103 protein-coding genes and 1 tRNA gene (1 of these 104 running past the window's edge) are annotated in these 115,343 nt (G+C 35.2%); 50 read left to right on the forward strand and 54 right to left on the reverse strand.

The features are described from left to right. From ACJJVN_RS03210 to ACJJVN_RS03240, 7 genes are all read left to right on the forward strand, one after another. The coding region (locus tag ACJJVN_RS03210) for a gliding motility-associated C-terminal domain-containing protein (protein ID WP_405377111.1) at positions 1 to 3,575 on the forward strand (3,575 nt) is incomplete at its 5' end. 60 nt (positions 3,576 to 3,635) lie between these two features. Next, positions 3,636 to 4,571: a type IX secretion system membrane protein PorP/SprF gene (locus tag ACJJVN_RS03215; protein WP_105023066.1), complete on the forward strand. Its 936-nt coding sequence runs from the start codon at positions 3,636 to 3,638 to the stop codon at positions 4,569 to 4,571. Positions 4,572 to 4,594: 23 nt separating this feature from the next. Further along, positions 4,595 to 6,583: an OmpA family protein gene (locus ACJJVN_RS03220; RefSeq protein WP_405369747.1), complete on the forward strand. Its 1,989-nt coding sequence runs from the start codon at positions 4,595 to 4,597 to the stop codon at positions 6,581 to 6,583. A gap of 253 nt (positions 6,584 to 6,836) precedes the next feature. Then, entirely contained in the window at positions 6,837 to 7,856 is a 1,020-nt protein-coding gene (locus ACJJVN_RS03225) for a LacI family DNA-binding transcriptional regulator (protein ID WP_405377112.1), read from the forward strand. Positions 7,857 to 7,952: 96 nt separating this feature from the next. After that, a complete protein-coding gene (gene idi / locus ACJJVN_RS03230; RefSeq protein WP_104516008.1) occupies positions 7,953 to 8,522 on the forward strand; it encodes an isopentenyl-diphosphate Delta-isomerase in 570 nt (189 codons plus the stop codon). Continuing rightward, positions 8,519 to 8,929 (forward strand): 6-carboxytetrahydropterin synthase, encoded by a 411-nt coding sequence (locus ACJJVN_RS03235; protein ID WP_104516009.1) that lies wholly within the window; start codon positions 8,519 to 8,521, stop codon positions 8,927 to 8,929. Before idi ends, ACJJVN_RS03235 begins: the two co-directional genes overlap by 4 nt. A 146-nt stretch (positions 8,930 to 9,075) precedes the next feature. Further along, positions 9,076 to 9,339 (forward strand): hypothetical protein, encoded by a 264-nt coding sequence (locus ACJJVN_RS03240; protein WP_104516010.1) that lies wholly within the window; start codon positions 9,076 to 9,078, stop codon positions 9,337 to 9,339. Here ACJJVN_RS03240 and ACJJVN_RS03245 read toward each other — a convergent pair. The 5 genes from ACJJVN_RS03245 to ACJJVN_RS03265 form a co-directional block, all read right to left on the reverse strand. Further along, complete coding sequence (locus ACJJVN_RS03245) at positions 9,334 to 10,044, reverse strand: DUF4369 domain-containing protein (protein ID WP_405377113.1); 711 nt, start codon at positions 10,042 to 10,044, stop codon at positions 9,334 to 9,336. The genes ACJJVN_RS03240 and ACJJVN_RS03245 overlap by 6 nt on opposite strands. Positions 10,045 to 10,100: 56 nt before the next feature. Then, positions 10,101 to 11,444 carry a DUF819 domain-containing protein gene (locus ACJJVN_RS03250; RefSeq protein WP_405369744.1) on the reverse strand — a complete coding sequence of 448 codons (1,344 nt, stop codon included), beginning with the start codon at positions 11,442 to 11,444 and terminating at the stop codon, positions 10,101 to 10,103. Between the two features lie 103 nt (positions 11,445 to 11,547). Continuing rightward, the gene (locus tag ACJJVN_RS03255) at positions 11,548 to 12,498 is read right to left on the reverse strand and encodes an alpha/beta hydrolase (RefSeq protein ID WP_405377114.1); all 951 of its coding nucleotides are present in this window, start codon (positions 12,496 to 12,498) and stop codon (positions 11,548 to 11,550) included. A gap of 80 nt (positions 12,499 to 12,578) precedes the next feature. Then, positions 12,579 to 12,878 (reverse strand): TIGR03643 family protein, encoded by a 300-nt coding sequence (locus ACJJVN_RS03260; protein ID WP_405377115.1) that lies wholly within the window; start codon positions 12,876 to 12,878, stop codon positions 12,579 to 12,581. A 128-nt stretch (positions 12,879 to 13,006) separates the two neighbouring features. Continuing rightward, the gene (locus ACJJVN_RS03265; protein WP_405377116.1) at positions 13,007 to 13,609 is read right to left on the reverse strand and encodes an alpha-ketoglutarate-dependent dioxygenase AlkB family protein; all 603 of its coding nucleotides are present in this window, start codon (positions 13,607 to 13,609) and stop codon (positions 13,007 to 13,009) included. Between the two features lie 75 nt (positions 13,610 to 13,684). On the opposite strand from ACJJVN_RS03265, the gene ACJJVN_RS03270 reads away from it, so the two are divergent. From ACJJVN_RS03270 to ACJJVN_RS03280, 3 genes are all read left to right on the forward strand, one after another. After that, on the forward strand, positions 13,685 to 14,692 hold the full coding sequence (locus ACJJVN_RS03270; RefSeq protein WP_104516016.1) for a 3-oxoacyl-ACP synthase III family protein: 1,008 nt from the start codon (positions 13,685 to 13,687) through the stop codon (positions 14,690 to 14,692). Between the two features lie 63 nt (positions 14,693 to 14,755). Next, positions 14,756 to 15,160, forward strand: a complete 405-nt coding sequence (gene tnpA / locus ACJJVN_RS03275; protein WP_405377117.1) for an IS200/IS605 family transposase — start codon at positions 14,756 to 14,758, stop codon at positions 15,158 to 15,160. 297 nt (positions 15,161 to 15,457) lie between these two features. After that, the gene (locus tag ACJJVN_RS03280; RefSeq protein ID WP_104516018.1) at positions 15,458 to 15,820 is read left to right on the forward strand and encodes a CoA-binding protein; all 363 of its coding nucleotides are present in this window, start codon (positions 15,458 to 15,460) and stop codon (positions 15,818 to 15,820) included. Here the strand turns inward: ACJJVN_RS03280 and ACJJVN_RS03285 are convergent. The 5 genes from ACJJVN_RS03285 to folE form a co-directional block, all read right to left on the reverse strand. Next, positions 15,795 to 17,273 (reverse strand): sodium:solute symporter, encoded by a 1,479-nt coding sequence (locus tag ACJJVN_RS03285; protein ID WP_104516019.1) that lies wholly within the window; start codon positions 17,271 to 17,273, stop codon positions 15,795 to 15,797. The two genes, ACJJVN_RS03280 and ACJJVN_RS03285, sit on opposite strands and share 26 nt — an antisense overlap. A 170-nt stretch (positions 17,274 to 17,443) precedes the next feature. Beyond that, positions 17,444 to 17,665: a membrane protein insertion efficiency factor YidD gene (gene yidD / locus ACJJVN_RS03290; protein WP_405377118.1), complete on the reverse strand. Its 222-nt coding sequence runs from the start codon at positions 17,663 to 17,665 to the stop codon at positions 17,444 to 17,446. 15 nt (positions 17,666 to 17,680) lie between these two features. After that, positions 17,681 to 18,031, reverse strand: a complete 351-nt coding sequence (locus ACJJVN_RS03295; RefSeq protein ID WP_405377119.1) for a hypothetical protein — start codon at positions 18,029 to 18,031, stop codon at positions 17,681 to 17,683. Between the two features lie 124 nt (positions 18,032 to 18,155). Next, positions 18,156 to 19,643 carry a cysteine--tRNA ligase gene (gene cysS, locus ACJJVN_RS03300; RefSeq protein WP_405377120.1) on the reverse strand — a complete coding sequence of 496 codons (1,488 nt, stop codon included), beginning with the start codon at positions 19,641 to 19,643 and terminating at the stop codon, positions 18,156 to 18,158. Positions 19,644 to 19,792: 149 nt separating this feature from the next. Beyond that, positions 19,793 to 20,464 (reverse strand): GTP cyclohydrolase I FolE, encoded by a 672-nt coding sequence (gene folE / locus ACJJVN_RS03305; RefSeq protein WP_405369738.1) that lies wholly within the window; start codon positions 20,462 to 20,464, stop codon positions 19,793 to 19,795. Between the two features lie 182 nt (positions 20,465 to 20,646). Between folE and ACJJVN_RS03310 the strand changes: the two genes are divergently transcribed. Further along, a complete protein-coding gene (locus ACJJVN_RS03310) occupies positions 20,647 to 25,245 on the forward strand; it encodes a T9SS type B sorting domain-containing protein (protein ID WP_405377121.1) in 4,599 nt (1,532 codons plus the stop codon). 393 nt (positions 25,246 to 25,638) lie between these two features. Here ACJJVN_RS03310 and ACJJVN_RS03315 read toward each other — a convergent pair whose 3' ends face one another. Both ACJJVN_RS03315 and ACJJVN_RS03320 read right to left on the reverse strand, forming a co-directional pair. Further along, positions 25,639 to 27,168 (reverse strand): OmpP1/FadL family transporter, encoded by a 1,530-nt coding sequence (locus ACJJVN_RS03315; protein ID WP_405377122.1) that lies wholly within the window; start codon positions 27,166 to 27,168, stop codon positions 25,639 to 25,641. A gap of 18 nt (positions 27,169 to 27,186) precedes the next feature. Then, on the reverse strand, positions 27,187 to 28,317 hold the full coding sequence (locus tag ACJJVN_RS03320; protein WP_405377123.1) for a hypothetical protein: 1,131 nt from the start codon (positions 28,315 to 28,317) through the stop codon (positions 27,187 to 27,189). A gap of 108 nt (positions 28,318 to 28,425) precedes the next feature. Here ACJJVN_RS03320 and proS point away from each other — a divergent pair, with 108 nt between their 5' ends. The 3 genes from proS (at position 28,426) to rpsT (ending at position 30,367) form a co-directional block, all read left to right on the forward strand. Then, positions 28,426 to 29,904, forward strand: a complete 1,479-nt coding sequence (proS, locus tag ACJJVN_RS03325; RefSeq protein WP_405377124.1) for a proline--tRNA ligase — start codon at positions 28,426 to 28,428, stop codon at positions 29,902 to 29,904. A gap of 95 nt (positions 29,905 to 29,999) precedes the next feature. Continuing rightward, positions 30,000 to 30,071 (forward strand) — tRNA-Glu (locus ACJJVN_RS03330). A gap of 41 nt (positions 30,072 to 30,112) precedes the next feature. Next, positions 30,113 to 30,367 carry a 30S ribosomal protein S20 gene (rpsT, locus tag ACJJVN_RS03335; RefSeq protein WP_104516026.1) on the forward strand — a complete coding sequence of 85 codons (255 nt, stop codon included), beginning with the start codon at positions 30,113 to 30,115 and terminating at the stop codon, positions 30,365 to 30,367. Positions 30,368 to 30,872: 505 nt separating this feature from the next. Here rpsT and ACJJVN_RS03340 read toward each other — a convergent pair. The 5 genes from ACJJVN_RS03340 to ACJJVN_RS03360 all read right to left on the reverse strand — a co-directional run bounded on the left by ACJJVN_RS03340 (position 30,873) and on the right by ACJJVN_RS03360 (position 35,115). Further along, the gene (locus ACJJVN_RS03340; RefSeq protein ID WP_405377125.1) at positions 30,873 to 31,967 is read right to left on the reverse strand and encodes a hypothetical protein; all 1,095 of its coding nucleotides are present in this window, start codon (positions 31,965 to 31,967) and stop codon (positions 30,873 to 30,875) included. A gap of 74 nt (positions 31,968 to 32,041) precedes the next feature. Continuing rightward, positions 32,042 to 32,803: a hypothetical protein gene (locus ACJJVN_RS03345; RefSeq protein ID WP_405377126.1), complete on the reverse strand. Its 762-nt coding sequence runs from the start codon at positions 32,801 to 32,803 to the stop codon at positions 32,042 to 32,044. After that, positions 32,793 to 33,353, reverse strand: coding sequence for an RNA polymerase sigma factor (locus ACJJVN_RS03350; protein WP_405377127.1), 561 nt, complete (start codon positions 33,351 to 33,353; stop codon positions 32,793 to 32,795). The genes ACJJVN_RS03345 and ACJJVN_RS03350 overlap by 11 nt, the downstream gene beginning before the upstream one ends. Before the next feature lie 183 nt (positions 33,354 to 33,536). Further along, positions 33,537 to 34,427 carry a GTPase Era gene (era, locus tag ACJJVN_RS03355; RefSeq protein WP_104516030.1) on the reverse strand — a complete coding sequence of 297 codons (891 nt, stop codon included), beginning with the start codon at positions 34,425 to 34,427 and terminating at the stop codon, positions 33,537 to 33,539. Between the two features lie 52 nt (positions 34,428 to 34,479). After that, entirely contained in the window at positions 34,480 to 35,115 is a 636-nt protein-coding gene (locus tag ACJJVN_RS03360; protein WP_405377128.1) for a hypothetical protein, read from the reverse strand. A gap of 156 nt (positions 35,116 to 35,271) precedes the next feature. Between ACJJVN_RS03360 and ACJJVN_RS03365 the strand changes: the two genes are divergently transcribed. Next, the gene (locus ACJJVN_RS03365) at positions 35,272 to 36,234 is read left to right on the forward strand and encodes a mechanosensitive ion channel family protein (RefSeq protein ID WP_405377129.1); all 963 of its coding nucleotides are present in this window, start codon (positions 35,272 to 35,274) and stop codon (positions 36,232 to 36,234) included. A gap of 81 nt (positions 36,235 to 36,315) precedes the next feature. Here the strand turns inward: ACJJVN_RS03365 and ACJJVN_RS03370 are convergent, their stop codons facing one another. Next, positions 36,316 to 36,789 (reverse strand): DUF4440 domain-containing protein, encoded by a 474-nt coding sequence (locus ACJJVN_RS03370; protein WP_405377130.1) that lies wholly within the window; start codon positions 36,787 to 36,789, stop codon positions 36,316 to 36,318. Positions 36,790 to 36,839: 50 nt separating this feature from the next. Continuing rightward, positions 36,840 to 38,750: an acetate--CoA ligase gene (gene acs, locus ACJJVN_RS03375; protein ID WP_405377131.1), complete on the reverse strand. Its 1,911-nt coding sequence runs from the start codon at positions 38,748 to 38,750 to the stop codon at positions 36,840 to 36,842. A 137-nt stretch (positions 38,751 to 38,887) separates the two neighbouring features. Between acs and ACJJVN_RS03380 the strand changes: the two genes are divergently transcribed. Both ACJJVN_RS03380 and ACJJVN_RS03385 read left to right on the forward strand, forming a co-directional pair. Next, positions 38,888 to 39,712, forward strand: a complete 825-nt coding sequence (locus ACJJVN_RS03380) for a hypothetical protein (protein ID WP_104516033.1) — start codon at positions 38,888 to 38,890, stop codon at positions 39,710 to 39,712. Positions 39,713 to 39,992: 280 nt separating this feature from the next. After that, positions 39,993 to 40,853 carry an OmpA family protein gene (locus ACJJVN_RS03385; RefSeq protein ID WP_104516034.1) on the forward strand — a complete coding sequence of 287 codons (861 nt, stop codon included), beginning with the start codon at positions 39,993 to 39,995 and terminating at the stop codon, positions 40,851 to 40,853. Positions 40,854 to 41,135: 282 nt separating this feature from the next. Here the strand turns inward: ACJJVN_RS03385 and ACJJVN_RS03390 are convergent, their stop codons facing one another. The 4 genes from ACJJVN_RS03390 to rho all read right to left on the reverse strand — a co-directional run bounded on the left by ACJJVN_RS03390 (position 41,136) and on the right by rho (position 47,304). Beyond that, positions 41,136 to 43,967: a M16 family metallopeptidase gene (locus tag ACJJVN_RS03390; RefSeq protein ID WP_405377132.1), complete on the reverse strand. Its 2,832-nt coding sequence runs from the start codon at positions 43,965 to 43,967 to the stop codon at positions 41,136 to 41,138. Positions 43,968 to 44,098: 131 nt separating this feature from the next. Continuing rightward, positions 44,099 to 44,560 (reverse strand): PA2169 family four-helix-bundle protein, encoded by a 462-nt coding sequence (locus ACJJVN_RS03395; RefSeq protein WP_405369725.1) that lies wholly within the window; start codon positions 44,558 to 44,560, stop codon positions 44,099 to 44,101. Between the two features lie 181 nt (positions 44,561 to 44,741). Then, a complete protein-coding gene (locus ACJJVN_RS03400) occupies positions 44,742 to 45,332 on the reverse strand; it encodes a hypothetical protein (protein WP_104516037.1) in 591 nt (196 codons plus the stop codon). A 226-nt stretch (positions 45,333 to 45,558) separates the two neighbouring features. Next, complete coding sequence (gene rho, locus ACJJVN_RS03405) at positions 45,559 to 47,304, reverse strand: transcription termination factor Rho (RefSeq protein WP_104516038.1); 1,746 nt, start codon at positions 47,302 to 47,304, stop codon at positions 45,559 to 45,561. Positions 47,305 to 47,504: 200 nt separating this feature from the next. Here rho and ACJJVN_RS03410 point away from each other — a divergent pair, with 200 nt between their 5' ends. The 3 genes from ACJJVN_RS03410 to ACJJVN_RS03420 all read left to right on the forward strand — a co-directional run bounded on the left by ACJJVN_RS03410 (position 47,505) and on the right by ACJJVN_RS03420 (position 51,804). After that, positions 47,505 to 47,915 (forward strand): DUF4293 domain-containing protein, encoded by a 411-nt coding sequence (locus tag ACJJVN_RS03410; RefSeq protein WP_104516039.1) that lies wholly within the window; start codon positions 47,505 to 47,507, stop codon positions 47,913 to 47,915. A 198-nt stretch (positions 47,916 to 48,113) separates the two neighbouring features. After that, a complete protein-coding gene (locus tag ACJJVN_RS03415) occupies positions 48,114 to 48,866 on the forward strand; it encodes a LytR/AlgR family response regulator transcription factor (protein WP_405377133.1) in 753 nt (250 codons plus the stop codon). Then, positions 48,853 to 51,804 carry a histidine kinase gene (locus ACJJVN_RS03420; protein WP_405377134.1) on the forward strand — a complete coding sequence of 984 codons (2,952 nt, stop codon included), beginning with the start codon at positions 48,853 to 48,855 and terminating at the stop codon, positions 51,802 to 51,804. The genes ACJJVN_RS03415 and ACJJVN_RS03420 overlap by 14 nt, the downstream gene beginning before the upstream one ends. Positions 51,805 to 52,049: 245 nt before the next feature. On the opposite strand, the gene ACJJVN_RS03425 is transcribed toward ACJJVN_RS03420, so the two are convergent. Continuing rightward, complete coding sequence (locus ACJJVN_RS03425) at positions 52,050 to 52,538, reverse strand: metallophosphoesterase family protein (RefSeq protein ID WP_405377135.1); 489 nt, start codon at positions 52,536 to 52,538, stop codon at positions 52,050 to 52,052. A gap of 94 nt (positions 52,539 to 52,632) precedes the next feature. On the opposite strand from ACJJVN_RS03425, the gene truA reads away from it, so the two are divergent. From truA to ACJJVN_RS03440, 3 genes are read left to right on the forward strand one after another with little or no spacing between them, the layout of a single operon-like run. Then, on the forward strand, positions 52,633 to 53,388 hold the full coding sequence (gene truA, locus ACJJVN_RS03430; RefSeq protein ID WP_405377136.1) for a tRNA pseudouridine(38-40) synthase TruA: 756 nt from the start codon (positions 52,633 to 52,635) through the stop codon (positions 53,386 to 53,388). Then, the gene (locus ACJJVN_RS03435; RefSeq protein WP_405377137.1) at positions 53,388 to 53,849 is read left to right on the forward strand and encodes a hypothetical protein; all 462 of its coding nucleotides are present in this window, start codon (positions 53,388 to 53,390) and stop codon (positions 53,847 to 53,849) included. Before truA ends, ACJJVN_RS03435 begins: the two co-directional genes overlap by 1 nt. A gap of 2 nt (positions 53,850 to 53,851) precedes the next feature. Continuing rightward, entirely contained in the window at positions 53,852 to 55,630 is a 1,779-nt protein-coding gene (locus tag ACJJVN_RS03440; RefSeq protein ID WP_405369719.1) for an ABC transporter ATP-binding protein, read from the forward strand. On the opposite strand, the gene ACJJVN_RS03445 is transcribed toward ACJJVN_RS03440, so the two are convergent. From ACJJVN_RS03445 to folP, 5 genes are all read right to left on the reverse strand, one after another. Continuing rightward, the gene (locus ACJJVN_RS03445) at positions 55,627 to 56,415 is read right to left on the reverse strand and encodes a DUF3667 domain-containing protein (RefSeq protein ID WP_405377138.1); all 789 of its coding nucleotides are present in this window, start codon (positions 56,413 to 56,415) and stop codon (positions 55,627 to 55,629) included. The two genes, ACJJVN_RS03440 and ACJJVN_RS03445, sit on opposite strands and share 4 nt — an antisense overlap. Positions 56,416 to 56,477: 62 nt before the next feature. After that, positions 56,478 to 57,320, reverse strand: a complete 843-nt coding sequence (locus ACJJVN_RS03450) for a DUF3667 domain-containing protein (RefSeq protein WP_405377139.1) — start codon at positions 57,318 to 57,320, stop codon at positions 56,478 to 56,480. A gap of 5 nt (positions 57,321 to 57,325) precedes the next feature. Beyond that, a complete protein-coding gene (locus ACJJVN_RS03455) occupies positions 57,326 to 58,132 on the reverse strand; it encodes a DUF3667 domain-containing protein (RefSeq protein ID WP_405377140.1) in 807 nt (268 codons plus the stop codon). After that, positions 58,132 to 58,908, reverse strand: coding sequence for a diadenylate cyclase CdaA (gene cdaA / locus ACJJVN_RS03460; RefSeq protein ID WP_104516049.1), 777 nt, complete (start codon positions 58,906 to 58,908; stop codon positions 58,132 to 58,134). The genes ACJJVN_RS03455 and cdaA overlap by 1 nt, the downstream gene beginning before the upstream one ends. Before the next feature lie 15 nt (positions 58,909 to 58,923). Beyond that, positions 58,924 to 59,754 carry a dihydropteroate synthase gene (folP, locus tag ACJJVN_RS03465; protein ID WP_405377141.1) on the reverse strand — a complete coding sequence of 277 codons (831 nt, stop codon included), beginning with the start codon at positions 59,752 to 59,754 and terminating at the stop codon, positions 58,924 to 58,926. 55 nt (positions 59,755 to 59,809) lie between these two features. Between folP and ACJJVN_RS03470 the strand changes: the two genes are divergently transcribed. The 5 genes from ACJJVN_RS03470 to ACJJVN_RS03490 all read left to right on the forward strand — a co-directional run bounded on the left by ACJJVN_RS03470 (position 59,810) and on the right by ACJJVN_RS03490 (position 64,177). Then, the gene (locus ACJJVN_RS03470; protein ID WP_348116191.1) at positions 59,810 to 60,343 is read left to right on the forward strand and encodes a DUF1599 domain-containing protein; all 534 of its coding nucleotides are present in this window, start codon (positions 59,810 to 59,812) and stop codon (positions 60,341 to 60,343) included. Beyond that, on the forward strand, positions 60,340 to 60,957 hold the full coding sequence (recR, locus tag ACJJVN_RS03475; RefSeq protein WP_104516052.1) for a recombination mediator RecR: 618 nt from the start codon (positions 60,340 to 60,342) through the stop codon (positions 60,955 to 60,957). The genes ACJJVN_RS03470 and recR overlap by 4 nt, the downstream gene beginning before the upstream one ends. A 3-nt stretch (positions 60,958 to 60,960) precedes the next feature. Continuing rightward, positions 60,961 to 62,052, forward strand: a complete 1,092-nt coding sequence (locus ACJJVN_RS03480; protein WP_405377142.1) for a glycosyltransferase family 2 protein — start codon at positions 60,961 to 60,963, stop codon at positions 62,050 to 62,052. Positions 62,053 to 62,186: 134 nt separating this feature from the next. Next, positions 62,187 to 63,503 (forward strand): dihydrolipoamide acetyltransferase family protein, encoded by a 1,317-nt coding sequence (locus ACJJVN_RS03485; protein WP_405377143.1) that lies wholly within the window; start codon positions 62,187 to 62,189, stop codon positions 63,501 to 63,503. Between the two features lie 389 nt (positions 63,504 to 63,892). Beyond that, complete coding sequence (locus tag ACJJVN_RS03490; protein WP_104516057.1) at positions 63,893 to 64,177, forward strand: hypothetical protein; 285 nt, start codon at positions 63,893 to 63,895, stop codon at positions 64,175 to 64,177. Positions 64,178 to 64,370: 193 nt separating this feature from the next. Here the strand turns inward: ACJJVN_RS03490 and ACJJVN_RS03495 are convergent, their stop codons facing one another. Then, the gene (locus ACJJVN_RS03495) at positions 64,371 to 65,516 is read right to left on the reverse strand and encodes a glycosyltransferase family 1 protein (RefSeq protein ID WP_405377144.1); all 1,146 of its coding nucleotides are present in this window, start codon (positions 65,514 to 65,516) and stop codon (positions 64,371 to 64,373) included. Positions 65,517 to 65,592: 76 nt separating this feature from the next. Here ACJJVN_RS03495 and ACJJVN_RS03500 point away from each other — a divergent pair, with 76 nt between their 5' ends. Together ACJJVN_RS03500 and ACJJVN_RS03505 are read left to right on the forward strand one after the other, a co-directional pair. After that, positions 65,593 to 66,393 (forward strand): glycosyltransferase, encoded by an 801-nt coding sequence (locus ACJJVN_RS03500; protein ID WP_405377145.1) that lies wholly within the window; start codon positions 65,593 to 65,595, stop codon positions 66,391 to 66,393. Positions 66,394 to 66,405: 12 nt separating this feature from the next. Continuing rightward, a complete protein-coding gene (locus tag ACJJVN_RS03505; RefSeq protein WP_405377146.1) occupies positions 66,406 to 66,807 on the forward strand; it encodes a sugar 3,4-ketoisomerase in 402 nt (133 codons plus the stop codon). Here the strand turns inward: ACJJVN_RS03505 and ACJJVN_RS03510 are convergent. From ACJJVN_RS03510 to ACJJVN_RS03520, 3 genes are read right to left on the reverse strand one after another with little or no spacing between them, the layout of a single operon-like run. Next, positions 66,784 to 67,722 carry a glycosyltransferase family 2 protein gene (locus ACJJVN_RS03510; protein ID WP_405377147.1) on the reverse strand — a complete coding sequence of 313 codons (939 nt, stop codon included), beginning with the start codon at positions 67,720 to 67,722 and terminating at the stop codon, positions 66,784 to 66,786. The genes ACJJVN_RS03505 and ACJJVN_RS03510 overlap by 24 nt on opposite strands. Further along, positions 67,719 to 68,465, reverse strand: coding sequence for a glycosyltransferase family 2 protein (locus ACJJVN_RS03515; RefSeq protein ID WP_405377148.1), 747 nt, complete (start codon positions 68,463 to 68,465; stop codon positions 67,719 to 67,721). Before ACJJVN_RS03515 ends, ACJJVN_RS03510 begins: the two co-directional genes overlap by 4 nt. A gap of 14 nt (positions 68,466 to 68,479) precedes the next feature. Further along, complete coding sequence (locus ACJJVN_RS03520; protein ID WP_405377149.1) at positions 68,480 to 69,163, reverse strand: cell division ATP-binding protein FtsE; 684 nt, start codon at positions 69,161 to 69,163, stop codon at positions 68,480 to 68,482. Between the two features lie 125 nt (positions 69,164 to 69,288). Between ACJJVN_RS03520 and ACJJVN_RS03525 the strand changes: the two genes are divergently transcribed. The 5 genes from ACJJVN_RS03525 to ACJJVN_RS03545 all read left to right on the forward strand — a co-directional run bounded on the left by ACJJVN_RS03525 (position 69,289) and on the right by ACJJVN_RS03545 (position 77,131). Beyond that, entirely contained in the window at positions 69,289 to 72,312 is a 3,024-nt protein-coding gene (locus ACJJVN_RS03525) for a tetratricopeptide repeat protein (RefSeq protein ID WP_405377150.1), read from the forward strand. Between the two features lie 6 nt (positions 72,313 to 72,318). After that, positions 72,319 to 74,046, forward strand: a complete 1,728-nt coding sequence (locus ACJJVN_RS03530; RefSeq protein ID WP_405377151.1) for a hypothetical protein — start codon at positions 72,319 to 72,321, stop codon at positions 74,044 to 74,046. A gap of 186 nt (positions 74,047 to 74,232) precedes the next feature. Next, positions 74,233 to 74,562, forward strand: a complete 330-nt coding sequence (locus ACJJVN_RS03535; RefSeq protein WP_405377152.1) for a hypothetical protein — start codon at positions 74,233 to 74,235, stop codon at positions 74,560 to 74,562. A gap of 57 nt (positions 74,563 to 74,619) precedes the next feature. Next, positions 74,620 to 75,420, forward strand: coding sequence for a TlpA family protein disulfide reductase (locus tag ACJJVN_RS03540; RefSeq protein WP_405377153.1), 801 nt, complete (start codon positions 74,620 to 74,622; stop codon positions 75,418 to 75,420). Positions 75,421 to 75,490: 70 nt separating this feature from the next. Beyond that, positions 75,491 to 77,131, forward strand: a complete 1,641-nt coding sequence (locus ACJJVN_RS03545; RefSeq protein WP_405377154.1) for an amidohydrolase — start codon at positions 75,491 to 75,493, stop codon at positions 77,129 to 77,131. Here the strand turns inward: ACJJVN_RS03545 and ACJJVN_RS03550 are convergent. The 9 genes from ACJJVN_RS03550 to ACJJVN_RS03590 all read right to left on the reverse strand — a co-directional run bounded on the left by ACJJVN_RS03550 (position 77,116) and on the right by ACJJVN_RS03590 (position 83,817). After that, the gene (locus ACJJVN_RS03550; protein WP_405377155.1) at positions 77,116 to 77,532 is read right to left on the reverse strand and encodes a YkvA family protein; all 417 of its coding nucleotides are present in this window, start codon (positions 77,530 to 77,532) and stop codon (positions 77,116 to 77,118) included. The genes ACJJVN_RS03545 and ACJJVN_RS03550 overlap by 16 nt on opposite strands. After that, positions 77,529 to 77,945, reverse strand: a complete 417-nt coding sequence (locus tag ACJJVN_RS03555) for a VOC family protein (protein WP_348116160.1) — start codon at positions 77,943 to 77,945, stop codon at positions 77,529 to 77,531. The genes ACJJVN_RS03550 and ACJJVN_RS03555 overlap by 4 nt, the downstream gene beginning before the upstream one ends. Further along, positions 77,942 to 78,151 carry a hypothetical protein gene (locus tag ACJJVN_RS03560; protein ID WP_405369700.1) on the reverse strand — a complete coding sequence of 70 codons (210 nt, stop codon included), beginning with the start codon at positions 78,149 to 78,151 and terminating at the stop codon, positions 77,942 to 77,944. The genes ACJJVN_RS03555 and ACJJVN_RS03560 overlap by 4 nt, the downstream gene beginning before the upstream one ends. A 64-nt stretch (positions 78,152 to 78,215) precedes the next feature. After that, positions 78,216 to 78,758, reverse strand: coding sequence for a ClpP family protease (locus tag ACJJVN_RS03565; RefSeq protein ID WP_104516071.1), 543 nt, complete (start codon positions 78,756 to 78,758; stop codon positions 78,216 to 78,218). 62 nt (positions 78,759 to 78,820) lie between these two features. Further along, positions 78,821 to 79,843, reverse strand: coding sequence for an AI-2E family transporter (locus ACJJVN_RS03570; protein ID WP_405377156.1), 1,023 nt, complete (start codon positions 79,841 to 79,843; stop codon positions 78,821 to 78,823). A gap of 149 nt (positions 79,844 to 79,992) precedes the next feature. Then, positions 79,993 to 80,835, reverse strand: coding sequence for an alpha/beta fold hydrolase (locus ACJJVN_RS03575; protein WP_405369697.1), 843 nt, complete (start codon positions 80,833 to 80,835; stop codon positions 79,993 to 79,995). 11 nt (positions 80,836 to 80,846) lie between these two features. Next, positions 80,847 to 81,395: a hypothetical protein gene (locus ACJJVN_RS03580; RefSeq protein WP_104516073.1), complete on the reverse strand. Its 549-nt coding sequence runs from the start codon at positions 81,393 to 81,395 to the stop codon at positions 80,847 to 80,849. 97 nt (positions 81,396 to 81,492) lie between these two features. Next, complete coding sequence (locus ACJJVN_RS03585; RefSeq protein WP_405369696.1) at positions 81,493 to 83,010, reverse strand: helicase HerA-like domain-containing protein; 1,518 nt, start codon at positions 83,008 to 83,010, stop codon at positions 81,493 to 81,495. 102 nt (positions 83,011 to 83,112) lie between these two features. Next, entirely contained in the window at positions 83,113 to 83,817 is a 705-nt protein-coding gene (locus ACJJVN_RS03590) for a hypothetical protein (RefSeq protein ID WP_405377157.1), read from the reverse strand. 134 nt (positions 83,818 to 83,951) lie between these two features. Here ACJJVN_RS03590 and ACJJVN_RS03595 point away from each other — a divergent pair, with 134 nt between their 5' ends. Beyond that, positions 83,952 to 84,584, forward strand: a complete 633-nt coding sequence (locus ACJJVN_RS03595; RefSeq protein WP_405377158.1) for a 7-carboxy-7-deazaguanine synthase QueE — start codon at positions 83,952 to 83,954, stop codon at positions 84,582 to 84,584. Here the strand turns inward: ACJJVN_RS03595 and ACJJVN_RS03600 are convergent. After that, positions 84,581 to 85,129, reverse strand: a complete 549-nt coding sequence (locus ACJJVN_RS03600) for a DUF2911 domain-containing protein (RefSeq protein ID WP_405377159.1) — start codon at positions 85,127 to 85,129, stop codon at positions 84,581 to 84,583. The two genes, ACJJVN_RS03595 and ACJJVN_RS03600, sit on opposite strands and share 4 nt — an antisense overlap. 170 nt (positions 85,130 to 85,299) lie before the next feature. On the opposite strand from ACJJVN_RS03600, the gene gyrB reads away from it, so the two are divergent. The 8 genes from gyrB (at position 85,300) to ACJJVN_RS03640 (ending at position 98,338) form a co-directional block, all read left to right on the forward strand. Further along, positions 85,300 to 87,237: a DNA topoisomerase (ATP-hydrolyzing) subunit B gene (gene gyrB, locus ACJJVN_RS03605; protein WP_405369692.1), complete on the forward strand. Its 1,938-nt coding sequence runs from the start codon at positions 85,300 to 85,302 to the stop codon at positions 87,235 to 87,237. 141 nt (positions 87,238 to 87,378) lie between these two features. After that, complete coding sequence (locus ACJJVN_RS03610) at positions 87,379 to 88,476, forward strand: DUF6588 family protein (protein ID WP_405377160.1); 1,098 nt, start codon at positions 87,379 to 87,381, stop codon at positions 88,474 to 88,476. A gap of 143 nt (positions 88,477 to 88,619) precedes the next feature. Further along, positions 88,620 to 89,540 (forward strand): malate dehydrogenase, encoded by a 921-nt coding sequence (gene mdh / locus ACJJVN_RS03615; protein ID WP_104516177.1) that lies wholly within the window; start codon positions 88,620 to 88,622, stop codon positions 89,538 to 89,540. Positions 89,541 to 89,790: 250 nt separating this feature from the next. Then, positions 89,791 to 90,396 carry a hypothetical protein gene (locus ACJJVN_RS03620; protein ID WP_405377161.1) on the forward strand — a complete coding sequence of 202 codons (606 nt, stop codon included), beginning with the start codon at positions 89,791 to 89,793 and terminating at the stop codon, positions 90,394 to 90,396. 180 nt (positions 90,397 to 90,576) lie between these two features. Next, the gene (gene secDF / locus ACJJVN_RS03625) at positions 90,577 to 93,642 is read left to right on the forward strand and encodes a protein translocase subunit SecDF (protein ID WP_405377162.1); all 3,066 of its coding nucleotides are present in this window, start codon (positions 90,577 to 90,579) and stop codon (positions 93,640 to 93,642) included. A 206-nt stretch (positions 93,643 to 93,848) separates the two neighbouring features. Then, a complete protein-coding gene (locus ACJJVN_RS03630; RefSeq protein WP_405377163.1) occupies positions 93,849 to 96,509 on the forward strand; it encodes a gliding motility-associated C-terminal domain-containing protein in 2,661 nt (886 codons plus the stop codon). A 387-nt stretch (positions 96,510 to 96,896) separates the two neighbouring features. Then, positions 96,897 to 98,000, forward strand: coding sequence for an RHS repeat domain-containing protein (locus ACJJVN_RS03635; RefSeq protein WP_405377164.1), 1,104 nt, complete (start codon positions 96,897 to 96,899; stop codon positions 97,998 to 98,000). Between the two features lie 2 nt (positions 98,001 to 98,002). After that, on the forward strand, positions 98,003 to 98,338 hold the full coding sequence (locus ACJJVN_RS03640; RefSeq protein WP_405377165.1) for a hypothetical protein: 336 nt from the start codon (positions 98,003 to 98,005) through the stop codon (positions 98,336 to 98,338). 543 nt (positions 98,339 to 98,881) lie between these two features. On the opposite strand, the gene ACJJVN_RS03645 is transcribed toward ACJJVN_RS03640, so the two are convergent. The 3 genes from ACJJVN_RS03645 to ACJJVN_RS03655 all read right to left on the reverse strand — a co-directional run bounded on the left by ACJJVN_RS03645 (position 98,882) and on the right by ACJJVN_RS03655 (position 100,929). Further along, positions 98,882 to 99,364 (reverse strand): DUF192 domain-containing protein, encoded by a 483-nt coding sequence (locus ACJJVN_RS03645; RefSeq protein WP_405377166.1) that lies wholly within the window; start codon positions 99,362 to 99,364, stop codon positions 98,882 to 98,884. Next, positions 99,357 to 100,307 carry a prolipoprotein diacylglyceryl transferase gene (gene lgt / locus ACJJVN_RS03650; RefSeq protein ID WP_405377167.1) on the reverse strand — a complete coding sequence of 317 codons (951 nt, stop codon included), beginning with the start codon at positions 100,305 to 100,307 and terminating at the stop codon, positions 99,357 to 99,359. Before lgt ends, ACJJVN_RS03645 begins: the two co-directional genes overlap by 8 nt. Before the next feature lie 67 nt (positions 100,308 to 100,374). After that, a complete protein-coding gene (locus ACJJVN_RS03655; RefSeq protein WP_405369684.1) occupies positions 100,375 to 100,929 on the reverse strand; it encodes a thioredoxin family protein in 555 nt (184 codons plus the stop codon). 146 nt (positions 100,930 to 101,075) lie between these two features. Here ACJJVN_RS03655 and ACJJVN_RS03660 point away from each other — a divergent pair, with 146 nt between their 5' ends. Both ACJJVN_RS03660 and ACJJVN_RS03665 read left to right on the forward strand, forming a co-directional pair. Further along, positions 101,076 to 101,375, forward strand: coding sequence for a phosphoribosylpyrophosphate synthetase (locus ACJJVN_RS03660; RefSeq protein WP_405377168.1), 300 nt, complete (start codon positions 101,076 to 101,078; stop codon positions 101,373 to 101,375). Further along, a complete protein-coding gene (locus tag ACJJVN_RS03665) occupies positions 101,375 to 101,707 on the forward strand; it encodes a tRNA-binding protein (RefSeq protein ID WP_405377169.1) in 333 nt (110 codons plus the stop codon). Before ACJJVN_RS03660 ends, ACJJVN_RS03665 begins: the two co-directional genes overlap by 1 nt. Before the next feature lie 102 nt (positions 101,708 to 101,809). On the opposite strand, the gene ACJJVN_RS03670 is transcribed toward ACJJVN_RS03665, so the two are convergent. The 3 genes from ACJJVN_RS03670 to ACJJVN_RS03680 form a co-directional block, all read right to left on the reverse strand. After that, a complete protein-coding gene (locus ACJJVN_RS03670; RefSeq protein ID WP_405377170.1) occupies positions 101,810 to 104,317 on the reverse strand; it encodes a M14 family metallopeptidase in 2,508 nt (835 codons plus the stop codon). Between the two features lie 114 nt (positions 104,318 to 104,431). After that, complete coding sequence (locus ACJJVN_RS03675) at positions 104,432 to 104,815, reverse strand: PUR family DNA/RNA-binding protein (protein ID WP_104516096.1); 384 nt, start codon at positions 104,813 to 104,815, stop codon at positions 104,432 to 104,434. A gap of 123 nt (positions 104,816 to 104,938) precedes the next feature. Next, the gene (locus ACJJVN_RS03680) at positions 104,939 to 106,690 is read right to left on the reverse strand and encodes an ABC transporter ATP-binding protein (RefSeq protein WP_104516097.1); all 1,752 of its coding nucleotides are present in this window, start codon (positions 106,688 to 106,690) and stop codon (positions 104,939 to 104,941) included. 139 nt (positions 106,691 to 106,829) lie between these two features. Between ACJJVN_RS03680 and ACJJVN_RS03685 the strand changes: the two genes are divergently transcribed. From ACJJVN_RS03685 to yajC, 4 genes are all read left to right on the forward strand, one after another. Then, entirely contained in the window at positions 106,830 to 107,936 is a 1,107-nt protein-coding gene (locus ACJJVN_RS03685; RefSeq protein ID WP_104516098.1) for a Glu/Leu/Phe/Val dehydrogenase, read from the forward strand. Positions 107,937 to 108,063: 127 nt separating this feature from the next. Beyond that, on the forward strand, positions 108,064 to 109,002 hold the full coding sequence (nusB, locus tag ACJJVN_RS03690; RefSeq protein ID WP_104516099.1) for a transcription antitermination factor NusB: 939 nt from the start codon (positions 108,064 to 108,066) through the stop codon (positions 109,000 to 109,002). Between the two features lie 83 nt (positions 109,003 to 109,085). Then, complete coding sequence (locus ACJJVN_RS03695) at positions 109,086 to 109,559, forward strand: DUF1573 domain-containing protein (RefSeq protein WP_104516178.1); 474 nt, start codon at positions 109,086 to 109,088, stop codon at positions 109,557 to 109,559. Between the two features lie 18 nt (positions 109,560 to 109,577). Next, a complete protein-coding gene (gene yajC, locus ACJJVN_RS03700) occupies positions 109,578 to 109,874 on the forward strand; it encodes a preprotein translocase subunit YajC (protein ID WP_317044703.1) in 297 nt (98 codons plus the stop codon). A 70-nt stretch (positions 109,875 to 109,944) separates the two neighbouring features. Here the strand turns inward: yajC and ACJJVN_RS03705 are convergent, their stop codons facing one another. The 5 genes from ACJJVN_RS03705 to ACJJVN_RS03725 all read right to left on the reverse strand — a co-directional run. After that, complete coding sequence (locus tag ACJJVN_RS03705; RefSeq protein ID WP_405377171.1) at positions 109,945 to 110,436, reverse strand: cell division protein; 492 nt, start codon at positions 110,434 to 110,436, stop codon at positions 109,945 to 109,947. Positions 110,437 to 110,498: 62 nt separating this feature from the next. Then, a complete protein-coding gene (locus tag ACJJVN_RS03710) occupies positions 110,499 to 111,470 on the reverse strand; it encodes a hypothetical protein (RefSeq protein ID WP_405377172.1) in 972 nt (323 codons plus the stop codon). 2 nt (positions 111,471 to 111,472) lie between these two features. Beyond that, on the reverse strand, positions 111,473 to 112,705 hold the full coding sequence (gene pepT, locus ACJJVN_RS03715) for a peptidase T (protein ID WP_405377173.1): 1,233 nt from the start codon (positions 112,703 to 112,705) through the stop codon (positions 111,473 to 111,475). A 127-nt stretch (positions 112,706 to 112,832) separates the two neighbouring features. Beyond that, positions 112,833 to 113,276: a hypothetical protein gene (locus ACJJVN_RS03720; protein ID WP_405369677.1), complete on the reverse strand. Its 444-nt coding sequence runs from the start codon at positions 113,274 to 113,276 to the stop codon at positions 112,833 to 112,835. 151 nt (positions 113,277 to 113,427) lie between these two features. Then, positions 113,428 to 115,343, reverse strand: the 3' portion of a protein-coding gene (locus ACJJVN_RS03725) for a LamG-like jellyroll fold domain-containing protein (protein ID WP_405377174.1). It continues 238 nt past the right edge of the window; 1,916 of the gene's 2,154 nt are visible here — the last part of the coding sequence; its start codon lies off the right edge, out of view — the gene reads right to left on this strand; its stop codon occupies positions 113,428 to 113,430.

Genomic DNA, 115,343 nt, shown 5'->3' on the forward strand with positions numbered 1-115,343 from the left:
CATTAGATGTAGCACCAGCAACGGATAGCACAGAGCCAATCAGTTTTGAGTATACACTAACAGATGAAGATGGCTTAACAGATGTAGGTCAAGTAGATGTTACCTTCACGCAGTTAGCACCAATAGCTGATGATGAAGTAGCAATAACAGAAACATCTACACCTGTAAATATTAATGTGTTAGATGGCGATGTTGATCCAGATGGAGATAATGCTAACTTAATGATAACAGCGATTACAGATCCATTAACAGGAACAGTAACGCCAATAGCACCAGGTTCAACAGTAACGTTGAGTGATGGTACAACGGTGACTTTGAATACAAATGGAACTTTAGATGTAACGCCTAGTGTTGGAGTTACGGAAGTTAATTTTGATTATACCCTAGAGGATGAAGATGGACTTACAGATATCGGTAGTGTATTGATTAATGTTACTATTGATTGTGATGATGTAATGTCAGGTTCTGTTGATGTGTGTATGGTTCTTAATGCTGACCCATCTAATGCAATTGGATTATTAGACTGTGATGGTGATGGTGTTGATAATGCGACTGAATGCCTAAATATGACGGATCCAACAGATCCATGTGATTATACTTCAGGAGCTGCAACATTGCCAGCAACCGATATGGGTGATTGTGATGGTGATGGTGTCAGTAATGCAGATGAGATAAATGGACCGGATGGTGATCCAACGACACTAGACGGAACAGATAGTACAGATCCATGTGACTATGATGTTGCAAGTGTGACATTACCAGTAACTAGCACAGTAGATTGTGATGGAGATGGAGTAACTGATGCAGACGAGATCAACGGACCTGATGGAGATCCAAGCACACCAGATGGAACAGATCCAACAGATCCATGTGATTATGATGTTGCAAGTGTAACAGTACTAGTTACAAGTACAGTAGATTGTGATGGAGATGGAGTAATTGATGCAGATGAAATAGCAGCAGGAACTGATCCAAACGATGCATGTGATTATAATGTATCAGATATTAGTGTGCCAGTAACAAGTACAGTAGATTGTGATGGAGATGGAGTAATTGATGCAGATGAAATAGCAGCAGGAACTGATCCAAACGATGCATGTGATTATAATGTGTCAAATGTAAGTGTGCCTGTAACAAGTACAGTAGATTGTGATGGAGATGGAGTAACAGATGCAGATGAGATCAACGGACCAGATGGTGATCCAACAACGCCAGATGGAACTGATCCAAACGATGCATGTGATTATAATGTATCAGATGTAAGTGTACCAGTAACAAGTACAGTAGATTGTGATGGTGATGGAGTAACTGATGCAGATGAAATAGCAGCAGGAACTGATCCAAATGATGCATGTGATTATAATGTAGGAAACATAAGTGTACCAGTAACAAGTACGGTAGACTGTGATGGTGACGGAGTAACAGATGCAGATGAGATCAACGGACCGGATGGTGATCCAACAACACCAGATGGAACTAGTCCAAACGATGCATGTGATTACAACGTATCAGATATAACAGTACCGGTAACCAGCACAGTAGATTGTGATGGAGATGGAGTAACTGATGCTGATGAAATAGCAAATGGTACTAATCCTAACGATCCATGTGATGGTGGTGATGTTAATAATGTAGATTTATCTAATACTACCTCCGACTGGTATGTAGCAGATTGTGATGGAGATGGCGTTCCTAACGGTGTTGAAGTTGATCTAGATGGGAATGGAATAGTAGATGCTAATAATACCGACCCTAATGATCCTTGTGATTATAATGTAGTTGTTCAAGATCTTAACAATGTTTCTAACCAATGGTTAGTTGCTGATTGCGATGGTGACGGTGTACCTAACGGCACAGAATTGTCTGATGGTACAGATCCTAGAGATACTTGTGATTATTTATTGAGTAGTCAGGATATCGTGTTGGTGACCAGTCAATGGTTAGTTGCTGATTGTGATGGTGATGGTGTCATTAACGGTGATGAAGTTGTTGATGGAACTAATCCTATTGATCCTTGTGATTATATACTTTCTAATCAAACAGTACCAGTTTCTGCTGCTTGGAATGCATTAGATTGTGATGGTGATGGGGTTTCGAACGGTACAGAGTTAACTGATGGTACTGATTTACAAGATCCATGTGATCTAGTATACACAAGTCAAGATACTACAGCATCTGTATCTTGGATTAATTCAGACTGTGATGGTGATGGAGTTACTAATGGTGATGAAGTGATAGATGGAACTGACCCAGTTAATCCATGTGAGTTCATGCTAGATAATGTAACGGTTCCACAAACAATGGAATGGGAAGCATTAGACTGTGATGGTGATGGCGTTAGTAATGGTGTTGAAGTATCGGACGGTACTGATCCATTAGATGAATGTGATCTAATAATATCTAGTCAAGACCTTGTTCCTAACTCAGCATGGGGATCATTAGATTGTGATGGTGACGGTGTAACAAATGCAGATGAAATTGCAGATGGAACTAATCCAACTGATCCTTGTGACTTTATAGTGGGTAGTCAGACTATTCCAGTTTCAGGTGACTTTAATGACGCAGATTGTGATGGTGATGGTGTTACTAATGGTGATGAAATCATCGATGGTACAGATCCTAGTGATCCATGTGATTTCTTAACAGCTAGCCAGACAGTTAATACATCTGAAGCATATGGTCAGTTAGACTGTGATGGTGATGGAGTTACTAATGGACAAGAAGAGATTGATAATACAGATCCTCAAGATCCTTGTAGTTATGAAGCGATTTCACAAAATCTAGTTGCAGCAACTGGTGAATGGGATAACCTAGATTGTGATGGTGATGGAGTAAGAAACATTGATGAATTATTACCTCCTAATGGCGGTACTCCTACAGATCCTCAAGACCCTTGTAGTATCGATGTTGATAATCAGACTATGACACCAGATCAGGCTTGGTTAGATGCAGATTGTGATATGGATAATGTACCTAATGGTGTAGAGTTAGCTCTAGGTGATACAGATGGTGATGGAATCCCTAACTTCTTAGATGTCGATGACGACAATGATGGAGTAGCAACGGTTAATGAAGATTATGACGGTGATAGTGATCCAACTAATCAAGATTCTGATAATGATGGTACTCCTGATTATCTAGATACTGATGACGATGGTGATGGTCTAGATACAATCGATGAAGGTGCAAACCCTGATGGTGACCTTGATCCTAATACAGGTGATACTAGTGATATCGATAATGATGGTATTCCTGATTATCTTGATGAAGATATTAGAAGAATAACAGTCTTTAATGCTGTTACTCCTAATGGTGATAATGAGAACGATTTCTTCTTCCTTCAAGGAATAGAGAACTTTGATAATACCGTTAGAATTTATAACCGTTGGGGTGTAGAGGTTTATAATGCAAATAATTATGACAACGCTTCAACACGATTTGTTGGAATTTCTGATGGTAGAACAACAATATCTTCAGGAGAGAAGTTACCTACAGGAACCTACTACTATGTTATTGAATATATCGATGACTTTGGTGCAACTCAACAACTAGCAGGATATCTATATATCAGATAAATAAATCTTACCTACCCTAATTCAATCAGTTAGGGTAGGTTAATTGAAAAATAATATAGCATGAAGAAATTATTAACTTGTTTATTGTTATTCGCTTTCGCGAAAGCGGTTACCGCACAACAAGATCCTCAATACAGTCAGTATTCTTATAACCCAATAGTTGTTAATCCAGCTTATGCGGGAAATCGAGGAGTAGCTAGTATCGTAGGTTTACACCGTAGTCAGTGGGTAGGACTGGATGGAGCTCCTAGAACTCAAACACTATCATTTCACACACCTATTTCTAACAGTCGTGTTGGTCTAGGGTTGAGTATAGTTAATGATGAAATAGGGCCGTCAGATGAGACTTATGTAGCTGCAGATTTCAGTTATACGATACCAGTAGGAGACGAAGCTCGATTAAGTTTTGGTCTTAAGGGTGGTATTCATGTTCTTAATGTAGATTTCACAAAGTTGAATATCTTTAATACAGGAGATCCTAGATTAACAGATAACGTAGATAATAAGCTATCTCCTACAGTAGGTTTAGGGTTGTATTATCATACTGAAAAATTCTATATGGGATTAAGTGCACCTAATTTATTGCAAACAGATCATTTTGATGAGAGCAATGATTCAGGAAGTTCAACTTATATTGCTCGTGAAAGAATACATTATTTTGCAACGGCTGGTTATGTATTGGACTTAAATGACGACATTAAATTTAAACCATCTACTTTAGTAAAGGTGGTTCAAGGTGCGCCATTACAGGTAGATCTATCAGCAAACTTTTTGTTTAATGAGAAGTTGACATTAGGAGCAGCTTATAGATGGAGTGCTGCGGTAACAGGTCTAGTAGGTTTTCAATTAAGTGATCAAATGATGATAGGATTTGCCTATGATAGAGAGACTACAGAGTTAGGAAATGCCGTTTTTAATGACGGTAGTTATGAACTTTTCATGAGATTTGAATTATTTAACAGCTACGATCGTATCATTACACCTCGTTTCTTCTAAGAAAAATAAACACAGCATACATTATGTTTAAAAAACTATCCATATTACTAATTGTTTTCAGTTCGACTTTATCTTTTTCTCAAGAAAATAAGATTAGTTCTTCTAACGAAAACTTTGATAACTACGCATTTATTGAAGCTCAAAAAATGTATCTTGAGATTGTAAACAATGGTTATGAAAGTGTAGAGCTCTTCCAGAAATTAGGAGATACTTACTATTTTAATAACGACTATAAGAATGCTCATAAATGGTATTCTAGACTTTTTGAATACAATCAAGATACCATATCAAAAGAATACTATTTCAGGTATATACAATCATTAAAAGCAGTAGGTGATTACACTAAAGCAAATGATTTACTTGCAAAATATAGAAGGATAAATGGAGATGATAATTATATAAAAGAATATGCTAGTGATGTTAATTATCTAGAATTAATAGAGTTACAGTCTTACAGATTTTCTATTGTAAACGAGCCTATTAATACAAAAAGTCAAGATTTTGGAACAGCTTATTATCGAGGAACAAATAAAATAGTGTTTGCAAGTGCAAAGGATAGCGCTTCCTTAGTAAGTAGAAAACACAAATGGAATGAAAGACAATTTTTAGATCTTTATGAGGCAGATATGGATAGCCTCACTGGAGAGTTAAGTAATGTAACTAAATTTGGTAATGGAGGAGATGAGAAGTTGAACACTAAATTCCATGAAAGTAATGCTGTTTTTACGAAAGATGGAAAAACGGTTTATTACTCTAGTAATAATTATTTCAATAAAAACTTTAAAAAGAGTTCTGACGATGTAAATAAGCTTAAGATATTTAGAGCTCAAAAGACATCTGATGGATGGGGAAATATCACAGAATTAAATATTAATAGTGATGAATTTTCAACAGCACACCCTGCTTTAAATTTAGATGAGTCTCGACTTTATTTTGCTAGTGATAGACCTGGAAGTAAAGTGGGTTTGCAGGGTAGAGTACTTTCTGATATATGGTATGTAGATTTAAATGAAGAAGGTGAACTTTCAGAGCCTGTAAATGTTGCTTCTATTAATACTGCTGGAAATGAATTGTTCCCATTTATTTCTGATAATGGGGATTTATATTTTTCTTCAACTGGACACATGGGGTTAGGAGGTCTAGATATTTTTGTAACGCCATTAAATAAAACTTACAATAAAGAGAAAGTAACAGTTACAAATATAGGTAAGCCGGTTAATGGTCAACATGATGATTTTTCATTTATCATTAATGACAGTACTCAGATGGGATATTTTAGCTCTAACAGACCAGAAGGTAAAGGACTGGATGATATTTATAGATTTGTACAAAATAATCCTCTGGTATGTAAAGACATCATTCAAGGTGTTGTTACCAATGAAAAAACAGGATTGTTAATGCCAGACACACAAGTTAATTTACTAGATGCAGATAATAAAGTAATAGAGTCTGTTGTAGTAGGTAAAGACGCAGCCTATAAATTTAGTGTAAACTGTTCTAGTGATTATTCTATTAGAGCTTTAAAAGAAGGTTATTCTCCTGCTGAGGCTAACACAACTACGCCGAATACAGTGGCAACTATAGATTTACCATTACAAATAAGCAAATCTATAGATGACAGGTTAAAAGATGTGAAAGAAGGAGACGACCTTAATGATATACTAGATATCAACATGATCTACTTTGATTTTGATAAACATAATATACGTCCAGATGCTGAATTAGAATTGCAAAAAGTATTGCGATACATGAAAGCATATCCTACAGTTAGTATAGATATACGTTCTCATACAGATAGTAGAGCGCCAGATGGATATAATATCAAATTAAGTGATAGAAGAGCAAAATCTACTAGAGCTTATTTGATAATGAAAGGAATATCTGCAGACAGACTCACAGCTAGAGGTTATGGAGAGTTTCAGTTAGTAAATGAATGTGCAAACGGTGTAGAGTGTACTGAAGAACAGCATCAATTAAATAGACGTTCTGAATTCATAGTAACTAAAAGATAAAACAAACCTCATCTTAGAGTTAGACTTTAAACTTTAAACTTTAAACTTAAAAAGAAGTCTATATTAAGTTTAGAAAATCATCTATAATAACTTGTGTTTAATAAGCTTGTTGGTTTATGTTTAAGAGATCAACAAGCTTGTAACAAGTTTCTTGAAAAAGAAATAGTAATTATTATCTTTATTGCTATAGTTAGAATTTCAAACGTATGTTTGTGAATTCTATATATTTGATTCATTTCTAAATAAATAAAATATGATAACCCTTAAAGATCTGGCTGCCACCTTAGGAGTTTCAGTTTCGACTGTTTCTAAAGCTTTAAAGGATAGTCCAGAAATAAGTAAAGACACGATTGCTCGTGTAAAAGAAATAGCAAAAGAGCTTAATTACAGGCCTAATACACTAGCACTTAGCCTTAAGAATAGAAAAACCAAGACTATAGGTGTTATTATTCCTGACATCTTGAATGTGTTTTTTGCACGAATACTTTACGGTATAGAGCAGGAATCTAATGCTTTAGGTTATAATATAATTACTTGCCTTTCAAATGAATCTTTTGAGAAAGAGAACAACAGCCTTAATCTTTTAGCAAACGGTAGTGTAGATGGATTTATCATGTCTGTAGCACAAGAAACACAAACTAATGGAGAGGTAAAACACCTCAAAGACACCATTAATCAAGATGTTCCCATCGTGATGTTTGATCGTGTGGCAAATGATGTAGACTGTGATAAGGTAATCATAGATGACTTTAATGCAGCTTTTAGAGGCACCGAGATATTAATCAAAGAAGGTCGTAAAAAAATCATTTTAGTAAATACATTAGGAGATTTAAGTGTTGGAAAACTTAGAATCTTAGGATATAAAAAAGCTTTAGAAAAACACGAGTCTTATAAAGGAGAACCTGTAGTCATAGATATAGAAGATGACAAAGCAATTCTTAATGACCAGTTAGAGAACATCATAAGGGAACACAAAGATATGGATGGTCTATTTTGTATAGATAATGTATCTGGTGTGATGTCTGTTAATATAGCACAACGTATAGGGAAAAAAGTTCCAGAAGAACTATCTGTAATAGGGTTTGCGTCAGATGATATTTCACACTTGTCCTATCCACATCTTTCTACTATTACACAACATGCTGAGGCTATAGGGCAGCAATCTGTACGTATGTTAATAGCTCGTTTAGAAAGTAAGGAAGAGGCGATACCTACATCTACAGCTACAGTAGATTTCACCATAGAATTAAGAGGTTCAACCTTAGAAAAGTAATGATATCTAGATTCTGGTGTGTCCAGTAATAGATATCATAATAAATAGAACATTAATTCATTTTGTAATGAATAACCAGCCTTAACTACTTAGTAAATGTTTAAGGAATCAAAAGGGTTTCCTTTTGTATTTTTGTTATATAAATTATTAGAAATCATAGAACAAGTAATCTTAGTAAACGAGAACGACGAGCAAATCGGTCTAATGGAAAAAATCGAAGCTCATGAAAAAGCACTATTGCATAGAGCTTTTTCTGTCTTTGTAGTAAATGATAAGAATGAAATCATGCTGCAACAGCGAGCACTAGATAAATATCACTCACCTGGTTTATGGACTAACACCTGTTGTAGCCATCAACGTGAGGGAGAATCTAATATAGAAGCTGGTAAAAGAAGGCTCATGGAAGAAATGGGTTTTGTGACCGATCTAGAAGAGCTGTTTCATTTCATCTATATAGCACCTTTTGATAATGGACTAACAGAGCATGAATTAGATCATGTGATGATAGGCCATTATAACGACGCCCCTCAAATTAATCCAGAAGAAGCAGCCGCATATAAGTGGATGACAGCACAGGCCATAAAAGAAGATATGGCACAGCAACCAGAGATTTATACCGAGTGGTTTAAAATCATTTTTGAAAAATATTATTCCCACATTTCATGATATTAACTGCCTACCGAAAAGCTCATTTTAACGCAGCACATCGTTTATATCGCAAGGACTGGAGTGATGAAAAAAACGCTCAGGTTTTTGGACTATGTAGCAATAAACATTACCACGGCCACAATTATAATATTGAGGTAGGAGTGACAGGAGAGGTAGACCCAGAGACAGGTTATTTAATAGATCTCAAAGTTCTTAAAGACATTATTAAAGAAGAGGTAGAAGACGCCTTAGATCATAAAAATCTTAACGAGCAAGTGCCAGAGTTTGCTTCCTTAAACCCAACTGCAGAAAACATAGCATTTGTAGTTTATAATAAAATTAAAGCAAAATTAGATCCTAAATTTGATCTAGAAATTAAGCTTTATGAGACAGAGCGCAACTTTGTAGTCTATAAAGGACTGTAAAATATATAGATGTATTTCTGTTCCGCTTTCGCGAAAGCGGACTAATTATCAAGAATTTAAAAGTGAAAAAGCAGATAGTTACTATTACGATTCTATGCTATCGTGTAACTCTTTTATTCACTATTTTTGCAACAAATTAAATTATTATGGCAAGTATAAAAAATCTTAAGCAAGACATCAATTACGTATTAGGAGATATCATAGAAGCAGCACTTATCACTCAGGCATTAAGCCCAGAGAAAACTGCAGAGTCTGAAAAGATCGTTGATGATTCTATCGAAGTATTTGACGGTTTAATCGCTAGAGTAAACGACCGCAAAGTAGAAAACCGTAAGGCTCATCTTACTGCAGTACGTTCTGACTTAGAAACTCAAGGAAAAGGACTTATCGATAGAGTTAACGCTCTATAAATTATCCTTAGCGTTATTTATTAATTCAGACAGTTGTTTTCCATAAACAGTTGTCTGAATTTTTTTTGGCATACTTCTATACACGCTATCTAGTAAAATAGGATTTGCCTCACTAGCCTCACTTACTAGTAAATATGGGGCCACCACTTTATCATTATGTAATTGTGCATAATTAATAGCGTGTAACACCTTTTTTCTTAAGTACCTGTCATAGGCAGTATTGATAGAATCTGTCACTGCTAGAGTTCTAGTCTCATCAGTAAGAGACATACTTCTTTTTACTAGATCGGTATAAACCACATTTAGTTTTTTACTATTTTTTAAATAAGTAGCATAAATATCTTGATTTTTAGAACCGCTAAAAGCAGCGTCGTTTACAAAATTATCCCAGGTAGAATTCATGGTCATTGTTGTGTCCTCTGCAAAGAACAAAAGACGGTCATTAAACTCAGTTCCATCCTTTACATCTAGATGTAGGTACATGATTTCTGGTTGACTTAATGATGCTTTAAGATTAAAATCAGATTCTCCATCAAAAACTACAGAGTCTACATTTACCAAAGTAGAATCTTGTAAACGCTGTAAGAATATTTTTCCGACCTTAATTCCATCTACAGTTCCAGAAATAGAAAAGTTGCTAGAGTTAGAATCACTACAAGATGCTATAAGAGTAATAGCGATAAGAAGGAAGAATACTTTTTTCATGGTAAATTTTTAATGGCTGCAAATATGCACTATATGTTTCAATTATTATAATGTAATTACATGCTAGATTCAGCAATCATACGCATTAAAGTTGTACAAGCTAGAGCTCCTACTGTTCCTACTACATAACCGAAAACAGCTAATAAAACACCAACTGTAGACAGAGATGGATGAAATTCTGCCGCTACTACTGGAGCACTTGCCGCTCCTCCTACATTTGCCTGGCTGCCTACGGCAAGAAAAAAGTATGGTGCTTTGATTAGTTTTGCCATTAATATAAGAAGTCCTGCATGAATAGCCATCCAGATAAGTCCAACAACGATGAGTCCTGGATTATGAACAATTCCTGCAAGATTCATTTTCATACCTATTGTAGCAACTAAGACATAAATGAAAATTGTACCTATCCTACTTGCTCCAGCACCTTCGTATTTTTTCAACGGAGTATAAGAAAGAATAACACCTATTATAGTTACAATAGCGATAAGCCAAAAGAATTGCCCACCTAAAAAACTAAAATAAGATTTTGGGTCTGCAATCCAACTAAAATTTTCAGGAAGAAAATCTGATAAGAAATCTGCGATAAAGTGTGCTATTCCCATTGATCCAAAACCTATTCCTAGCATAACCATCATGTCAGTTAAGGTTGCTTCTCTTTTAATGCTATTTTGATAAGTCGTTACCTTTTCTTTTAATTTTTCAATAGAACTAGAATCTGCACCAAACCATTTGTCAAATTTTGCGGCTTTTCCTATACCTAATAATAAAAGTCCCATCCAGATATTGGCTACTATAATATCTACGAGTACCATATTACCATATAAGGTTTGATCATAGTTATACACTTCTAACATAGCTGTTTGATTTGCACCGCCACCTATCCAGCTACCTGCAAGAGTAGAAAGTCCTCGCCATACCGCTTGAATACCTTCGCCTCCTACTGTTTCTGGTGATATGCTTCCTACTATTAAAACAGCAATAGGTCCACCTATGATAATTCCTACTGTTCCTGTAAGAAACATAATCAGTGCTTTGGAACCTAGATTAAATACAGCTTTTAAGTCTATGGAAAGAGTCATGAGAACAAGGGCTGCGGGAAGTAGGTATCTTGATGCAACAAAGTAAACACTAGTTCCATGTTCGATTATTTTGCCGTCGTCAGCTTCAGTTTGCCACTCTGCGGCAATAAGTCCGGTAGAACTTAAAATACTAGGTATGAAATAACACATTAAAAGAGCCGGTACGTATTTGTAGAATTTTGCCCATCGGCCTTCTTTTTTAGAAGAGGTAGCAAATACAAATGCAAGAGAAATCATGAGTAAACCAAATACAATAGCGTCGTTGGTTATAAATGGTTCTGCGGTTTCTACTTCTGTGAAAATCCTATCTCCTAAAATCATAAATTCGTATTTTGAATAGCTGCAAAATACGACTTTATAAGAAGTTGTTTAGGGTAGTTTCGCTTTCGCGAAAGCGATATAGGGAATTATTTTATATTAAAAACTATTTTACAAATGCTGTAATTAGTTCTAACAGTCTTTGATTTAATGGGAAGTTGGGGTTTATGTAGCTTTTAGAAGCTTCTATCTCATCATTTCCCACGGTCTTAAGAACATGGTTCATGTTTTCTATAATCTCAAATGTAGCAGTAGGTGCGGCGTCTTTTAAAAGTTGCGCTTCAGTAGCATCTACCTGCCTATTCTTACTGCCGTTAACAATAAGAACAGGAGCAGAGATGTTTTTTAACTCTGTTGCAGGATCATATTGCATCCATGATTTCATGAAGGGCTGCACCTGTGGACCTATAATAACATAAAGATCGCGTTCTATGTCTACTACCGGTTTTTCAGATTTCTTTACTCTTTCAAAGGTCTCTGCAGCTACCTTATCTAGACCAGGTTGTTGTTGTGCTATTTGTTGTACAATAACGTTATCAATAGATTGTCCTGCACCATTAATAGATATAAAACCATCTACATCTTTATTAACCGCAAGCATAGCTACTAGAGAGCCTTGTCCATGACCGGCTAGGTATATTTTAGAAAATCTACGGTCGTTTTTGAAAAAATAAACAGACTCTTTTGCGTCTATTATAAAATCACTGAATAATGTCTTATCACTAGGTTTGCGATTTTTTATTTGGGTTAAGATACGCTTGTCATATCTATAAGTAGCAATACCTCGAGTAAGTAAAGAATCTGCAAGTTGTAAATAAGCGTTGCTCTTTGTTCTACGTTCATTACCATTGCGATCTACAGCACCTTGATCGCCTATGATGATGACCAGTGGTACTTTTTCATAAGTATCTGGTGTGAGTAATGTTCCTTGAATATTTTTATTAATATTTACCTCAGTAAGATCTTCGGTAGGTTTTTGTGCATTTTTTTTAGAAAAAGCATCTTGCGCTATAGTCACAAGAGGTAAAAGAAGTAAAAGGAATAATGACTTTTTCATGATTTGGCTGTTCTCTATTAATAACGTCCAAATCTAGGCAATAGGTATGCCATTACATATATTCTATTAAAAAAATCTAATTATCGTTTTGCAATCTTATTACCAGTACTACGTTGCATACTGCACTTAAAACGACTCATTTCCGGATCTCGCTGTGCACGATGTTTAGTCGCACGACCTTGCACACGCTGGCGCCACATTCTAAAACTGCTTTCCTTCATCTCATTGCGCATGATCATGATCACTTCTTTTTCTGTCACGCCGAATTGTGCCTCGATCGCATCAAATGGTGTGCGATCTTCCCAGCCCATTTCTATAATGCGGTCTATCTGACGATCGTTTAAATTTGCTAAAATGTCTTTTGCTCTAGTTCTTGCCATAAAATTAAAGTCGTTAAAATTTCTAATAATTACAGATTGTATTTAACTAAAAGCTGTTTTATTATCGATTTAACAGATTACAGAAATTGCCATAATTCTCGCGATGTTTTATGATGAGACTCTAATAATTATTTTACCACGTTTCTAAATGTAAGATTGATGCGTAGACCTACCTTTCTTTTAGTTTTAGCAATCTGATGTTTATAAGTATGCTGCGTTTGTTTTCCCATAATAAGCAGGCTGCCATTTGCTAGAGGGAATTTAAAACGCCAGTCTTTGTTCACATTATGTTTTAGGTGAAAAAATCGTTCTTGACCTAGACTTACAGAGGCGATAGTAGGGTTAGTGCCTAGTTCTTTTTCATTATCTGCATGCCAGCCGTTAGAATCCTGACCATTACGGTATTGATTTATGAGACATACATTAAAGGTGGTGCCGGCTGCTTGCTCCACATCTTCTTTAATCTGTTTCAATGTGTCTGTCCATGGTAATGCATTGAATTCTATACCGCTGTATCCATATGCGATATCTGCATCTCCATATAATTGGGTTAATCTTGGCTCGTCATGTGTTTTACCGAATAGCTGTATTTTATTTTGTCGCCACGGTGTTTCAGTTAATAAAGTGTTTTTTAAAAGTTCCGCTTTCGCGAAAGCGTAAAAAGAACCATCATAACGCACCGATGCATCTGGAATCTCGGGAAAAGTATCTGAAAACAACTTGTTATGCATGCATATAAAAAACAGGTTCAAACTAGCAAGATAATGAGACTGTCACGTATCTTGCGAAAGATTTAAAACAAATTTATGTATACTTCTCGCATAGCCGGAATGGGGAAATTTGTCCCTGAAAATGTGGTTACTAACGATGATCTTTCTAAAGTAATGGATACTAACGATGCCTGGATACAGGAACGTACAGGAATCCAAGAACGTCGTCACATTAAAAAAGGCGATGGAAATTCTACAGCTACCATGGGTGTTAAAGCTGCAGAAATAGCTCTAGAAAGAGCAAAAATATCTAAGGACGACATCGACATGATCGTGTTTGCAACCCTATCTCCAGATTATTATTTTCCTGGTTGTGGTGTGCAAGTACAAGAAATGATGGGTATTCATACCTGTCCAGCTCTGGATGTAAGAAACCAGTGTAGTGGTTTTATTTATGGACTGTCTGTTGCAGACCAGTTTATTAAAACAGGAATGTATAAAAATGTACTCGTAATAGGATCTGAGAATCACAGTGGTGGTTTAGATTTTTCTACACGTGGTCGTGGTGTGACGGTAATATTTGGAGATGGAGCAGGAGCAGCAGTTCTTACTAGATCAGAAAATGAAGGTCAGGGTATCCTTTCTACGCACTTACATAGTGAGGGAAAACATGCACTAGAATTATCTCTTAAAGGACCATCTACTATGCACTGGGTACCTCAATTAATAGAGGAGAATCCGCAAGAAGATATTCCTTATTATCCTTATATGAATGGTCAGTTTGTATTTAAAAATGCAGTGAGACGTTTTAGTGAGGTGATTATGGAAGGCCTTCAAAAAAATAACCTAGAGGTAGGTGATATAGATATGCTTGTGCCACACCAGGCTAACTTGCGTATATCTCAATTCATACAGAAGAAATTCCAATTAACAGACGATAAAGTCTATAACAATATCCAGAAATATGGTAACACTACAGCTGCATCTATTCCTATCGCTCTTTGTGAGGCATGGGAAGAAGGTAAAGTAAAAGAAGGAGATACGGTGGTTCTTGCTGCTTTCGGTAGTGGGTTTACTTGGGGTAGTGCTATTATTAAATGGTAACAACATCCATAGGTGCGGACTTAAGTCCGCACCTATAGTTGAGCAAATTGATTATTTTTAAAGATGTCCATAAATAATCTTCAAGTTTATATTCACATTGTATTTTGTACAAAGAATCGAGGTGTGTTAATTTCTGATACAATAGAGAAAAAGGTATACCCATTTATCTGGTCTGTTATAGAAGATAATGATTGTACTCCTTTAATGATTAATGGTATGCCAGACCATGTCCATATATTATTAAAAATGGACTCAAAAGTTTCATTATCTGATTTGATGAGATTCATTAAAGGTAAAAGCTCTAGATTCCTTAATGAGAATTACTCATTTTTAAACGGCTTTGAATGGCAGCGCGGCTATGGTGCGTTTTCCGTTAGCTCAAGTCAGGTATCTCAGGTCGCAGATTATGTCAAAAATCAAAAGCATCATCATGGGGAAGGTTCTATTATTGAAAATCTCGAGCTTTAAACCATGTTTCATCCATAGGTGCGGACTTAAGCACCTATGAATAGAAATGATATAAATACAAAATCCCGAGCCTGCAAGCTCGGGATTTCTAAATCGTATAATAACACTAACCATTAATTATGAATTATACGATTATGTGTGTCTTTTAAATTTAAGTCTTAAACGTAAAAGACATTAACCTTTGAATTCTTCTTTTTCAATAAAATTCAATTAACCAAATAAATCAGAAGGGTTTATCACGTCCTTCATAATAAAAGACGATCTATTTTGTATATTGTTACATATTAAATCATAAAAATGTCTAAAAAAACTCTAGTACTAGGTGCGTCACTTAAAGAAGAACGCTATTCTAACATAGCTATTTACCGATTGCGCAAGTTTAATATAGAAACTGTCGCTATAGGATTGCGTGAAGGGCTAGTAGATGACGTAAAAATACATAAGGAACTTATACCTTTTCAAGGAATAAATACGGTAACCCTATATTTAAATGCGCAAAGGCAACCACAATACTATGATTATATCATAAGCCTTAAACCAGAGCGTGTTATTTTTAATCCAGGAACAGAAAATCCTGAATTCTATCAAAAGCTGACAGATCACAATATTGAACATGAAGTGGCGTGTACACTAGTTATGCTGGGGACACATCAATACTAACTTTTTGATTACTAAATGCCGATGCGATTAATAAACCTAAAAAGGTGATGAAACCATTGAGCAATAGTATAAAGAAACCAAATTCAAACCCAAAGTAATAATCAGCGGCGGTGCTTAATGCATAGGCTATGAATGGCGATGCAATAGCAATAAACGGAATAAGTCTATGGTTGACTTGAAGCTTTGTCAGTATCCCAAATCCAAATAATCCCAATAAAGGACCATAGGTATATCCAGCAAAAACAAAAAGTTTTGTAATCACACTTGCATCTTTAATGATATATTCAAAACTCACGATGACAAGTATAAGGAGAATAGAAAAAGCAACGTGAACGAGTTTGCGCATCCAGCTTTGTTTTTTCTTATCATAGTTTTTTTCTAATCGTAATATATCTACAGAGAAGGATGTGGTGAGTGAAGTAAGTGCGCTGTCTGCACTAGAGTATGCTGCGGCAACCAGCCCTAGAATAAAAACGAGTCCTATACCTATTCCCATGCCGCTTTGTACGGATATACAAGCAAATAAACTGTCTTTGTAGCCACCTGTTAATTCCGCTTTTGCAAAAGCGGTAAGCAAAACACCTAATCCTAAGAATAACAAGTTCACAAAAGTCAACACAATAGTAAACCAAAACATGTTTTTTTGAGCATCTTTAAGGCTGCGACAGGTCAAGTTTTTTTGCATCATATCTTGATCCAGTCCTGTCATTACAATAGCAATAAAAGCACCTGATAAAAACTGTTTAACAAAATGCTGACCACTTTTCCAGTCGTCAAAAAAGAAGATTTGCGATAAATCACTATCTGCTATAAAGCCAGTAATCTCACCGATACCATTGAGGTTAAGACTGTCTGAAATGTAATAAATACCGACACCTACGGCTATTAACATAAACAAAGTCTGTAGTGTGTCTGTCCAGACTATGGTTTTGATTCCAGATTTAAAAGTGTACAACCAGATAAGAATGACGGTAAGGGTAACCGTTTGCCAAAACTCCACACCCATACTTTCAAACACAAATTCTTGCAACACACCAGCAACCAGATATAGTCTAAAACTAGCACCTACCACACGAGAAAGTATGAAGAAGCTAGAACCGGTAAATTGAGCAGCACTTCCATATCTATCGTTGAGGTAACTGTAAATAGAAGTGAGGTTCATTTTATAATAAAGTGGTAATAGCACAGTACCTATGACTAAATAACCGACTACATAACCCAGTACTACTTGAAAGTAATTCATGGCACCTTCTTCTACCGCACCAGGAACTGAGATAAAGGTCACACCACTAAGCGATGCACCTATCATCCCAAAAGCGACAATAAACCAAGGCGATGATCGATTACCTCTAAAGAAAGTGGCATTATCACTTTTACGACCAACAATAAATGAGATAGCAACAAGTACTGCAAAGTAACAAGCTATGGTAATAAGTATTTGAGTAGAAGTCAAGACTTTTAATTTTTAATGCTAAGGTAAGAAGGTTCAAGTTCAAACTTAAATCTAAATCTAAATTGAAAATAAAAACTGATGTCAGTTCGAGCGCAGTCGAGAACGCTTATTTACGAAAATAGACTGTACGATCTAAAAAAAAGGTTTCGACTGCTGCTCAATCAAATTTTCTAAGGCACAGGATCATAACCTTTTCCGCCCCAAGGATGGCAGCTAGATATTCTTTTAATTGCCAGCCAGCCACCTTTAAAAGCACCGTGTTTGATCAATGCTTCTTTAGAATATTGAGAACAAGTAGGAGAGTAGCGACAACTAGCAGGTGTAAAAGGCGATATCACCGACTGATAAAATCTGATAATCAACAAAAACGGATATGCTAGTATTTTTTTCAACTCTTAAGCGTGAATTTATTTAGGTCTGTAATAGGTAATAGGTTCAGAATTTCCCCAGAGTATTTTAAGCTCTTTCGTGTCCATGGATACCAGTCTTCCAGAAATTATTTTTTTATTTATGAAAAAGAAAATACTGTCTTTTTTTAACTCGTAAGGAATCAAAATACTTAAATCCGAATCTTGCATCTTAAAATCTTCACGAAATATTCTGAAATCACTTTTATTCTTTTTTCCGTTAGTAAGCCATTTCCCTTTGAGAAGTTCCATTTTAAATTGTTGCCCTGTGAAAATCACCTCAGTTTGTTCAACAGATTTTGATTTACATCCCATTAAGGCAAAAGCAACTATAAGTAAGTATTTAGTCATGGCTCTTTAGGTTAACTTATTGTAATGTTTAAATAGTTCAATTCAAGTTTCATTAATGAATAGAAAAAATCCCATTCTTCAGGACTAGAGAAAAGGTCTTTCCATTCTTAAAAATCAAAAATCCTTACTCCACACTATAACTGGTCCCGTCAGCGCCATCTTTTAAAGAAATTCCAGCCGCAGCTAGTTCGTCTCTTATTTTATCACTGGTGCTCCAGTCTTTATTAGCTCTTGCCGTTGCTCTCAGGTCGATTATTAATTTCATCGCACCATCCATTCCTTTATTAAGTGATGCGCTTCCTTCTTCCTTGGTATCTTGTAAACCTAAGACATCAAAGAAAAATGCGTTCATTGTTTCTTGAAGGTCAGCTAGATCACTTGCTGTGATGGTTGCATTTCCATCATTGATAGAATGAATCATCTTTACTGCATCAAAAAGCTCTGCAATAAGAATAGGTGTGTTAAAATCATCATTCATGGCAGCATAGCATTTTGCTTTCCATGAAGATAGATCTATAGAAGAGGTTTTAGATACAAGTAATTTATCCATAACCTTCATTGCTTCTGTAAGTCTGTTAAAACCTTTTTCTGCAGCAAGAATTGCGTCATTACTAAAATCTAAAATAGATCTATAATGAGCCTGCATCATGAAAAAGCGCACGACACTAGGTGCAAATGCTTTTTGCATAAAGTCGTTTTCTCCAGTAAAAAGCTCTACTGGTAAAATGCTATTTCCAGTAGATTTAGACATTTTCTGACCGTTTAAAGTCAGCATGTTTGCATGCATCCAGTAATTTACAGGGCTGTGGCCATGTGCGGCCTCACCTTGCGCTATTTCACACTCGTGATGTGGGAATTTAAGATCCATTCCACCACCGTGTATATCAAATGTTTCTCCTAGGTATTTAGAACTCATTACTGTACATTCTAGGTGCCAGCCAGGAAAACCATCACCCCATGGGCTAGGCCATCTCATAATATGCTCTGGACTCGCTTTTTTCCATAAAGCAAAATCTGCTGGGTTTTCTTTATCGCTTTGAGCAGCCAGTTCACGAGAGTTGGCCATCATATCTTCTAGATTGCGACCACTTAATTTACCATACTCATGGTCTTCATTAAATTTAACCACGTTAAAATAGATAGAGCCATTTTTTTCATAGGCATATCCATTTTTCATGATCGTTTTAATAATCTCTATTTGCTCTACTATGTGGCCTGTAGCAGTAGGTTCTATACTAGGTGGGTAGGCATTAAATTGCTTCATTACCGTATGAAAGTCCAGCGTGTATTGCTGTACTACTTCCATAGGTTCTATTTTTTCTAACCTTGCTTTTTTAGAAATTTTATCTTCACCTTCATCTGCGTCATCTGTTAAGTGGCCGGCGTCTGTAATGTTACGTACATAACGTGTTTTATAGCCTAAGTGTTTAAGGTATCTAAATACCATGTCAAAACTGATAAACGTACGGCAATTCCCTAAATGCACATTGCTGTAAACGGTAGGTCCACAAACGTACATTCCTATGCGACCTTCAGTAATCGATTTGAATACCTCTTTTTCGCCTTTTATGGAATTGTAAATCCTTAATTCATTGTCTTGATAAAGCGCCATGACTTGTTTTTATGTGATGTTGATGGTGTTGATCTCGCTTTCGCGAAAGCGGAATCTCAATGCTAATTATTCTCAAAAATAAACGTAAATATCTAATAGAGCTTAATTGCTAGTTTAGATTTTAAATTTATTCTAAGTAAATGGGTGATTTAAAACTTGGTCTCCATTTTAATGTAATCTAGGAATTCCCTTTTTACTTCTGGATCTTTAAATTTACCACCGAATTCTCCTGTAACGGTACTGCTCTCTATATCTCTAATACCACGACTGTTAACACAAAGGTGTTTTGCGTCTATAATACACGCTACATCTTCTGTATTCATTACTTTTTGTAACTCACGTACAATCTGTATATTAAGACGTTCTTGAACCTGTGGACGTTTTGCATAATAATCTACGATGCGATTCATCTTAGAAAGTCCTACTACGCTACCGTTAGAAATATAGGCAACGTGTGCACGACCTACTATAGGTAATAAATGATGCTCACATGTAGAATAAACCACTATGTCTTTTTCTACCAGCATCTCATTATACTTATACTTGTTGTCAAAAGTACTAGCGTTAGGTTTTTTATCTGGGCGTAAACCTCCAAAAATTTCATTCACAAACATTTTTGCAACACGATTAGGTGTTCCTTTAATGCTGTCGTCTGTCATGTCCATACCTAGAGTTTCTAGTATGCTATAGACATCTTTTTTTATAGATTCTATTTTATCAGCATCGCTTAATTCAAATGCATCTGGACGTAAAGGGGTTTGCTCGTTTGAAGAAAGGTGATCGTGATCTTCAATATTATCTAATAGGTCGTCAATTTTCATATAGGTACTGCAATTAATAGCGGCAATTTATTTTAAATGCAAATTTACACATTGAAAGGCATAAGTGCATTGTTTTGTTAGATTTAGACTAAGATTAACTATGTTACGTTAAGTAATAGTTAACAATATTTCTCATATTTGTTGTTTAGAAAAAAGCCCACTCATATTCAAAACTGTAAATGATGAAAAGAATCTTATTTTTTTTAATCCTAATTAGCTCTTATTTTTCTGTAGCACAGACTAATATAAATATGCCTCAAGGTACTAATGGCGGTAATGGATTTCGTTTTGTAGGTTGTGGTTTAACGGTGTTTAATGATAGTCAGGGTAATCAAAATTACCTGAATAATGAAGATAATATTTCTGTTTTCTGTCCTGCTATTGATACAGATAGAATGCAGTTGGATTTTTTACAGGTCGGTTTATTAGCTGGTGATGTGGTAACTATCTATGATGGAGATTCTACAGCAGCTGCAGTATTAGGTACTATTACTGACACTACTGCAGCGGCAGGTTTGTTTGAAGCTAGTGCAGCTAACGCTACGGGATGTCTTACAGTAAGATTTGTCTCTAATGGTTCTGGAGTGAGTTCTGGATGGAGAGCAAGAAGAACTTGTTTTGACCCATGTCAGACGATTACGACCTCTATAACTACTACTCCAGCAATTGATGCAGATGGTATACTAAGAATATGTCAAGGAGATACAGTGACCTTTGATGGGTCTGCAACTTTTAGTATCGATGGAACTGGTGCAACATATGAATGGGACCTAGCAAATGGTAATGGGTTGAATATGGGGCAAGTTCAAACAGAAACATATACAGCGTCTGGAATATATCAAACAAGATTTGTTGTTACAGATAGTAATGATTGTACAGATAGAGATGAAATAGATTTAGTAGTTCAAGTCTCTACAGATCCTGATTTTACAGGTACCATGGCAGACGATACCGTCCTGTGTTTTGGAGAATCCACCACTCTTAGAGGTGTAGTTACTGCGCAGGAGTTTGCTATACCAGTTTCTCCACCAGTAACAGGTTTAACATTTTTACCTGATGGTAGTGGTGTGAGTTATGTAACATGTATTGATGTAGATTTATTTGCTCCTGGAGCATTAATTTCTAGTGCCAGCGATCTTGCGGATATTTTTGTGAATTTAGAGCATAGTTGGGTTAACGATTTAGAAATTATTTTAACGGCACCTAATGGTGCATCTGTTACATTATTACCTAATCCTAATGGAGGAGGTGGAATTTATTTTGGTCAAGCAGTTGATGATACTTCCGGAACTCCTGGGGTGGGATTTGATTATATCTTTACGGAAAGAGTTACCGCTACGCAAACCTTACAGCAAGTAATTCCTTCAGTTGGAAATGCGCAACCTATACCTGCTGGAGAATATCTGCCAGAAACAGCTTTTTCTGGATTAATTGGTTCTCCACTAAATGGGCAATGGTGTCTAACTATAACTGATAATTTAGGTGCTGATGATGGGTATATATTCTTTTGGGGTCTTAATTTCGACCCAGCGATTATTCCTTCAGATCTTTCTTTTACACCTCTTGAGAGTACCGCAGCATGGCAAGCAAATCCAGATATAGCTATGAATACAGGTGATATCGTTTCTGTGACACCATCAATGGAGGGTTTAAACTGTTATGATTATGTGTTTACAGATAATCACGGTTGCTCTTATACAGAGCAAGTATGTATAGATGTTGTTGCTCCTATACCGTCAGGTGCGCCTAACGATATTGTTATTTGTGATCCTACTGGTTCTACCGCGGTAGTTGATTTAACGGTTAATGATGCTCCTATTTTAAATGGTCTTAGTGGTACGAACTATGTAGTTAGTTATTTTGAAACTCCTACTGATGCAGAAAATAATACCAATTCTATCACTAACCCTACTGCTTATACCAATATATCAAACCCTCAAACTATATATACAAGAATTACAGAAGGAGCGAGTGGTTGTAATAATTTAGATTCTTTTGAGATAAGAATCGGGAATGTTGTTTTTACACCTGTGGATGATCTGGTTCTTTGTGATGATTCTACAAACGATGGTTTTGAAGTTTTTGATCTTACTTCTCAGTCTGCTGGGATTTTAAACGGACAAGATCCTGCAGATAATATTGTTACTTTTCACACAACACAAGCAGATGCTGATAATAACGTAAATGCTATCGTTAATCCTGATGCTTACACAAATGTAATTTCTCCTGTAGAAACTATATATGTGAGAATAGAAAACAGTACAGATGCTACTTGTAATGCTACAGGAACATTTGATATAATTGTTGCTCCAGCACCACAAACAGTTGTTTTACAAGATCTAGAATTATGTGATTTTGCTAATGATGGTGTAGAGCTTTTTGATTTAACGGTTAATGAACCTGTTATTATAGCAGGTCAGGCTCAAGGAACTCCGGCTGCCCCTTTAAACTATCTAATAACTTATCACACCTCTCCAGCAGATGCTTTAACTGGAGTAAATCCTATTATGAATCCTGATGCTTATGGTAATACATCTTCTCCTCAGACTATTTTTGTGAGGGTAGAAAGTGATCTTACATCAAATTGTTTTAATGCAGACATGAGTTTTGAAATAGCTCTTGTTGCTCAGCCAGTTTACAATGTAGTGGATGACATGGTAGTTTGTGATGATGTTACCAACGATGGTGTAGATATATTTGACCTTAATAGTCAAGAGGTAGGTATCCTAAATGGACAAGATCCTGCTTTGTTTAATGTTGAATTTTATGAAACTCTAGCAGACGCTCAATCGGGAACTAATGCCATAATTGATGAAGCAAATTATCAAAATACGTCTAGTCCTCAAACGATATACGTTAGAATAGTTAATAGTGTTAATTCACTTTGTGATGATAGTACAGGGTCATTTCAGTTAGTAGTAAATGCATTAGCTATCGCAAATCCTTTACCAGATGTTGAGGTGTGTGATGACCCAAGTAACGATGGTTTAGGTGGTTTTCAATTTGATGCTTATACAGCACAAGTATTGCAAGCGCAGGACCCTTTAATGTTCATCGTTTCTTATCATGAATCACAAGCAGATGCTGATAGTGGAGCAAATCCATTATCTACTACATCTTATACTAATATCTCAAATCCACAAACAATATATGTACGTGTTGAGAGTTTGGAAAATGTACTATGTACTGCTTCTACAACATTTAATTTAATTATCAATGAATCACCTACTATAACCAGTGCTCCAGACCTTACTCTATGTGATGATCCTAGCGGTGATGGAGTAGAGTCTTTTGATTTAACACAAAATGACGCGACTATTTTAAATGGATTAAATCCTGCAGATTATACAATTACTTACAGTAATGCATCTGGCGCAATTACTTCGCCTTATGTAAATGTTTCTAGTCCAGAAACGATAACGGTATCGGTAGAGAATAATGTAACAGGCTGTTCAGACACGACTACATTTGATTTAATAGTAGGCGATGTGCCAGTCACTATTCCTGCTTTTTTAATAGAAGAGTGTGATGAAGATGGCGATGGCGCTGCAACATTTATCCTGAGTGAGACAACTACTCAAATAACAAATGGACAAATAGGTACACTTGTTACCTTTCACGATGCTCAAGCAGATGCTTTGTCTGGTATGAATGCTTTGAACGATGCTGGTTATGACAATACAAGTAGCCCACAAACTATTTATTATAGAATAGAATTTACCGCAACTGGCTGTTTTGCTATGGGAGATTTTACCATAGAGGCGGTAGATGCGCCTATAGCTATTGTACCTAACGCATTAGAATCTTGTGATAATGGTAATGGAACGGCTACGGTAGATGTTAGTCTGGCAAGTGCTGAGGTAACAACAGGACAAGTAGGTTCTACGGTGGTTTATTACTTAAATCAAGCAGATGCAGATAGTCAAGTAAACGGAATCACTGGAAACTTTGATTACTCTTCAGACACTACTTTAATAGTAAGAGTAGATGACGATAATACAGACTGTTTTAGTTTCACAACTCTAGATCTTATATTTAATGAACTTCCTGCTCCTTCTTTATTAGATCAGTATGTGCTTTGTCTGGATGAAGTTGGTAACCTAGTAAATGGTCCTGTAACCTTGGATACAGGTTTAAATAATACAGATTATTCCTTTGAGTGGTCACTAGATGGTACGGCAATAGCTGCAAGTACAGCGTCTATAGATGTGTCTGAAGGTGGTGATTATGAAGTTATAGCAACTGATGTTGTTACAGGTTGTTCTAATAATGAGATGACTAATGTGCGCATCTCTAGCGTTCCAGATGTATATGATATCGATATTACTACAGATCCTTTTGATAAAGACCATCAAGTAATAGTAACTGCTGAAGGTCCAGATCAATACTGGTTTAGGCTAGATGATGGTCCTTATGTGAATAATGGTACATTTAATAATGTAGAGCCTGGACCGCATACGGTAACCATAGCAGAGAGAAGTGGTTGTGGCGAGATAGTGGTGGATATATTCGTATTCGGTTATCCAGATTATTTCACGCCTAACGCAGACGGTATTCATGACACTTGGAACATAGTAGGTGGAGATCGCTTACCAGGTACGGTTCTTTATATTTTTGATAGATATGGAAAGCTAATTAAACAACTGGATGTAGCAGGTCCAGGATGGGATGGGAATTATAATGGCCAGCCTTTACCTAGTACAGATTATTGGTTTAAAATTGAATATGCATTTGATGGAGAGCAAAGAGAGGCTTCTGGTCACTTTGCAATGAAAAAGTAAAAGATCACTACTCATAAATATAAAAAGCACATCGATTAAGATGTGCTTTTTGCATTTATAAAGGTCGTGTTCCAGATAAGTTATTTTTAGTTAGATATCAGTTCCGCTTTCGCGAAAGCGGAATTACTACTATCTTCACAATAATTAATTTACCCTATTGATGGGTTTTAATAGTTCTTTTTATCGTGTCTTTTATATCTTCTTTGTAGTCTAATAGGTTATTACCTATACGGTGTGTTGTAAAAAGATGCTTTGATACATTGTTTTATTTCAGGTCGATTTTACGCGTTAGTATCTTTGTTTAGAGATTTTAGGTCCATAAAAAAAGCATCTACTTTATAGTAGATGCTCTGTGTATTTTTGTGTGTCGCTATAGGAGAAGCGAGAAGCTATTTATAAATTAAAACCTAAAGTTACCACAATATTATCAAGCTCATTAAGAACGCCAGCTGGTGTGTCTAGACCACTGTCAAATAATTGCTGACTGTAATCTCTTTCAGAATGGTCATAAGAAATATCTAGAATAGTTTTACCCCATGAGTAACCTAAGCCTAGACTGTAACCTGTAAGATCGTCCATGATAGCTTTATTATCATAAGGAGATTCTTCTATACGGTATCCACCTCTTAATGTCCAGTTATTTATACGGTATTCACCACCTATTCTTACACTCGATGCTCTAGAAAGGTTGCTGTCAATAAAAGCGTTGTTGTTTACGAATAGATCGCTATCGTCTGGGCTAAATTTAAGTTGGCTATAATCTCTAGAAGTGTAATCCAGGCTTAATAGTCCTTTTTTACCAAATATATAAGCGATGCTACCAGTAACGCTTCCTGGTGATCTTAATTCATATGGAGCAAATACGTTTAAGACATTAGGTGATACAGTCGCTATTGCGCCATCATTGCTTATGGTTGTGATTTCTTGAATTTGTGTTTCTTCTATGGTGTACCATGTAGGTGATTCATAAGTAGCACCTATTCTTATGTTGTCAGTAACTTTACCTATCAACCCTAGTTGAAAAGAAAATCCATTACCTTCGGTAGATAAGCGGTTGTCAAATCTCACGTCGGTTATCGTAGCGTCAGTATTAGAATTTCTTTCTTCTATACTTGTAAATCTCTCTGAACTTATAATGTGAGAGTTGAGGTTGATACCTAGATTCCATTTTTTATTCAATTCTAGAGCGCCGTTAAAACTAAATTTGCTGTTGTAACCAGTTGTTTCAACCAGGTAATCTTGATTAAAACTGCCTGTTCCAGTAGCGCTGGTGTAAACAGTGTTAGTTAAATCAGTATTTCCATTAGGGCTGTCTGTGGTAGAATTGATTAAAAAAGATTCATAACCTAAAAAGCCTTGCTGTGCACCGAATCCTAAATCCTGTCCTAAAAAGCGATATAGATCGCTTGTTGTTTCACCTTCGGCAGTTCTAACGGTAAAATTGTCTACGGCTATGCCAGATGCATTATTTAAAAAATATTGTGATATAGAGGTAGGGCTTGTTCCTATTACTCTTAGAGAGTTGTCAAAGTTTCTAGTCGTGTCGTAATTGAGACTCATCGCAAATTTAGTCACCGTTCTGTTCTCAGGCGTTTGAAAAACTAACACGCCACCTGCTTGATTTATATCTATGTCAGATTCATCAGAAAATGTTGTTGTGCCAAAATAATTTGATGTGTTATCACTACCGGTAAAATTTAAAGAAAAACTGGCATAATTATTTGCAAAAACTACAGAACTTGCAGGGTTAGATCCTATGGCACTAAGGTCGCCACCTAATGCTCCAAAAGCACCACTTAAACCTCTATAGCGAGCTGTTCCTTTTAAATCCCGACCTGTATAAAGTAATCCATCACTTACGCTCTGGGCGCTACTAAAAAACGCGCTAGCAAATAGCGCGCTTAAAATTAAAATATTTTTCATGTTTTAAATGTTTGAATATTAACCTCTTCTACCAGAAGATCTACCACTTGATCTAGAACCGCTTGAAGATCTTGAGCTAGAGCTAGATGATCTTGCTCTACTAGAGGAACGGCTAGAAGATCCAGAAGATCTCATCGTTCCCGTATTACTTCTCGTAGAGCTTGAGGATCTCATTGTTCCCGTATTACTTCTCGTAGAGCTTGAGGACCTCATCGTTCCTGTATTACTTCTCGTAGATCTCGTGGTCCTCATTGTTCCTGAATTACTTCTTGTAGAGTTAGAGCTTCTTCTTGTAGTAGTTGATCTAGAATTACTAGCTCTGGTTGAACGATTTCTGCTGTTAGTAGCGCTTCTAGTGGTAGCGGTAGAGCGACCGCTTGTAGTATTGTTTCTGCTATAAGTGGCGCTTCTTCCATTGTAAGTAGAACGACCTCTAGAGTTTAGTAATTGTCCTCTAGATCCTCGATTAGAGTTTTGATAAGCATATCCGCTTACGTTATTACGTCTGTTGTTTCTGTAATATCTATTATATCCATTACCAAAGTATCCTCCATAGTAACCGCCATAATAATTGCCGTAAAAACCATTGTATCCGTAGTTGTTCCATCCATAGCCGAATCCGTTTCCGTAAAAACCTGCGAAACCATAATTATTCCAACCAAATCTATTGAAACCGTAGAAACCACCATTCCAGCCCCAGTTATTGTATCCAAAACCGTTTCCGTAGAAACCATTTCCCCAACCGAATCTGTTATTCCAGCCACTGCTGTAATAATTAACAGTTACCTCTGAAGGGTTAGTACCCCATCCAGGCTCACCACCACCATAACTAGCTGTGTAGTCAGGGTCAGATTCGTTATAACTGCTTGATGAGTAGTTTTCTACATCTGTAAAAACAGCTTCTTCAGAAAAATTATTTCCATGGCTATCTGCACCTTCTTGAAATAAAGATTGATAATAAGAAGAGGAATTATCTTCATATCCTACTGGTTCAGGATTTTCTGTAGTAGTATTGTAATCGTTATCACCATAAATTCCATCATTGTATGAAACACTTTGGTAAGAACCGCAAGAAGTGATTACAGCAGCTAGTAAAATCATTGCTGCTGTGTTGTAAAAAGCAGTATTTCTTAAGTTAAGTTTTTTCATGATATATTTATTTGATAGCGTTTGATAAAAATAAGTAGTTTTGTCAAGCATAAAAAGCAATTAACAAAGTTCTAATAATAGCACAAGTTTTGTGCCAAAATAAATATTATGGGTAAAAACCTTACGACTCGTAGCGAAGACTACTCTAAATGGTATAACGAATTAGTAGTTCAAGCAGATCTAGCAGAAAATAGCGCCGTAAGAGGTTGTATGGTTATTAAGCCGTATGGTTATGCTATTTGGGAGAAAATGCAAGCAGAATTAGATCGCATGTTTAAAGAAACTGGCCATCAAAATGCTTATTTCCCATTACTAGTTCCGAAAAGTCTTTTTGAAGCAGAAGAAAAAAATGCTGAAGGATTTGCAAAAGAATGTGCTGTTGTAACACATTATAGACTGCAAAATGATCCAGATAATCCAGGTAAGTTAAGAGTAGATCCTAATGCAAAGCTAGAAGAAGAGCTGGTAGTAAGACCTACTAGTGAGGCTATTATTTGGAATACCTACAAAGGTTGGATCCAGTCGTATAGAGATTTACCATTGCTTATTAATCAATGGGCAAATGTTATGAGATGGGAGATGAGGACCAGATTGTTTCTCCGTACTGCAGAATTTTTATGGCAAGAAGGACATACAGCTCATGCCACTAAAAAAGAGGCTATTGCCGAGGCAGAACAAATGAATGATATCTATGCTGATTTTGCAGAGAACTTTATGGCTATTCCTGTTATTAAAGGGTTAAAAACAGAAAGTGAACGTTTTGCTGGAGCAGATGAGACGTATTGTATTGAGGCTTTAATGCAGGATGGAAAAGCGTTACAAGCTGGGACGAGTCATTTCTTAGGTCAAAATTTTGCAAAAGCCTTTGACGTAAAGTTCACTTCTAAAGAAGGGAAGCAAGAACATGTGTGGGCAACATCATGGGGTGTGTCTACTAGATTAATGGGCGCGCTTATCATGACGCATAGTGATGATCAAGGATTAGTACTGCCTCCTAACTTGGCACCTAATCAGGTAGTGATTGTTCCTATTTTTAAAAATGAAGAACAATTAGAGGCTATTTCAGAAGTAGTGAACGGTATTGTTAAAGAGTTAAGATCTTTAGGTGTAACCGTTAAATTTGATTCTAGAGATACTTTAAGGCCTGGAGCAAAATTTGCGCAGCATGAATTACAAGGTGTTCCTTTAAGAATAGCTATAGGTTCTAGAGATTTAGAAAACGGTACGGTTGAGCTAGCACGTAGAGATACACTTTCTAAAGAAACTACTTCTATAGACGGAATTGCAACTAAGGTTAAAGATTTATTAGCCGAAATACAGCAATCGCTTCATGATAAGGCATTGAATTATAGAGATACTCATATTACTGAAGTAAATAGTTTTGATGAGTTTAAAGAGGTTCTAGAAACTAAAGGTGGCTTTATTTCTGCACACTGGGATGGAACTATGGAGACCGAGGATAAAATAAAAGATCTTACTAAGGCAACAATTAGATGTATACCTCTAGATGCTGTAGAAGAGCCTGGAGAGTGCGTGTTTACTGGGAAGAAGTCTAATAAAAGAGTGCTTTTTGCAAAGGCGTATTAATTAAAATCAAAAAAAAATTGATTTTTTTTCATTTTTCTATTGCGCAATTAAAAAAAGGGACTATCTTTGCAACCGCTTAAACGAGCAAACGCAATGGCCCGTTCGTCTATCGGCTAGGACGCATGGTTTTCATCCATGTAAGAGGGGTTCGATTCCCCTACGGGCTACAAATTAAATCGATCTATAAAAGGATCAAGTTTTACAAGATATGGCAAATCACAAAAGTGCTTTAAAAAGAATTCGTAGAAATGAAGTAGCGAGACTTAGAAATAAGTATCAGCACAAAACTACGCGTAATGCAATCAAAGCGTTAAAAGAAACAGAAGATAAGACAGCTGCTCAAAAGCTTCTTACAGAAGTAACTTCTATGCTTGATAAGCTAGCTAAGAATAATGTTATACATGCTAACAAAGCAGGTAACCTTAAATCTAAGCTTACAAAGCAAGTGAATGCTATGGCTTAATTGTAAAGCAACCTCATTATTAAAAGCCTTTCAGTTTTCTGAAAGGCTTTTTTTTGTGCTTAATATTCTAGCTTAGCTATATGAAAGTTTCGCTTTCGCGAAAGCAGAACTGATAACCATCTGTATATGTATTTCTATACAGTGATAGATAGTATCAAAACAACGCTCTTTTAGAGTTTAAATAATATGATTTAGCTTTACTTTATATCACAACGTAGGGTGAAAGTTTAAAACTAAAGTTCTGTCGTAGTCTTTCTTCTTCTTCTTCTTCTTCTTCTTCTTTACAACAAGGTTGATACTAGTGCTAAAATATGAATAGGTTATTATTTTCATAGATCTCCTTCTATAAACTCTAAAAAGAATGAGCCAGCAATTAAAAGTAAGCCTTACGCATAGTATCGCTGAATAATAGATGGAGACATAATTAATATCTAATATGTTTTAAACTAAAAAAAAAGCCCTTACGATTTAACGCAAGGACTTTACTGGCTAGATTTAAATAAATCTATTGGAGTCTTATTCCAAAACTTACATACTGCGCGTCTACTGATCCAGATTTAAACACATTATTTAAATTCATACGACCGAAAAGGGTGTAGTTTCCATATCCTACGAAAGCATCAACCCCATAAACCCAAGGATTAGTGTCAAAAGCATTTACGGTAGTTTGTTTAATTTTGCGTCCATTTTGTTCATATTTAAGCTTTATTCTGGAACTCATGTTAAAACCTACAAATCCTCCCATTCCAGCTTTCCATTTCCCTCTTTGATTGTAGCGTATTCTGCCGTCTTCAAATTCTTTTTTTGAAGTACCGCCAAATTCAATGTTTAAAGGAAATACTAATTGATCTTGCCTAAAAATCGCTTTGTTTGTATCAAAGCCTATACCAACCAGTTGAGTTTGATCTGTATTAGGAGAAAATATTCTACCTCCATTTAACTCTGTTTTATGCGATTGATATGTAATACCATAATTAAACCTCCATTTTTGATTTTTACTGATGGCAGTTTGCCATTGATAGCCAAATGAAATGTACGTGTTGTCGTCTGCCCAGCCAAAATCATCAATACTAAGATTATCTCCTGTCATAAAATTGTATCCACTACCTGCAGTAAGACGAGATGTTGTTTTTATCTCTTTTTGATATTTTCTGCGATAATCAATATTTACACTTACGTCTACATTTTCTGGAGATACAAGTGATGTTGTTATTTTTGCGAATTCAATTTCTGCTTCTGTTTTGGTTTTATGAGCCATTATTCTATCGGCAACGTTTTGCGCATGATTTCTTTTAAACTCCGTTGCTTTTTCCTCGGTCATTTTCCCGTTTTTAACTCTTTCGTTTATTCTTTCAATTTGTTCTTTTAGAAATGTTTTTTCATTTGAAGCGTAAATTTCATGTTCTTTCTGCAACCTGTTAATAGTTAAAAGCTTGGATTTTTTCATTTCTTCATACGTTCCATCTCCAAAGTCTGCGTAGCGCACAGCTTTTCCGTTTACAGTATCGATTTTTATTTCATAATCTTTCTTTTTTTGCGCCAGACTTGTAAAGCAAATGGTGAGTAAAACTAATGTTGATAATAGTCGGTTTGTTTTCATAATAGTGTTTTTTAGATATAAGTATGGCTGTCCGTTGTTTATAACAGCAGTTTTTAATTTAAAAAAGGGGTTAATTATTTCTTACTAATAAGTGTAAGAGCTTCGGCCTTTAGATTACCTAGTTGATTAAAGATGGCGTTATTAATCTTGTTCCTGCGGTCTGCTTCAATATCCCATTCGCTTTCTCGTACCAGTTGGTCTATATTATATTCTTTAGTTGCAATTACTGTCTTGGGAGTATTTTGCATCGCTTCATTTAAAAGCAATTCCATTTCTTCTTCGGCAGTAAGTTTCTTAGGTGTTATTTGTGCAATAGGATTAGATAATAAAGGATTGATGCTGTTGTCTTCTATAGAGGAGTTTGTTTTTATCTTCTTTACAGTTGACTCTTCATTTACTATTTGCTTATTTACTATTGTTTTGGAAACGCTAGCAATGTGAGAAGATCTTTTTTGTTTTCTTTTTTCTGATACGACGGTAGGAGTTGTGTTTTTGATTAATTGTTTCTCTACAGAGCTTTCTGTTTTTTCTTCAAAATCTAATTTATTTTCTAAGGCTATATCGCTCTTTTTACCGGTTGATTCTTTAGTAGGAGTTGTGTCTTCTAAAACGATGGTGTTTTCATTATTTTCTAGTGGTATAGAATCACCATTTAAAAACGGATATAAAACCACACCTAAAATAAAAATAGCCGCAATAGCACCCAACCAATATATAAATGGTTTTTTCTTGTTCTTTTCTTCTTGATCTAATCGTGCTGCTAGTTGATCCCATGCGCCAGCGCTAGGTTCTATCTCACGATTATTAAAAGAGTTTTTTATGTTTTTAAGCTTCATAACGTTGCTTTCTTATTTGTTGTACTTCGGCCTGTAACATTATTCTAGCCTTGCGATACTGCGTTTTACTCGTGTTCTCACTTATGTTTAAAGCTTGTGCAATTTCTTTGTGTTTAAAACCATCTACGGCGTACATCATAAAGACGCTCTTGTATCCATGGGGTAAATTATCTACACATTCTTGTATAAGATCTAGTGGCAAGTCAGATTCTTCTTCGTCTTTATCTTCGCAACCTATTTTTTGCTCATCGATCTCATCCTTAAATTTAAAAGGATCTTTTTTTCTCAGGTGATCGATACATTCTCTTACCATAATCCTGCGCACCCAGCCTTCAAAGCTGCCTTCGTGAGAAAAGCTGTCTAATTTTGTAAAGGTTTTAAAGAATCCATTTAACATGATTTCTTCAGCAGTCTCTACTGGCGAGATATACTGACGGCACACACTCAACATCTTAGGTGCGTGCTTATCAAAAAGATGCTTCTGCGATTTTCTATCGCCTTGGGCAGCTTTTTGAATCAGCTTTTTCTCGTTAGTATATAGTTGTATCACTTTCACAATTTACATGCTTTCTACTTATAAAGACGAGAGTGTTTTAAAAAGGTTGTCTGGTAGTTGGAACTTTTTTATATGTTTATTGGAATTCCGCTTTCGCGAAAGCGTAACAAAGCAAAAAAAATCCCTTACAACTATGATTGCAAGGGATTTATTAATGAGATTGTAAAGTGTGATTTTTTATTTATTATCTCCTTTATAACCGAAACGTCTCAACTGTTTCTCGTTGCTACGCCAGTTTTTATTCACTTTTACATACAACTCGATATGAACTTGTTTACCGAAGAATTTTTGTAAATCTTTTCTAGCCTCTGTACCTACACGTTTAATAGCAGTTCCTTTATGGCCGATGATGATTCCCTTTTGAGTCTCGCGTTCTACCATGATGACAGAGCGTATTCTGATGATTTTTTCATCTTCAAAAAACTCTTCTGTATCTATTTCTACAGAATAAGGAATTTCCTTTTTGTAATGAATCAAGATTTTCTCTCTGATGCTCTCGTTAACAAAGAAGCGTTCTGGCTTATCAGTTAAAGCATCTTTAGGGTAAAATGCAGGAGAAGCAGGTAAGGTTTCTACAATGCGAGCAAGTAATTCTGGAACACCAAAGTTTTTTAAAGCACTAATGGCAAAAATCTCTGCGTTAGGTAGTCTTTCTTTCCAGTGTTCTAGAGCTTCAGCAAGTGATTCTGGATCTCCCTGATCTATTTTATTAATAATTACAAAAACAGGAACTTCTGCAAAGGTCAATCGTTTTTCAAATGCCTCATTTTTTAGTTCTTTCTCGCCTAGTTCTACCATATAAAGAATACAGTCTGCATCTTCAAAAGCATTTTTTACAAACTCCATCATACTTTCTTGAAGCTTGTATGCTGGTTTTATAATACCTGGTGTGTCACTAATTACGGCCTGAAAATCTTCTCCGTTTACAATACCTAGAATACGGTGACGTGTAGTCTGTGCTTTTGATGTGATAATAGATAGACGTTCACCTACCAGTGAGTTCATTAACGTACTTTTACCTACGTTAGGGTTACCTACTATGTTTACAAATCCTGCTTTATGTTCCATTTTGCAAAGATAGTCTTTAGGGAATTATTCAAGATTTTAATGCTGGAATTTTTTAGTGTTCTGGGTTTTCTATTAATTCTCTTAAGAATTGATTTTCTGTCTGTAAGGCATCGTTTTGTAGGGTTGTTATTTTTGCAATAGATGCGATAGCAGGATATCCTTTAAAGTGATAGTCTAGGTAAGTGATTTCTTTACCCTCACGATTTTGAACAGTTTCTACAGTGAAATGTTCTTTCATGATTTTTTCTGCTTTTGGATAAAAGAAGAGTTGGTCTTGTGTGGTCGTATTGAAATCTGTTATAGCCTCGATTATTTTTTCACCAGTGGCAGCAGGTGTGCCGTCTTGATTAAATAATAAATTATCTAAGTTATCTCCCATTTTAGAATAATCAGTTGTTTCTCCTATATGATCATGAATGCTCGTAATAATCTCTTTTAATTGATTATCTAGGGTAGAAATTTTGTCGTGAAACTCTAAGGACTGGCTGTAAATTTGAGCATATTTATCTGGTTGTGTCATCGCTTTGTTTTCAATTTGCGACATTAAGGACAGATTAGAGGCTATTAAAGTGTCGTTATCAAGTAGTTGATTTTCTGTTACTGTAGAGAATGATTCTAGAACCTCTTTATTGTTTTTACAAGAGATGAGAGAAATCGATATGATAAGAGTAATTATAATGTTTTTCATATGATAAAGATACAAGTTATTAATAGGTCAGTGAGTGGTATGAAAAATTTATATAAAAACTGTTGAAATAGAGGTTTTTTAGTTTAAAAGTTAAATATCATAGGGATTGTTATAAAAACTATCTTAAAAATGAGATAAAGTAGTTAAACCATGTTAATGAATATGGGTTGGGGTTTTTATAGTATTAGATTTGACCCTATGATATTATTACAACAAACCGAAGAAGCAGTAAAGAATTTACCTGAATTGAAGGACAGTGGAACCTTGATATGGGGTCAACTCACTGGCTGGTATAATTCTTTTGTGCGTTTGCTACCTAATTTAGGAATAGCAATTATAGTTCTCATCATTTCTTATTTTATATCTAAATATGTAGATAAAGGGGTGCGCAAACTTTTAGGCAATAAAGCACAAGAAAGTGTCAAAAGGCTGGCAGGTAAAGCAGTGGCCATTATCGTTGTTTTGGGTGGGATATTTATAGCTATGAGCGTATTGCAATTAAATGATGCGGTACAAGGTATAATAGCTGGTGCTGGTATCTCTGGACTGGTAATAGGTCTAGCGTTACAAGGATCGCTTTCTAATATAATAAGTGGTATCGTGCTTTCTTTCCGTAAACAGGTTAAAGTAGGTGACTGGATAGAAACTACAGATTTTTCTGGTGAGGTGATGGAAATACAGTTAGATAAGTTTATTATTAAACAGGCAGATAATAATCTAGTTCTCATACCTAATAAAACGATTATTGATAACCCCATGAAAAACTGGACGCTTACACCACGTATGAGAATTACTCTCGAGTGTGGAGTAGGTTATGAAAGTGATCTAGAGGCAGTAAAAAAACTGGCAACAGATACTATAGAGGGCATGTTTAAGCAACAAGGTAGTGAAGAGGTAGAGTTTTTCTACAATGAATTCGGTGATAGTAGTATCAACTTTATGCTGCGTTTTTGGGTAGATGCAAAAAAAGCTAAACAAAAACATATAGCTTTAAGTGATGCTGTAATAGGAATTAAGAAAGCATTTGATAAAGATGGTATTAACATACCGTTCCCAATAAGAACGTTAGAGTTTAATAATAATTTACAAATGAAAAATATTACAGATATACAGCAGTAATAATTTTACTAAATTTAAAAGCCCCAAGAGTTGATTCTTTTGGGGCTTTTTGGTTTTAAAGATTTTGTTTAAAGATCTTTTTTAATTTTTAGTATTGCGAGTAGAGTGCATAAGTTCTAATTTCCAGATACTATCTTTCTTTACAGCAACAACACTTTCTAACCAGCTAAGATTTCTCTCTGTAGAATCTTTAGTTATGGTAGCATAGTTGTGATAAGCGAGCCATATTTTGTTGCCATCCTGCTTTGCGCTTATACGCTCAAAATTATTGACACGTTTTGACCCATTATCTCTCATTGCAGCCATTTTACACCAATTTGCAATGGTGTCGTTAGTCCATACTTCTCCATGTTCTAAAAGTAGAAAATCATCTGTATGGTATTTTGAAATAGCATCTGCTTGATGGTCTGACCATATATCGTCAAATATATTCTGTATTAAAACTTCTACCTCATCTACATCTTTTGAACTGGTAGTAGATGTATCGCTAGTTTTAATTTGAACGCAGCTAGTGAAGAAGATGGTAATGATTATAGCTTTAAAGATGTTTTTCATAATTTTTTATTTTGCACTTTAACAAGATCGATGGTTAAATGGCGTTTGAGTTATTTAATTAAAGATCCTTTAATTAAACTTTCTACTACTTCAGGGTTTATTAAAGTAGATATATCACCTAATTGATCAGATTCTTGATGTGCAATTTTCCTTAAAATACGTCGCATAATTTTACCACTACGTGTTTTAGGAAGTCCCTCGGTAAACTGTATGAGATCTAATTTTGCAATTGGTCCTATTCTAGAAGTAATCATATCATTGATCTCTTTATAAAGATTATCTTGATTTCTCTTTTCACCAGTTTCTTTTAAAGTAATGTAACCGTAAAGCGCGTTTCCTTTAACGTCATGTGGGTAACCTACTATAGCACTTTCTGCAACTGCTGGGTGCTCGTTAATGGCATCTTCTATAGGTGCGGTACCTAGATTGTGACCACTAACTATAATAACGTCATCTACACGACCAGTGATTCTATAATAACCTACCGCATCTCTTAAAGCACCATCACCAGTAAAATACATATTATCATAGGCGCTGAAGTACGTTTCTCTATAACGATTGTGATCGCCATAAATAGTACGTGCCATAGATGGCCATGGGAATTTGATACACAATTTACCTTCTACTTGATTTCCTTTAATTTCTTCACGATTGTCATCCATTAATGCTAATTGTACTCCAGGTAGTGGTAGTGTAGCAAATGTCGGGATGGTAGGCGTAGAGTAGGGAATAGGGCTTATCATAATACCGCCAGTCTCCGTCTGGAACCACGTGTCGGCTATAGGGCTTTTCTTCTTTCCTATATTCTCATTATACCAGTGCCATGCCTCTTCATTAATAGGTTCTCCTACGGTACCTAAAACCTTAAGAGAGCTGAGGTCATATTGAGACGTGAATTCTATTTTTTCCTTAGCCAGAGCTCTTATTGCTGTAGGAGCGGTATAGAACTGAGTTACCTTATGCTTTTCTACTATGTTCCAGAATCTCCCGTAATCTGGGTAAGAAGGCACACCTTCAAACATTACAGAAGTAGCACCATTACATAATGGTCCATATACTATATAACTGTGCCCAGTTATCCAGCCTATATCTGCCGTACACCAGTACACATCATTTTCTCTATATTGAAATACATTCTTAAAAGTATAAGCAGTATACACCATATAACCAGCTGTTGTATGTAACATACCTTTAGGTCTACCAGTAGATCCAGAAGTATAGAGAATAAAAAGAGGATCTTCGGCCTCCATAATCTCTACTGGGCAGTCTGCACTAGCACTTTCTAATAAAGGAGCGATCCATTGATCACGTCCTTCTTTCATTTGTACATCATTACCAGTTCTATTAACTACCAATACAGTGTCAACATCGCAATTTTCTAGTGCTTTATCCACTAGCGATTTAAGATCTATCGTTTTTTTACCTCGATAACTACCGTCACTACATATAACTAGTTTACAATCACAATCGTTAATACGCGATGCTATTGCAGTGGCACTAAACCCAGCAAATATTACTGAGTGAACAGCGCCTATTCTTGCGCAAGCGAGTAGAGCGACCGTTAATTCTGGTATCATAGGTAAATAAATACATACTCTATCTCCTTTTTGAACACCTTGAGATTTTAAAACGTTTGCAAATTTACACACACGTTCATGTAGCTTCGTATAGGTAATGTGTTGTGCAGGCTCATTAGGATCATTTGGTTCAAAGAGAATAGCCGTTTTATTACCGCGAGTGGTAAGATGTCTGTCTAGGCAATTCTCTGTAATATTGAGTTGTGCCCCATCATACCATTTTACTATAGGTGTATTAAAATCCCACTCTAGAACTTTATTCCATCGCTTGCGCCATAAAAAATGTTCTTCGGCTACTTCTTCCCAGAAATGTTCTGGATGTCTAACTGATTTTCTATATACCTGCCAGTATTCTTCTAAATGTTTTATGTGATAATTACTCATAGCTTTGAATTTTGGGTCATTAAAAATATGTAAAATAATTCTCGATCTAGTTCATTATAACAGTATATTATTAATCTATGTGAAATTGAATCTATACATAGAATTAGAATTACTTTTGTAAACTCAAAATATACGTAGTGAATAACCTGGTCCGCATCTTATTTTTATTGTCTGTAGTTGGTAGCGTTAATGCTCAAGATTCTTTAAACACTAATAATTCACGAGTTAAAAAAGGTGATTTTTATGTGTATTGGGGCTGGAATCTTTCTGGTTACAGTGATAGTGATATTACTTTTAAAGGAGATGGATATGATTTTACTCTAGATAATGTACAAGCATACGACAGGCAAAGTGATTTTGACCCTGGTAAATATTTAAATCCAGGATCTATTACGATACCTCAATATAACTTTAGGATAGGATATTATGTGAGAGAGAACTATAGTATATCTTTAGGTATAGATCATATGAAATATGTGGTTGCAGAGAATCAGACAGTTAATATTAACGGTTTTATAAACGATACCAATTCCTTATATAATGGCGTCTATAATAATGAGGCTATAGTTTTAGAACCGACTTTCTTAACCTTTGAGCACACAGACGGTTTAAATTATGTGAATGTAGGGTTGAGACGTCACGACGATCTTTTTCAATACAGAAATTTTGAATTGAATACTTTATTCGGTCTAGAAACAGGGGTTTTAGTTCCTAAAACTAATACCAGATTATTAGATAAACAGCGATACGATCAGTTTCATGTTTCTGGATATGGTGTTAATGCAGTAGGTGGTATACAGTTGACCTTTTTGAAATATTTCTTTGTACAGAGTGAATTAAAAGGTGGTTATATTAATTTACCAGATGTTAGAACCACTATGGACGAGGCAGATTCTGCTAGTCAGAGTTTCTGGTTTTATCAGGTGAATATGGTTTTCGGAGCTAGATTTAAGGTTTTTTAAATTTGTTCTTGTTCCGCTTTCGCGAAAGCGGATATCTCAAAAATATATTCTTCTTAAAAAGATCTTATCTATACAAAAAACTGAATAGATCTATATTTTTTCTTAATAAATCATAATTTTTTAACATAACTAAAAAGACTGTTTTTAGTTATAAGTGTTTGTTTATCAAGTCTATTAACAAAACACTTACATTCTTTAACAAAAGCATAGGATATTAAAAAGACTGTGGTGAAAAGTAGTTCCGTTACTTAGCCACAACAAAATAATCAAATACCCTATTATGAAAAAGTCAAACTTAATTCTCGCAGTAACTGCTGCAACTATTCTTGCGAGTTGTGTATCTAAAAAGAAATACACAGAATTAGAAGCAAACTACAACAACACAAGATCTGAATTGCAAAAAACGCAAGTAGAGAAAGAAGATCTAGAAGGTAAAATGGCGCAAATAGAAATGCGTGTAGAACGTTACAACACAAAAATAGCATCTCTTAAAACAGAAAAAGATGGTATGATGGTGAGTACTCCTAATGGAGAACTGGTACTGTCTGAGAATAATAAAAATGCAATGCGCAAGACTCTTAAAGATGTACCTGCTTCAAAACTAGCTGGCGCAACAACTTTAAAAGATTCTTTAAATATTGCTATTGCTCATAACATCTCAAAAAACATAGGTGCACAAGACAGTGAAGATTTAAAAGTATCTATAGAAGAAACTGTAGTGATGATTAATATAGATGACAATCTTCTTTTTAAAGACAGTAGTTATAGAGTAGGTAACGATGCAGATGATATTCTTGCACGTATCGCAAATGTGGTAAAGTCAGAACCGTCTCTAGAAATTCTAGTAGAAGGACATACAGATAGCCGTACCGTAAAAGGCGGTAGTTATATTAAAGATAACTGGGACCTAAGTACTGAAAGAAGTGCTGCTATTGTTAGAAGATTAGAGAAGAAATTTGGTGTAGCACCAGATCAATTAATTGTTGCTGGTAGAGCAAGTTATGACCCTATAGTAGCAAATGATAATAAAGAGAATATGGCAAAAAACCGTAGAACTCAAATCGTTATCATGCCTAATCTTGATAAGTTCTTTGCTATGTTAGGTAATGATGTTGCCGTATTAAGTGAAAACGAAAAATAAGAAGTAATTATTTCTCGATAAGTTAAGTCCCAATCTACATAGTTGATTGGGACTTTTTTTTTATGCAATATATTTTAATAGGACCTTTAAAATAGGAACTAGCCGGAGTTGTTTATTTAAGCTGGAGTTATGCATATTTTATTAATGTAGTGCTTACAGAGTCTTTAAATAGTTATTATAGCGATAATGCTGTTTCTATTTGAGTCTGTTTTCAAAATCTAGAGCATTAAAAAAGGCTCTCTAATTAATTTAGAGAGCCTTTTGTTAGTTAAATAATGTACACTAGTTGATTAAAATAGGCTTACCGTAACCTAGCTTTTCTAGTTTGTCAAATTGAGTTGCTTTGTCACCTACTATTAAATAGATCATGTGATCTGGTGTGATGTATTTATTGGCAAGTTCTTTAATATCGTCCATGGTTAAATTATCCACTACTTCTTGACGCTTAAGAGCGTAATTTACAGGCAGTCCATCTTCTTGAATATTTGAAAGCATGCTTAATTTTGCTCCTTGAGATTCAAATGATCTAGCGCTAGATTTAATCATATAACTTTTAGTCACTTGTAGGTCTTCCTCATTGAAATTCTCACCGTAATTATTTAAAATATCTTTTACGAGTGCTGTAGATTCATAAGTTACATTAGACCTAACACCACTATTTACACTAAATATACCTGATAATGGAGAGCCGCTATAACTTGATCTTATTCCATAAGTATACCCTTTACCTTCACGTAATTGCTGTGTGAGTTGTGATGCAAATCCACCACCGCCCAAACGATAATTTAAAACTTGTACTTTATAAAAATCTTTATCAGTAGATGGGATTGCTGGATGCCCAAAACTAAGAATAGATTGTTTTGCATTAGGTACATCATAAAAATAAACACTCGATTTTTCTGGTGTTTTTACTGTCGCTAATTCTGGAAAGGTTACTTCTTTTTTAGTCCATTTATTATTTAAAGTACTCAAAGAAGTCTTTACTTGATCCTTGTTAACATCACCTACTATTTTAAAGCTGGCTAGTTGTGGTGTTAGGTAGCTGTTGTAATACTTTTTTAAATCATCAAGACTTATACTTTCTACACTCTCTTTAGATCCTAGATTGTTTTGTGCTAGAATATGGTCTTTTCCATATATTAATTTGTCAAATTCATTTGCAGCGATAGCTCTAGGACTTGCTTTTTGTTGCTGTATCTGACTGAGAGTTTGTTGCTTTATTAAATCAAATTCTTTTTGATCCCATCGCGGCTCTAATAACATTTCATTTACAAGACTCATCACCTCACTATAATTGCGAGATAGTGAGCTAGCGTTTACGGCTATACTTTGATTGCTAGAATATATGTTGATATTTGCACCTAATTGATCTATAGCTTCTTCTAGTTGAGCAGGTGTTTTTGTAGCTGTACCTTTGTTCATTAAGTCTGCTAGCATATTTGAAACACCTATCTTTTTAATGTCTTCTAATAGCATACCTCCTTCTACCTCTAACTGTAATTGTACTAGAGGTACTTCATTATCTTCTATAGCTAATACTTCAATACCAGAAGATAAAGTTTCTGTATAAACGTTAGGTATAGCTAGTTGAGGTGCAGGACCATACATAGGCTCTATTCTTTCAAAGCTAGATGGAGTGCGTTCATAAGTAGCAGTGATACTAGCGTCAAAGCTTTCTTCGGCACCATCTACTATTTTTTCTTCAGCTACCTGAGCAAGGGTGGATTCATTTACAGCAAGGTCTATACTTCCCTTAGGTACAAAACTGGTCATCACATAGTTTTTATCTTTTATATAAGTTTCATAAACGCGTTTTATATCTTCTACAGTAACTGCTTGCATGTTTTTAACATCTTGAGTTAAGAAACCGGCATCTCCTGCTAGAATTTCATATTGTGTAAGTTGAAATCCTTTACCTAAAACACTGGATAGACCTTTGTAAAAATCTGTTTCTTGACTTGTTTTAATACGATCTAAGTCACTTTGAGAAATACCATCTTTTTCAAATAATGCCATTGCCTTGTTTACACTAGTAAGAACGCTATCTAGATCTTTGCCATCATATGCTCTTGCTACTAGACCGAATTGTCCAGCGAGTTCTGTGGTGTAGCTGTAAGCATATGCCTGGTCTGCTACTTGATCTTTTTCTATTACAATCTTATTTAAAGGAGCTTTTTTACCATTAGAAAGGTAAGTGCCTAGAATATCTAGAGCATAAGAATCTTTGTCATAATTAGGTACTGTAGGCCATGTCATAGCCAGTCTAGGTGTTTGGGCAAAATTATCTTCAAAATACAATTTCTTAGATTCATTTAATACAACTGGTTCTACAACAGTCTTTTCTACAGTTTTACCTCTTTTAATTTCTCCAAAGTATTTTTCAACCCATTCTAGAGCTTGCTTTTTATCAAAATCTCCAGCAATAGTTAATACCGCGTTATTAGGAGTGTACCATTCATTATAGAAATCTTTTACATCTTGAAGCGATGCATTTTGAAGATCTTCTAGAGAACCTATCACTTGCCAGTTGTATGGATGTCCTTCTGGATATAGATTTTTACCTATCACATAAGATTCATGACCATAAGCATTGTTATCTACACTCTGGCGTTTTTCATTTTTTACTACTTGCTTTTCTTTGGCTAGTACAGGTTCTGTAACTGTGTTTATGAAATAACCTAGTTTATCTGCCTCGGCCCAGATCATTTTTTCTAGGGCGTCTTTAGGAACAGTCTGGAAATAATTAGTCACATCACGACTGGTAGAGCCATTTGCTCCAGAGCCACCTATTCTAGCACTCATCTCATCGAGCCCACCTTTGCCTAGGTTTTCTGATTCTAAGAATAAGAGATGTTCAAATAAATGGGCAAACCCTGTTTTACCAGCTTTTTCTCTTGCGCTACCTACATGTGCAGTAAGCGCAACAGCTACTACAGGATCAGATTTATCTTCATGAAAAATAACGGTTAGTCCATTTTCTAGAGTGTGTTTTTCAAAAGGTATTGAAATATCGTTAGTGACGCTTTGTTCTTCTTGAGTCTCTTGTGTATTTTCTTTACAAGATATGAAAGCGGCTAGAAATAGTGCTGGTACTAGAAATTTAGTTAATTTCATGAGTAATAGATTTGGTTCAAGTGACCAAGGTACTTATAGTAATAAATCAGCAACTGTTAAAATTAGTTAAATTCAATTATAAGGGCATAAAAAAACCGCTCATAGAGCGGTTTTATCAAAGTATGTGTCATCTATAAGTTATGATCGTGAGCAAAATCTTCTAAAGTTTTTACTTCATTAACCGTTGCTTGGATTTCGTCTTTTTGAGCTTCTAGAACTGAAACAATAGTAGGAGGTAACTCACTTCTATGTTCTAGCACTTGATCATATTCTTCAATGGCAGATTTTTCACCAGTCAGACATTCTTCTAGAACAGACTCGTCTTTATTAAGACTCAAGGCTGCTTTAATATTCATCCAGCCTCTGTGCATGTCTCCAGCAAATGTACCGTCATTTTTAGGATTTTCATTCATTCCTTTCATCTCTCCAGCTAGTGCCGCTGCAAATTCTGTACGTCTTGCACCTTGTTGTGCTAGCCATCTCTTTAATTGTACATGCTCTGTAACCTCGGCAGCATTTGCATACCCACGTTGTGCATCATATGTTTTTTCTAATAAAGAGTTGAGATATTGTTCTGTTTTTACATTTTCCATGGTAGTTAGTTTTTTATTAAAGATACAGATAGAAATAAGTCATTTTTCTTAAAAAACTGTGAGTTGAGAAAGGTTTAACTTCTTCAAAAAGAACGAGTAAAAGAAATCTTAACTTCATAAAAAAAATAAATCCGCATTAAATATATATTTAATGCGGATTTAAAAATTAGGATAACAAAGATTATTTATCTCCTTTTAATTTAGCGTACTTATTACGTTCATCTTGTAACTGTCTACCTAGTTTTTGTTCTTTTTCTATAGACTTGCGTCTTAGATCTTCTAGTTCTTCCTCGGTAGTGGCAAGTTGTTTATTTGCAGCCTTTGTAGTAGCGTTACTGTTTTTAAACCTTAAACTCATAAATACAAAAAGAAATGCGAGTAGTCCTACTATAGACCATACTACAGTATTGTAAAAACTTTTATTAGTCTGTATGCCTAAGAAATTCATGGAATCTTTTTCAGCGTTCACATCACTTAGTTGTGTGTTGATGCCAGCTAGTTCATTTTCTAAAGATGCAATTCTACTATCTTTAGTAACTATAGAACTCTCTAATGAGGTGATGTTTTCATTAAGTTTTTGAATGCTTTCATTAGCATTTTTACGCAATTTATTGATGTCAGTCTCTTTAACGACTTTGTATTCTTTAAAATTATTAGACTCATCTAGCAATTGTTTAAACTGGCCGTCTATAGAAACTGCTGTCTGATTAGAGTCTTGTGCTTGTATAGTAAAGCTTAGTGCTAGTACTAGGGTAAATAATATGTATTTCATTTGATAGGGTATAAAAGAGAAAACGAGATGAATCGTCGCTCATTGTGTAGTCAGGTATTTTATAATGTTAAATCTTTGTGAGAGTAATTATAACCCCTTTTCTAAAGAATTATAAGCGTCGCAATGTTAGATTTTTCTATAAGGTTTGTAGTGATTCTGCTTTCGCGAAAGCGAGAATAAAAAATGCCCCACCGTAAAGTAGGGCATCATGAATTATGTTCTAGAATTACTCATTCATAGTAGCAAGAAACTCTTCATTATTGCGAGTTTGCTTCATTTTTTGAGAGATAAATTCCATAGCTTCTACAGGATTCATGTCTGCAAGATACTTGCGTAAGATCCACATGTGTTTCATAGTCTGCTCGTCTAACAATAAGTCATCACGACGTGTAGAAGAAGAGGTAAGATCTATAGCAGGGAATACACGACGGTTAGAAATGTTTCTATCCAGTTGCAGTTCCATGTTACCAGTTCCTTTAAATTCTTCAAAGATAACTTCGTCCATTTTAGAACCAGTCTCTGTAAGAGCAGTAGCTATAATAGAAAGAGAACCACCGCCTTCTATATTACGTGCCGCACCGAAGAAACGTTTAGGCTTGTGTAAGGCATTTGCATCAACACCACCAGAAAGTACTTTACCACTAGCTGGTTGTACCGTGTTGTAGGCACGTGCTAGACGTGTTATAGAATCTAGTAAGATCACTACGTCGTGACCACATTCTACCATACGCTTTGCTTTTTCTAGCACTATGTTTGCCACCTTTACGTGGTCGTGTGCTTCTTTGTCAAATGTAGAGGCGATTACCTCTCCATCTACATTACGTTGCATGTCTGTTACTTCTTCTGGACGCTCATCTATTAATAAGATTAATTGATAAACCTCAGGATTATTTGCTGCTATTGCGTTTGCAATATCCTTAAGTAACATGGTTTTACCTGTTTTAGGTTGTGCCACTATCATACCACGCTGTCCTTTACCTATAGGGGCAAAAAGGTCCATGACACGAGTAGATATACTAGCGCGTCTGTCTGCTAGGTTAAATTTTTCTTCAGGGAATAATGGTGTTAAATGCTCAAAAGAAACACGATCACGTACTACTTTAGGGTCTAGACCATTAATTTGAGATATTTTAATAAGTGGGAAATACTTTTCTCCTTCTTTAGGTGGGCGCACCATACCTAATACAGTATCACCTGTTTTAAGACCGAAAAGTCTAATTTGAGATTGCGACACATAAATATCATCTGGACTCGCTAGATAATTATAGTCACTACTACGTAGGAAACCATAACCGTCAGGCATCATGTCTAGAACACCTTCACTCTCTATAATACCATCAAATTCAAAGTCAGGATCGCGGTAACGGTTGCGAGTGTCTTTGTTTCCTTTAGGAACATTGTTTTGAGTATTATTATTACGTGTGCTTTTTTGACGACTGTTGTTACGGTTGTCATTTTTTGCATCGGCAGTATCTTTCTTAGAGTCTGCAGTATCTGCAGTTTTTTTAGAAGAGGTATCTGTAGTGTCTTTTGCGGTATCGCTAGTTTCCTTAACGGTTTTCTTAGCCGTTTTTCTAGGCCTAGGTCTAGGATTAGGTTTGCTAGGGTCTTTGCGTCCTTTAAGAGTTTCTTCAGTTATTTCAAAATCTTCTTTTTCTTCAGATTTTGTTTCTTTTGTTGTTTCTTTCTTAGATACTCTAGGTTTGCGTTCCTTCTTTACAGCAGGCTTTTTGGCAGCTGGTTTTTCCTTTACAACTTTTTCAACCTTTTCTTTAGCTTCTTCTTTTACAGGAGCTGGTGTTGTTTCAATATCTAGGCTTTTTACAACGTCTGGATTTGCTGCTTGTAGATCTAGAATTTTATAAACCAGATCTAGTTTACGTAGTTGTTTGAATTTAGGAACGTTTAATCCTTTTGCGATTTCCTGTAACTCAGGAAGTTTTTTAGATTTTAAATCAGCTATTTGAAACATGTATCGTTATGATATATATAATTTGTTATCAGGGGGAAAATGAAAGTCTAAAACTTATCAGAAAAATTTTAAACTGCTAGATAACCTATAAAGAGTAAGTTACCTTAATAGCATTGCAATGATACATTAAAAAATTAATATCTGTTGTTCTTTTTGCTTGTTATGTTCTATTTTTGCTTTGCTTTTGAAAAATAGCAGTAATGATACAACGCATACAGACCATTTATTTACTTCTAGCCGCAATAGTCTCTGGTGGACTTATTTGGGTAGTAGAGCATTTTAACGATGGAGAAGGAAATGAGTTTGTAGGTATGGATGAAAGTTTGTACTTTGGTATCTTTACAGTGAGCGCGTTAATGTCGGTAGTTGCGATGTTTTTATTTAAAAACAGACAGTTGCAAACAGTGGTTAACCGTTTAAACTTGTTATTAAACCTTTTTATACTAGGTGTTTACGTATATCGAGCGCTAATGATGTCTGGAGAAACGGCGGTTTCTGAGAAAGGCATTGGGATGTTCATTCCTATCCTATCTATCGTTTTACTTGTCTTGGCTAACAAGGCAATAAGAAAGGATGAACAGCTTGTAAAATCTGCTGATCGATTACGATAAACGCAATAAACTTAGTAATATTAGTGAAAAAACCTGCAGGGCGCCACCTTGCAGGTTTTTGTTTTTTAGGGTTTTATCTGTTCCGCTTTCGCGAAAGCGAATCTTAAATAAACATTTTTTAAAGAATTGTGATTCTAGATTAAAATAAACAACCAGCAATAAGTAATGTTTAATCCCTCTTTTTGCTACATTTAAAGCATGATAAACGTTATAATCATTGATGACGAATCTCACGGAAGGTCATTGCTCCATAATTTATTAGAAAATGAACTGGGCGATCAATACCAACTTAAAGAAAGTTGCTCTTCTGTAAAAGAAGGTGTTAAGGCTATACAACAGCATAAGGTAGATCTAGTGTTTCTAGATATTCAAATGCCAGAAGAAGACGGTTTTGAATTGTTTAATTATTTTGAGAATATAGATTTTGAAATCATCTTTGTTACTGCTTTTGATCAATATGCGATCAAAGCTTTTCAATGCAGTGCATTGCATTATTTGTTGAAACCGATAGATCCTGTGCAGCTGCATGAGGCAATTGAGAGGTACAAAAAGTCTAAGGAGAATAAAAAAGCCATACTCAAAAAATTTGACGTCTTTGCAGAGTATATAGAAGGACAACAAGAGAAAAAACGTATTGTTTTTAATACTACTACAGGCTTTGAAGTAGTAGTTATTAAAGAACTAGTACATATAGCTGCCGAGGGTAATTACAGTCAATTATATTTTAAGGATGGTAGTAATAAGTTGGTTACTAGTTCGCTCAAGGGAATAGAAGATTGTCTGCCAGATTCTTATTTTCTTAGAATCCACCACGGACACATTATTAATTTAAACGCGGTGGAAAAATTTACTAAAACAGATCGTGAGGTTACCCTAATTAATGGGAATACTCTAAAAGTAGCAGAGCGAAAGTTGAAATTATTCTTAAGCCGCATCAGTGAAGCAATCTAATTTTCTGATTTTTTTATTCTTTACTATAAGTGTCTTAGGGCAAAGGCATCCATCTGTTTCTTATACAGAACAAAATGTGTTGCCTAATAATGCGGTGCGCTGCCTTTTTAAATCGGATGACGGTGCATTGTGGATAGGTACTGATAATGGGCTAGTGCGCAAGTATAATAATCAGTTTACTACCTATTATAAAGAAGATGGACTTGCACAAAATAACATTTGGGCGGTTGCACAAAGTAAGGATCGTACCTTGTGGATAGGTAGTTATGGAAAAGGGTTATCTACTTATAGAAAAGGTGTCATTAAGGAGTATGAGTATAATGATCAATTAGTACATCTAGAGGTGACTCAATTAATGATTCATGAATCCTATTTGTATGTAGGAACTAGTAACGGTGTCGCCATCATCAATATTAAAAATGGTAAACTGGTTAAAAACTTAAAACCTAAAATGCCTTTTGAGGATAGTTTTAGGATTCAAGATTTTTTCTTGATAGAAAATGAGGTGTATGCGGTGAGCTATTTACAAGGGGTGTTTAAGGTTCAAGAAAATGGCGCGACCTTTAATCTGTTTCAAATTACAGATGCAAAAGAACTTTATGCGGCACAAGTATATCGTGGACAGTTGTTTTTAAGTGGTAAAGAATTCTATAAAAAAATAAATCTAGATAGCGTTGTACAGCCAGGTGTTTATAAAAAGGCCTTAAAAATAGAAAGTTCTATCCTTTGGGATTATGCAGTGGCTGATAATTTATTTTATGCAGCGGCTTGGGGTATTTATCAAAACTATGGAGGGATTTATAAATGGGAGAACGGAAGTTTTAAGAATAAGAACAAGGATTATGGAGTGGAAAGCACGCAAGTCACTAGTTTACAATATGACCAAGAGGTAGACCGCTTATTTATAGGGACACTAGATCATGGGTTGTATGAAGTTTACTTGAATGAAACGATACGTTTTGAAAGTGTACCACACGAGAGTGTGATAGATCTAGCACATCTAGAAGAAATTAATGCTTATTTATTTAATGATGGTTTAGTAATAGGGGAGACTTCTATAAATGCATCTAGGTTTAAAGAATGGCAATCAGAATTTGTAAAAAATCATCCCGAGCAATTGCCAAAGCATAAAGACTTTTTCTATGAATTAGATTACGATACACCTGCTACAAACATCGTTTTTTATAGTCTCAAAACGAATAACAATGAGTTTTGGATTAATACTTCTATAGGTTTATATGTATTTAGTAAAAAGGCAGAGTTAGTTAGGTATATGCCGTTACATACTCTAGAGTTTAATTTTACAGATTCAGGTGATTTAATAGAGACTAATTTTTATCATGGCTCACGAGTTTATGATGAGTTAGAGCCGTTATCGTATACATACTTTGATAATGTGGCCGATGTGAATAACCCTGGGCATGTGGTAGGTAGCGCACAACAAAAGGATAAAACTTATTTCACATCTATATTTAGTGGGTTGTATGCTTATAAAAATGGTGTATTCACTTCGTATGTGAAAAATGAGTTGTGGCAAGAAAAGCGCTTGCGACACATTACTAGATTGGATAAAGATCGATTAGCGATTTCTAATGAAGATGGTGATGTTTTTATAGTGGAAGACACGATACCTATTCGTGTTAAAAAGATCAGCCGTAATTATAAACACGGTAATACTATTAATTTTCTTAGTTCATATAAAGGTAGGCTTATAATAGGCACCTCAAAAGGTGTTGTGTTGTACAAAGATGGCGTAGAGATTTTTATAGATAAAGAACAAGGCTTAGATGATAAGGTAACCAGTTGTATGGTAAAAAATGATACTTTATTTTTAGGAAGTGGTCACGGGCTATTTAAAGTAGCGTTATTAGATGTTTTAAATAAGCCAAATAGAGTAAAAAGCTTAAAAATTATAGATTTTAAAGTGAATGGTGTAGTCCAGCAGCCATTGAGAATGAAACAGTCCAGCCTGGATTATAATCAAAACTCCATACAGTTAACACTTGCTACCAATCAACATCCATTTCCAGAAAAATTACAGTACAGTTATCGAATTAATGAGGACGAAGACTGGATTTCCATAAAAGGATCTGTAATTAATTTGCCTTATTTACAGCCTGCTTTTTATGATATTCAAGTAAAGATAGAAGACGCATCTACTGGTGCTATATTTCAAAAATCTGTAATTAATTTTATTGTTAACGATCCGTTTTATCAAAGTACTTGGTTTATAATTTTATGTTTTAGCATTGTTATAGGAATTTTATACACGTACTTCAGCTTAAAGCGAAAAGGTGCAAAACAACTATCAGAAGAGAGAGAAGCTATTACTAAGCGTGTAGAAGAAGTGAAATTAGAGGCGCTATTATCGCAAATGAATCCGCATTTTGTTTTTAATTCACTTAATTCTGTACAGTATTTTATCAGTAATAATGAGAACGATCGTGCAATGAAGTACTTAGGGACTTTTGCAGGATTGATGAGGGCTAATTTAAATAATAGTACCAGGCAGTTTATAGCTCTAGAAGAAGAAATAGCATACTTGAAGAGCTATACTCAATTAGAAAATGCACGTTTTGACGATCGTATTTCTATCCTTTTTAATATCGATAAAGAGCTGTCATTATCTCAAGTTAGTATTCCCAATATGGTGTTGCAGCCATTTGTCGAAAATGTATTTGTACATGCATTTCCATCTAGAATAGAATCTCCTAATTTAGAAATAGAATTCTCAAAAATAGATGAAGATCATTACCGTTGTGTAGTAAAGGATAATGGTATAGGAAACGCAAGCTTTACAAAAAATAAGCATCATGTTTCTAAGGGAATGCAACTTGTCCAAGAACGCTTATCATTTTTAGGATACGACCCTGAAAAAGCGCTTAGAATCCTTCATACTAGTAAAGGAACAACTATAACACTTGATTTAGAGCTGTAACAGTTATTTAATAATCACCTACAGTTATGTAATGGGCTGGATTTTATAAAACCATTAAGTTAACTTTATTTCTGTAAGATTTTTGTTGATTTCAACCTTGTGTTTTTTTAACAAGAATTGAATTATGAAAAGAGTTTTTTATTGAAACACACAACCGGCCAAAACGAAAATTAGGGGTAATATTTTAAAGTTGGTTTGTGTGAAAAACTGGAAGCTTTGCTTCCAGTTTTTTTTGCTTCATACTATTATCGATCTTTTTCTATAACTTCTAGATTTGAAATCTTTCCATCATTTATTTCAAAACGTAACATGGTACGTTTTTTATGAAATCCATGCATTCCTATCGCACCAGGATTCATGTGTAAGCATTGAATCTTTTTATCCATATTTACTTTTAAAATATGGCTATGCCCACAAATAAAAACCTGTGGCGGATTTGCATATAGTTCTTCTCGTATTTTGGGGTTGTACCTTCCAGGATAACCACCTATATGAGTGATCCATATATCCATACCTTCACAAATAAATCTATTGTTTAAAGGGAACTGCATTCTTGCTTTATCGTCGTCTATATTTCCATAAACAGCACGCAGTGGTTTTAATGCAGCAATTTGATCCGTAACGTTTAGATCCCCTATATCACCAGCATGCCACACCTCGTCAGCTTGTTTTATGTATTTGATTATAAAATCATCTATATGACTGTGCGTGTCAGAAAGGAGTAATATTTTCATATTGCAAATTTAATAAGCAAATAGCTATGGTTAATTTCAATTCTCGTGTGATTTCAGAATCAATTTCAAATTCATTCCACTTATCTTTGTGGCGATGCAAGATAAACCACGTTATTTTATAGAGTTAGCCTATGATGGTACAGCCTATCACGGCTGGCAACGACAGCCCCAAAGTATTTCTGTACAAGAAGTACTAGAAGATGGTTTGCAAAAAATGCTGCGTGAGAAAATTGCTATTCAAGGCGCAGGAAGAACAGATGCTGGTGTGCATGCCGCATATATGGTTGCTCACTTTGTATTTGATGGAGATATAGATATCGAGCATTTAGTATATCGCCTTAATAGATGGTTGCCTAAGGATATAGCTGTTTACGATATAAAACCAGTTACCGATAAAGCACACGCACGGTTCCATGCTTATAAACGTTCTTATGAATATCATTTTCTATTGAGACCTAATCCATTTGATGTAAATCAGGCTTATGTGTTATTTAGAAAGCCAGATTTTGAATTGATGCAAAAAGCGGCAGATATTCTTCTAGAATATAAAGATTTTGAGTGTTTTTCAAGAACTAATACCGACGTGAATACCTTCATTTGCGACCTTACAGAAGCGCGTTTTGAATTTAAAGAACACAAGGTGATTTTTCATATCACGGCAAATAGATTTTTACGTAACATGGTAAGAGCAGTAGTAGGGACATTGCTAGATGTAGGTTACGGTAAAAAAACGGTAGAAGACATGCATGAAATTATTGCTTCAAAAAATAGAAGCAATGCAGGAGCAAGTGCGCCGGCAGCAGGTTTATTTCTTACACAAATTCATTACCCTAAAGAGTTGTTTTTATAATGGGAAAGATCCTTTATAAAGAAACTCAAAAATTTGACCAGTGGTGGCTGTGGTTAATTGTATTAAGTTTATTTATCATTCCTTTTTTACAATTTAACTGGTCAGAAGATCTTTTAGATCAACTTACTACTGATAAAATTATCCCAAGTATTTTACCTGTTGTCATTTTGGTTTTATTTTTAACACTTAAAATGACTACGGTTATTACCGAAGATAAAATTACAGTACGCTATATTCCGTTTGTAAGAAAAGAATTTAATTGGAGTGAATTAAGCTTTGCTCAAGTTATAGATTATGGTTTTGTAGGTGGCTGGGGTATTAGACTTTGGACCTCTTATGGTACAGTATATAATGTTAAAGGCTCAAAAGGTCTACACATTAAAACAGCTAGTAACCAGTATGTAATTGGCACACAAAAAGAAAAAGAATTACGTTCTACAATAGAACATTTACTTAAATAAATATGGCATCTACAACAGGTAATGCATTTAACATGTCTCTTTTTAGAAGACTACTTTCTTATACTAAGCCTTATAAGCTTACTTTTTACTTTGTAGCGTTAAGTGCAATTCTCATTGCAGTAGTTGCTATAGGAATGCCTTATTTAATAAAGGTTTCCATAGATGAACATATCATACCTCGTCAGTTTGACGGTTTTACAACTGTTATAGGCATGATGACAGCCGTTCTAATTATAGACGTTTTACTACAGCTCAGCTTTATTTATTATGCAAACTGGTTGGGACAGCAGGTGATAAGAGATCTACGTGTAAAACTCTTTACTCACATGATGGGCTTTAAGATGCAGTATTTTGATAAAAGTGCTGTAGGTAAATTAGTTACTAGAGCGGTAAGTGATATAGAAACTATAGCGAGTATTTTTTCTCAAGGATTGTTTGTCATCATTTCTGATTTGTTGAAAATGGTGGTTGTTCTTGGTTTCATGGCCTATTCTAGTTGGAAACTGACCTTAATAGCGTTAATAGTCATGCCTTTTATATTGTATGCCACTCGTGTATTTCAAAAAGCTATGAAAGTTGCTTTTGAAGAAGTGCGTACTCAAGTAAGTAATTTGAACTCTTTTGTGCAAGAACGTGTTACTGGTATGAAAATCGTACAAATCTTCAATCGTGAAAAGGTAGAGTATGAGCAGTTTAAAGAGATTAATGATAAGCATAGAAATGCGTGGGTAAAAACGGTATGGTACAACTCCATTTTCTTTCCTATTGCAGAGATGGCTTCTAGCATAACCATAGGTCTAATAGTTTATATAGGTGTGGTCATGAATTTAGGTGCAGAAGCTACAACTGTGGCTGTAGAAATAGGTACTATCGTCATGTTCATTGATCTATCACAAAAATTATTTAGACCATTACGCCAGATAGCAGATAAGTTCAATACCCTACAAATGGGAATGGTAGCCGCAAATCGTGTTTTTGCTATTCTTGATACAGAATCTCAAATAGAAGATCAAGGTGATCTAGTGGCTGCGCATCTTAAAGGTGATATAGAGTTTAAAAATGTAGACTTTAGCTATGTAGATAACGAGCTCGTTTTAAAGAATCTTAGTTTTAAAGTTGCCTCTGGTGAGACCGTTGCCATTGTTGGTGCTACTGGTGCAGGAAAATCTACTATTATAAATCTGCTTTCTCGTTTTTATGAAATTAATAGTGGAGAGATTTTGATAGATTCCGCTTCCGCGAAAGCGTACCAGTTATCATCTCTTAGATCACAAATAGCTGTGGTGCTACAAGACGTATTCTTGTTTGCAGATACTATTTTGAATAATATCACATTACAGAATCCAGATATAACAGAAGACGATGTCATCAAGGCAGCTCAAAAAATAGGGGTGCATGATTTTATAATGACCTTGCCTAATGGATACCATTACAATGTAAAAGAAAGAGGAGTGATGCTTAGTTCTGGACAGCGACAGTTAATAGCCTTTTTAAGAGCTTATGTTTCTAACCCAAGTATATTAATTCTAGACGAGGCAACAAGCTCTGTAGACGCATACAGCGAGCAATTGATACAAGATGCGACAGACATTATTACCAAAGGACGCACTTCTATAGTAATTGCACATAGACTCGCAACCATCAAAAAAGCAGATAAAATTATCGTGATGGATGCAGGAGAGATAGTAGAAATAGGCTCGCACAGCGAGTTACTTCAAAAAGAAAATGGTTATTACAAGAATCTTTATGAAGTGCAGTTTTTACAGCAAGAGGTGGCTTAGACCACACCAGTAGCTCCAAGAATAATACCTATTAATATACTCAGTATACCAAGTATAATACCTACAACTATCATGAGTGTTATACTTACTATAACAGAGATAAGGGCTTTTAAAATTAAAGATTGATTATCCAGGTTAAAACACCTTTTGTAACAATATATAATATAAATAATCAGTAAAGGAAACCCAACAAACCCTACATACATAACTGCCTGAGGGAAAATAAGTACGGTTATAATGGTAAAAGGAGTTGTCACAATTACAGAGTGGCCATATGCATACATGTAGAAAACCATCTGTTCAGTAAAATTAAAATAGCGTTTTCCCCACAAGCTAATTCTAGCTATTAAGGCCAGAAAAGGAATAGTGAGTAATAAAAAGAATCCTTGAAAATCAAATGCGTATTTCCCAAATACTTCATTAAACTTATTGGTCATTTCCATTTGCTCAGGACTGTAATTCATTTGCGAATAAGCCGCTTGTTGTGATGCTAGAATTTGATCAAAAGCTCCAGTGTTCTTTAAAACAAAAGTGTAAATACCAGTGACAAAAAGAGCTAATAATAAATATCTCATCGCATCCATATAGTTAACACGACGTCCATTCATATAACCTAATATGACAGCTTCTGGTTTCTTAAATAAGTCTATAAAAGTTCTAAAAAACTTAGTGTCTATACCCAAGTACATATCAGTAAAATCGTGAGTTACCTGTTTCATGGTAATGCGATTTTCCAACCATTTTGCACCACAATGTGAACAGAAATTCTGTTCTAAGTATATCATTTGAGAGCAGTTTTTACAATTTCTTTCCATAGATTTTTAACTTCTAGACGATAATAGGTTTTTTATTTTTGTGGTAAAAAGGCACTTAAATCATAGCCCAAAACTTTATCTGCAATAAGCAATGTTATAATTGTTAATATTATCAATAAGAAAAAAATAAGAATCGCCATTACACTTAATACCAATACAGCAATTAGCGATTTTAAAATAGTTGTTTGAAGATCTAACTGAAAACATTTTTTATAACAATAAGCATTGTATATAAACATTATAGGATAGGCCATGAAAGACCAATAGGTAAATACTTCTGGACTTATCCACAAGATAATTAAACTGATAGGAGTTGTTGCAATGGTAATTTGCGCAAAGGTGTATAGATAAAAAACAATTTGCTCTGTAAAATTAAAATAGCGTTTTCCCCAAAAAGTAATACGACCTATAAGCGCTAGTAATGGAATACTAGACAATGTTATTATTCCTAAATAATCAAAAATAACGTCAGATGTTTTTCTTTGAAACTCCATCATATTTGCATCATTTCCATGACTTCCTTGCCGTGCCCAGCCACTTTGAAATTCTTGTAGGTATTGATCCAGTGCTCCAGAGCTGCGCATGATAAACATATAGATTCCTGTAACAAACAAGGCTAGTAACATGTATCTCACCGCATCCATATAATTAACACGGCGTCCATTCATATAGCCTAGTATGACCGCTTCTGGTTTTCTAAAAAGATCTAGAAACGTACGTACAAATTTAGTGTCTATACCTATGTACATATCGACAAAATCGTTACCTACCTGCTTCATTGTAATGCGATTTTCTATCCATTTTGCTCCACAACCAGAGCAATGAGATTTCCCTGCATAAATAAGGTCGGCACAGTTTTTACAATTTCTTTCCATAGATTTTAATGAGCAGCAGCTGTATTGAGTAGGTCTGAGTTGAAGAAGAATAAGAGAGCAACTGCTATAATAATTACAATGATCATTAAAATAGCAGAGATAACGTTGAATACGATAATAGCAAGCAGTCCTTTTAAAACAGTTTGTTGTATATCTAGTTTAAAGCACCTTTTATAATACCAGGCTACTTGTAAAAAAATAAAAGGTGTCAGTGCGAGTGATACCATTTGATAAGGAATGTCAAAACCAATCATAAGTGGCGTAGCCACAAAAGTAACTATGTTAACAAGTGCGAATACATAAACGTATAAAATCAAATGCTCTGTAAAATTGTATTTTCTAATATCTAAGAAGATTATATAACCTGATAAAGCATAGGCCGGTAAGAAAAATGTAGTAAAAGCACCTATGTAGTCATAAAAAAAATCTGTAAAATTTTCTAAGCTTTGACCGGTATTATTTTGAACATTTGTTATTTCGGCTACATTCATCCCTAGAGTGTCTGGTGCAAAATGTCTTAATAGAAAAATTTGTAAACCTACTAGAGATAAACTGATTAAGTAAAAGTTAATGGGGTTTACATATTTCTTGCGTTGGCCACTTATATAGCCATTTATTACATCTTCAGGATAGCGCAGTAAACCTAAAATGGTAACTAGAAAAACATTGTCAGTTCCTAAATATCGATTAGATAACTCGGCTGTTATTTTACGAGGGGTTAATCTATATTCTACCCATTTAGAACCGCAATGCGAGCAATAATTTTGTTGCGCATAAAGTGATTTTTTACAGTTTTTACAATTACGTTCCATTAAGCGAGGTGAGATTTGATTTTGGCAGCTAGTTCATCTGTGTCAGTATATGATTCAAACTCGCCTTCATGAACTAGAGATATTTGACCAGTTTCTTCACTTACTATTAATGCGATAGCACTGCTTCTTTCAGTTAAACCTAAAGCCGCTCTGTGTCGCAACCCAAAACGTTGAGGTATTTTTCTGTTTTCAGATACAGGTAATATCACTCGTGTAGCTGTAATCTTATTACCTTCTACTATCATCGCGCCATCGTGTAGCGTACTGTTCTTATAGAAAATACTTTGTATGATAGAAGAGTTTACTAAAATGTCTTGATCGTCTCCAGTGTTTTTAACAAATTCTAAAGAGCCATCTCTCTTAATACCTATTAATGCGCCAGTTTTAGTAGAGCTCATTTTTTTACAAGCTTTAACGATCTCGTCCACAACCATATGATTGTTGTCTTGTTCTTCTTGAAAAATGCGTAGTTGTTTAAAAAATCGCCTGCGAGAAGTGAATTTTGTAGAACCTAGCATTAAAAGAAAACGTCTTATTTCTTGTTGAAATACCACTATTAGAGCAACCACACCAGCACCAGTAACAGCGCCTAATGCCTGACTCAACATTTCCATTTTCATGAAAACCGTTAATTGATAAATCAAGTAGATAATAAAAATTCCTATAAAAATATTGAGCGCTGCGGTACCTTTAACCAGGCGGTATAAGTAAAAGACCACAGCTGCGACTAGCAGTATGTCTATTAAATCTATTATTCTAAATCCAGGAAGTTCCATGTAGCTAAAATATAATTAATTTACCGTTAACTGGTTATACAACGCTATAGTTTCCATCGCTTCTTTAACATCGTGCACACGTAAAATTTTTGCGCCTTTCATTAAACACACCATGTTTAGGGCTGTTGTTCCATTTAAAGATTCTTGTGCGGTGCTGTCAAGGGTTTTGTAAATCATTGATTTACGAGATATTCCAGCTAGAATAGGTAGTCTGTGAGCTTTTAAAAGATCTAGGTCAGAGAGCAATTCAAAATTTTGTTGGGTAGATTTTGCAAAACCAAAACCTGGATCTATAATTAGGTCATCAATTCCGCAAGCTCTTGCAGCAGCAACACGTTCAGAAAAATAACGATTTATTTCTACCACCATATTTTCATAATCGGTCATGGTTTTCATGGTATGTGGAGTACCACGCATGTGCATCATGATGTAGGGGATTTTGGCTTTTCCCACAGTTTGTAACGTGTTTTCAGATAAAAGACCAGCGCTTATATCGTTCACGATAGTCGCTCCGTGATTAATAGCCTTTTCTATTACGCTTTCGCGAAAGCTGTCACAACTTAAACCTTTAATATCAAAACGAGCTGTTATCAAATCAAGAACTGGGATAACTCTAGATAACTCTTCTTCTACAGAAATGTCAGTACCATCTGGTCTGGAGCTGTAGCCACCTACATCTATAAATGTAGCACCTGCATCTAGCATGGTTTCTACTTGATTTAAAATAGCAGCATCATTTTTAAGTTTTCCACCATCATAAAAAGAGTCTGGTGTACAGTTCACAATACCCATGGTGTGAGGTGTAGAAAGGTCGATTAGTGTGCCCGTGCAATTTATAGTCGCCATGAAATATGGTTAATTGAGTTTTAAATGCGAAATTTACGCAAAATTTATAGCCCTTATGTCGCAAACCAGCCAGCAATATGATGCAGTTATCACACGATGTCGTGATTTGTTTTCTAATAAAATGAAGGATTATGGTAGTGCATGGCGCATTTTACGCTTGCCATCACTTACAGATCAGATTTTTATTAAGGCACAACGCATAAGAGGTCTTCAAACTCTTGCAGAAACAAAGGTGGACGAAGGCCAGGAAAGTGAATTTATAGGCATTATTAATTATTCCATAATGGCACTTATACAACTAGAAAAAGGTGTGGTAGAGCAACCAGATCTAGAACTAGAAGAGGCTGTTGCATTGTACGACCATCATGTTGCGATTACTAAACAGTTAATGATGGATAAAAACCATGATTATGGTGAGGCATGGAGAGATATGCGAGTAAGCTCTTTAACTGATTTGATTCTTCAAAAATTATTGAGAGTAAAACAAATTGAAGATAATGAAGGTGCCACACTAGTGTCAGAAGGTATCGATGCAAATTATCAAGACATGATTAATTATGCTGTTTTTGCGATGATTCATTTATCATGAATTTTTCCTCAAAAATATTAGAAGAAGCGGTAGATCAAGTATCGCAATTACCAGGTATAGGTAAACGCACCGCATTGCGACTGGTCTTGCATTTAATGCGCCAGCCAGAGCATAATACTGATGCGCTATCTGATGCTTTATTAAAGATGCGACACGATCTTAATTTTTGTAAAAAATGCCATAATGTAAGTGATGTGGAGATTTGTGAGATTTGTGCCAGTCACAACCGCGATCAATCCATAGTTTGTGTGGTAGAAGATATACGAGACGTGATGGCCATAGAAAACACGAGTCAGTATCGTGGCTTGTACCATGTTTTAGGCGGTAAAATAAGTCCTATGGATGGAATAGGTCCACAAGATCTTAAAGTGAGATCACTGGTAGATCGTGTGAAAAACGATGGAGTTACCGAGATTATTTTTGCACTAAGTCCAACCATAGAAGGTGATACGACTAACTTCTATATTTTCAAACAACTCGATGGACTAGAGGTGAATACATCTACCATCGCGAGAGGAATAGCCGTAGGAGACGAGCTAGAGTTTGCCGATGAGGTAACACTAGGAAGGAGTATCTTACATCGCGTTCCTTATGAAAATTCTTTAAAAAACTAATTCTTGCAATTATCCATAATCATACTTAATTACAACGCAGCAGCTTTTCTTGAGCTTTGTGTTTATAGTGTGATGCGAGCTGTTAAAAATCTAGATGCAGAGATTATCGTAGCCGATAATAATTCTACAGATCACAGCCTTGAGATGTTAGCCTCTGTTTATGGTGATCGTATAAAAGTGATAGCACATAAAGAAAATCATGGTTTTTCTAAAGGGAATAACCTTGCTGTAGAACAAGCTCAAGGAGAATACCTGTGCATTTTAAACCCAGATACGATAGTAGGAGAGAAGGTTTTTGAAGAGTGTCTCGCTTTCGCGAAAGTGGAAGCCAAAGCAGGCTTTTTAGGAACCCAACTTATAGATGGAACTGGTAAATACTTGCCAGAAAGTAAAAGACATGTTCCTACACCTAAAGTAGCGAGACAAAAAATGCTGGGCAATGACAGTAACTATTACTTTAATGAAGTTGGTCAAAATGAAAGAGGCAAAGTAGAGGTGCTGGTAGGTGCTTTTATGTTTTGTAAGAAAGATGTTTATGAAGATTGCGGTGGTTTTGACGAGCGTTACTTTATGTATGGAGAGGACATCGATTTAAGTTACACGGCACTTCAAAAAGGGTATGATAATTATTACCTAGGTGACCAGAAAGTGATTCACTTTAAGGGAGAAAGTACTGTAAAAGATAAAGTCTATTTAAAAAGGTTTTATGGAGCCATGGGGTTATTTTACGATAAGTATTTTAAACAATCTACCTTAGAAAAAAAGGCAATTGACCTTTTAATAAGTAGTATGATAGTCATGAAAGGCACAAAAACGACCGAAATTGCCCAAGAAGAAAAAGAATTCATACTTGTTACCGAAGATCCTACGCTTAAAATAAAAAATGTAGACTCTAGAACGTCTATAGAATTGCTTAAATCTTGCAATAGGCTGAATAAGAGTGTGCTTTGGGATTTGAATTCTTTAAAATTTGAAGAAATGATAAATTATATGTCTAAAAATACAGAAGGGACTTATAGATTTCTAAATCAGAATAAAACCTTCTATATAGGCAGTGATAGCAGTAAATCACGTGGAATAATGAAAATTGTGTAATAGATCTTTGTAAACACTGCAAAATCGATAAGTGATTCTTAAAATATTCCCATATCAATGAATAATCCGCAATTGTAAACTGTTTAATTAGTACTTTTGCAAAATAATTAAAACGTAATAGTACCTTATTAGTTATGGCAAAATTTGAACTTAAATTACCTAAAATGGGAGAATCTGTAGCTGAGGCTACAATAACTTCTTGGCTTAAAAATGTAGGCGACACCATAGAAATGGACGAGCCTGTTTTAGAAATAGCGACAGATAAGGTGGATAGTGAAGTGCCTAGTGAGGTAGATGGAACTCTTGTTGAGATTTTATTTCAAGTAGATGATGTGGTACAAGTAGGCCAGACTATTGCAATTATAGAAACTGACGGTGATGATAGTGGAGCGACAACTGCTGCTCCAGAAACTACTGTTACTGCACCTAAAGAGGTAAAAGCTGCTGCGACTGAAGTAGAAAAGCAAATCTCTCAGGTTACAGAAAATGTAGATTATACAGATAGTGATTCTTTTTACTCTCCACTTGTAAAGAATATCGCAAAAGAAGAAAATATATCTCTTACAGAGTTAGAAGGAATTTCTGGTACAGGTAAAGATGGTCGTGTTACTAAAAACGACATTTTACAATATGTTGCAGATAAGAAAGCAGGTAAAACTGCTGCACCTGCAAAGACTGCTGCTCCTGTAGCAGCGGCGGTTTCTAAACCAGCTGCAAAGGCTGTTCCGGTGTCTGTAAATGGAGAAGATGAAATTATTGAAATGTCACGCATGGGTAAACTGATTGCTCATCACATGGTGGCGTCAGTACAGACTAGTGCACACGTTCAAAGTTTTATTGAGTGTGATGTGACTAATATCTGGAACTGGAGAAAGAAACATAAAGATGGTTTTAAACAAAGAGAAGGTGAGAACCTGACCTTTACACCTATTTTTATGGAAGCAGTTGCACAAGCTTTAAAAGAATTCCCGATGATGAATATCGCGCTAGATGGTGATAGAATCATTAAACGTAAAAATATAAATCTAGGTATGGCTGCTGCTTTACCAGATGGTAACTTAATTGTGCCCGTTATTAAAAATGCAGACCAATTAAATCTAGTAGGTATGGCAAAGTCAGTAAACGACCTAGCTAACAGGGCTAGAAATGCAAAATTAAAACCAGACGATACTCAAGGCGGTACGTATACGGTAACTAATGTAGGTACTTTTGGATCTGTGTTAGGAACACCTATCATCAATCAGCCACAAGTAGGTATTCTTGCTCTAGGTGCGATAAGAAAAGTGCCTGCTGTTGTTGAAACACCAGAAGGTGACTTCATCGGTATAAGAATGAAAATGTTCTTATCTCATAGTTACGATCATAGAGTAGTAAATGGTGCGTTAGGTGGACAGTTTGTTCAACGTGTGGCACAATTGCTAGAAGCGTTTGATGTAAATCGTACGGTTTAATTTTAAGCTGTTGTATTATAATTTAAAGCCAGTTCTTATGAACTGGCTTTTTTTGTTTTAATATTGTTGTATGAATAAGTTTTTTAAAACTTCGGCTTTGCTATGGTTGCCATTTTTATTCTTGCTTCTCTATTTGAGTTCGCAAATCGCTAAAATATTGGAGTTTATATTAACAGCTTTCTTTTTATTTAGTTGGGTTTTAGGGGTGTTTGGTGTTATTCTGGTTTTTTCAAATTGGCAACGTTATAAGAGTATACTTTTTTTTAGTTTGTTTTTTATTTTAATGCCTTTCGTAGTGATTCTTTATTTTGTATCTCAATTACATTAACAAGAATACGATTAAGCGATTCTCAGACAGCAATTCTAATTAAACCTCTTACCTTTGTCCCATGGAAAAAGATCTTTACTTACAGCAAATAGATTATTTTAAAGGAGCGCAAGTTTTACATTATTTTGAATTTGTAGAACCTCAAGAAATTAAAGACGAATATTTTGCTGTGCATGAAATTCATGCCGTAGTAATTTGTGATTATGAAGGAGAAGAAACTATGTTATTCTATCTAGATGATGGTCTAGAAGTAGCATTAGAATTTGAATGTGTAATTCCTAAACAAGCTAAAGAGCAAACAGCTCAGGATTTTGCTGGTATAGACATTCAGTGGAAAAATAAATAAAGTAAATTCTAACTAGAATTTTATAGAAAAAAAAGGCTCTAAATATCAATTTGATTTTTAGAGCCTTTTTAGATTCACCCAAAACCCCTAAGGTTCAAAAAAAACTCAATCAAGTTTTCTTTTTTTGTAATGTACCATAAGTCTCTGTTTTACCTTGACGATTTATTTAAAATCGGCAAACTTATTTTTGTGCTTATCCGATGTTAAGATAATTTTGTTGATATGCTTGCGCTATTTTTATACTGTCGTGATGGTCTAGAATATGTTTTCTAGCGGCTTTTCCTATTTCTAGAATATCTTGTGGGTTATCAATGAGAAGAGATAATTGATTTACTAAATAATCGACATCTGGTCTAGCATCTATTACAGGAACAGAGGCTAGATCATGCGCTTTTAAATAAATAGAACTACCGCCAGAAAAAACTACTTTTCCCTGCGCCATAGCTTCTAATGCATTGTAACCTTGGTCATAACACAATACTTGATCTAGTAAAATATGAGCGTTTTTATATTTGGTAATATATTCTTGATAGGGTAGGCTTTCTGCTATCGTAATAAAGACTTTATTACCGTATTTTTTCTTTACAATTTCTAACGCTTCTTCAAAATAGTTGATTCCCTTTTTCCAATAATTACCTCTGTTGATTCCCATAAATATTTGAATTTGTGAGAGATCTGTATTTAATTCTAATTGAAATTTTGAATGGTTGATAGCTGCAGGAATTATAGCTGTTGCCTTATCCTGCTGTTTTAGGGCCATCGCATAATCTACATTACTAGGTATTATGTTTTGAGATGCTTCTAGTACTTTATAATAATTATCTCGGTAACCGTTACCTAGATATTTATACGTGTGAAACAATTGCTGTTTTTGAAGATTTCCTCTGTGTACCGAGTCTAAAATATTGTAACCCTCATGTTCTTCTGTAAGAAATCGGGCATATTCGTAGTCGTCACCACAGGCTATTAAAAAGGACTTTTGATTATTTTTAATTAGAAAATCCAGCATGATACGTTCTACAGCCGGCTCGCACCCAAATGGGTTGGAATTGATAAACTGTACGATATCGTAGTTTTTTAGAAGGTTCTCGCTTTCGCGAAAGCGTGCCAACTTCAACCTATCTTCTAGATTATATCCTGTCAGTTTCCACCAGCCTACTTTTATTTTGCGATGTAGCCAGCTTTGTTCAAAATACGTACTACCTACTTCAATATCTACAGGGAAACGCTTAAAACCATCACCATCGCCCACAATGTTTACTTCATGACCTAGCTGTTGCAGACCATGTTTTAAGGAATTATGAAAACCACTGTATTCACCTACGAGCAATATGCGCATATAGAAGTATATTTGAGGTAAAGATAAGCAGTTGCCTACATACACAAACCAAGATCTAGAAATTCTCATTTCGACTATGAATCGTAGCGACTTTTCATTTCTAGAAACTATGTTTAAGCAGCCTCTTGATAGTATAAATACTCATGTGTTGATTGTTAATCAATCTCTTGATAGTCAGTTGATCTCCATTCATGAGAACATTAGAGTGATTACTATGCGAGAGATGGGTTTAAGTAAAAGCCGTAATCTAGCTATTGAAAATTCTACAAAAGATTTGTGCTGGATACTCGACGACGATTGCATTATTGAAACTGATGCAATAAGTAGAGTAGTAGCGGCACATAACGAGTATCTGGATGCGGTACTAACCTTTAAAACTATCACACCTAGCGGTAAAGGTTTTTATGATTATAAGAAATCTTTTTACAGGCATGATCTTAAAACAATTATCCCAGTACTATCTCCAGAAATTACTTTTAAAAGAAAAGAGATCGTACAGTCAAATTTAAGGTTTGATGAAAGATTTGGTCTCGGTGCACAATTTCAGGATTCTGAAAATTTAGTTTTCTTAGAAGAGGTTCTTGGTAAAAATTTAGAAATAGGTTTTGTTCCAGAGACTATAGTGCAGCACGATGCTATTACTAGTAGTGATGAGGTACTGTCATACCGATTAATTTATGCACGAGGTGCCTTAGCGGGCAGGAGAAATGCAATTACAGCAGTTTTTTATTCTTTTAAATATGTTTTCTTTTTGTGGCGCAAAGGTTATGAAAGATCTTTAAGTGTTTTATGGCATAAAATGATGGTGTTTCAACAAGGAACAAATGATTATGTGAGTGGTTTTAAAAGACCTCATGAGAATGATGTGAAACAATAGTATATTTGATTTATGGATTATAAGATTATAGACATTCCTAAAATTACAGACCCTCGTGGTAATCTCGCGGTACTAGAAAAAGATACGATTCCTTATAAAATAGAGCGTGTTTATTATTTGTACGACGTGCCTAGTGATTCCCATCGCGGTGGTCATGCACATAAAGAATGTCTAGAATTATTGATCGCTGTATCTGGTAGTTTTACGGTAGAATTAGATAACGGTAAAGTAAAAGAAACAGTAACTTTAAATAAACCAGATAAAGGTTTATTAATATCTACCATGGTATGGCGTGAGCTTGCCGACTTCTCCAGTGGTGCGATGTGCCTGGTTCTTGCTTCTCATGAATTTGAAGAGTCCGATTACATAAGAGAAAAAGAAGATTTCTATCTAGCGACCGGTTCTAATTCTTAATCCAGAATTAGATAGTCTGTGATGTACTCTCTTTAATAATTTTAATTGCCAGCTGCTTAATTTAAGTAACTTTTGTTGTTTTGCTGTTAAGTTAGAAAAGTCCATTTTACTAACTAACTGTTGGGCTTTTTCTTTTTGATTTGCCATGATTAACTCTATGGCAAGTGCATATCTATTGATGTCTAGAAATTTCTTTAAGCCTTTATGTTGGGATGTGAACTTTTCATAGATATCAAAATCAGTATAAGTTCTGTTTTCTAAATTTATAAGATGAGATCTGTTTACTGCTGTTTCATCTTTTATGACAGTAACTGTAGGGTTAAATGCGATCTTTTCATGTAAAGCTAGTTGTACATAAAAATCAATATCTTCAGAATGTGTTATCTCTTCATTATAAAGTGAGGTAACGCTAGTTTTAAACCCAAAACTAGAAGAGAACAGTGTAGAATTAAGATAGTTGTAGGTAAAGAAATCATCTAGTTCTCTAGAAGTGTCAGTTTCTAAATTAGAAAATAGAGTTGCTTCAAATGTAGTAGCGCTTTTCTTTATTTTATAGTTGTTAGCAAACACCGTAGCGTTAGGAAACTTTAAAATGCTTTTAGTTAGTTCTTCTACATGGTTCGTTTCCCAATAATCGTCTGCATCTAGAAATAGGATGCCATCATAATTGTTAGATTTTGCATAAGAGATGCCTTTGTTTCTAGCGTTGCTTACTCCTTGATTATCTTGTGATATGATCATGACAGTATCACTCTCAAACTTGGTTGCGATAGATAGGCTAGCGTCTGTAGAGCCGTCGTTAATAATTAATAAATCGGTTGCAACGGTTTGTGATAGAACAGATGTAATAGCTCTTTCTATAGCAGCTTCTTTATTGTAAAGCGGTATAATAGTTAAGAATCTATGGTCCATCATCTACTTATTCTTGAGTAAACTCCTTTGGTGATTAAGAGAAGCGTTTTTAAAACAGAATTTCTATTCCTAGCATTTTTGTAATACAGTTTAAAAATATGTTTTCTAAAGGTATGATCTTTTTTTACAGCGCTGTATCCGCCATCGCTAAAATAGGCGATATCTCTATCGATGAATCCATGTTTTATGGTTTTATGAAAGAACCATTCCATATTGTGTGCCCAGTCTGCATGTACATGGTAGGATAAGTCATAGAAGCCAACAAGGTCAAAAACGTTTCTTTTAAAGAAAATAGCTTGGTGCGATATATTTTTATGAAAAATAGCTGCGTCGGTAAATTTACCAGCATAATGATTGCCTAGTTTAGGACTATTTACATTTCCATAAATAACATCTACAGGATGGAGTAATGCATGTTCTTTTATATCACTAAGTGCGTTTTTATCTAGAAGGTAATCGTCAGCTCCTAAAAAGTATAAAAAACGACCTTGAGACATTTTCACACCTTTATTCATAGCGTCATAAATACCGCGATCCTTTTCAGAAATAGAACGCAATACAACAGTGTCGTCTCTGTATGATTCTATCAGCTGTAACGTGTTGTCAGTAGAACCGCCATCTACTATTATAATTTCGTAGTCTTGTGAGGACTGTATTTTAATGCTGTTGATGGCATTATCGAGAACCCTTTCTACATTAAAAGTAGGTATGATGATACTGAAGAAAGGTTTCTTTTTTTCTGACATGGAAAATAGCTGGGTTATACCGCTTTTTGGACTACTTCAAAAATTTCTCCATCATCACATTTAAGTGTTTTAGATGGGTATTTAAGAATTAAGGCATAATCATGAGTTGCCATAAGTATGGTATTTCCATTCTTATTAATTTGTTGAAGAACTTCCATGATTTCCACACTGGTTTGTGGGTCTAGATTTCCAGTAGGTTCGTCTGCAATGATAAGTTCTGGCTCGTTAAGTAATGCTCTTGCTATCGCAACACGTTGTTGCTCACCTCCAGAAAGTTCGTGTGGATATTTAAAACCTTTAGTCTTCATGCCTACTTTATCTAGTACTACCTCGATACGTGTAGACATTTCTTTTTTACCTTTCCAGCCTGTTGCTTTAAGGACAAATTTTAAATTGTCGTTGATTGTACGGTCAGTTAATAGCTTAAAGTCTTGAAAAACCACTCCTAGTTTACGTCGCAGGTGAGGAATTTCTTTTTCGCGCAAGCGAGATAAATCATAGTCTACTATAGTTCCTTCTCCTTTTTTAAGCGGTATATCGCCATAAAGGGTTTTCATTAAAGAACTTTTACCGCTACCAGTCTTACCTATAAGATATACAAATTCTCCTTTTCCTATTTCCAGATTCACATTTTTTAGAATGAGGTTATCTTTCTGGAAGACATCTACTTTGCTTAATGATAAAACGTGATCTGACATGGATAAAATTATTTGATGTAAAGTTAATCAAGATGTGGATAAGATTATGAATAATTAATGAGGTTTTAAGACGTTCTAGCTTAGGAAATCATAATTTTACTCTAACAATTAGAATCCTTCTTATTATGAGAAAACTAACAATGGCGCTGTTGTTTATAATCAGTATCACTGGTATAACTAACGCACAACAGTCCAAAATATTTACCGACGACCTGGCTATTTACAATCAGGCGATAGATCTTTATCAAGAAGACCAGTATCTGGCCTCGCAAAGACTGTTTGAAAAAGTGCTCGACGCCTCTAGTGATGAGGTGATTAAAGGGAATGCATCTTATTATATCGCAAACTGTGCTGTACGTTTAAACCAGCGTAATGCAGACGCGCTAGTAGAAAATTTTGTAGAAGAATATCCTACATCTACAAAGAAAAACTCTGCTGTTATTGATGTGGCAAATTACTATTTTGATAATGGTGATTATAGAAAAGCCGCAATATGGTATCAAAAAGTAGATAAGAGCACGCTTTCGCGAAAGCAAGCTAACCGTTATTACTTTAATACAGGTTATACTCTTGTGCAGTCTAAAAAGTATGATGAGGCAAAACCTTTTTTAAACCGCGTAAGTGATGATCCTGAATACGGCAGTAAAGCAAAATATTATCTAGGTTACATAGCTTATGAAGGTGATGAATTGCAAGAAGCTAGCGATCTTTTTGATGAAGTAGGAGAATCTCCAGAGACAGATGAGAAACTTTCTTATTATCAAGCAGACCTAAATTACAAATTAGGAAACTTTGATAAAGCAATAGAGCTAGCAAAAAAACAATTGGCTAAATCTAACCGCAAAGAACAATCAGAATTAAACCGTATTATAGGACAGTCTCTTTTTAACAAAGAAAATTATACAGAGGCCTTACCTTATCTAGAAAAGTATCAAGGTGTACGTGGTAAGTGGAATAATAATGATTATTATCAGCTAGGTTATGCTTATTACAAGCAGGGTAACTTTGAAAAAGCGGTAGAGACTTTTAATAAAATTATAGACGGTGAGAATGCTACTGCTCAAAATGCCTATTACCATTTGGGTCAAAGTTATATTAAACTAGATCGTAATGAAGATGCTCTTAATGCTTTTAAGAAAGCCAGTGAGATGGATCTAGATGCTCAAATAGCGCAAGATGCTTCTTATAACTATGCAAAGCTTAGTTATGAAAATGGGAATCCATACGATAGTGTGCCAGCGGTTATTCTTGCTTATTTAGAAAAATACCCTGCAACAGATAAGAACGAAGAGATGAATGAATTTCTAATAGACTCTTATTTTACTTCAAAGAATTATAAAGAGGCAATTAACTTATTAGAAGATGGCAGAATAAAAGGGAACGAAGCAGTTTATGGTAAAGTAGCTTTATACTACGGTCTTAATTTATTTACAGCTGGAGAATATCAAGATGCCTTAGGTAATTTGAATAAAGCAATAGATAACATTACAGATCCTGAACTTAAGAAAAAAGCAACTTTCTGGAAGGCAGAAAGTATGTACCAGCTCAATGATTTTACAGGTGCTTATTCTAATTTTAAAGCAGCAAATAAAATGAGTACTGCCATAGAAGAAGACGATTTATATAATTATGATATGGGTTATACAGAGTTTAAATTGAAAAAGTATGACGCAGCAATTTCTTCTTTTACCGCTTATACAAATCAGTCGGACGCAAGCAACGATCGCATTAGGTTAAATGATGCTTACTTAAGAATAGGGGATGCAAATTTCGTGACTAAAAAATACTGGCCAGGAATGGAAGCTTATAATAAAGCTATCGAGATGAATGGTTTTAATTCTGACTATGCAGCATTTCAAAAGGCTATTTCTTATGGATTTGTACAGAAAAATGACCGTAAGATAGAAGACCTAGAAGGTTTTGTTACCAGATTTAAATCTTCAAAATATAGAGATGACGTGATGTATGAATTAGGTAATACTTATATCAATACCAACCAGGTTTCTAAAGGTATTAGTACCTATGATAAGTTAATTGCAGAATATCCTAATAGTAGTTACACTTCTCAGGCAATGATGCGCAAAGGATTACAGTTATATAATGATGGTAATCTAGATGCGTCTTTAACGGTGTTTAAACAAGTAGCAAATAAATATTCAGGTACTCCACAAGCAGTGCAAGCTATAAGTAGTGCGAGACAGGTGTATATAGATCAAGGTCGTACTAACGATTATGCCGTATGGGTAAGAGGTCTAGATGGAGTTGAGGTTACAGATAATGAGCTAGACGACACGGCTTATGAAAGTGCAGAGCAGCCATTTATTCAAGGTGATATGAAAGGAACTGCAAGAGAAATGGATAAGTATTTAAAGCAATTTCCTAATGGTAAACATGCTTTAAAAGCACACTTCTACCTTGCACAATCCTTATTCTCACAAAACAAGAAGTCAGAAAGTATTTCTCATTATGAGTTTGTAACTGCCAAAGAAAGAAGTGAGTTTACAGAACAAGCACTGGCTAGGTTAAGTGAAATTCATTTAGGGACTAAGGATTATGTAAAAGCTATTCCTGTTATGAAACAGTTAGAACAACTGGCAGATTTCCCTCAGAACATCATTTATGCACAATCTAACTTAATGAAGGCTTATTATGAGACAGAGAAGTATGCTGAAGCTGTTACTTATGCAAACAAAGTATTAAGTGATTCTAGTATCGAGAATAATGTAAAGTCTGATGCCGAAATTATTATCGCACGTTCTTCATGGAAACAAGGTGATGAAGCCGCTGCAAAAGCAGGTTATGAAAAAGTAAGAGAGACAGCAACTGGTAGTCTTGCTGCAGAGGCTACTTATTATAAAGCCTACTTTGAGAATAAAGAAGGAAATCACGATGCAACTATTGCTACAGTAAATGGTTTAAGTAAGAACTATGGTGGTTATAAGTTGTGGAGTGCAAAAGGTCTTGTGGTTATGGCAAAAAGTTATGCTGCCTTAAATCAAACTCTTAATGCAACTACTATTCTTGACGCTGTGATTTCAAATTTCACACAATATCCAGAAGTAGTAGCAACTGCACAAAGCGAGCTGAATAAGATTAAAAATGAAGCTGCAAAAACAAATTCATCTGTCGTACCGACAAGTCAAAACTAGCAAACAATGAATTTCAATATAAAATATATAACACTAGCAATAGTAGCTTTAACAGCAACTGTCGCTACTGCACAAACTACAGAAGAAGAGGAAGACCGTTTAAACGGTGGTACGATTACGGTGGTAAAAGCCTATGATCCTACCATAAGCGATGCTTTTAAGGTAAAAAGTAACCCAAGTTTTAGTGATACAACTAAGGTGAAAAAGAAACCGGTTACTTATAGTATTTTCTCTATTCCTGTAGCCAGTACATTTACTCCGGCCAAAACTGGTCTGTCTAGATTAAAACCTACTCAAAAGGCTAAGTACTTTAAAAACTATGCACGTTTAGGATTAGGTAATTACATTAATGTTTTGGGTGAATTTGCTGCCAACTTTGAGTTAGATAGAGATAGTGATCTAGGAGTTTTCTTTAATCATAACTCTTCTCAAGGTGGTATAGACGAAGCTATTGCAGACGATTCTTACTCGGACACCTCACTAGATGTTTCTTATGGAAAACGTACCAGAGATATGAATTGGGGAATCACAGCAGGTGCTAGATATCAAACAGCAAACTGGTATGGAGATTATGAAAACGGACTTAACCTATTGACAGAAGATACAGACGTTGCTTTTAACTACCTATCTTATGCTTTAGGCGGTAAAGCAACTTTCTTTGACGGTGTTTTTAAAGGTGTAGATGTAAACTTTACTGGTACCACATCGAGCAATGACGGTAGTGAGATACGCTTTAATGCACAACCTCAATTAGGTTTTGATATTTTGGATACAGAGGTTGCACTAGGAGTAGAGCTAGATTACTTGAGCGGTAGTTTTGATACACAAGGTTTAATTCCAGCAGCAGACGAGTACACTTACTTAAAAGCAGGATTAAATCCATCGATTAACCTTTATGGCGATAATTATAAAGTAAAATTAGGTGCGACGGTTAATTACCTCAATAACAGTGAGGCATCAGAAAGTGATGTGTATGTTTATCCAGATGTGGTAGCGAGTTATATCGTAGTAGAAGAAAAATTTATTCCATATGTTACCTTAGGTGGTGGTCTAGATATGAATTCATTACAGCAATTTGCCGCAGAAAATGTTTTTCTAGCACCAGCAATAGACGTGATACCTACTAGCAGATTGTTAGATGCTCAATTAGGTTTTAAAGGTAAAATATCTGAAAACTTTGGGTACAAAGTATTCGGTGGTTATAAGATAGAAGAGAGCAAGTCTTTTTATAATAAAGGTGTAGGAGCAACCACAACTACAGGTCTAGAAGCTTATGAATATGGAAACGTGTTCTACACACAATATGCAGATTTAAATACAACACTTTATGGAGCAACATTAAGCTATGATGTGAATACCGCATTTAACCTTAGTTTAAATGCGACCGGTTTTAGTTATGACGTTTCAGAAGGAGATGCTTTTAATAACGTAGCTTCTCATTTACCAGAATTCACTGCAGACCTTGTGGGGAATTATGAGATCAATGAAAAATGGAATGTAGGAGCAACACTTTACTTCGTTGGTGAGAGAGAGGCCTTCAGAAATGGAGTAGGAGCAGAGACTCTTGATTCTTTTGTAGATCTTAACCTAGACGTTAACTATAAAATCAATCCTAAATTAACTGCCTTTTTAAGAGGTCAGAATCTTACAGGTGGTAACTATGAATATTACTTAGATTACCCAGTTCAAAATTTACAGATTATGGGTGGAGCAGTTTATAAATTTGATTTTTAAAATTGTTTTAATTCCGCTTTCGCGAAAGCGGAACAATTAAATAGCTAGTAAACTCATTCAATTAAAGAACTCACTCAATTAACTTTTGAGTGAGTTTTTTTTATGTTTAAAAACTATAATTGTCAGCATGTATACAAGCTGCAGTAATTAATTGTTTTAATAGTTTCTGTGGCTTATTTTCACATCATGAAAAAAATACTTTCCTTACTAGCGCTTGTGTTGATTATTTCTTGCCAAGAGAAAGAACAAAACACAGCAGACCTCATTATTGAAAATGCTCAAATTTATACTGTAAATAAGGACTTCTCCACGGCAACTGCTATGGCAGTAAAAGATGGTAAAGTTGTTTTTGTAGGTAGCCAGGAAGATTTAAAAGCTCAAAACTTAAAGGCTGCTAAAACTATAGATGCTTCTGGTAAGTTTATTTATCCTGGTTTAATAGATGCTCACTGTCATTTTTATGGTTTAGGACAACAATTACTGCGTGTAGATCATCGAACGAAATTAATAATCTAGTTTATTAAAACTACTAATAAATTCTTCATCATTATAACAGTAACCGCTGTTGCATTATTGTCAGCTATATTAAATTGGAAAAATCAATTTGTAATAGTCGGTGTGATCTATTATGGTACAAATAGTTATTTAACTTTTAAAAGTAATAATAAAAGAGAGGTTGTTAAGAACACCTTGTTGCTAATTGCACCGTTTTTCATTTTATATACTTTAATGGTTTTTTACAAGTCACTATGGCATGTATTGCCTATATGTTTAGTATCTATATTTAGTTCTTTTTTTGCTGCAAGGTTTCCAATCGTTTTTGGTAGTCATCATAAAAAGATCTTTTCAGTTTTTTATGTACTCATAATAATTTCATGTGGCTATGTTTTTATGCCTAACTGGATTCATTATACAGTTTCCCAACAGAAAATTATTAAAACCGAACTATCAAGTAATGTCTTATTTAAAGACATGAAAGATAATTCTGTAGATTTAGATAGTTTGATTAAAGGAAAGGTTGTTGTTTTAGATTTATGGAGTAGCACTTGTGTTTCATGTATTAGATATTTTCCCAAATATCAAGAGATGGCAGATAAATATAAAGATTCATCAGTTTTGTTCTTGACAGTGAATATGCCTATTCCTAAAAGAGATGCCAGTATTAATGTTAAACAATATGTAGCAGAATATTCATTCAAAAATCTTTTTGCAGATAATTCTATTTGGGAAGAATTTGATGTCAATTCAACACCTACATATTTGGTTTTTAATAAAAAAGGAGAAGTAATTTATAAAGCATCCAGTATTAAAGAAAATGAATGGTATTATTTAAATTCGTTTGAGGATATGATCGATGGTTTGATAAAAGAATGATATCTAAAATTTTGAGTGAGTTTTCTTGAAATTTATTTTCTTTTTGATGTCTAGATCTTATTTTCACATCATGAAAAAAATACTTTCCTTACTAGCGCTTGTGTTGATTATTTCTTGTCAAGAGAAAGAACAAATCACAGCAGACCTCATAATTGAAAATGCTCAAATTTATACTGTAAATAAGGACTTCTCCACGGCAACTGCTATGGCAGTAAAAGATGGTAAAGTTGTTTTTGTAGGTAGCAAGGAAGCTTTAAAAGCTCAAAACTTAAAGGCTGCTAAAACTATAGATGCTTCTGGTAAGTTTATTTATCCTGGTTTAATAGATGCTCACTGTCATTTTTATGGTTTAGGACAGCAATTACAGCGTGTAGATCTAGTGGGTACGTCTAGCTATGATGAGGTGATACAAGAGGTTGTAAATTTTCAAGAGAAGAATAGCAAAAGCTTTATTATAGGTCGCGGCTGGGATCAAAATGATTGGGATGTAAAAGAATTTCCTACTAATGAAAAGCTCAATGAATTATTTCCAGACATTCCAGTTGCCTTAACAAGAATAGATGGTCATGCGATGATTGCAAACGATGCCGCTTTGAAATTAGCTGGTATTACTGTTGATACAGATCCATTCGGTGGAGCTATTGAAATTAAAGAAGGAAAGTTGACCGGAATACTAGTAGATAACCCTATGGAATTAGTAGAAGCGGTTTTCCCTGCAGAAACTACCGAAGAGTCTATTAAATCTTTAATGGATGCTCAGGAGATCAACTTCGGTTATGGAATTACTACGGTAGATGACGCTGGTTTAATGCGTTCTACCATAGAACTTATCGATAGTCTACAACAAGATGGAACTTTAAAAATGAAGATCTATGCGATGATTTCTAACACGCCAGAAAACTTAGATTATTATTTAAATAAAGGAGTGGTAAAAACAAATCACCTAAATGTAAGGTCGGTAAAGTTCTATGCAGACGGCGCTCTAGGTAGTCGCGGTGCTGCAATGAAAGAATCCTATTCAGATAAACACGATCATTATGGAGCTTTATTGAGTAGTGTAAAAGATTTCAGAGGTATTGCAGAGCGCATCGCAGCTACTGACTACCAGATGAACACACACGCGATAGGTGATAGTGCTAATTATGTGGTTTTAAAAAATTATAAGGAATTACTTAGTGATAAAAAAGACAGAAGATGGAGAGTAGAACACGCTCAAATCGTTGATCCAGCAGATTTTGGTTTTTTTGATACAGAAAATATTCTTCCGTCGGTGCAGCCCACTCATGCTACTAGCGATATGTATTGGGCAGAAGATAGAGTAGGAGAAGAGCGCATTCAAGGAGCTTATGCTTATAAGAAGCTTTTGGGTATGTCTAATATGCTAGCTCTAGGAACTGATTACCCTGTGGAGCAGGTAAATCCGTTTTTGACCTTTTATGCAGCAGTAGCAAGAAAGGACACCAGCGGTTTTCCAGAAAATGGTTTCCGTGCAGACCAGGCACTTTCTCGTGAAGAAGCACTAAAAGGTATGACCATTTGGGCAGCTTATTCTAATTTTGAAGAAAATGAAAAAGGAAGTCTAGAAATAGGAAAAGCAGCCGACTTTATTATGTTAGATAAAGATTTAATGGAAGTTGCTATAGAGCAAGTTCCTAATTTGAAAGTTAGTGCTACTTATAGTAATGGTAAGTTGGTTTACTCTTCTAAATAAGAATCTTCCTTAAGTTTCCAATCTAGATATCTATGTAAGTCGGTCTCGATCCATCCGGTTACAAATGAAAGTACAGTTAGGTCATCTATAAATCCTAATCCTGGAATAAAATCTGGGATAAGGTCTATAGGGCTAAAAACATATAATAACCCAGTAGTAATAGCAGCAATGGTAAACCATGGGATGTTCGTATAAATGCCTTTACGATAATCTTTAATCATCATAAACATGATCTTACCTAGCTGGGCATATTTTTTTAAAAAGCCAGAATTTGCAATAGTAGAAGTAATACTTTCTTCTTTTTCTATAGCGTCATCCACATCTGCGACAGTAGTCTGTTCTACGGTCTCTAGAGTGTAATCTTCGTCAGGTAAATTTATTTTTTTTCTGAATAGTTTCATGAGGCAAATATTTGATCAAAGTCTTTAAAGGACTTAAATTCTAATGAATTTCCGCTTGGGTCTTGAAAGAACATAGTGGCTTGCTCGCCTGGCAGTCCTTCAAATCTTATATACGGCTCGATTATAAACTGGATGCCTTTTTCTTTTACCGCTTTCGCGAAAGCGTGAAAAATATCCCATTCTAGAACGACACCAAAATGTGGAACAGGAACGGCCTTACCATCTACGGCATTAATGGCTGCTTTTTGAGCCTCTTCTGTCACATGTATAACTAGTTGATGGCCGAAGAAATCAAAGTCTACCCAATGGTCAGAACTGCGTCCTTCTTTACAGCCTAATGTATCGCGATAAAACGCACGTGTAGTGGTGATTTCTTTAACAGGAATAGCTAGGTGAAAAGGAGTTAGTTTCATTTAGTTAATTTTTTATGGATGTAATAATAAAGCCAGGCGATGGGAATGTTACCTACTACAACTGGCAGTAAGGTGTATGAAAAAGAAATGACAAATGATTTTAAGTATTCTTCTGAACCTATAGTAAGTATCGCATAAATACCGAACAAGATTAAAAAGATAAATGAAATTGTTCTAAAGTAAGCGTTTAAGTAATCTCTAACCATTTTTATGAAATTAAAAAGCCAGCTTAAAGATAAGCTGGCTTTTTGAATAAATGTGTTATGTTATTTATAAAATACCATCCACGATTCCGTATGCTAAAGCTTCATCAGCTCCTAGCCAGTAATCACGGTTAAAATCTTTCATCACTTTTTCAAAAGTCTGTCCACAGTTGTCTGCAAGGATTTGAGCACTTAATTCTTTAGTTTTAAGAATCTCGTTTGCAGTGATTTCAATGTCTGCACTGGTACCACGAGCACCACCACTAGGCTGGTGTATCATTACACGACCGTGTTTTTGTATCATGCGACGTCCTTTAGTACCGCCAGAAAGAAGTAAAGAACCCATAGATGCAGCAAGACCACTACATACAGTGCTTACTGGGCTTTTAATTTCTTGCATCGTGTCATAAATAGAAAAACCAGCAGTTACATAACCACCTGGACTATTAATTACAAAAGTGATTTCTTCATTACTTAAAGAATCTAGGTACAATAATCTGTCTACACAATGTCTAGCTGTTTTATCATCTACCATTCCCCAAATGAACAATTTGCGTTGTTCAATGTAAGTTTCGTCTATTTTATCTTGAAGTTTAAATGCTTTGCTCATTCAATTTTAATTTGGGTTAAAAATACGGAATCTTAAAAAATAAATCTACTCAATTAACAAGACTATATCTTCTTACCTTGTTTGCCATATTCGTTTTTGTAAATTTTTACGAGTAGTAAAAATAAACTTACTAATAAAGGTCCAAAGATAAGTCCTATAAAACCGAATAGAGGTACACCGACTACTACACCTATAAGTGTAACTAGTGGATGTACGTCGGCTAGGCGTTTTTGCACTACCAGTCTAAATAAATTATCAGTAGAACCTACAACCACGGCGCCATAAATCAGTATTCCTATAGCAGCGGTGGTGTCTCCTTGTGAGAATAATAAAATACATACCGGTAATATTCCTAAAGCTGTTCCTACAAATGGAATCATACTACCTATTATGGTGATTACAAACCAAAAGAATGGGTTATCCACGCCGAATATGAAGTAACCTATCAAAGCAACAACACCTTGAAGTAAGGCTACTAGCGGTATGCCTATGGCGTTTGATTTTACTAAGTCTATATTTTCTTTACCTATATTCTTTGTGTTTTCTTCTTTAAGAGGTAAGTACACTAAAGCTGTTGCTAACCATTTCTTACGCTCGGTTAACATGAAGTATAATAAAAAGAACATGATCCCTACAGAGATGGTTACGGTAAGGCTAGAGTTTGCGAGATCTTGGATGTTTTGGGATATCCATGTACTTACTTCACTAGAATTTATGTTTTCAGAAATGTTCATTCCTACTAATTCTTCAGCTTTAGAAATCTCTGATTTTATAGCGTCGGTTATAGCTGTACTGTTCTGGATAGCTGTCTTTACTTTAGAAGTAAGCATCAATCCTATTCCTGCAATAGGTAATAGAATAATCACAAACGATAAAAACATAAGAAGCGTTGCGGCTAGTGCAGGTTTCCATTTTCTTTTTTCAAGCTTCTCTTGAAGTGGTGCGAGCAAAATAAATAAAGTAACAGCACCTAAAACGCCTCCTAAATAAGGAAGTAGTTCCATGCCTATCAAGAATAGAATACCTATTATGATTAATAGGATGAATAGCTGGCGTATCTTAGTAGTAGGAATCTGATCAGTCATAAGGGTCAGTTATTTCTTAATGAAATTGTTAGCTCTTCTTTACTCTTTTGAAATTTTACCTATGTGTAATAAATGCGGTTAATTTATTTTTAATGAATTTATAATTAATTTGCTTAGTAATCAATCATTATAGGTTAATATAAATGTAATTAAGGTCTCGCCAGAAACTTTAGAACCTCTTCTATCACTTCTGGAGTGTACAAACTATGACCACCAGTTTGAGATGTATAAGTGCTGGAATTAGGCATTTTTGCAGCTATTTCATCCATTGCAGCATAGGGTACAATCACATCCTGCGGATTATGGACAATTAGGGAAGGGATTTGAATTTTCTCTGCAAAATCTGCAGCTACAAAATCTTCTATTAGAAAGCCAAAAGTATTTTTAAGTAAGTTGTTTAAACTACCATAAACAGAGTTGTTGAAGCTAGTTATGTTTTGATAACCGCGCATAATAACTTCTAGTTTATTAGGGCTACCTAATAAAACTAATTTCTCTATAAAATTATGTGGATGATTTGATTCTTGATATATAGTAGCCATGGCGCCTACACTATGAGCGATTACTATTTTAGGCTCATATAAATCAATAACCGTCGTAATAACTTTTGAATATTTTACAGCGGTAAATAATTCACCGTCAGAAGCTCCGTGGGCAGGTGCGTCTATAGCGATTATGTTATAGTCTAGTTTCTGTAATGGTTCAATAAGGTATTTCCATCTGTAAGCGTTAGATTCCCAACCATGATTTAATAAGACTGTAGGACCGTTACCTTTCCAGTGATAGAGCTGAAATAAGCCATCTTCAAAGGCTATCTTTTGTGTTCTAGCCGTACTAAGAAACTCTTTTTGATGTTCTGCAATTTTACCTCTTCTAGGTATGCTGAATACTTTGAGCGCTAGACTTGCTGCCTTTTCTTTAGAGAATAGGTGAATCGTATTAAAATAAAAGCCATACAGTTTAGGTATGGCTTTTTGAAGTGTTTTTTTCATGAGTATTTAAATTACCAGGATACAAACATATAAAGTGGCTTGGTGTCTTCTGGAATCATCGTTTTTTCTATAGAAGCACTAATGTCAAATTTCACATCGGTAGGTAAATCATCTTTAGATATAGTGAAATAAAAATTTTCTTCATTTACCCATATTACAGCATCGTCGATCATGTTATCTACACTACTTATTTTATATGCTGTACTTATCTCTTTATAAGTACTGTTTTTAGTAATACCTTTTAAAGTAGTAAAACGCTCGTCACGTATAATAATATTCTCAATAGTAGCTGTACTATCTAGCGCTTCACTAGGTGTAAGAGTTAATAAATGTGCTCCACCTTTTTCAAAGATCTCTATTTGGTTTGCGCCATTACTAAATTCATCTCCTTTGACCGCTCTTACAATACTATCGTTTGCATAAATGCTATCTAATTGAAATACTTTCATGTCTTTAGTCAGGTGACCTACACGATCTTTATTCCATTCAAATGGATCTTGATCTTTAGAGCAACTGGCTAGTACGACTATTACGGCAATTAACGCTATTACTTTTTTCATATTTTTATTTAAAGATGTAAAATTACAATTGCTAGAGAAACTACACGAGTTTTGCATTATTTATTTTAAAGTTCTTATTAGTATTTTAACTCTTAAATTATTTTAACGCTTTACCTAAAATTCCCATTACTCCTCTAATAAAAGAAGCGCTGGTTAATACTTTTAGGATAGGGTTCTGTCTGGTGCTAGTTCTAGAAGTAGAAGATTTACGAGCTTTTGCTTTTTCCTTTGCCGCCTTTTCTTTGATCTCCTCTTCATTTGCCTCTTCTATTTTTTTCTGTAGAATTTCTTCAGCACTTTCTCGATCTATTTCTTCATTGTACTTATCAGTAAGTTCAGAATCTGCAATGAGATCACTTAGTTCTCTGTCAGATAGAACATCCATGCGACTTTCTGGAGCACGCAATAGGGTTGCAGCTAGAGGACTAGGTCTTCCTTTCTCATCTAGTGCGCTTATTAAAGCTTCTCCTATACCTAACGATGTGAGTATTTCGGCAGTGTTGTAATAATCTGTTTCAGGATAATTTTGTGCGGTAAGCTTTATGGCTTTTCTGTCTTTTGCAGTAAAAGCTCTTAGTGCATGCTGTATTTTAAGTCCTAGTTGACTTAATACCCCTTCAGGTATATCTGTTGGGTTTTGAGTTACAAAATAAAGACCTATTCCCTTAGAACGTATTAATTTTACAATACTCTCTATTTGACTAAGTAATGCTTTGCTTGCGTTGTCAAAAATTAAATGAGCCTCGTCTATAAATAAAATAAGCTCAGGTTTATCACTATCACCTTGTTCAGGAAAAGTAGAATATATTTCAGCCAGCAGGCTTAGCATAAACGTAGAGAAAAGCTTAGGTCTGTCTTGTATGTCGGTAAGTCTTATTACATTAACATATCCGTTACCGTCACGATCTTTTCTTACTAGATCTTTAACATCAAAACTACGCTCGCCAAAAAAACGTTGAGCACCCTGTTGTTCTAGTTCGATAAGTTTTCTAAGAATTGCACCAGTAGAAGATGTAGATATGCGGCCATACTCTTCTTGGAATTCTTCTTTACCTGCTCCAGTAGCATATTGTAATACCTTTTTTAAATCATCTAGGTCTAGTAGAGGTAACTTATTATCATCACAATACTTGAAAACTACTGATATAATACCGGCTTGCGTTTCTGTAACATCAAGAATCCTTGATAAAAGCACCGGGCCGAATTCGCTCACGGTAGCTCTCATTTTAATTCCGTCTTGTTCAGAAATAGTCATGATTTCTACAGGTGATTTTCTTTTTTTGAAATCTAGACCTATTTTCTCGTGACGCTCATCTATTTTTTCATGTCCAGGACTTTCTGCAGCTATACCAGAAAGGTCCCCTTTTATATCCATCAATAGAGTAGGTACGCCTTGTTGTGATAGTTGCTCGGCTATTATTTGTAACGTTTTTGTTTTCCCAGTACCTGTGGCACCAGCTATTAAACCATGACGGTTCATAGTTTTTAATGGGATTTTTACATGTGCATTTGTTAACGTCTCGCCGTCTAACATTGCAGCACCCATAATGATAGCATCGCCTTTTGGGCTGTAACCGTCAGTTATATATTTGAAAAATTCATCTTTTTGGGACATGAAAAAAGTGTTTCCTCAAAAGTAATTCAAAAATTTGGGTATAAAAAAACAGTTCTGCAATAACGAAGAACTGTTTTTATCTTGTCTTTAAAACGGTTTGATTTAATCGGATACTCTTAAGATCCCTATATCACAAAAGTCTAATGGTTCTACTGTGTCGCTATTAGTTAGGTAAAAACGTAGGTCGAGCACTTGACCAGCTGTAATTTTAAATTGAAACACCCCAGAAGCACCCCAGTAATCGTTGCTTCCAGGTATATTAGCATATCCACGACACAAGTATCCTTTGCGACTTGAGCTTATAAAAACGCCTAATATGTATTTGTGGTCACCACTATTAACATTGCGCAAGGAAATTCCTCCACTTATTTGATAAGTTCCAGATTTCAGTATTCTAATTTTTCCGTCAGATATAACGTCAAAATAGGTAGGATCTGAAGAGAGGATTTCTCCAGGGTCTTCACCTATAGGAAATTGATGAAAATTTGAATCAGTTCCTATGTTCTCAGTTCCGTTAAAACTTTTGTATAATGTTATTTGTGGTATGGTAGGAACTGCCTGGTTCTCCCAATTTGAATTTGTATAAATGTGTAATGATTTTGTATCTGTATTAAATACAATAGAGCCTTCTAGAGGCGTTGGGATTAAATTCATTGCGGCAGTATCCATTCTAGGAGGGACAAAACTGCCAGTTGTACTATCTATTTGTAATGCAGAGCCGTCATCAGGGGTTGAAGTATTGACACCTACTTGGGCTGTAATAATCTGGCTAGAGATTATTATAAGTAAATAAAAGAATTTTTTCATGAAGAAAGTAAAGAGTGAGTATGGTTAAGTATTTGAATAAAATATAGTTGAGGAATTATATTTTTTACAAATGTATTAATTTATCATATGTTACTCTGTTATAAATAATGTAAAAGCTAACGTATCTTTGCAAGATGCTAGAGAAAACAATACAGCAACAGGTTGAAAAAGGTACTATGTTGCCTTTAATGGAAGAATTTTACACCATTCAGGGTGAAGGATATCATACTGGTCGCGCGGCTTATTTTATTAGAGTAGGTGGTTGTGATGTGGGATGTCACTGGTGCGATGTAAAAGAGAGCTGGGATCCAGAAAAACACCCACCTACAGGTGTGGATCAAATCGTGGCAAATGCAGCAAAGTATAGTAAAACTATAGTAGTGACAGGAGGAGAACCTCTTACATGGAATATGGAGCCTCTTACTGCAGGTTTAAAAAATGCCTCTCTTGATGTGCATATTGAAACCAGTGGAGCCTATCCGCTCTCTGGTCATTGGGACTGGATTTGTTTATCGCCTAAAAAAGCAAAAATGCCACTTCCTGAAGTCTATGAAGCAGCACATGAGCTTAAGGTAATCGTATTTAATCGTCATGATCTCGCTTTCGCGAAAGCGGAATCTGAAAAAGTATCTTCTACATGCAAGCTTTTTTTACAGCCAGAGTGGTCTGTGCGTGAAAAAATGATTCCATTTATTACCGAATTCGTTATGGAAAATCCAGAATGGCAAGTCTCTTTGCAAACTCATAAGTATTTAAATATACCTTAGGGATTTACCACGGTAAAAGGTACGCTAGCGATAGTGTCGTCCCAACCTAAGAATAACATACCTCCATTGTTTTGTTCTACAAAGCTTATAGAGAAGGACTCTATTTCCTGTGGTGATGGAAGTACGTCCATAGTGGTGGTGATTAGGTTTTTAGAGGCGTCATATTCAAGTCCAGATTGTGTGGTGTCTGTGTTAAGTATAAATTTCCAATTATTTTCACTCGGAATAGTGTAAAGAGAGTAGGTGCCTGCTTTTACTAGTTCATTATTGAATTTCACATCCTTATAAAACGCGATCTCAGTCGCTTCATTTGCGCCAGTTCTCCATACTTGGTCATAAGGAACTAATTTTCCGAAAATTTCTCTGTCACGTTTAGATGGGCGGCTGTAGATTACTCTAGCAACAGCGGCTTTATTTGCGTCGCGATACATAACCACATCTAGTGGGCTTTTATCTAGTTGAGAGAAAGTTAGGTCGCTCTCATTTTGTGCAAAGGAGAAAAATGAGCAGGTTAGACAAAAGAGAATAATTTGAATATTTTTCATAGTATGAGTTGTTGATTATGATAGACCTAAATTAATCAATATTAATGCCATATGCCTATTAATAATTTGTTAATAACTTAAGCTGCTATTTTAATGGTTAAGGCCTATAAACATTAGTGGTTTCTTATATTTGTGTATTACGCAAATAGCAGTAAAAATCATACGTATTTATGAGCGAAGAAAATAATAAAAATTACGGCGCAGATCAGATTCAGGCGTTAGAAGGAATGGAGCATGTGCGCATGCGTCCATCCATGTATATAGGAGATGTAGGAGTTAGAGGTTTGCATCACTTAGTTTATGAGGTGGTTGATAATTCTATAGATGAAGCGCTTGCTGGACATTGTAATAATATTACTGTACAGATAAATGAGAATAACAGTATTACCGTGACTGATGATGGTCGTGGTATTCCTGTTGGGATTCATAAAAAAGAAGGAGTGTCTGCATTACAAGTAGTAATGACTAAAATCGGTGCAGGTGGTAAGTTTGATAAAGATTCTTACAAAGTATCTGGTGGACTACACGGTGTTGGTGTTAGTTGTGTAAATGCACTTTCTGATCATTTAAAAGCGACCGTTTACCGTGATGGTAAAATATGGGAGCAAGAATATGAGCGTGGTAAAGCTATGTATCCTGTTAAGGCTATAGGTGAAACAGATAAAAGAGGTACTGATGTTACTTTTACTCCAGACCGTTCTATCTTTCAACAGACTACAGAGTATAATTATGATACTCTAGCAAATAGGTTACGTGAACTAGCATTTTTAAATAAAGGAATAAAAATTATCCTTACTGATGCTAGAAGACAAGATGAAGAAGGGAATAATATTACTGAGGTATTCCAGTCGGAAGAAGGTCTTAAAGAATTTATACGTTTCTTAGATGATACTCGCCAGCCTATTATAGAAGATGTGATCTCTATGGAAGGTGAGAAAAATGGTATTCCTGTAGAAGTAGCGATGATTTATAACGACAGTTATTCTGAAAATCTACATTCTTATGTAAATAACATTAATACGCATGAAGGAGGAACGCATCTAGCTGGTTTCCGTCGTGGTCTTACTTCTACATTAAAGAAGTATGCTGATGGTTCTGGTTTATTAGATAAATTAAAATTTGATATTGCAGGAGATGACTTCCGTGAGGGGCTTACTGCTATTGTTTCTGTAAAAGTTCAAGAACCACAATTTGAAGGACAAACAAAAACGAAATTAGGTAACAGAGAGGTAACAAGTGCTGTTTCTCAAGCGGTGTCTCAAATGCTTGAAGATTATCTAGAAGAGCATCCTAATGACGCAAAAATAATTGTTCAAAAGGTAATACTTGCTGCTCAAGCACGTCATGCGGCGCGCAAAGCTCGTGAGATGGTGCAGCGTAAAACGGTAATGAGTGGTGGTGGTTTACCTGGTAAACTTTCTGACTGTTCTGAAACTGATCCAACTTTGTGTGAGGTATTCCTTGTTGAGGGAGACTCTGCAGGTGGTACGGCAAAACAAGGTCGTGACCGTGAGTTCCAAGCTATCCTGCCGTTAAGAGGTAAAATTCTTAATGTTGAGAAAGCGATGCAGCATAAAGTTTTTGAAAATGAAGAGATTCGTAATATTTATACCGCTCTAGGTGTTACTATAGGAACTGAAGAAGATTCTAAGGCATTGAATCTTGAGAAACTACGTTACCATAAAATTGTTATTATGTGTGATGCCGATATTGATGGTTCTCACATTGCAACTTTAATTCTTACTTTCTTCTTCCGTTATATGAAGGAGTTAGTGGAACTAGGATATATTTATATAGCAACGCCGCCTTTATATCTTGTGAAGAAAGGTGCTAAAAAACGCTATGCATGGTCAGATAAAGATCGTGATGAAATAGCAGAAAGTTTCGGTGGTGGAGCAGCTATTCAACGTTATAAGGGATTAGGTGAGATGAATGCAGATCAGCTTTGGGATACTACTATGAATCCTGAATTTAGAACATTGCGTCAGATTACCATAGATAGTCCTGCAGAGGCAGACCGTGTGTTCTCTATGTTAATGGGTGATGAAGTACCACCTCGTAGAGAGTTTATAGAGAAAAATGCGATTTATGCAAATATTGATGCATAGATAAAGTACGTGATAATTTAAAAAAGCTCTCTTTTATAGAGGGCTTTTTTTATGTTCTGTTTTTAAAGGGTACTTTTACGGTCGACTTTTTTAAAAGGTGATTTATTTATGTTTAATCAATTATAGTTTAAATTTAAGAATATGAAACTGAATAAAAATATAGTAATTATCGTGCTGTGCTGTTTTGGATGCTTATCACAGGCGCAAAATGGCTTTTCTGATATTCTTGCGGCAGGTGTAGAGGCGGCAGATAAATATGCAAATTCTTACACTGCTCCAGCAGCTGAAGCTTTTACCTATAATCTAGCCTCTGGATGGTATGAAAGTGGTAAGGTGTTACAACCAGGTAAGTTTAAATTACAAATTAAAGCTCAAGGTACTTTTGCGCCAGATGAAAAGAAGTCATTTGTTCTAGATCCATTAGAGTATGAACGTATCATACAGGATAGTTATAATAATACAGGTAATCCTTCAGCAAATATCTCGGTAACTTTTGGTGATGGTAGTACGACACCTAGGTTAGTAGCCAGTGCTCTCGGTGAAAATAATCCAGATGAGTCCTTAATAATAAGGAGTAGAGAATCAAATACAAATTTATTACTACAAGAAGATATTATAACGCTAGCTCAGGGAATAGGTAGTACAGGTCTTGATGTGGTGCCATCGGCATTTTTTCAAGTAGGAGTAGGTCTAGGTGCTGGTCTAGAGGTTAAAGCCCGTTTTATACCAAAAATAGAAACAGATGAGGTAGAAACAGGTCTTTACGGTGTAGGTTTACAGTGGGAACTGACACAGTTTTTTACTAATGAAGATGGAGTGAATAATTTGCCAGTTTCTGTTTCTGTTTTAGGCGCGTTTACAAGGTTGGATGCTTCTTATGATTTTGAAGATGGAGCTGTAGTAGAAGGTAGTGACCAGTTATTAGAAACTAAAACAAACGCTTATAATTTTGCGGCAATAGCAAGTACAAACTTTAAAGTTCTTAATTTTTATGGAGGTCTTAATTACGTTTCAGGAAATTCTACAACAGATTTAAAAGGTACATATACCTTTAGATCTAACACGGTTATTTTTCCAGTTTCTAGTACCGTTGAAGATCCTTTGTCATTAAAAAGTGATGTAAGTGGTGTTTTAGGAACCTTAGGTGCAAAATTAACTTTGGGAGCATTTAATATCAATGCAGATTATAGTTTTGGAGAATATGACACAGCAAGTGCGTCTATATTTTTCAGAATTTAAGAGTTTATACATTAATTATCCTTTTTGGGATCTTAACGTCCATAGTTTTAAGGCTACTTTGTCTTTAATTATGGGTGTTTTGTTTATTTTTGCTTAGAGCCATTTTAGGCCTTAAATTATACTATAAATTAAATCATTATAACATGAAAGTTACCGTAGTAGGAGCAGGTGCAGTAGGCGCTAGTTGTGCAGAGTATATTGCAATCAAAAATTTTGCAAGTGAAGTAGTATTAGTAGATATCAAAGAAGGTTTTGCCGAAGGTAAAGCAATGGACTTGATGCAAACAGCATCATTAAATGGTTTTGATACTAAAATTACTGGAGCGACAAATGATTACTCAAAAACTGCTGGTAGCGATATCGCTGTTATCACTTCAGGAATTCCACGTAAGCCAGGAATGACTCGTGAAGAATTAATAGGTATTAATGCAGGTATTGTAAAGTCTGTTTCAGAAAGTCTAGTAAAGCATTCTCCAGACGTTATCTTAATTGTGGTTTCTAACCCAATGGATACCATGACTTACCTAGCGCACAAAGTAACAGGATTACCTAAAAACCGAATTATAGGTATGGGTGGTGCTTTAGATAGTGCACGTTTCAAATACCGTCTTGCCGAAGCTCTTGAAGCGCCGATATCTGATGTAGATGGTATGGTTATAGGTGGTCACTCTGATAAAGGAATGGTGCCATTAACACGTCTTGCAACTCGTAATTCTGTGCCAGCAAGTGAATTCTTGTCTGAAGAAAGATTAGATGAGGTACTTCAAGCTACTAAAGTAGGTGGAGCAACTCTTACAGGTCTTTTAGGTACAAGTGCATGGTATGCACCAGGTGCTGCTGTTTCTGGACTAGTACAGGCTATCGCTTGTGACCAGAAGAAAATATTCCCATGTAGTACTTTACTAGATGGTGAGTATGGACTTTCTGACCTTTGTATAGGTGTGCCAGTTGTATTAGGTAGAAATGGTATCGAGAAGATCGTAGAGATAAACTTAAGTGATGCTGAAAAAGCTGCTATGCAAGCAAGTGCAGAAGGTGTAAAAGCTACTAACGCACTTATCTAGAGATTAGATACATTTTATTATATAAACCGCTCCATGTGAGCGGTTTTTTTATGCCTTATGTTTTCTAAGTAGCTTATGTGTGTTTTAATTGTTTTTCTGTATTCCGCTTTCGCGAAAGCGGAACTTGTAATCATATTTTAATTGATAAATAAATAATTGAAAATCAATAAATTATGTAGTTATTATGACTGCTAGACTTTAAATAAATAGGGTTAGTGTAAAAGCAGATGTAATTCTTTATATTTGGCACGTGAATGTAAAATGGTACATAGGCGCACTGATCGCTATAATCTCTTATTTTGTTGTAGAACAACAAAGTGTAGATGTACCTAATCAAGAGGTTCTACTTACATTTATACAAGGTGAAAACACTTCTTCTAAAGATCTAGCAATAGAAACCGTAAAGTCTCAATTATTGAGCTTGGGTGCTAGAAACGTTACCATTACTAGTCTGGAAAATGGTTCTTTAAAGGTGTCTTATTATAGTCATCTAACTATTCAAAATGTAAAAGAACAATTATTTAAAGATCTAGGTGATTCAACAGATGTAGCAACGGCATTATATCATTTAGGAGACAAGCCTGTAAAAGAGAATATACGAGATTATCAAATAGATGTTTATGAGATTCAAGAAAATGTCGTTTCAGGATTTGATAATGAGGGTAAGTGTTACTTTGAATTAAAACAAGATTATAATAGAGGCTCGCAAGTTTTAGGCTTTGTAAGTCCTGTTGTTACTATTGATAGTCGCAATCAATTAACTGCGATAGCGGTAAAAGTTAGAGGCGACGTCTTATTTGCTTTTAATGATTCTACTTATAAAATTCCAGAAGTAAGAGCAGGCCCTATTTCTTAGGTCTGGTTGTTAACCAGTTTATTCTACATAAATAGATATTCATGTATTAATGGGTGTCTAAGAAAGGTTATCATTCTTTTGATGATAAATATTTCGTTTTTAAAGGACAAATGAATTGTCCATATAAAAGGTAAATCTCATATTTGCCGACTTTTAAATTTAACCTAAAAATATAACAACATGCAAAATAAAGGATTGATCCGCTTTTTCGCGATCATTTTTGCAATAGCTAGTATTTACCAGCTTACCTACACGTTTATTACTAATAAAGTAGAAGGTGATGCTGATGTTTATTCTAGTTCTAAAGTAGATGAAAGTGCTGTAAACGCATCTTCATTAAAGAGCGAGGCTCAAAAACATTATTTAGACTCTGTAGCATCACAAGATGTATGGGGTGGATTTACAACTTATGCTGACGCAAAGAATCAAGAACTTAAGAAAGGACTTGACCTTAAAGGTGGTATTAACGTAATTCTTCAAGTATCTGTACGTGATCTATTAACAGGAATGGCAGACGATTCTACTGATCCTAATTTCAATAGAGCACTAGATGCAGCAGATGAAAGAATTAAAGATGGTCAGGATGACTACTTTAACTATTTCATTGAAGAATTTAATAACATAGATGGAGCACAACTTGCGTCTCCAGATATTTTTGCAAATCAGGAAATGCAAACTCGTGGAATCGAATTTGACATGAGTAATTCTGATGTAGAGCCTATTCTTAGAGAAGAGCTTAAGGACTACATGACTAGTGCATTTGATGTACTTAGAAAGCGTATCGATAAATTCGGTACTACACAACCTAACTTACAGCAATTAGGTACTTCTGGTCGTATTCTTATTGAATTGCCTGGTGAGACTGATGTAAAGCGTATTAAGGATATCCTTACTAAGGCGGCACAATTAGAGTTTTGGCATGTGTACCAACCTAATGCAATTGCTTCTTATTTAAACGAAGCAAATACCTACTGGGCAGCAAAGCTTGCAGCTAGCGCGGCATCTCAAAAAGAAGCTGTTGCAACAGACGGTATTGCAGCACAAACTGAAGTAGCTATAGATTCTACTGAGGCTGGTCTTTCTACGTTATTAAATCAAAATAATACGGACAAGCCAGAAGACGTCGAGCAGTCAAGTGCAGACTTTGATAAGAGTCCTATCTTCAGTAGAATGTTTCAATCTCCAAATGGAGCACTTGCAGCTTTTAAAGCAGAAGATAAAGACTTAATAGATAGTTATATCAATGACCCACAAGCTAGAGGTAAATTAACTTCAGAACAACGCAATGTGAAATTTGCATGGGGACTTCCTGTTCTTAATGAAGCGTTAGGTTATGAAATTATAGATTTATATGCATTAAAAGGTAACTCTCAAAATGAAGCGCCACTTACTGGTGGTGTTATTACAGATGCAAGCCAGCAGTATGGTAACTCTGGACTACCAGTAGTGAGTATGTCTATGAATGGTGAAGGTGCTAAGATCTGGGAAGATATGACTGCTGAAGCTTATCAAAACCAATCTCAAGTATCTGTAGTTTTAGATAATACAGTGTACAGTGCGCCTAATGTAACTAACGGTGCTATTTCTGGTGGACAGACTCAAATTTCTGGTAACTTCTCAATAGATGAAGCAAAAGATCTTGCAACAGTTCTTAGAGCTGGTAAATTACCTGCAAAAGCAGAAATTATTCAAAGTGACGTGATCGGACCATCATTAGGTCAAGAAGCTATTGACAGTGGATTATGGTCATTTGGAATCGCTCTTTTATTAGTATTAGTATGGATGTTCTTCTATTATGGTCGTGCAGGTTTATATGCAGATATTGCTCTTTTAGTAAACATACTATTCATATTTGGTGCTCTTGCATCTCTTAAAGCAGTTCTTACTTTACCTGGTATTGCAGGTATTGTATTAACTATAGGTATATCTGTAGATGCTAACGTACTTATTTTTGAAAGAATACGTGAAGAACTTGCAAAAGGTAAATCACAAGCAGACAGTATTAAAGATGGTTTCAACAACGCATTAAGTTCTATTCTAGATGCAAACGTAACTACATTCTTAACGGCTGTAATTCTTTACATATTTGGAACAGGACCTATTCAAGGTTTTGCAACTACATTGATGATCGGTATTCTTACTTCATTATTTACAGCAATCTTTATTACAAGATTATTTGTTGATGGTTATGTAAGTAATGGAAAAACTATAGGTTTCTCTACAGCGATTACAAAGAACTGGTTTAGAAATGTAAATATCGATTTCTTGAAAAAGAGAAAGATGGCTTACATTATTTCTGGTGTTTTAGTTGTAGGAAGTTTAGTCTCTCTAGCAACTAACAAGTTGAACATGGGTATTGACTTTACTGGTGGACGTACTGTAATTGTAGGTTTTGCTCAAGATGTTAATGCAACAGAAATCACAAAGCAACTAAGTGCCGAAGATATCTTCGGTAGTGCTGAGGCAAAAACTTATGGTTCTGGAAATCAATTAAAAATTAGTACGAAGTATGGTATTGATAGAGATGATAGTGAAGTAAGTCAGGAAATAGAAGATAAATTATATCAAGTTCTTAAACCTTATTTACCTAGCGACATGTCACAAGCTCAGTTTGCTGATGTGAGTAACGAAAACAAGAAGCACGGTATTAGATCTTCTTTCCAGGTAGGTGCATCTATTGCAGATGATATTCTAACAGGTTCACTTTATGCGATTTTAGGATCTCTTATCGTGGTGTTTATTTATATCTTAATACGTTTCCGTAAGTGGCAATTCTCATTAGGTGCAGTAGCAGCTGTATTCCATGATGTTATTATTGTATTAGGTGCGTTCTCTGTATTATACAAAGTGTTGCCATTTAACATGGAAATAGATCAGGCGTTTATTGCAGCGATCTTAACCGTTATTGGTTATTCACTGAATGATACAGTGGTTGTATTTGATAGAATACGTGAATTCATCAACGAGCGTACTAATTGGGAATTCCCTAGAACGGTTAACTCTGCAATAAGTAGTACTATATCACGTACATTAAATACATCTTTAACTACATTAATTGTATTGCTTGCTATCTTCATATTCGGTGGTGAGTCTATACAAGGATTTATGCTAGCGTTAATTATCGGTGTAATAGTAGGTACATATTCATCTGTGTTCATTGCAACACCAGTGATGTTTGATACCATGACTAAAACAAATGGAAAATTGACTCCTAAAGAGCCAAAACCTGAAAAAGAAGAGCTATAATCTATCTTTTTAATAATTTATTTAAACCGCTTGATCACATCAAGCGGTTTTTTTATGCGTTATACCGAATAAATACGTGTTTTATCTAATTGTGTAAATTTGTTTGATAAACAGTTCATAGAAATTATAATTTCTTAATAATGGGTTAATGAATTTGATTATTTTGCAGTTAGTTATAACCATATCCAAAACGCAATACTATATTTATGAAAAACTTTATTCTTAGTTGTATAGGCATACTATTTTTTACAGCCTTCTCAACCGCACAAGACTTTCCTATGACCGACGGTGAGTTTGTTACTTGTTCAGGTAGCTTTACAGATTCAGGTGGTATTACTGGTGATTATGCTGTTAGTGAAAGTTTTACTATTACTTTCTGTTCTCCATTTGAAACAGATGCTATGCGAGTAACTTTTAATTCATTTGACACACAGTTCGGTGATATTCTTCTTGCTTATGATGGAGATAGTAATACAGCTCCTTTTTTAGGTGTTTTTCAGGGGACAACATCTCCAGGAACTCTTCTAGCAAGTGCTACAAATACCTCAGGGTGTTTAACTTTTACTTTTATTTCTAATGGTGCAGGAACTTCAACTGGCTGGCAAGCTGCTGTAGAATGTTTTGACACATGTCAAACTATTACTACAGATATAGTAACCGTACCTGCAATTGATGCAGACGGTATCCTTAGATTATGTCAAGGTGAAGTTGTAGACTTTACTGGTTCAGCTACATTTTCAAATGATTCTGCTGGAGCAACCTATAAATTTATATTACCTGACGGTACAGAGGCTTCGGGAACTACTTTACAACAGACTTTTAATGATCCAGGTGTTTATAGAATAGACTTCGTCGCTACCGCACCAGACGGTTGTAGAGATAGATCTTTAGAAGATGTTGTGATACAAGTATCTACTACACCAGACTTTACTGGTACTGTAGCTGCAGATACTTCTATCTGTTTTGGAGAATCTACGAACATTACTGGAATGGTTGTAGCAACTGAATTTGCATCACAAGTTGCACCTCCAGTTTCAGGTGTAACATTTTTACCAGATGATAGTGGTACAACATTTTATGAAACTTGTATTGATGTAAGTGGTTTTGCTCCTGGAGCAACGCTTAGTAGTGCAGCAGACTTACTAGGCTTCTTCATTAATATGGAACATAGTTATTTAGGAGATTTAGATATTACCTTAACTGCTCCTAACGGTGCAGTAATTGATGTAAAAACCGGTGGTGGTGGAAATACATTTTTAGGTGTACCTATTGATGTTGATTCAGATTTAACTCCTGGAGTAGGATTTGTTTATAATTTTACGGAAGCACCTAGTGCTACACAGACTCTTTTACAAGCTTCTGGAGCAGTGTCTACACTTCCTGCAGGAGATTACCTTGCAGAAGATCCTTTCTCTACATTTGCAGGAACATCTCTTAATGGATTATGGTGCCTTAGAATTGTAGATAACTTAGGTAGTGATAACGGTTATATTTTTGAATGGGGTATCAATTTTAACCCATTAATTGTTCCTGACGCAGAAAGGTATACTCCTGGTGAAGTTTCTCAAGAATGGGCTGCAAATGCAGATATTACCGCAACAAATGGAAATGTTATTACCGTGACACCTACTACTGCTGGGCAACATTGTTATGACTACATATTTACAGATAGTTTTGGCTGTACATATACAGAAACCATTTGTATAGATGTAGCTTCAGAAATTACAGTTGTTGAGCCTAATGACATTATAGTATGTGCTCAAACAGGTTCGGCGGCTCAAGTAGATTTAACAGCGCGTGATACTCAAATTCTTAATGGACTAGATTCAGTTGCGTTTAGTGTTACTCCATTTGGTAATCAGGCAGATGCAGATGCTGCATCAAACCCATTAACTAGTATAACAGCTTATGATGTTAGCACTAGTGAAACTGTGTTTGTTAGAGTAGAAGAAGTTGCAACAGGTTGTTTTGAAGTTGTAGAGTTAGATATTGATTTCTCTACAGCAGCTTATACAGCTGTACCAGATTTAGAATTATGTGATGACCCAACTAATGCAGATGGGGTAGAAGTTTTTGACTTAACTTCTCAAGATAATGGGATTTTAGGAACTCAATCTAGTACAGAATATGGTGTAACTTATTTCTTATCTCAAGCAGATGCAAATGCAAACTTGAATGAGATCTTAACGCCTGGAGCTTTTGATTCTATGGGAGAAACGATTTACGCAAGAGTTTCAAACCTTCAAGATGCAAACTGTTTTACAACTGGTACATTTGAATTAGTAGTAAATGCAGTACCTACCATAGGGACTGGTTTAGACGTTACAGAATGTGATGAGTCGCCTATCGATGGAGCAACATCATTTGATTTTACAGTAAATGACAGTGCAATCTTAAATGGTCAGTCGGCAGTAGATTTTACGGTTAGTTATCACGCAACTCAAAGCGATGCAGACGCTGGTAGCAACTCGATATCTACATCGACAGTAGTTGCTGGAGGTACTATTTATGCAAGAATTGAGAATAATATTACAGGTTGTTATAACACGTCAACTTTTAACTTTGTAGTAGAAACTTGTGAGGTAGAAGTTCCAGAAGGTTTCTCACCTAACAATGATGGTATTAACGATACGTTCTCTATTCCTGGTGTAGATCAGTTTTCGAATTTTGAAATGAAAGTATTCAATAGATTAGGTTCAGTCGTTTATGAGACTAGAGCAAATAACTATGCTGAGTTTACAGGTATTCCTAATACAGGAGTAGCCGCTGGTGATGGATTACTTCCAGTAGGGACTTACTTCTATGTAATTAAGTTTAATGATCCAGATACTGAAGATATTGCAAGCTGGATGTACATTAACTATTAAATATAGATACTAGTATCGCTTTCGCGAAAGCGGAATAAGTACTAATAATCTTAAATACAAATGCCTCTCTGTAATGGAGAGGCATTTTTTATTTTCTATTGGTTAATCAACGTTGTTTTATTTGACTTTTAAGTGTCTGTTAATCAATCAATAAAACTGCTATCGCAAGTTTATAAAACCGCTAGTGTTCATTTCTAACGAGTACAGAGTATGAGTAAAAAAGAATAGTTTAAAAATAAATAAGAAGCCTTTAAGATGTAGAGATTTTCATGATTGATTATATTTATATCTTCACTCTGTACGGTACTAGTTGCAAACTAGCACTATTGCCAGTAGGAATCAACCGCTCTCAATCCTAAAGATTTACAAACAGCTCAAAAGTCAGATTTGGTCAACTTATTAAAAGAAACCAGCTTCAATAATTTTGTCTATAAAAAATATGAAGGCACAACCATTGAAGAACAAAAGAAACGATACGAGCGATTAGATCAAGGAAAAGATGAAAAAGAAATAGAAAAACGAGCACCAGTAGATGTTCCTATCTACTTTTACCATCCAGACCATTTAGGAACTACAAATGCCTTAACAGACGTAAACGGTAATATGTACCAGTTTTTCCTTAACTTACCCTTTGGAGAAACTATGGCAGAGCAAACCTCAATATCTTATTACCAGACCGAGTTCAAGTTTAACGGTAAAGAACTGGACAGCGAGACCGGTATGTATTATTATGGAGCACGCTACTACGACCCTAGTTTAAGTATATGGATGAGTGTGGATCCATTAGCAGAACAAATGCGAAGACACTCACCATACAACTACGCCTTTAATAACCCTTTACGATTTACAGACCCAGATGGTAGAGCGCCAAATGATATAATTATAACTGGAAATGCTGCTGCTATTGAAAAGTATAAAAATACTGTTTTAGCAGCTACAGGCGGACATTATTCTGTGAGTTTAGATAGTAATGGTAAAGTAAGTTTAACTGATACAGGAATAAGCAATTTAGGTCTTGAAATGACAGCAGAGCAAAAAGCTTTTCACAAAGATTATTCTGCTGTTGTTAATAGTTCAGATGTTATTAACCAAGAAGTGGTTGAAAATGATGTAAACACCGTAGTCGACAGTTGGGTTACAGGAAAAATTGATATTGCAGATGTCGCAGAGTTTGATAAAGACAAAGGAGCTGCATCAAGTGCTGGAGCGTTAATTCATTCAACTGTAGAGCAACACGAAAAATCAAAATTAGGGTTGTCTTCTGGAGATATTGGAGCTACTACAACAGATGCAAGTGGTAATACTGTATATACTGATTATATGAGTTCACATAAAACAGGTATTTCAGCCGAAAATAGAGCAAATGGTAATTTTAGAGGAGTTGGAGGAAATGAGGATATTTTTTTAGAAAGCAATGGTACTAAAACTCAACAGACTTTAACAACTACACCTGCAGGAGGAATAAATATTAATAAAACTAAGATAATTTAAGAATGAAATTAATTTTTAGGATAATATTGTGTATAGTACTTTTTATTGGTTGCTCAACATCAAAGATTAATAAATTGGGCAAATGCAATGAAAACCTTTCTTTCAAAAAAGAATTTGATAAAAATATAGAACAAGTTGAAAAGTATGTAAAAGGAAATGGAAACAGATTGGAATTTGACAAATCATTAATTTTTATTTCCAAATATGTTAAGGTATCTAATGACAAAATGTTGAATTATAACAACTCGTATACCACTATAGAGGACTTTACCAATGACAAAAAAGCTTGGTTAGAATGGTACCAAAAAAATAAGTGTGATAATTTACAGGTAAAATAGAGTATAAAAAAGCCATCTAAATTAGATGGCTTTTTTATGCTTTAAAACTTCGCTTTCCTCGCTGGCGCTCGTTTTTAACGAGTGCTAACCTAATGAAGCTAGTAAACACGATACCACGTCGCGCGCGTTTGCAACGCGTTCGTTAAAGTCTAGCATTTATAATGCGCAACTATTTAATGAGAAAGTGTTTAAAAAGAAAAACTAGATACGGCTTTTTCCACGTCGCGCGCGTTTGTAACGCGTTCGTTTTAACTAGGCATTTGAAATGCACATTTGTAATAACAATAGAAGATAAGTCAAAACAACTTTTTAACGCGACGCATTTGTTAAATATAACATTTGTAGTGCATATGATGTAAGAACAATGTACTTACAACACGATCCTACGATAGATTTCAATTGTTGAAAAGTGGTTTTGTGTAAATAGTAATTATTCTTTATTTGTGTTCCTCTTTCGCGAAAGCGAAACTCTTAAGAACATTATTCCAAACAAAAAATGCCTCTCAATATGAGAGGCATTTTTTTATATGATAATGAAAAGTTTTAATTGATTTCTTGCCATTTGAAAAGATCACCTTCTTTAAGATTCCATTTCTTTACCATGCCCGCTTTTACCTCGAGTACGTATTGTGCCTCACCTTTACTTTTTAATAAGGTCTCGTCTTTGGGTACCGCGTTAGTGTAGTAACTGTCTATGCGATTATCTGCAGTTATGTAGATAATGTCTAGAGGTACGTCTGTGTTTTTCATGTAGAAAAATCGAGGTCTAGCATCGTTAAAAACAAAAAGCATTCCTTGATCTTCAGTAAGCTGTTCTCTATACATCATACCTAGTTGTATGGTGTAATCGGTATCGGCTAGTTCTAGCTTTAATTGCTGTAGAGTGTCGTTTTCTTTATTAATAAGCACTGCTTGTGCCTCGTTCTTAAAGGACCAGTCACGAGCTCTCATTTCTGCTTCTTGGTCAGGTTTGCAACCGTGCAAGAGACAGGTTAATATTAATGTGCCTAAAAATAGTTTACGCATCGCTTTTCTTTTCAAACATACCATCAGGTCGGAACATAAGAAATAGACCCAATAGAATAAAAGGAACACTTAAAAGCTGACCTGTATTAAAGTGCATGCCTATAAGTTCAAATGCATCGGTATCTGTTTGTGGTTCTTTTACCGTTTCAATAAGTAGTCTTACCGTAAATAAAAGAACAAAGAATAACCCTAATATATACCCCAGTTTATTGCGCTTATCTGTTTTCCAGTAGACTAGGTAAAGAATTATAAAAACGCCTACATAACAAATTGCTTCATATAACTGTGCAGGGTGTTTGTAAGGTATAGCTTCTAATACATCTGCATATTGAGGGTTGTTTACCAGTGCGTCGATAGCCTTATCGGTATCTAATATTTTAGTTTGTTGTAATGCAGCTCTCACATTATCATCACTGGTGTCGCGTACAAATTTAAAACCTGCAAAAAAGTCGCCGCTAGGTTTTCCATTTATCTCGCTATTCATAAGGTTACCTAAACGTACAAAAGTACCTCCTATAGCGGTAGGTACCACGATACGGTCCAGTATCCATAACATATTTTTCTTTAAATGCTTGCGGCTGTAAAAGAACATAGCGATAATAATACCTATAGCTGCTCCATGACTCGCCATACCTGCGAAACCGGTCCATTTAAATGGAGATGTCTCAAATGGTAAGAATACTCTTAAAGGGTCTGAGAAAAAGGTAGATGGCTCATAAAATAAATAGTGACCTAATCGTGCACCTAGTAAACAGCCTATAACCGTGTACATAAATAGCGGATCTAGTTTTTCTACACTCACACCATCTCTTTTAAAGATAGGTTTGATAATGTACCATCCTAAGACAAATGCGATAACATAAGAAAGACTATAAAAATGCAATGTAAAAAAGCCTAAATCAAGCCCTTCTAACGGATTCCAGATCACTTTAAGTGAGAACATAAACGGTAATTTTTAAGTTGCTAAATTACTCTTTATCGTTTAAAATAGCGACTACTTCATCTTTCAATTATTTCCACTTGATATTGCAACCTATACTTGGTTTTTGTGGCTCTGGAACTTTTTTATTACCCAAAAGTGCGTCCATAGATTCACGTAATGACCTGCCGGTAAGCGGTATTCCGTTTCCAGGTCTAGAGTCGTCTAGCTGGCCGCGATATACTAACTTTAATTGATCGTCAAATAAATAAAAATCTGGTGTACACGCCGCGTTATATGCTCTCGCTACTTCTTGCGTTTCATCATATAAATAGGGAAAAGGGTAGTCGTTCTCATCAGCATGTTGGTTCATGCGATCTGGTCCATCTTGTGGATAGTTAACGACATCGTTACTAGAGATCGCTATAAAGTTAAACCCTGTAACTCTATAATCATTTGCTATTCTCACCAGTTCTTCATTTACATGAATTACAAACGGACAGTGATTGCATATAAACATAACCACCGTACCTCTAGCTCCTTTTTGATCTTGCAAGTGGATCATGTCACCACTTACGGTGTCTAGTAGAGTAAAGTCTGGTGCCGTTGTTCCTAACGGTAGCATGGTAGATGGGGTTAAGGACATGATAGTTTTTATTTATTAGTAGTAAAAGTATGATTTTTGTTACGCTTTCGCGAAAGCGAGACCAATAACCATCATTTTTCTTTTGCTAAACTTATTTTAAACCTTCTTCTAAAGGATTTGTTTTCTTTAAATTGAAAATAAAAACTATGAAAAACGGATACAATACACTATCAGAAGCGATAGAAGACTTGCAAAAAGAAGGTTTTACAGTAAACTTTGATCTAGTAGAAGATGGAGTGCATTCTAAAGATTTGAAAAAACAATGGAAAGCAGGAGAGATAGAAGTGGTAAAGTTTTATAGATTTGAAGGAATGAGCAGCGCAGGAGATAACACTATTCTTTATGTTCTAGAGTGTAAAACAGGTGAGAAAGGATTACTGGTAAATGCTTATGGAGCAGATGAATATATCTCTCCAGAAATGATAGAAAAATTAAAAATGAATTAATGGAGATATCTTGGGGTGATTTTGAAAAAGTAGATATGCGTGTAGGTACGGTGATGACAGTAAGTGATTTTCCAGAGGCACGTAATCCAGCTTATCAATTGCAAATTGATTTTGGCGATTTAGGTGTTAAAAAAACCAGTGCGCAAATTACTAAGCGATACGATAAAAAAGACCTGGTAGGCAAGCAAGTTATAGCGGTAGTTAATTTTCCTAAAAAGCAAATAGCCAACTTTATGAGTGAATGCCTAGTTCTAGGAGTAGTAGGAGATGATAAAGATGTTATCTTGTTACAACCTAATGCTCATGCAAAGAATGGCGATCGAGTAGGATAAAGATTCTTTATGTAGGCAAAGCCTAAACTAGAAATTTTCAATAAAAAAAATGCTTCTGAAAGTATATTCAGAAGCATTTTTTATGGAGTCAGAATTCAAAATTTACATTTGCTCAGCAAAGAAAATAGCGTTCATTAATAATTTATTAGTTCCGTACCAGAATGCTCTAAACTGAGTATTATCTGTAAAACCTATCACGTCACCACGGCCATAATTATTATGCTGAAATGGCACCGTGCTCTTTAAAGCCTCTAGATTTATATCAGAAATATAGCCACTCATTAAAGGGCTGTCTGTATACTTGATAGGATTGCGGTAACTGTCTTTATTTGGTTCTACAAATAGTGTCGTGTTTCTAAACATAGGTAACTGGTCATCTTTAAAGCCAAATGCAATAGGATGCGATCGGTCTAACTTCGTTTCAAAAATAGCTCCACCTATACGTTGCGCGCCGCTGTGATCACGTCGTTGCTCAAAGGTGATGTTCTTTGCAGGGTTTTCTGTTTTTTTGAATTTAAGAGGTAGCAATTTAGAACTGCTCATCCATCTTAATGCGCTGCGATACCCTATTAAAGTACCACCATTGCGAGTCCATGTTTTTAATTGGTCGATCACCTCATTTTCTGGACTTCCATAAGTCGCAGGAACAATAATGGTATTGTAACGACTTAAATCCTTACGGTTAATATCTGCTAGGTCTATTTTTGTAATAGGAATATCATATTGCTGGTCCATTAAATGCCAGATCTCTCCAGCGTCAGATGGGTTAATGCCTTCACCTACAAGAACAGCGATTTTAGGTAATTTAATATCTCTGAACTGACGTGACCCTAAATCGATTCCTTCTGTTAGGCCTGTTTTTACAGATGTTATACCTAGTTTATATTCCTTTTCGTTATTGGAAATCATATAATGCAATTCATGCATGTCCAATATTTGATTTTTAACAGGAATTAGAATAGTTCCGTAGTCATAATCTTTACCTTCTAACTGGAATGGTTTCATCGCAACCTTTACTCTAACTCCTTGCTCTATTAGATTATAAATGAATTTAGGAGTCTCATACTCATTCCAAGGCATAATATACGCATAGTCCGATTCGCCAACTATGTTAATTTTGCCATTGTAAGGAGCAGATCTAACCATTTTTTGGTAACCACTGTATTCTACATAATCCATATCAAAAGCCAGCGGGAACGTCCACGCACTGATATCATAAAACAAGCTGTCTTGAAAAGTGGTGCGCTTCTCAAACATTGCGTTGATCAATCTAGAATTTTTTTGATTTTTTGGTACTGTATAAGAATATCCTTCTTTGAAAAACTTCCCTTCTATATTATCATTTCCAAGATATCTCTCTACTTTAATATTGTGTCTTTTTAAAATCTCAGCAAGCGCATCTGTTCTTCCAGCATCTGTATGATCTCCAAAGATGATAGCGCCACCGCTCACTTCTTTTCTCGCATCTTTATAAAACTGATTTTGATAATCGAGTATTTCTTTACGTTTATTAGTTGCTGCTTTTAAGGTGCTCAAAGCTGCTGTGAATTGGTTTCTTATGGTAAAAGGAAAAGTCAATACTCCGTTATCAGAATTTTGAGCATGACCTCTAGAGCTAGCTTGCTCAAAAAGAATTCCTATAGATCCATTAATGTCTGGAAATGTAGATCCTTTACCGTAGTAGAAATCGTCATAATCTTCTTCTGTGTAATAAAGCGAGCCTATTTTGTCAAAACCTTCTGCGAGGTAATTCCCTATTTCACGAGTGAGTTTTTGATTCATCGCAGGAGTTAGTGGGTGTGTTCTCGATGGTATTCCTGGCTGGAAAAAGAAGCTAGAATTGGTTCCCATTTCATGATGATCTGTAAGAATATTAGGCAACCATTTATGGAATGTCTCTATGCGTGCTTGTGATTCTGGTAATTGAACTGGTAGCCAGTCGCGATTCATATCAAACCAATAGTGATTTGTACGTCCACCAGGCCAGGTTTCATTGTATTCTCTGTCGTAGGTGTCTGGGTTTACGTTATCACTTTTATTTTGATTAACCCAAGTGGCAAATCGTTGTAATCCATCAGGATTTAAACTAGGATCTAGAAGTATAACGGTGTTTTTTAAAAGTGCCTCTATTTCTGGACCTTGTGCAGCAGCTAGGTGATAGGCTAGAAGTAGAGCGGCGTTAGAGCCACTAGGTTCGTTTCCATGAATGGAAAAACCTTGATAAACGACTATGGGTGCGTTAGTGTTGTCCACGGCATCCTTGTCTGTTGCAGCGACATGGTCTTTTCTTATTTGTTCTATGTTTTTTTGATTTTCAACACTAGTTACTGTTAGTAAGTATAAAGGTCGGTCTTCATAGGTTTTGCCACGATTTTCAATAGTAAAACGATCAGATTTATCTGCCAGTACCATCATGTATTGAGCTAATTTATCATGAGATACATGCCATTTACCTGGTACATAACCTATTATTTCTTGCGGTGTAGGAATGTCAGGATTATAGGAAACATTTTGTGGTAAGTAATAATCTAGTGTAGGGTCTACAATAGTTTGTGCTGGTAACGCTTTCGCGAAAGCGAGAACCAACAATAGCAACATCGTTTGTTTCATGGTATAATTTTAATCGTGAGGTAATCGTAATTGGTGCATCAAAGGATACGTGGGATATAAAAATAAAAAAAGCCTCTCATATAGAAAGGCTTTGTGATAATTTTAAGGATATACTTATATGTCATCAAAACTGATGTCGGTAAAGCTTTCTGTAGAGTTAACAGTAGCTGTCTCTGTTGCGATAGGTGCCGCTTCTTCTCTTTTATAATCAGATTGATGGCGGTCAGATATAACTTCACCACCTTTTTTATCTATAATAAAGTCAGTGATCTCTTTGAGCGTGTCTCCAAATTCTTGAAAATCTTCTTTATAAAGATAGATTTTATGTTTCTTAAAGTGAAAACTACCATCGTCATTAGTGAATTTCTTACTTTCAGTAATAGTTAAGTAATAATCGTCTGCCTTAGTGGCTCTTACATCAAAGAAATAGGTACGTCTTCCTGCTCGTACTACTTTTGAAAATATCTCTTCTTGCTCTTGGTAATCTCGATCGCTCATGTTCTTTAAGTAGTGTTATATCTTACCAAAAATAGAAAAAAATGTCTAATAGAAAAGATAATCGATAATTAATATCATAAGCAACTGTGATATAGTTAATTGTGTGCGATAATTTTTGAATTATTAATCTTCTTGTAGCATTTGATTTGCATAAAGATCTGCATAATAGCCTTGATTTGCTAGAAGAGATTCATGATTACCTTGCTCTATAATGTTACCATCTTCTAGTACGATTATTTGATCTGCATTTTTTGCACTACTCACACGATGACTTACGATTACTGTAGTGGTGTCCTTAGTTACTTTTTTAAGATTATTTAAAATCTTTTCTTCGGTCTCTGTATCTACCGCACTTAAACAGTCGTCAAATAATAAAATTTGTGGTTTTTTAATAATTGCTCTAGCGATAGAAACACGTTGTTTCTGTCCGCCACTTAAGGTGATACCACGCTCTCCTAGTACAGTTTCATAACCCTTAGTAAAGTTGGTTATATTTTTGTGTACCACCGCATTTTTTGCAGCGGCTTCTATTTCTTCTTGACTAGCATCTTTTTTACCGAATGCTATGTTCTTACCTATAGAATCAGAGAATAAGAAGGCATCTTGAGGTACATAACCTATGGAGTTTCTTAAATCATTTAGGTTAAGTTGGTCGATTTCAATGTCGTCTACGGTTAGAGAGCCGTTATCGATATCATAAAGTCTACCTATTAATTCTAGGATAGTAGATTTACCACTACCTGTTTTTCCTAAAATAGCTAGTGTTTTTCCAGATGCTATCTCAAAGGATACATTCTTTAAAGCATGTATGTTAGTGTCTTCATAGGTAAAGTTTACATTCTTAAACGAGATGTTACCTTTAATAGGTGTAGGTGCTTCATTAAGATTTTTAATAGCTGGATCTATGTCTAAGAACTCGTTGATTCTTTTTTGAGAAGCCTCAGCCTGCTGTATCATGTTAGTCACCCAACCTACGATGGCAACTGGCCAGGTAAGCATGTTTACATAAATCAAAAATTCTGGTATGGTACCTACATCTATGGTTCCATCTATAACTTGTTTCCCACCTATATATATGACCATAATATTACTTAATCCTATTAATAAAACCATAAGCGGGAAGAATAGGGCCTGGATACGTGCTAGATCTATATTTTTATCTTTACTGTCGTTAGCTACTTGTGTAAACTGCTCATTCATTTGTGGAGCAAGATTATAAGCCTTAATAACAGATATACCACTAAATGCTTCTTGAGAGATGGTATTTAAATTTGATAAGTACTCTTGTACTAGTGTTGCACGCTTGTTGATTTCTCTACTTATTACATAAATAGCCACTGATAATATTGGTAATGGTATAATGGTATATATAGCTAGAGTAGGAGCGGTGTCTATCATCGCAGGTATAACAACGGCAAATAAGGTAATCATGTTTATACTGTACATGATGGCAGGTCCCATGTACATACGTACTTTAGAGACGTCTTCACTTATACGGTTCATTAAATCTCCAGTGCGATTTTGTTTGTAAAAACCTAAGGATAGGCGCTGGTATTGTTGATAAACTATGTTTTTAAGATCGTATTCTAGGTGTCTAGAAACAACTATTATTAATTGTCTCATGACAAAGGTAAGCACAGCGGCAAGTAGTGTAGATCCTAAGATAATCAAGATGTATAAAACGAGATCATCTTTCATCGCTTCCTTATCTGTAATCAGTCCTTTATCATAATCATTGAGTAGGTTTATGATTTTACCTACGTATTTAGGTAAATACAAGGATAGATAACGAGATATGATGGTGACTATAACACCGCCTATAAATTGCCATTTGTACTTTGCAAACAGTACATTTAGTTTTTTAAGTTCTTTCATTTACTTACAAATTCCCTAAGGGAAATTATTTTTTTTAAACAGTCGGTAAATTAAGCATGGTAAATTGCCTAATCCCTAAAATCAAGTTATTTTTGCACGCTTTTTAATAACAATCTTTAAAGTCAATAAATTTATTTTTATGCCTCAAGAATTTGATTCTTTAGAAAAATTAGTTCGTCAAGATCCTGTCTTTGGTCAGGTATCGTTTGACGGTCACGAGCAAATCGTTTTTTGTAACGACAAAGATACAGGACTGAAAGCCATTATCGGTATTCATAATACAGTATTAGGTCCTGCATTAGGCGGTACACGTATGTGGCAATATGAAAATGAATGGGCTGCCCTTAATGACGTTTTAAGACTTTCTAGAGGTATGACCTTTAAAAGTGCCATTACTGGATTAAATCTAGGTGGAGGAAAAGCCGTTATTATAGGTGATGCAAAAACTCAAAAAACACCTGAGTTAATGCGCAAATTTGGTGAATTTGTACATTCATTAAGCGGTCGTTACATCACTGCCGAAGATGTAGGTATGGCTACCGAAGATATGGATACAGTACGTGAGGTAACGCCTTATGTAACTGGTATATCTCAAGAAAAAGGTGGTGCAGGAAATCCTTCTCCTATTACAGCATACGGTGTTTTTATGGGTATGAAAGCAGCTGCACAGTTTAAGTACGGCAGCGATGTGCTAGAAGATAAAAAAATCTATGTAGAAGGAATAGGTAACGTAGGTGAGACTCTAGTAGAATATCTAACTCAAGAAGGTGCTGACGTAGTTGTTTCTGATATTAATCAAGACAGACTAGAAGAAGTAAGAGATAAATATGGTGTGACTATTTATGGAGGTAACGATTTACATGCAGAGCAAATGGATATTTATGCTCCATGTGCATTAGGTGCGACTATAAATGACACTTCTATCAATAAATTACAAGCATCTATTATTGCTGGTGCCGCAAATAATCAACTTGCAGATGAGGTAAAGCATGGTATGCTACTTCAAAACAAAGGAATTGTTTATGCTCCAGACTTTTTAATTAATGCAGGTGGGATTATAAATGTTTATGCAGAGTTAGAAGGGTATGACCGTTCTGAAATCATGAGAAAAACTGAAAATATTTATACGACTACTATAGAAATTTTAAATCGTGCCAAAGAAACTGGCGTGAGTACTCATAAAGCAGCTTTAGAGATCGCACAAGCTCGTATTGCAGCTAGAAAACAAGAGCAGCTAGTTTACTAGTTCACTTTAAAACAGTATTTTTGCCTCGTTTTTAGAAGTAGAAACGAGGTTAATAGTTATTATAATTCCGCTTTCGCGAAAGCTAACTTAAACAATAGCTCGCTAGAGTAATAAATAAAACGTTCTTATGCTTACCAGAAGACAATTGCGCATCAAAGTAATGCAAGCAGTTTTTTCTTTTCAACGTCAAAATACAGACGATTTAAAAGACCTTGAAAAGTTTATCAACACTAGTATGACGCAATCATACACGCTGTTTTTATACATGGCGCAACTGCTGGTTAAAATCCATGAAGAAGCTGTAGAAAGACATGGAAAAAAGCAAAGAAGATTGCTTTCTTCTAATGTAGAAGAAAATCCATCAAGACACTTTATTGATAATAAAATTTTATTACAATTAAGAGAGAGCGAGGCGCTTAAAGATGCGTTACAACAACGTGATCTAGATCCATGGCATCTAGATTCTAAGTATGTAGAAAATCTTTATTTCAAAATTCAAGAAAGCAAGACCTTTGTCGTTTATTCTATGGATGAAGAGCCTTCACTTAAAAAGGATCTAAAATTCTTAACCTACATCTACGAAGATATTATTGCACCTAGTGATGAGTTGCTAGATTACCTAGAAGACATTAACATCACATGGACCGATGATTTTCCACTAGTTAATTCTACCATGATTCAATTCATGCGTAAGATTAAACCTTTAAAGGAAGTTGTATTACCACCTTTATTTAAAGATCAAGAAGACGCAAAGTTTACTATGAATCTTTTTAGAAAGACATTGTTAAACATTAATGAACTATCTGCTCGTATAGAAGGTAAAACACCTAACTGGGATAAAGAACGTATCGCTCAAATAGATATGGTGCTGATTATGATGGCACAAGCAGAGTTTTTATACTTCTCAGACATACCGGTTAAGGTTACTATCAATGAATATCTTGAGATAGCTAAAGATTATAGTACTCCTAAAAGTGCCAATTTTATCAACGGTATTCTAGATAATTTACTCAAGGAATTTGAGAAAAATGATCAGCTACATAAAATGGGGAGAGGTTTAATGTAAGGTTAAGTTAATAGCGTTGGATTAAAACATGTTTTTAATTACATTTGCTTTACATTTTTTAGAAATTATTAAAATAAAACATGATGAAAAAATTAGTTTTGATGGTAGCTGCTGTAGCTACAATGGCTTTAACTAGCTGTAACGAAAAAGCACAATCTGCAACAATCGATGAAGCAAACCTTACCGCTGCAGCTGCAAGTAAAGAAGTTGCTGGTGACTATCCAGAAATGACTTTTGCTGAAACTGAATTTGATTTTGGTACTGTAGAAGAAGGTGCAGTAGTTGAGCATGAATATAAGTTTACGAACACAGGAAGTGCTCCACTTATCGTTGTAAACGCAAAAGGATCTTGTGGTTGTACAGTTCCTACTTGGTCTAAAGAGCCTATCGCTCCTGGTGCTGAAGGTACTATGCTAGTGAAATTTAACACTAACGGTAAGCCTAACGCACAGACTAAAACAGTTACTATTAAGGCAAATACAGAATCTGGTACTGAGTCTATCCGTATTAAAGGTTTTGTAAATCCTAAGGCTAAGGCTGGCGCGCCTAACGCATAAGGATTTTTTATTATGGACATGAATACCATTATAAACTTTGCGCCTTACCTGCTTATCATCGGAGTGTTCTACTTTTTGATCATGCGACCACAAGCACAAAAGCGTAAAGAAGAAAAAACTTTTGCAGAATCACTTAAAGTGGGTACCAAAGTAATTACTACTAGCGGTATACACGGTAAAGTAAATCAAATTAATCCTGAAAAAGGAACCGTTTTGATTGAAACAGGTGCTGGTAAAATTACTTTTGAAAGATCTGCAATATCTGTAGAGCTGACAAAGAAATTATCAGAAACAGTGATTACTAAAGAAAATTAAGAACAGTTTATGTTCATTTATAAAACCCTTGAGAAATCAAGGGTTTTTTTTGTGTCTCGTTTTAATTAAATTATTTGTGTTTATCCATTCCAGGTAACTCCTTCCATCTTCCATCTTCAGCGACATCTTTTAAAGTTTTATTGCGTTGTTCTAAAAGACGCGTCATATAGTTTTTTAGAAATAGAGTATCCGCTAGTTTACCTAGAATACCTAATGGTGAGGTGTAATTGAATGTATCCTTCATGAGTGTAGAGCCATCCTCTTGTTGCTCAAAAAAATGTTCATGTTTAAAATGCTTGAAAGCTCCTTTTACCAGCTGGTCTGCAAAATAATTGTGCGGTTCTACATCTGTAATTAAACTAGTCAGTTCTTGAGTAAACCCTAAGTGCTTTGCTCTCCAGGTAACAGTTTCTCCTTTTTCTACAAGACCAGTCGTTCTTCCTGCAATGGCTTTTTCATTTGTGTGTTCTAATGATAATATATGCAAGTCTATACTTCTAGCTAGATCAAAAACTAGTTCTATGGGTTCGTTTATAGTAGTAGAAAGATGTAAACTGGGCATTTTTTGTGTTTATTGATGATTTTTTCTTTCACGAACTAAAGTTGTAGTAAAAGTTAATAGGTCTAACAATTACTACATTCCCTACTCTCCATAGAAAAAGGTATTCTAACATAAGATTGTACTGGTATGCCTCTTACTTGAGCTGGTTTCCATTTTACATCCATACTTCGTAGACCTCTAATTGCCATTTCATCAGGTCCTTTACCCATTCCATCCTTTATTTTAATATCACTTACATTACCTTCTTTATCGATAACGAAAAGTATGCTCATATTAGTACTGTAATCGTTATTGTTGAGTTCTATTAAATCATAATAATGACTTATGTGTATCTGTAACTTACGCATAAACTTTTTAGAATTCATCAAAGGTTGAGCACTTTGAGAATAGGAATCATACGTGTAACTTTTTCCATTGTGATAGCTTTTTCCAGATTTGGGAACCCCATCTTCGTATATTTCTTCATATACTAAGACATTGTCTTTGTACCCTTTCCATAAACCACTAGCTTTTTGGTTTTTGTAATGGCCACTCAGGCTATCTATTGCCTTACTGTCGCCTTTGTATGGACCATTAAAAACTCCATTCCCATCTTTGATAGAGACACTACCATCCAGCTCTTTTTTATATTTATAATAATATGGTACACCTTCTTCACTAGATTTACTCAAAGCATAGTTTTCTAGTAAGTTGCCAGTGGAATCATAAACAGATTGATAACCTACTATTCGATCACTAGAATAGGTAAGTTGCCTCATCTTATTACCATTACTATAGAACCATTGCCAGGTGCCAGTTCTATAATCTGTTCTTATTTCCAAATATCCTTTTGAAAATAACTGATCATTTTGCTTGTAATAAGTTTCCTCTTTTATTAAACCTATGGATGCATCTGCCTCTTTAATTTGATAAAAGACTGCTGCTGTAGAATCGGTTATCACTTTTCTATCGTCATCTAGCCAGCTCTTTTCTTGAGCAATGGCTACCGCAAATAGACCAAGGGTTAATACTATGGCCAACGAATATTTGATCATTTTTATTTCTTTTCAGCTACTAATTCTGCTATTCTTACTATCACCTCTGTAGCTTTTATCATACTCTCTACAGGAACATATTCATAAGGTCCATGGAAATTATGACCACCAGCAAAAATATTTGGACATGGTAATCCCATATAGCTTAATTGAGATCCATCTGTACCACCGCGTATAGGTTTAATAAGAGGTGTAATGCCTAGATCTTTCATTGCTTGTTCTGCAACATCTACGATATGCATTACTGGCTCTACTTTCTCACGCATGTTGAAGTATTGATCTTTGATTTCTATACTTACTGCCTCACGATCATATTGCTCATTAAGAGTGTTTACAAGGTTTTGCATCACTTCTTTACGTGCTTCAAAATGTTTTTTATTGTGATCTCTAATGATGTACTGTAATTCTGATTTTTCTACCGCTCCTTTCATATTATGCAGGTGAAAGAATCCTTGGTATTCCTCTGTATGTTCTGGAGTTTCCATTCTAGGTAAAGAATCGATGAATTCCTGAGCTACATACATGGAGTTGATCATTTTTCCTTTGGCATATCCTGGGTGAACTATTTTACCATAAAAAGTTACTACCGCGCCAGCAGCATTAAAATTTTCATATTCCAGTTCTCCTATCTGGCTACCATCCATTGTGTAAGCCCAGTCTGCACCAAATTTCTCTACGTCAAACTTATGTGCACCGCGACCTATTTCTTCATCTGGTGTAAAACCTACCTTAATAGCACCGTGTTTAATTTCTGGATTGTCCAGCATGTGCTTCATTGCAGTCATTATTTCGGTAATTCCAGCTTTATCATCTGCCGCCAGTAGAGTAGTACCATCTGTTGTAATAATGGTCTGTCCTTTGTATTGTTTTAAATCGTCAAAATATTCTGGAGATAAAACAAGATCAGATCCTTTTAAAGGAATATCACCACCATCATATTTTTCTATAATTTGAGGTTTAACATCCTTACCTGTAAAATCTGGAGTACTATCAAAGTGCGAGATAAAACCTATAGTAGGCGTTTCATGTTCTACATTTGATGGTAGAGTAGCCATTATATATGCATTCTCATCTATAGTCACATCGCTCATTCCCATATCTATAAGCTCTTGATGTAATTTGCGTGCAAGATCCCACTGCTTTTCACTACTAGGAGTTGTGTCACTATTAGGGTCTGACTCCGTATCGATGGTGATGTAACTTATGAAACGTTCTATGATTTCTTGCTTCTTCATGGCTTTTTTTTGTTGTGTAAAGATAGTTTGATTCCGCTTTCGCGAAAGCGGAATTTTTCAAAAACTCTTTATATAAATATTAATTTATTGATTTGATAATGTGATGGATAAAGGGTTGTTTGCAATATTACCAGCGATTATTATAAACCGATAACGGATTATAAGATCTATGTAATGCGGTGTTTCTATTGGCTTCAAAAAAGGCAGGATTACTAGACTTAAATTTTCTAGCAAATCGATCGTTTTCTAAATACACATTTACAGCCTTGCGGTCTTTTTTAAATCTTAATCTGCCAAAATCTGTGTTTGCATTAGGCGTATAAGGCTTAGACTCTAAGGACTGTGATTCATTATAAATGGAAACCATATCGATGGTTTTTACTCCAGGAGTTATAGAAAAACCTGTGTTAGGATTAACTATATTATTGCTGTCTAGACTCAAAGTAATATTGATTTGATGCTCTGGCATTAAAAAAAGATTGAAACCTTGAAGGTTATCATTATTTAATTCCTGTCCATAATTGATGGAGCATGCGCAACAAATAATAATAAAAGAGACCCATTTATTCATAGTTTTAAAGATAGATAATGAAAAAGGATTGAGCAAAAAAAATCGAGTTACATTGCTGTAACTCGATTCATTTTAAAAAATCTAAAATCAATTCAGATTTCCCCTAATTACAACTATGGAAAATTCCAATAAACCATAGCTTAATCATAATTTACTTTTTAATAAACTGATCTGTTGCTATTTCTCCAGTTTCTGTTGTTACTTTTATGATATACATTCCAGTTTTTAGGTCTTGAACATTAACTTCTTCTGTTTGAGAAATCAATATTTGTTGCCCTTGTAGGTTATATACTTCTGCTTTAGCGAAAGCGTTATTTTTAACAATGATATTTATAATGTTTGTTACTGGATTGGGATATAAGCTCATAGATAGTTGTTCTACATCATTGATTCCTGCGGTTGCTCCGAACTCGTATGCACCCATGTCTATCGAGCTTCCTGCGATACGATTGTTACCAATTAGGTCGTATTGTAACCATTGGTTATTATAAAGGCTGCTTAATCCGGTATCCACACTCGGAGAAGTACTTTGCAGACTGTAATCTCCATTTGCAGGATCGACAAAAAGTGGGTCACCTGTAATCATATTAATTCCAGATATACCGTATCCATTATCTGATAATGAATTTTTTAGATCAAAATTTCTCGGTCCATCATTGAACAGTGGTGTGGTTACACTATTACCATAAAAAATACAATTGTAATAACTATATGATGCAGTAAGCTGATCGCTGTAAGTTCTAATATTTGCATTACCATTTCCAGAATTAGGAGATGAATAAGTGTTATTTGCGACTACTGAATTTAGAAATTGCATATTTACCGCCGTTCCATTTTGACTATTAGGATTGATCCATACAACACCTGTTGAACTCTGTCCAAATATGCTGTTTGTTAATGACGTGTTATCCACTATCAATGTATTTACAAATCGCACTGAACCATCAATAGAAATATTATCATAAAATGCACAAACTCCACCAGTAAGGTTGTTTTTAATGATATTATTCTGACTTAGAAAAGCAGAACCACTAGGCGATGAATTTACCGTAATTGTACCATGACCATAGGAAATATTGTTTTCAAATACACAATTGTTGATCGTTGTAGACTTATTGATAAGGGCACCAGCTCCATTTTGATTAGCATTTACATTTGCATGTCCACCGCTTATGTATATACCGTCTATTACCGTATTTGAAGCATAGACTTTTAAAATCACACGATTGTTGTCAGACCTGTCGGCGGCGTTAAAAGCTGGAATAGCAGTGTCATTATTTTGCTGGTCGCCAGATAATCTAGTGATGTTTGTTATAAAATCACGTTCAGCAAGAGTAGTTTCAGTTCCATTAAATCCTCCATAAATATTCTTAGTGTTATTTACTGTAAAGGATTCGCTTACACCGGCTAAAGGTTTATAAGTTCCTGCCGCTACCCATACATCTACAGTGTTAGCATTATCAAGTGCATCTTGCAACTTTATATAAGCATTTGCCCAACTAGATCCATCATTTGCTCCGGTAGCATTAGCATCTACATAGAGTGGTGGTTGAACTATAGGTGAATTTTCTGAAGCTAGTGCTGTAACCTCAACACTTGTAAGTGCACGCTCGTAATATCTAATGTCATCAAGAGATCCTGGAAATGCTCCTTGTGGTGCAACTATTAATCGAGGATCTGTTATAAATTGTGGTGCTGCTCCAGCTGTATTATTAAGCGAAACTACCGATGGGTATGATTGTAAAACTCCATCTACGTAAGTATCAAATTCTATGGTGTTACCGTTAACCTCGCTTACTAATGCAACATGATGCCATGTGTCATCAGTCAAACTAGGAATACTTGTAGTGGCAAAACCATTTTTTTGAATTCCATTAACACTTCCTCTTGCATAATATTCAAACCTGCCAGGATTAGAACTGTCGCTATTATTTATTCTTATATTCAAGAAGCCAGAACTTCCTCCTATTAAAAAAATCTGTGTTGTATTTGCTGCAAGGTCTGTAAGGTCTACTTTCATCCAGAAGCTCATAGAAATTTCTTGATTATTAACGGTCGAACCTTGTC

The organism is Nonlabens sp. Asnod3-A02 (genome assembly GCF_045063755.1).
Classification (GTDB): domain Bacteria; phylum Bacteroidota; class Bacteroidia; order Flavobacteriales; family Flavobacteriaceae; genus Nonlabens; species Nonlabens xylanidelens.

What these genes read in the sequence shown, in the direction of transcription:
- ACJJVN_RS03215 (WP_105023066.1), top strand. Translation starts at nt 3,636, where the DNA reads ATGAAGAAATTATTAACTTGTTTATTGTTATTCGCTTTCGCGAAAGCG.
- ACJJVN_RS03220 (WP_405369747.1), top strand. Translation starts at nt 4,595, where the DNA reads ATGTTTAAAAAACTATCCATATTACTAATTGTTTTCAGTTCGACTTTA.
- ACJJVN_RS03225 (WP_405377112.1), top strand. Translation starts at nt 6,837, where the DNA reads ATGATAACCCTTAAAGATCTGGCTGCCACCTTAGGAGTTTCAGTTTCG.
- idi (WP_104516008.1), top strand. Translation starts at nt 7,953, where the DNA reads ATGTTTAAGGAATCAAAAGGGTTTCCTTTTGTATTTTTGTTATATAAA.
- ACJJVN_RS03235 (WP_104516009.1), top strand. Translation starts at nt 8,519, where the DNA reads ATGATATTAACTGCCTACCGAAAAGCTCATTTTAACGCAGCACATCGT.
- ACJJVN_RS03240 (WP_104516010.1), top strand. Translation starts at nt 9,076, where the DNA reads ATGGCAAGTATAAAAAATCTTAAGCAAGACATCAATTACGTATTAGGA.
- ACJJVN_RS03245 (WP_405377113.1), bottom strand. Translation starts at nt 10,044, where the DNA reads ATGAAAAAAGTATTCTTCCTTCTTATCGCTATTACTCTTATAGCATCT.
- ACJJVN_RS03250 (WP_405369744.1), bottom strand. Translation starts at nt 11,444, where the DNA reads ATGATTTTAGGAGATAGGATTTTCACAGAAGTAGAAACCGCAGAACCA.
- ACJJVN_RS03255 (WP_405377114.1), bottom strand. Translation starts at nt 12,498, where the DNA reads ATGAAAAAGTCATTATTCCTTTTACTTCTTTTACCTCTTGTGACTATA.
- ACJJVN_RS03260 (WP_405377115.1), bottom strand. Translation starts at nt 12,878, where the DNA reads ATGGCAAGAACTAGAGCAAAAGACATTTTAGCAAATTTAAACGATCGT.
- ACJJVN_RS03265 (WP_405377116.1), bottom strand. Translation starts at nt 13,609, where the DNA reads ATGCATAACAAGTTGTTTTCAGATACTTTTCCCGAGATTCCAGATGCA.
- ACJJVN_RS03270 (WP_104516016.1), top strand. Translation starts at nt 13,685, where the DNA reads ATGTATACTTCTCGCATAGCCGGAATGGGGAAATTTGTCCCTGAAAAT.
- tnpA (WP_405377117.1), top strand. Translation starts at nt 14,756, where the DNA reads ATGTCCATAAATAATCTTCAAGTTTATATTCACATTGTATTTTGTACA.
- ACJJVN_RS03280 (WP_104516018.1), top strand. Translation starts at nt 15,458, where the DNA reads ATGTCTAAAAAAACTCTAGTACTAGGTGCGTCACTTAAAGAAGAACGC.
- ACJJVN_RS03295 (WP_405377119.1), bottom strand. Translation starts at nt 18,031, where the DNA reads ATGACTAAATACTTACTTATAGTTGCTTTTGCCTTAATGGGATGTAAA.
- cysS (WP_405377120.1), bottom strand. Translation starts at nt 19,643, where the DNA reads ATGGCGCTTTATCAAGACAATGAATTAAGGATTTACAATTCCATAAAA.
- folE (WP_405369738.1), bottom strand. Translation starts at nt 20,464, where the DNA reads ATGAAAATTGACGACCTATTAGATAATATTGAAGATCACGATCACCTT.
- ACJJVN_RS03310 (WP_405377121.1), top strand. Translation starts at nt 20,647, where the DNA reads ATGAAAAGAATCTTATTTTTTTTAATCCTAATTAGCTCTTATTTTTCT.
- ACJJVN_RS03315 (WP_405377122.1), bottom strand. Translation starts at nt 27,168, where the DNA reads ATGAAAAATATTTTAATTTTAAGCGCGCTATTTGCTAGCGCGTTTTTT.
- ACJJVN_RS03320 (WP_405377123.1), bottom strand. Translation starts at nt 28,317, where the DNA reads ATGAAAAAACTTAACTTAAGAAATACTGCTTTTTACAACACAGCAGCA.
- proS (WP_405377124.1), top strand. Translation starts at nt 28,426, where the DNA reads ATGGGTAAAAACCTTACGACTCGTAGCGAAGACTACTCTAAATGGTAT.
- rpsT (WP_104516026.1), top strand. Translation starts at nt 30,113, where the DNA reads ATGGCAAATCACAAAAGTGCTTTAAAAAGAATTCGTAGAAATGAAGTA.
- ACJJVN_RS03340 (WP_405377125.1), bottom strand. Translation starts at nt 31,967, where the DNA reads ATGAAAACAAACCGACTATTATCAACATTAGTTTTACTCACCATTTGC.
- ACJJVN_RS03345 (WP_405377126.1), bottom strand. Translation starts at nt 32,803, where the DNA reads ATGAAGCTTAAAAACATAAAAAACTCTTTTAATAATCGTGAGATAGAA.
- era (WP_104516030.1), bottom strand. Translation starts at nt 34,427, where the DNA reads ATGGAACATAAAGCAGGATTTGTAAACATAGTAGGTAACCCTAACGTA.
- ACJJVN_RS03360 (WP_405377128.1), bottom strand. Translation starts at nt 35,115, where the DNA reads ATGAAAAACATTATAATTACTCTTATCATATCGATTTCTCTCATCTCT.
- ACJJVN_RS03365 (WP_405377129.1), top strand. Translation starts at nt 35,272, where the DNA reads ATGAATATGGGTTGGGGTTTTTATAGTATTAGATTTGACCCTATGATA.
- ACJJVN_RS03370 (WP_405377130.1), bottom strand. Translation starts at nt 36,789, where the DNA reads ATGAAAAACATCTTTAAAGCTATAATCATTACCATCTTCTTCACTAGC.
- acs (WP_405377131.1), bottom strand. Translation starts at nt 38,750, where the DNA reads ATGAGTAATTATCACATAAAACATTTAGAAGAATACTGGCAGGTATAT.
- ACJJVN_RS03385 (WP_104516034.1), top strand. Translation starts at nt 39,993, where the DNA reads ATGAAAAAGTCAAACTTAATTCTCGCAGTAACTGCTGCAACTATTCTT.
- ACJJVN_RS03390 (WP_405377132.1), bottom strand. Translation starts at nt 43,967, where the DNA reads ATGAAATTAACTAAATTTCTAGTACCAGCACTATTTCTAGCCGCTTTC.
- ACJJVN_RS03395 (WP_405369725.1), bottom strand. Translation starts at nt 44,560, where the DNA reads ATGGAAAATGTAAAAACAGAACAATATCTCAACTCTTTATTAGAAAAA.
- ACJJVN_RS03400 (WP_104516037.1), bottom strand. Translation starts at nt 45,332, where the DNA reads ATGAAATACATATTATTTACCCTAGTACTAGCACTAAGCTTTACTATA.
- rho (WP_104516038.1), bottom strand. Translation starts at nt 47,304, where the DNA reads ATGTTTCAAATAGCTGATTTAAAATCTAAAAAACTTCCTGAGTTACAG.
- ACJJVN_RS03410 (WP_104516039.1), top strand. Translation starts at nt 47,505, where the DNA reads ATGATACAACGCATACAGACCATTTATTTACTTCTAGCCGCAATAGTC.
- ACJJVN_RS03415 (WP_405377133.1), top strand. Translation starts at nt 48,114, where the DNA reads ATGATAAACGTTATAATCATTGATGACGAATCTCACGGAAGGTCATTG.
- ACJJVN_RS03425 (WP_405377135.1), bottom strand. Translation starts at nt 52,538, where the DNA reads ATGAAAATATTACTCCTTTCTGACACGCACAGTCATATAGATGATTTT.
- truA (WP_405377136.1), top strand. Translation starts at nt 52,633, where the DNA reads ATGCAAGATAAACCACGTTATTTTATAGAGTTAGCCTATGATGGTACA.
- ACJJVN_RS03435 (WP_405377137.1), top strand. Translation starts at nt 53,388, where the DNA reads ATGGGAAAGATCCTTTATAAAGAAACTCAAAAATTTGACCAGTGGTGG.
- ACJJVN_RS03440 (WP_405369719.1), top strand. Translation starts at nt 53,852, where the DNA reads ATGGCATCTACAACAGGTAATGCATTTAACATGTCTCTTTTTAGAAGA.
- ACJJVN_RS03445 (WP_405377138.1), bottom strand. Translation starts at nt 56,415, where the DNA reads ATGATATACTTAGAACAGAATTTCTGTTCACATTGTGGTGCAAAATGG.
- ACJJVN_RS03450 (WP_405377139.1), bottom strand. Translation starts at nt 57,320, where the DNA reads ATGGAAAGAAATTGTAAAAACTGTGCCGACCTTATTTATGCAGGGAAA.
- ACJJVN_RS03455 (WP_405377140.1), bottom strand. Translation starts at nt 58,132, where the DNA reads ATGGAACGTAATTGTAAAAACTGTAAAAAATCACTTTATGCGCAACAA.
- cdaA (WP_104516049.1), bottom strand. Translation starts at nt 58,908, where the DNA reads ATGGAACTTCCTGGATTTAGAATAATAGATTTAATAGACATACTGCTA.
- folP (WP_405377141.1), bottom strand. Translation starts at nt 59,754, where the DNA reads ATGGCGACTATAAATTGCACGGGCACACTAATCGACCTTTCTACACCT.
- ACJJVN_RS03470 (WP_348116191.1), top strand. Translation starts at nt 59,810, where the DNA reads ATGTCGCAAACCAGCCAGCAATATGATGCAGTTATCACACGATGTCGT.
- recR (WP_104516052.1), top strand. Translation starts at nt 60,340, where the DNA reads ATGAATTTTTCCTCAAAAATATTAGAAGAAGCGGTAGATCAAGTATCG.
- ACJJVN_RS03485 (WP_405377143.1), top strand. Translation starts at nt 62,187, where the DNA reads ATGGCAAAATTTGAACTTAAATTACCTAAAATGGGAGAATCTGTAGCT.
- ACJJVN_RS03490 (WP_104516057.1), top strand. Translation starts at nt 63,893, where the DNA reads ATGGAAAAAGATCTTTACTTACAGCAAATAGATTATTTTAAAGGAGCG.
- ACJJVN_RS03495 (WP_405377144.1), bottom strand. Translation starts at nt 65,516, where the DNA reads ATGCGCATATTGCTCGTAGGTGAATACAGTGGTTTTCATAATTCCTTA.
- ACJJVN_RS03500 (WP_405377145.1), top strand. Translation starts at nt 65,593, where the DNA reads ATGAATCGTAGCGACTTTTCATTTCTAGAAACTATGTTTAAGCAGCCT.
- ACJJVN_RS03505 (WP_405377146.1), top strand. Translation starts at nt 66,406, where the DNA reads ATGGATTATAAGATTATAGACATTCCTAAAATTACAGACCCTCGTGGT.
- ACJJVN_RS03510 (WP_405377147.1), bottom strand. Translation starts at nt 67,722, where the DNA reads ATGATGGACCATAGATTCTTAACTATTATACCGCTTTACAATAAAGAA.
- ACJJVN_RS03515 (WP_405377148.1), bottom strand. Translation starts at nt 68,465, where the DNA reads ATGTCAGAAAAAAAGAAACCTTTCTTCAGTATCATCATACCTACTTTT.
- ACJJVN_RS03520 (WP_405377149.1), bottom strand. Translation starts at nt 69,163, where the DNA reads ATGTCAGATCACGTTTTATCATTAAGCAAAGTAGATGTCTTCCAGAAA.
- ACJJVN_RS03525 (WP_405377150.1), top strand. Translation starts at nt 69,289, where the DNA reads ATGAGAAAACTAACAATGGCGCTGTTGTTTATAATCAGTATCACTGGT.
- ACJJVN_RS03530 (WP_405377151.1), top strand. Translation starts at nt 72,319, where the DNA reads ATGAATTTCAATATAAAATATATAACACTAGCAATAGTAGCTTTAACA.
- ACJJVN_RS03535 (WP_405377152.1), top strand. Translation starts at nt 74,233, where the DNA reads ATGAAAAAAATACTTTCCTTACTAGCGCTTGTGTTGATTATTTCTTGC.
- ACJJVN_RS03545 (WP_405377154.1), top strand. Translation starts at nt 75,491, where the DNA reads ATGAAAAAAATACTTTCCTTACTAGCGCTTGTGTTGATTATTTCTTGT.
- ACJJVN_RS03550 (WP_405377155.1), bottom strand. Translation starts at nt 77,532, where the DNA reads ATGAAACTATTCAGAAAAAAAATAAATTTACCTGACGAAGATTACACT.
- ACJJVN_RS03555 (WP_348116160.1), bottom strand. Translation starts at nt 77,945, where the DNA reads ATGAAACTAACTCCTTTTCACCTAGCTATTCCTGTTAAAGAAATCACC.
- ACJJVN_RS03560 (WP_405369700.1), bottom strand. Translation starts at nt 78,151, where the DNA reads ATGGTTAGAGATTACTTAAACGCTTACTTTAGAACAATTTCATTTATC.
- ACJJVN_RS03565 (WP_104516071.1), bottom strand. Translation starts at nt 78,758, where the DNA reads ATGAGCAAAGCATTTAAACTTCAAGATAAAATAGACGAAACTTACATT.
- ACJJVN_RS03570 (WP_405377156.1), bottom strand. Translation starts at nt 79,843, where the DNA reads ATGACTGATCAGATTCCTACTACTAAGATACGCCAGCTATTCATCCTA.
- ACJJVN_RS03575 (WP_405369697.1), bottom strand. Translation starts at nt 80,835, where the DNA reads ATGAAAAAAACACTTCAAAAAGCCATACCTAAACTGTATGGCTTTTAT.
- ACJJVN_RS03580 (WP_104516073.1), bottom strand. Translation starts at nt 81,395, where the DNA reads ATGAAAAAAGTAATAGCGTTAATTGCCGTAATAGTCGTACTAGCCAGT.
- ACJJVN_RS03585 (WP_405369696.1), bottom strand. Translation starts at nt 83,010, where the DNA reads ATGTCCCAAAAAGATGAATTTTTCAAATATATAACTGACGGTTACAGC.
- ACJJVN_RS03590 (WP_405377157.1), bottom strand. Translation starts at nt 83,817, where the DNA reads ATGAAAAAATTCTTTTATTTACTTATAATAATCTCTAGCCAGATTATT.
- ACJJVN_RS03595 (WP_405377158.1), top strand. Translation starts at nt 83,952, where the DNA reads ATGCTAGAGAAAACAATACAGCAACAGGTTGAAAAAGGTACTATGTTG.
- ACJJVN_RS03600 (WP_405377159.1), bottom strand. Translation starts at nt 85,129, where the DNA reads ATGAAAAATATTCAAATTATTCTCTTTTGTCTAACCTGCTCATTTTTC.
- gyrB (WP_405369692.1), top strand. Translation starts at nt 85,300, where the DNA reads ATGAGCGAAGAAAATAATAAAAATTACGGCGCAGATCAGATTCAGGCG.
- ACJJVN_RS03610 (WP_405377160.1), top strand. Translation starts at nt 87,379, where the DNA reads ATGAAACTGAATAAAAATATAGTAATTATCGTGCTGTGCTGTTTTGGA.
- mdh (WP_104516177.1), top strand. Translation starts at nt 88,620, where the DNA reads ATGAAAGTTACCGTAGTAGGAGCAGGTGCAGTAGGCGCTAGTTGTGCA.
- secDF (WP_405377162.1), top strand. Translation starts at nt 90,577, where the DNA reads ATGCAAAATAAAGGATTGATCCGCTTTTTCGCGATCATTTTTGCAATA.
- ACJJVN_RS03630 (WP_405377163.1), top strand. Translation starts at nt 93,849, where the DNA reads ATGAAAAACTTTATTCTTAGTTGTATAGGCATACTATTTTTTACAGCC.
- ACJJVN_RS03640 (WP_405377165.1), top strand. Translation starts at nt 98,003, where the DNA reads ATGAAATTAATTTTTAGGATAATATTGTGTATAGTACTTTTTATTGGT.
- ACJJVN_RS03645 (WP_405377166.1), bottom strand. Translation starts at nt 99,364, where the DNA reads ATGCGTAAACTATTTTTAGGCACATTAATATTAACCTGTCTCTTGCAC.
- lgt (WP_405377167.1), bottom strand. Translation starts at nt 100,307, where the DNA reads ATGTTCTCACTTAAAGTGATCTGGAATCCGTTAGAAGGGCTTGATTTA.
- ACJJVN_RS03655 (WP_405369684.1), bottom strand. Translation starts at nt 100,929, where the DNA reads ATGTCCTTAACCCCATCTACCATGCTACCGTTAGGAACAACGGCACCA.
- ACJJVN_RS03660 (WP_405377168.1), top strand. Translation starts at nt 101,076, where the DNA reads ATGAAAAACGGATACAATACACTATCAGAAGCGATAGAAGACTTGCAA.
- ACJJVN_RS03665 (WP_405377169.1), top strand. Translation starts at nt 101,375, where the DNA reads ATGGAGATATCTTGGGGTGATTTTGAAAAAGTAGATATGCGTGTAGGT.
- ACJJVN_RS03670 (WP_405377170.1), bottom strand. Translation starts at nt 104,317, where the DNA reads ATGAAACAAACGATGTTGCTATTGTTGGTTCTCGCTTTCGCGAAAGCG.
- ACJJVN_RS03675 (WP_104516096.1), bottom strand. Translation starts at nt 104,815, where the DNA reads ATGAGCGATCGAGATTACCAAGAGCAAGAAGAGATATTTTCAAAAGTA.
- ACJJVN_RS03680 (WP_104516097.1), bottom strand. Translation starts at nt 106,690, where the DNA reads ATGAAAGAACTTAAAAAACTAAATGTACTGTTTGCAAAGTACAAATGG.
- ACJJVN_RS03685 (WP_104516098.1), top strand. Translation starts at nt 106,830, where the DNA reads ATGCCTCAAGAATTTGATTCTTTAGAAAAATTAGTTCGTCAAGATCCT.
- nusB (WP_104516099.1), top strand. Translation starts at nt 108,064, where the DNA reads ATGCTTACCAGAAGACAATTGCGCATCAAAGTAATGCAAGCAGTTTTT.
- ACJJVN_RS03695 (WP_104516178.1), top strand. Translation starts at nt 109,086, where the DNA reads ATGAAAAAATTAGTTTTGATGGTAGCTGCTGTAGCTACAATGGCTTTA.
- yajC (WP_317044703.1), top strand. Translation starts at nt 109,578, where the DNA reads ATGAATACCATTATAAACTTTGCGCCTTACCTGCTTATCATCGGAGTG.
- ACJJVN_RS03705 (WP_405377171.1), bottom strand. Translation starts at nt 110,436, where the DNA reads ATGCCCAGTTTACATCTTTCTACTACTATAAACGAACCCATAGAACTA.
- ACJJVN_RS03710 (WP_405377172.1), bottom strand. Translation starts at nt 111,470, where the DNA reads ATGATCAAATATTCGTTGGCCATAGTATTAACCCTTGGTCTATTTGCG.
- pepT (WP_405377173.1), bottom strand. Translation starts at nt 112,705, where the DNA reads ATGAAGAAGCAAGAAATCATAGAACGTTTCATAAGTTACATCACCATC.
- ACJJVN_RS03720 (WP_405369677.1), bottom strand. Translation starts at nt 113,276, where the DNA reads ATGAATAAATGGGTCTCTTTTATTATTATTTGTTGCGCATGCTCCATC.